A 103,256-nucleotide genomic window follows, 5' to 3' on the forward strand; every position below is an offset into this window, starting at 1 on the left:
GTGACAGCGGCCTCGGATCGCTCCGCGATCCAGGCACGGAATTCACTCCGTGAATTCCTAAAAACAGCTAGCTACAGGCCAGCACCGCCTCGCGTTTTCGGTCATCTTCGGATTTCTTAAGAAGTCTTCCAATCAATCGAATTACACACCCCTACTCACGTCTCCCCCGCCGGCTCTCACATTTTTCCGAACTGCTATCACACCATTATCTCCGCGGACACGACGCGCCGCCGCTACGCGGCGGGCAACTACCTTACTCCACAGCCCAATTGGCACGTGCTTATCCGTGACAGCGGCCTCGGATCGCTCCGCGATCCAGGCACGGAATTCACTCCGTGAATTCCTAAAAACAGCTGGCTGCAAGCCAGCATGGCCTCGCGTTTTCGGCTTTGTCCTCCCGAAGCTGCCATGAAGTGACAAGTAGCTCTCCGTAACAGATAGGGGTGCGCTTGTCCGCCTTCAGGGCTGGTACAGCGGTTGGCGCTGAGAATGATCACGGTCGGGGCGTGAGTGCGCTGACTCGGTTCTCGTACTCGCGGCGGGGTGGCGGTGACGCGCATCCAGGTGCGCGGTGCGTACGTCGTCGGTCAGGTCAGGCGGGGCGGCGTCCGCCTTTGTTGCCCTTGGCCTTGGCGGCGCGCAGTCCGTCGTAGGCGAGGTCACGTTGGAGTTCACCGGCGGCAAGGGTCTGGACCGTGAACTTCACGGTGGACAGCAGCTCGCCGGTGCAAGGGGTGGCAGGCGGTGAGGAACGCGCCGTCGTGGATGTGCAGGGCGAGACGGTCGCGGTGGATGTGCTGGGTGCCGCGTACGAGGCGGAACATCTCGGAGAGGTGGACGGTGTCACCGGGTCGCGCGTAGGGGGCCGAGGAGGAGGGGCACCCGCTAAAGAACAAGATTACGACATGTTCATTAACAAAGTGAGCCGCGAGAGGGCTTCACCGAGGGCTCGTTCAGATCGTCGATAGCGTCTCAAGTCCGCCACGGGGAAAGGGAATTGAGGCAGGACCGCGTAGCCGGCTCCGGTACGGACACCGCAGTTCGCCCGCTGTCTCCTGGCTGCGGGCCGTTGTTACTGTCGGCGGTGTGACCGTTCACTCCCTGACAGGCCAGGACGCCATGAGCGTTGCCGACTCCTATCCGCTCGGAGCCGGGACCACGCTCGCCGAACTCACCCGGGACCCGCACGCGCGACTGGCTCTGCTCCGTGCGCAGGAGCCGGTGTCCTGGCTCCCTGAGCTGGGCGGCTGGCTGGTGACCCGTCGTGACCTCGCGCTGAGCGTGATGAAGGACGCAGAGACCTTCACCGTGGACGACCCCCGCTTCTCCACGGGGCAGGTCGTCGGCCCCAGCATGCTGTCTCTCGACGGGGACCATCACACCCGGCACCGCGAGCCCTTCACCGCTCCCTTCCGCCCCCGGGCCGTGCGGGACGGTTTCGCCCCGTTCATCGAGCAGGAGACCGGCCGGCTCATCGCCGCGCTGCCGCCGACGGGCGCCGCCGACCTGCGACGCGCCTTCGCCGGACCTCTCGCGGCCGCTGTCGTGACCGAGGCCCTGGGGCTGGCCGGCGCCACCGTGGACACGGTGCTCGCCTGGTACGACTCCATCGTGCAGTCGGTCGCGGACATCACCGCGGGCCAGGAAGCCGGACCTGCGGGCATCGAGGCGTACGCGCAGCTGCGCCGCGCGGTGGAAGTCACCGTCGCCGACCGGAACGTCTCCTCCCTCCTCGGCTCGGCCGCCGGACAGCTCGCGGTGTCCGAAGTGGCGTCGAACGCCGCGGTGCTGATGTTCGGAGGCATCGAGACCACCGAGGCGATGATCACCAACGCGCTCCTGCACCTGCTGCGGCACCCTGACCAACTCGCTCTGGTGAAGGCTGACACGGAGCTGCTGGACGGTGCGATCGAGGAGTCTTTGCGCCTCGAACCCGGTGCGGCTGTCGTGGACCGCTACGCCACCCGGGACACCGTCCTCGGCACGGCCGCGATCCGCCGCGGTGATCTCGTCACCGTCTCCCTGGCGGGGGCCAACCGCGACCCGGCCGTGTACGACGACCCGGACCGGTTCGACATCCGCCGCGAGAACTCACGTCTGCAACTGGCCTTCGCGCACGGACCGCACTACTGCCTCGCCGCCCATCTCGCCCGGCTGGAAGCCCGCATAGCTCTCCAGCGCCTGTTCGAACGTCTTCCCGGCCTGCGACTCGACCCCGACCACTCCGCCGCCCCGCACGGGCTGGTCTTCCGCAAACCCACCGCCCTGTACGTACGGTGGGACCGGCCGGCCTGACCGGACTCCGACCTGACCCGCCACGGCATCCAGACCCGGGAATCGGAGGGCGTGAATTCCTGACGCGGCGGGAAATTTCCCTGCTCCGCAATCTAATTGACACAACGTCAATTAGGCGACGACAGCCTTCGGATCGCGTTCCAGTCGGCTTTCGGATTTCCTCAGGCTCCACTACTTCTCCTCCGCTCCACGGCGACCAACTTCCTTTCTCTACAGCTAAGCTGATGTTCCGTCAGGTCAGCGACGGCGCGAGCGGGTCGGCTCGTTCGGGTCCGCCGCCGGACCGATCCACTCGGCTGGCTCCATGGTGCAGGCCGTCCGGCTTGAGCCGGCGCCGTTGGATTCGTCTTCCAGTAGCGGTTGAGGGATTTCCCCCAGGGTGAGGTGTCCTGGTTCTGGGAGTGAAGGAGAGCGTGGTGCGGCGGTTGTTGGCGTGGTGTGGGCGGGGTGTGCGGGCCTTCGGGCGGAATCTGGTGGTGGGGGCTCAGGTGATGGGGGCACTGGCGCTTGGCTCGGCTGTGCCGCCCGGGGTACTGGAGGCGCCCGAGGCGCCCGATGCGCAAGGGCCCGGGGTCGGGCATCCTGAGCGGATCGCGGGAGACGTGCCCATGCTGCCCGAAGAAGAAGGGTTGTGGGCACAGTTGCGGTGAAGGCGGGGGCGGGGAGTCGTTGCCTTGTGCGGGCGTAAGGAGGTGACTGTGCGGCCCTGTTCTTGTGGGGAGCAGGGCCGGTGGTGGGTCAGAGCAGCGGGGTGAGCGTCTGGTCCACCCCCGCGAGGACCTGGCCGAAGGCCTCGTAGCCGACGGCCGAGGCGATTCCGCCGTGGCGGGCCGCGGTGTTGGCGTCCCGCCAGATGCGTTGCAGTGGGTGTTTTTCCGCGAAGCTTGCCGCGCCGTGGGCGTTGAGCAGGGTTTGCAGGGCTGTGCAGATGTTTTCGGCCACGTATCCGGCGTCCGCCCGTACCCGTGCCCGTTCGAACATGCTCAGGTGTTCGGCTCGGGCCGCCGCGCGGTCGATGTCGTCGGCCGCGCGGTAGGCGTGCAGGTGCGCGGTGTCGATGCGCAGGGCGGCTTCGGCGAGCTGGAGCTGGAACGCGGCCGAGTCGGCCTGGCGGGTGTGGATCGTGTAGGGGATCGCTTTTGTCGCGGCTCTCCCGCGGACGAGGCTCAGTGCGGCTCTCGCCATGCCCAGGTGGGCGGAGGTCAGGGTGAGGGCGAGGACGGAACCCAGGTTGGAGCGGTACAGGGCGCTCTCGGGATGTGCCCCGACGTTCCCGCCCGCCAGGGCCGCCGTGACCGACGTGACCCGGTGCCGGGGGACGAAGACGTCCTCGGCGACCACGCAGTTGCTGCCGGTGGCGCGCATGCCGGTGGTGAACCAGGTGTCCTCGACCGTGAACTCCGGGCGCGGGACGAACGCGACCGCCTGGCCGGCGGTTTCGCCGGCCTCGTCCGTCAGAGGGATGCCGAGGCAGGCCCAGGTCGCGTGGCGGGAACCGGAGGCGTAATACCAGCGGCCGCTGACCCGCCAGCCGCCCCCGACCCTCCGGCTGCGGGCCGTCGGCGCCAGAACCCCGCACAACAACGGGTCCGACGTCGTGGTGTGGATCTCCTCCTGCGCCTCTTCGGGACAGAGACCGAGGAGGAAACCGTGGGTGTTGTAGATCGTAGTCACCCAGGCCGCGCTGGCGTCGGCCTCGGCGATCGCCGAGGTGACGTCCAGCCAGGTGCGTACCGGGGACTCGTAGCCGCCGAGGCGGGTGGGGGTGGCCAGGCGGAACATGCCCGCCTCGGTGAGGGCGGAGACGACCTCGTCGCAGAGGTGGCGCCGGGTGTCGGCATGGGGCGCGTGTTCGGTGAGGAGGGGTTTCAACTCGGTGACGCGGGCGAGGAGTTCAGTGGTCGTGGGGGTGGTCATGTGCGGCTCCTACAGGGGGATCCTGGGGTGAGCGGCTCGGGTCTGCTGTCCGGTCTTCGCCGGGGGCGGGCGCTCCGGCGGCTGGTCATGCCTGAGGCCAGGACTCGCGGGACCCGGCGTCGTCCAGCCGGGCGTCGTGGAGCCGGGCCAAGCCGTCGAGGAGGAGGTCGAGGCCGAAGGAGAACTCCTCCTTCAGTGGGAGCGCGGCTGCGGTGGTGGCCAGTTCCGGGTTCGTGCCGTCGGCCGTCCCCGGCCCGTCTGAGTCCGTCCCGATCTGTATGGCGAACCCGAGGACGTAACGGGACAGGGCCGCGTACGCGTGCCCGGCCGTGCGCGGCGGGAAGCCTGCCTCCAGGAGGACTCCGACGCAGTGCTCCCGCAGCGCCAGCGCGTTCGGGCCCGGCGGGATCTGTTCCGCCAGCAGGCGGGCCGCGTTGCGGTGCCCGGCCAGCGCGGCGGACATCGCGTGCGCGGCCGTCCGCAGCGCCCCCTGCCAGCCCAACGCCCGCAGTTCGGCGCCGTCCAGCCGGATCTCGGCGAACATGCGGTCCACGACATGGGCGACCAGCGCCGCGCGGTTGTCGAAATGCCGGTACAACGTCGCCGTACCCGAACCCAGACGCTGGGCCAGCGTCCGCATCGACAAGGCGTCGGCGCCCTCCTCGTCCACAAGCCGGAGGGCGGTCGCCACGATGCGTTCCAGGGGGACGGGAGGGCGTCCTGGGGAACGTCTGGGGGATGCCGCGTCTGCGCCTGCTGCCATCGGGTGTTCCACCTCCTCGCCGCGCACCATAACAACAACAACGTATCCAATATCAGACGCGAGGCGGGGCGCGGTGCGCGTGTGGTCCTCGGTCGGCTCGTGGCCGTCCTTTCCGGGCTGGTCGGAGATGTGCTGTTGCGCTTGGGCCATCTGGAGGTGTTGTCGGCGGGGGAACGGGAAATGCTGCGGACAGGGCCGGCGGATCCGATGCGGAATCCGCCCTTTCCGGATCGTCCGCCGGCCTCCGTCGGGAGGGGTCCGGCGGCGCCTCGGAAACCGCCCTCTCCGAGGCCGCCGGCCCCTCTCGTCGAACTCCGCGCCGGTACCGGGCCGTTGGTGGCGCTCGCCTTCCCCGCGGCTGCGGGAGCCGTACACCCTGACGGCAGCGGCCGGAAGACACCCCCGCGACAGTTGAGAATTAAAACGGACACTAGGATTCCGCACGACGATCATGACCAACAGGACGCAGGGAGACGCGGGCCATGGCAGCAGCTGAGGGTGTGGAGCGGTTCGAGGTCAGCCGGGAGGTCGCGGCGTCGCCGGGCCGGATCTTCGCGTTGCTGTGCGAGCCCGAGGGGCATGTGGCGATCGACAGTTCGGGGATGCTCCAGGCGGCGGACGGGGAGCGGGTGCGGGCGGCCGGGGACTCGTTCGTCGTGCACATGGACCGGGAGTCGCTGGGTGACCGGCCGATGGGGCGGTACGACGTGACGGTCGAGATCACCCGCTTCGAGCAGGACACCCTGATCGAGTGGACGCCGACGTCCGGGACGTTCAAGCCGGACGTCAACCACCACTACGGGTACCTGCTGAAGCCCTCGGAGACCGGCACGCTCGTCACGTCGTACTACGACTGGAGCCAGATCCACGAGCGCTACCGTTCGGCCGGTGTGTTCCCGATTCTCCAGGAGTCGGCGCTCAGGGCGACGCTGGGGATTCTGGCGCGGACGGTGGAGAAGCCGCAGGCCTGAGCTCGGGGGTCAGCGGGCCTCGGGGAAGACGTCCGCGCCGAAGACGACCGTCCAGGCGTTGATCCTGCGGTCGGCCACGACGCCTTCGGTCTGGAAGGGGTCCTTGTCGGCGAGTTCCGCGACCCGGTCGGCGGAGGGGACGTCAAAGACGAGGAGGCCGCCGGCCGGGCCCGGGTCCGCGAGGGGGCCGGCGACGACGAGTTCGCCGCTGGCCAGGAGGGTGTCGAGGTAGGCGCGGTGGGCGGGGCGGTGGGCGGTGACGAGGTCGGTGTCGTCGGTGTAGGTGTAGACGAGGGCGAAGTGCGGCACGGGTGGGGCTCCTGTCGGCGGGGGTCGGTCTTGCTGGTCCGGCGCCAGCAAGGTACCGCCCGGTGCCGGGGAGATCCATAATCGAGGGGCCAGACGCGAACAGGCGGCCGGCAGGTCACGGCCTGCCCGGGCCGGTCTTCAGGAGGACACCGTGAAGATGCTCATCAACGTGCCGGAGACGGTGGTCGCCGACGCGCTGCGGGGGATGGCCGCCGCGCATCCCGAGCTGGTCGTGGACGTCGACAACCGGGTGATCGTGCGGCGGGACGCTCCGGTGGCCGGGAAGGTGGGGCTGGTCTCCGGGGGCGGGTCGGGGCACGAGCCGCTGCACGGCGGGTTCGTCGGGCCGGGGATGCTGTCGGCGGCCTGTCCGGGTGAGGTGTTCACGTCGCCGGTGCCGGATCAGATGGTGCGGGCGGCGGCGGCCGTGGACAGCGGGGCCGGGGTGCTGTTCGTCGTGAAGAACTACACCGGGGACGTCCTGAACTTCGACATGGCCGCCGAGCTGGCCGAGGACGAGGGTATTCAGGTGGCGAAGGTGCTGGTCGACGACGATGTGGCGGTGACCGACAGCCTGTACACGGCGGGGCGGCGCGGGACCGGGGCGACGCTGTTCGTGGAGAAGATCGCGGGCGCGGCGGCCGACGAGGGGCAGCCGCTGGAGCGGGTCGAGGCGGTCGCGCGGCGGGTCAACGCCGCTTCGCGCAGTTTCGGGGTCGCGTTGAGCGCGTGCACGACCCCGGCGAAGGGCAGCCCGACGTTCGATCTGCCGCCGGGTGAGCTGGAGCTGGGTGTCGGTATCCATGGCGAGCCGGGGCGGGAGCGGCGGCCGATGATGACGTCCCGGGAGATCGCCGACGTCGCCGTCCACGCGATCCTCGACGACATCGCGCCGCGCAATCCGGTGCTGGTGCTGGTCAACGGGATGGGGGCGACGCCGTTGCTGGAGCTGTACGGGTTCCACGCGGAGGTGCGGCGGGTGCTCGGCGAGCGGGGGGTGGCCGTGGCGCGCACGCTGGTCGGGAACTATGTGACGTCCCTCGACATGGCGGGGGCCTCGGTCACCCTGTGTGAGATCGACGAGGAGTTGCTGCGGCTGTGGGACGCGCCGGTGAAGACGGCCGCCCTGCGCTGGGGCATGTGAGTCCACCCGTCACTCGTCCCTCTTGGAGTTGCTGTGCTCGACGCCGATTTCTTCCGCCGCTGGCTGACCGTGGCCGCCGTCTCCGTGGACCGTGAGGCGGACCGGCTGACCGAGCTCGACTCGCCGATCGGCGACGCCGACCACGGCAGTAATCTGCGGCGCGGTTTCACGGCCGTGTCCGCCGCCCTGGAGAAGGATCCGCCTACGACACCGGGGGCGGTGCTCCAGCTCGCCGGGCGGCAGTTGATCTCCACCGTCGGCGGGGCCTCGGGTCCGCTGTACGGGACGCTGCTGCGCGCTGCCGGCAAGGCTCTCGGGAACGCGCCCGAGGTGAGCGAGGCGGAGTTCGCCGGCGCGCTGCGGGCCGGGGTGGAGGCGGTGATGCGGCTGGGCGGGGCGGTGCCGGGCGACAAGACGATGATCGACGCGCTGGTGCCGGCCGTCGAGGCGCTGGACGCCGGGTTCGCGGCGGCGGGCGCGGCGGCCGAGGAGGGGGCGCTGGCGACGATTCCGTTGCGGGCGCGCAAGGGGCGCGCGAGCTATCTCGGTGAGCGCAGTGTCGGGCATCAGGATCCGGGGGCTACGTCGGCGGCGTTGCTGGTCGGCGCGCTGGCCGGAGCCGGGGGTGGGCTGTCGTGACGGACCTCGTGGGCATAGTTCTCGTCTCGCACAGCTCCGCCGTCGCGGTGGCCGTCGCCGAGCTGGCCGTGCAGCTGACCGGCGGTGCCTCGGCGGTGCCCGTGGTCGCGGCCGGGGGTGATCCCGAGGGCGGGCTGGGGACCAGTGCCGAGCTGATAGTGGCGGCGGCGCGGGCGGCGGACCGGGGTGCGGGGGTCGCCGTCCTCGCGGATCTGGGGAGTTCCGTGCTCACCGTCAAGGCGTTGCTGGAGGACGAGGAACTCCCGGCCGGGACACGGCTGTTGGACGCCCCGTTCCTGGAGGGGGCCATCGCCGCGGCCGTGACGGCGTCGGCGGGGGCGGACCTCACGGCGGTGGAGCGGGCCGCTCAAGAGGCGTACGGCTACCGGAAGGTCTGAGTTCATCAATGGGGTGGTGCTGCCGGTGGACGGCGGCTGGTCGGCGGTACGGCACAACTCGCCGTCACGCGGGCTCACTTGGCCTCGCGCACGAACATCCGCGCCAGCCGCTCCCCCACCGCCGCAGTCGCCGCCCGGTCCTCGATCGGCTCGGCGCGCGAGTCCTTGAAGACGATGTACGTCACCCCTGAGTCGACCCCGCCGCCGCGCGGGTCGGCGGGGATGCCGAGGGACTCGGCGGCGGCGTAGGAGGCCTCGCCGATGAGGTCGGCGGGGCCGACGTCGCCGACGACCGCGTAGCTCACCTTGTCCCCGTAGACCACGGCCGCGATCGAACCGCCGTGCACCCCGTCCTTGTCGTGGTCCCACACACGGCTCTTGTCCGGTACGACGATGTAGGGCAGCTCTTCCGCGCTCAGCGGGCGGCCGTCGGACTGCTGGTAGGCGGTGGTGGGCGTGAAGAGGGGGTCGGTGCGCCGGTTGCAGTGCCGGCTCGGACGGCCGTCGCAGTCGATGTCGAGGTCGGCCTTCCAGAAGACGGCGCCCTGGGCGGCGCAGACGGGGACCGTGCGGGGCGCGCCGTCGTCCGTGCGGTAGCGGCCGTGGGAGAGGGGGGCGCACTCCCGGACGCGGGCCAGCAGGTCGGCCGCGCTCACTTCGGTGCCGTGCGGCAGGTCGGCCGGGGTCCGGGGAGCGGCGGGAGTGGTCGGGGCCAGCAGGGCGAGGCTAGCCACGGCCAGGGTCAGCGACTGGGGACGCACGCGGGGAAACCCTCTTCCCTGGGGGACTTTGACGGACACTCAGCTCACCCTGGGGGGCGGTGCAGGACCCGGCCATTCCGAGGGGGCCGAACGGGCATCCGGCCTGGGGGGTACCGTCTCTGACGGTTCGGCAGGTTTCTGGGGTGCGGCGGGTTTCCGGTGGCGGGGCGGGGTTTCCGGCGCCTCGGCAGGTTTCCGGTGCCGGGGCGTTTCTGCTGCCGGGGCAGCGGGCGGGGGCCGGAACCGGCGTGGCCCCGGCCGCCCTGCCTCCTGTGCCGGCGCGGCATCAGCGACGACAGCGAATCCGCGCCGTCGGCACGAACTGCCGACCTGTGAAAGGGAGTTCGGCCGTGAAGGGTTTCAGCGTACGTAACGCCCGCGGCGGCCCATGTCCGGCCCCCTTCACCCCGCGCCCGGCCCCTCCTCCTTGTTCTTCTTGCGCCGTCCGATGGAATCCGTCACCTGCCCGGCGGCGGCCGGGGTGCGGGCCGGGGCCGGGGCGCGTTGGCTCGGCGGAGGTGGTGCGGGCGTACCCGACCCGCGGCGGCGTGTGCCGCCGACCGTGCCGCCGGGAGGGCAGCGATGCGCACTACCCAGCTTCTGCTCCGCTCGACCGCCGCGGCGGCCGGCGCCGGGCTGCTCGCCGCCGGGCCGGCCTTCGCCGCCGGGATCTCGGTGAGCACGACGGGGTCCACGGTGTCGGTGGTGACGAGCACCTGCACCACCCAGGTGAACGGCGCCTACGGCACCGCCTCCCTGCTGACCAGCAGCCAGACGAGCTTCGGCCAGGGCCGGCAGATCACGCTGTCGGGGACGACGGTCAGCCAGTCGGCGGCCTGGAACAGCGTCAGCCAGGGCACGTACACGGTGATGGTGCGCTGCGCGAACGGCACGAACGCGGGGACCCAGACGGTGATCGCCTCCGGCAGGAACGTCACCCCGAGGATCTCGGCGACGTCCACTCCGACCCGGGGGGTCCTGGGCGGTCTCGGGGGCACCGTCCAGAGTTACGGTCCGCTCACCCTCGCGGCGGGCGGGGCGCTGACCGGGGCGGGGGTGCTGTCGGCGGCCTGGTTCCTGCGCCGGCGCAGGCGGCCGTACCGGCTCTAGCCGGCCGCTTCCGCAGCTCAGCCGCCCGCCCTCAGGTCACCGGTTCGCCAGCAGTACATGCAGTTCCCGTTCCTGGTCCCCCGAGGCCCCGGCCAGGTCTCGCACCGTGAACAGGGAGTCGAGGGTCGAGCGCAGCCGTTCCACGGCCCAGTAGCCGCCCTGCGCGTCGGCCTCGACGGTCGCGGTGAGTCTGGCGGGCGGCGGGCAGCTGTGGGCGTCGGTGACCTCGAAGGTGCCGAGCCAGACCATGGGCCGTGTCTCGTGCAGCCGGCGCGGTACGTCGTCCACGCCCCGGTCGGACGCGAAGCACGCGCACAGCGTGTCGAACACGACCCGGGCGTCTTCCTCGCTGCATCCGCCGATCTCGACGGAGACGGGCTCCTCGTGCATCGTGATCACTTCTCTCCTGGACGGGTGGCGCGGTCACGCGTACCGCGCCACACCACCAGGGAACCACCGCGCGGCGCGGCTAGCTCTTCGTGAAGCGGTAGGTCTTGCTGTCGGTGAGCACGCAGATGCCGGGTGAGATGACGATCACGCGCAGGGTGCCGGTGCGGCGGTCGTAGTCGATGCCCTCGACCTCGAAGGTGCCGGAGCAGCCGCTGCGCAGGGGCAGCTGGCGCAGGGCGGTCACATGTCCCGTCACGTTCGAGGTACCGCTGACCTGGGCCGAGAGGTCGACCTGGAGGAGTGGCTTGGTCATGCCGAAGAGGGTGCCGGCGGGGTCGTCCGAGGCGCACAGGAGGGTCGTCGGGCCGGAGAAGTCGCAGCCCTGGACGTCACGTACGGGGTGGTCGAGGTTGACGGTGGTCACCCAGGGGAGGTTCGCCGACGGGGACGTGGCGGGGTTGATGCCCGGGGTCGGGAAGACCAGGAAGCGGGTCATGGTGCCCCACTCCCCCGCGAGCATCCACTGGCCGTCGGGTGAGATCGCCACCCAGGAGTTGTTGAGGGCCTCGCCGGAGCCGAGCGCGTGGACGTACTCGGACCAGGCGCCGCCGGGCGACTGGACGCGGAACATCTTGGCGGCGCCGGAGTCGCGCTGGTAGGGCTCGATGTAGGTGCCGTCGTAGGCGGCGTCGGGGTCGCCGACGTGGTTCCAGCCCCGGATGCCGACGCTCAGCGGGATGGTGCCGATGCCGGTGTAGCGGTTGGGGCTGTTCGCGGGGACCTCGACGGAGGCCAGGCCCTGGCTCTCGGTCAGCGGGTCGGCGCGGTCGGAGCCGATCTCGGTCCAGGTGTCGGCGGCCGACGCGGGGAGTGCGGGGAGCAGTGCGAGGGCCGCGGCGGTGGCGAACGTCAGCAGGGCGGCACGGACGCGGGCGGCGCGGGTGGGGCGCACGGGCATGAGGGCCTACTCCTGGGTAGGGAGGGGGTTCGGCGGACCAGTGTGTCGGCTCGGCGGTGGCGTGTACAGACCGACTCCATGGCCAACAGGCGAACGGGGAAAGCGAGTTGGGTTCAGCCGCTATCCCAGCACCCCCACCACGACGTGCGCGTACCGCTCCTCGTCGTACGCCACCCGGGTCGTGAGCCTCGCGCGGTGGAACTCCTCGACGGCCGCCGGGGTCTGGCGTTCGCTGGTCTCGACGAGGAGGCAGCCGCCGGGGGCGAGCCACTGCGGGGCGGCGGCGGTGACGCGGCGCAGGACGTCGAGGCCGTCGGTGCCGCCGTCGAGGGCGGTGAGCGGTTCGTGGTCGCGGGCCTCGGGCGGGAGGAGGGCGACCTCTCCGGTGGGGACGTAGGGGACGTTCGCGGCGAGGATGCCGACGCGTCCGCGCAGGCGCGGGGGCAGGGCGTCGTACAGGTCGCCGTGGTGGACCTGGGCGCCGAGCGGTTCCAGGTTGCGGCGGGCGCAGGTCACGGCGGCCGGGTCGACGTCGGCGGCGTGCAGTTCGAGCGGGTGCAGGGCGGAGGCGAGGGCCGCGCCGACGGCGCCCGAGCCGCAGCACAGGTCGACGGCGAGGGTGGCGTCCGGCGCGGTGGCGAGGGCCTGTTCGACGAGGAACTCGGTGCGCCGGCGGGGGACGAAGACGCCGGGGGCGACGAGGACGCGCAGGCCGTGGAACTCGGCCCAGCCGACGACGACTTCGAGGGGTTCGCCGGCGGCGCGGCGGGCGGCGAGGGCGGCGGCCTCGGCCGGGGTGCGGGCGGTTTCGAGGATCAGGGCGGCCTCGTCCTCGGCGAAGACGCAGCCGGCGGAGCGCAGCAGGGAGACGACGGTCTCGGGGAACGACATGGGTGGGGCGGGGCCTTTCGGGGAGCGTGTGGCGCTCGCCTACGGCCTGCGGCCCGCGCGGGCGGAGGGGAGCACCTGTGATGACACCGCGGTGATGGGTCCCACCTCCTCGACTCCGGCTTCCTTGCACTTGAGCGGTCACCCTATCCCAACGCCCGGTGGGCGCGCCCCCGATACCCGGTTGTACTGTGCAACGAGAGGTGAAGGAGGACCGGTGACCGTGACGTCGGCCGAGGCCGTGGAGACCATCCAGCGTGAGATGACGGCGTTCGCCCGCCGGGCCAGAGCGACGGCCGGGCGGATGCATCCGGAGCTGTCGCTGGTGTCGTACACGCTGCTGGGGCATCTGGAGGAGAACGGGGGGTGCCGGGCGACGGATCTGGCCGCGCACTACGGGCTCGACAAGTCGACGGTCAGCCGGCAGGTCACGGCGCTGGAGCGGGCGGGGCTGATCGAGCGCCGGCCCGACCCGGACGATCTGCGGGTGCAGCTGCTGGAGCTGACCCGCAGCGGGCGGCGCATCCTGGCCCAGGTCACCGAGAGCCGCCGGGCGGCGTTTCGCGAGCGGCTCGCGCAGTGGCCCCGGGAGGATCTGGAGCGGTTCGCCGAGTACCTGGTCCGTTACAACGCGTGGACCGAGGGCGCGGAATTCGATGACAGTCGTACGATGGCCTGATCCCCGCCGACCGCAGCGCCCCGAAGGAGTCACCGTGGCCCGCCCCCGCACCGCCGCCCGGACGATAGAGCACCCCGATCTCGCGGACGTCTCGCTCCAGCAGCTGATGGAGGCGCTCGCCGATCCGGTGCGCCGTTCGCTGGTGTGCCAGCTGGCGGCGGCCGAGGGGGAGCTGAGCTGCGGGACGTTCGAGGCGCCGGTGTCGATCTCGACGCTCACGCATCATTTCAACGTGTTGCGGGAGGCGGGGGTGCTGCGGCAGTACTACGTGGGCACGGCGAAGATGAACGCGCTGCGCGGCGAGGAGATGCAGGAGCGCTTCCCGGGGCTGCTGGCGGCGGTGCTGGGGGCGGCGGCGGGCGAGAAGGGCTGACCTCCCGGGACGGCTGAGGGTCTCAACTCCCGTACACGCGTTCCCGGTTGCCGAAACCGTGCGCCCCCGCGCCTCCTCCCGCCCCCCGTGACCTGGCAACGCGCCCGACCACCGTTCACGCCCGCGCCGAGTGGGGCATGCTCGGACCACGCGCACCCGGCGTCGCGGGGCGCGGTCGCAGCCGAGGAGTGGAGGGGGAAGCCGGACATGGAGCTGTGGAGGCACGAGGAGTTCGGGTCGTCCCACGAGGGGTACGCCGGCGCGGTGCTCGCCGACGGCAGTGAACCCAAGCCGGTCTACCTGGACTTCGGCTCCAGCGCCGAGAGCATCGTGGAGACGAGCCAGTGGTGGGCGTACGACGGGCGGCTGGGCCGGCCGCTCGCGGCGGGGTTCCGGGCCGCCTGCGGCTGCGGCTGGCGCGGTCCGGTGCACGGCGTCGACCGGGAGGGGGCGGGCGCGCGGGAGCCGGCCGAGCTGGACACGCAGGCGGCGCTGGACGACTGGGGTGAGCACATGGAGGCGGTGGAGCGGCGGACGATCCCGCTGCCGGAGGAGCTGTCGGACACGATCGGCCGGTTGCAGGAGCAGCTGGCGTCGCTCGCCGATCAGGCGCCGGTGTCGGCGCTGCGGGCGGTGGGGGCGCTGGAGCGGCTGACGAGGTCGGTGGCGCAGGAGGCGGCTTACGCGGTGGAGGACGAGGAGCCGTCGTGGGACACGGTCGGCACCGCGCTGGGGCTGAGCGCCGACCGGGCCCGCTCGCTCACCTTCCACTATCTGATGCGGTCCTGAACGACTCCCTTGCGGGGCAAGGCAGTTACTGCACCTCCAGGGGGTGGACGCCGGTCCACCAGTTGCCCGGGGCCTCGGGGTCGCGGCTGGTCCAGTACTCCACGATCGCGGCGGTGAACTCCTCGTAGGAGAGCGTGCCGTCGCCGTCGCGGTCGAGGCGGCGGAAGGCGACGTTGGCGCGGTCGCGGCCGAGGGTCGGGAAGTGGCCCTGGTGGAAGGCGAAGAACTCGTGGGCGTCGACGCGGCCGTCGGCGTCGGCGTCCGCGACGGAGAGGTAGAGCTCGGCGAGCCGGCCGACGGTCGCGGCGGCGGCCTGCGGGTCGTCGGCGAGGGTGCGGGTGGAGGTGATGAACTCCTCGCGGGTGATCGCCTCGGCGGCGCCCGCGTGCGGCTGGTGCAGCTCGCGCCAGATGGTGACGTAGCCGTCGACGATCGTGCGTTCGGCCTCGGACTCCGGCGCGTGGCCGAGGGCGCGGGCCGATGCCTCTCCCATGAGGATGTGGTCGACCTCGGTGAGGCGGCCGTCGCCGTCGGCGTCGAGGTGGTCGAAGCCGCGGGCGATCTTCATGGTCAGCAGGTCGTCGTTCAACGGGAACCCCTCTGTCTGTTCGGCGGCCTCCGGATGGCCGCGACCAGCATCGCGCGGGGTCTCAGGGCGGGAGCCGGATCACCGGTCCCGTTCACCCTTACGGGGCGGCGCTCCGGTGGTGCCGCGCACCACCAGCTTGGGGTCCAGGACCGCTTCCCTGGGCTCCAGCCGTTCGTCCTCCAGGCGTTCGACGGCGTAGCGGACGGCGTGCCCGGCCATCGCGGCGGCGTCCTGGCGGACGGTGGTGAGGCCGAGGGGCATGAGGTGGGAGAGGTGGCTGTCGTCGTAGCCGACGACGGACAGGTCCCGGGGGACCTCCAGGCCGCCGCGGGTGAGGGTCATCAGCAGGCCCATCGCGCAGCGGTCGTTGCCGGCGAGGACGGCCGTCGGCAGGGGGCGGCCCCGGTCGCGTTCGGCGAGCAGCATGCGGCCGGCCTCGATGCCGGAGCGTTCGGTGTGGTCGCCGGGGACGATCCGCAGGTCGGCCTCCAGGCCGTGGCGGCGCATGGCGGCGCGGTAGGCGCGGCGGCGTTCGGCGGAGCCGGGGCCGCGTCCGCCGTCGATGTGCAGGACGGCGCGGTGGCCGAGGGCTGCGAGGTGGTCCATGGCGAGGCGGACGCCCTTGCCCTCGGCGGTGTGGACGCTGTCCACGCGCGCGTGGCGTACTTTGCGGCCGACACAGACGGCGACGGTGCGCCGGCCGAGGGCGTCGAGGTCGGCGGGTTCGGCGGCGGGGCCGAGGAGGACGACGGCCTCGCAGCGGTGGGCGAGCAGGGCCTCGACGGCTTTGTCCTCGGCGCGGCCGGGGGCGGTGGCCGACAGCAGGACGTCGTAGCCGAGGCGTTCGGCCTCGGGGTAGATCGCCTCGACCAGGTCGGCGTGGAAGGGCTGGTGGACCGTGAGGAGGACGCCGAGGGTGCGGCTGCGGCCCCGGGCGAGCAGCCGGGCCGCGTGGTCGAGGCGGTAGCCCATCTCCTCGGCGACGCGCAGGACCCGGTCGCGGGTCTCCTGGCTCGCCCCTGGCTGATGGCGGAAGACGATCGAGACGAGTGCCCGCGAGACCCCCGCCTTCTCGGCCACGTCCGCCATCGTCGGCCGCTTGCCCGCTGTCACCGCTGTGCCCACCACCCTTCGACGTCGCCCACTGTACGTCCTCGGCCGCAGGGGTCCGGACGGGCGCATCTCCCGGTGACGACCTATTGACATGACATTTGAGCAGGGTTGATCGTACTTCCGTAGAGCGCTCTAGTAGAGCGCGGCAGGCCATCGGAAGGACGTGTGACATGACCGTACGTGTAGGGGTCATCGGCGCCGGCTGGATCGGCAAGGAGCACATCCGGCGCCTCACCCGCATCGTCTCCGGCGCCCGCGTCACCGCGGTCACCGACATCGACCCGGCCCGCGCCGAGGAGGCGGCGGCGCCGGTCGGGGCCCGGGTGCTGCCGGACGGGGCGGCCGTCGTCGCGGCGGACGACGTGGACGCCGTCCTCGTCACCTCCTGGGGTCCGACCCACGCCGAGCACGTCCTGGCCGCCGTCGCGGCCGGCAAGCCGGTGTTCTGCGAGAAGCCCCTGGCCACGACCGCCGAGGACTGCCTCAGGATCGTCGCGGCGGAGCAGGCGCACGGCCGCCGTCTGGTCCAGGTCGGCTTCATGCGCCGCTACGACGCCGGGTACCGCCAGCTGAAGGAGGTTCTGGAGTCGGGGCGGATCGGGGAGCCGCTGATCGTGCACTGCGCGCACCGCAATCCGAGCGTCCCCGACACCTACTCCTCCGCCATGGCGGCGCTGGACACGGCCGTGCACGAGGTGGACGTCCTGCGCTGGCTCCTGGCCGACGAGATCGTCTCCGCCCAGGTCGTCGTCCCGCGCGCCACGAGCAGGCGGGCCGCGCATCTGAAGGACCCGCAGATCATGCTCTTCGAGACGGCCAAGGGGGTGCGCATCGACCTGGAGGTGTTCGTCAACTGCCGCTACGGCTACGACATCCAGTGCGAGGCCGTCGGTGAGGACGGCACCGTACGGCTGCCGGACCCGGCGGCGGTGAGCGTGCGTACCTCGGGGCAGCGGACTTCGGCTGTGCCCACCGACTGGGTCGAGCGGTTCCGGGCCGCCTTCGACACCGAGTTCCGTGAGTGGGTCGCGGGGGTCGCCGCCGGACAGGAGCCTTCGGGGCCCTCCGCCTGGGACGGCTACGCCGCGACCGTCATCACCGCCGCGACCGTCGAGGCCCTGGAGTCCGGCCGCGTCGTCGCCACCGGCCTCAAGCCCCGTCCCGCCTTCTACGCAGACACCGCGTTCCACGGAGGCACCGCGTGAAGATCGCCCTCGACCCGTACATGTTCCGCGCGCCGCCGCTGGACGCCGTGGTCGGTACGGTCGCCGAACTCGGCTACGCGTAGATCGAGTTGTCGCCGCGCGCCGACTTCATGCCGTTCTTCCTGCACCCGCGTGCGGACGACGCGCGGATCGCGGAGCTGATGCGCTGCGCCGGTGACCGGCTCCGGCACGTGCACATCGCCGACACCTTCGGCCACAACTTCCCCACAGGTCGCACGAGTTCGTGCCGCGACCATTGACGCGGGCATCTCCAGACCCTACTTTCTGACCGATTTCCCGAACCATGTTCGAAATGTCGGCCAGCCTTTTGAGGTCACAGCCCCCTTTCACAGCCCCCGGAGACCACAGATGAGCGCACTCCCCCGCCTCTCCCGCCGCTCCCTCCTCGCCGCCGGCGCCGCCGTGCCCGTCGCGCTGACGGTGGGCGCCGGCACCGCGCAGGCCGCCGACTCGGCGTACGCGATGGTGTACTTCACCGAGTCGACGAACCTCGGCGACGGCACCGACTACGGGCTGCATCTGGCGGTCAGCCCGGACGGGCTGAACTGGACGCCGCTGAACCAGAACGACCCCCTCGTCACCCCCACCGAGGGCGCGGGCGGGCTGCGCGACCCGTTCGTGCTGCGCAGGCAGAGCGGCGGGTTCGTCGTCCTCGCCACCGACCTCAAGGGCACCGACTGGAGCTACAACAGCCAGTACATCCATGTCTGGGACTCCGCCGACCTCCGGACGTTCACCGGGTACCGGCGGCTGAAGCTGCACGACATGACGACGCACAGCTGGGCGCCGGAGGCGTTCTGGGACGCGGGGCGCGGCCAGTACGCGGTGATCTACTCGGCCGTCAACTCCAGCGGCCACAACGTCATCATGGTCAACTACACCGCCGACTTCGTGACGGCGTCGGCCCCGCAGGTCTTCTTCGACCCCGGCTACGACGTGATCGACGGTGACATGGCGGTCGGCGTCGGCGGCTACAACTACCTGTACTTCAAGAAGGACCAGACCCTCGTCGGCGCCCGCTCGACGACGCTGGACCCGGGCAGCTTCACGGAGTTCAGCACCGGCGTCGCGCACGGCGGCACGGAGGCGCCGACCCTGGTCAAGTCGCTGACGAACAGCGGCCTTTGGTGGCTGTGGGGGGACACGTACACGCCCAACGGCGTGTTCTACGCCTGGCAGTCCTCCAGCCTGTCCGCCGGGACCTGGACCGCGCTGGACCAGAGGACGTACACGCAGCCGCTCAACTCCAAGCACTGCGGCGTCACCCCGATCACCGGCGCCGAGTACGACAACCTGCTGGCCAAGTGGGGCGCGCCCGCCTGGAACCGGCTCAAGTCGTACAACTACCCGGCGCGTTACGTGCGCCACTCCAACTACGTCGGCCGGATCGACGAGTACCCGGTCGAGCCGTACAAGGACTCCCTGTGGACGCTCGTCCCGGGGCTCGCCGACAGCTCCGGGGTGTCCTTCCGGTCGGTCAACTACCCGGACCGGTATCTGCGGCACTCGAACTATGTCCTCCAACTCGACGTCAACGACGGGACGTCGGCGTTCGCGGGGGACGCGACCTTCTACCGTACGGCGGGGCTCGCGGACGCGAGCTGGGCGTCGTTCCGCTCGTACAACAATCCGACGCGGTACATCCGGCATTACAGCTACGCGCTGCGGATCGATCCGGTCTCCACGGCTACGGAGCAGCAGGACGCGACGTTCCGGGTCGGTTACTAAGGGCTGACGTGGCCGGCGGCTGGTCGGCAGCCTGGTCGGTGGCTCGGGTGGCAGTTCGGGCGGCGGGATCTCGCCTGTCGGAAATCCCGCTCCGGCCCCTCCCTCATGTCGGTTTTCCGGCTCGCGGGGCTTCGTGGCTCGGTCGTGGTCGCCGCCGCGGGTGAGAGTTCCCGCAGCGGCGCGCCGATCGCGGCGCGCGGCACCGTGAGGGAGAAACCCAGTGAACGTCTCGTCCATGGCGCCCACGCCACCCCGGTCCAGAGCGGCGACGCTCGTCATGGCCTGTGTGGGAGTGTTCGTCGCGTATCTGCCGGTGACCACGGTCTCGGTGAGCCTGCCGGCCATCCAGCGGGCGCTGCACGCGTCGACCGCCGAACTGTCGTGGGTGAGCGACGCGTTCGTGCTGCCGATGGCCGCGCTGATCCTCACCGCGGGCGTGTTCGGCGATGTGCACGGCCGCAAGAAGGTCTTCCAGGCGGGGCTGGTGTTCAGCGCGGCGGGCGCCGCGATCGCCCTGTCCGCTCAGAATGTCGAGGTGCTGTGGGCGGGGCAGGCGGTGGCCGGGCTCGGCGCGGCGGCGCTGCTGCCGACCACGCTGGCGCTGATCAGCCACGCCGTGCCGGACCCGCGGGAGCGCGGCAGGTTCGTCGGGCTGTGGGCGACGGCGCTGATGGGCGCGCTGGCGGTCGGTCCGGTCGTCGCCGGGCTGATCCTGGAGCACTTCGCGTGGCGGTGGATCTACCTGCTGCCGATCCCGGCCGCGCTGCTGGCGCTGCCGGCCTCGGTCCGCTTCGTCACCGACTCGCGGGCACCGGGTTCGCGGCGCCTGGACTGGCCGGGGCAGATCAGCGCGGCGGTCACCATCACGGCGCTGGTGTACGGCGTCATCGAGGGCGGCGCCGGTTCGTTCGGGGACGCCAAGGTCGTCGTCGCGCTGGTGCTCGCGGCGGTCGGCGCGGTGCTGTTCGTCGTCGCCGAGCGGCGCAGCGACAGTCCGATGCTGGATCTGAAGCTGTTCCGCAGCGCCGCGTTCACCGCCACCACGCTGGTCGCGATGATCAGCTTCCTCGGGCTGATCGGGTTCTTCTTCGCGCTGAGCCTGTACTTCGGGATGGTGCAGCAGCTGACCACCCTGGAGGCGGCGGGCCGGATGATCCTGGTGACGCTCGCCGCGATCGCGGTCTCGCAGCCGGCGTCGCGTCTGATGCACCACTGGTCGCCGCGCGTCCTCATCACGGGCGGCCTCCTCGTCACCGCGGGCGCGCTGCTGGCGCTGACCTCGATCGGCGTGCACACCTCCTACGGCTCCCTGTCCTGGCGGCTGGTCCTGCTGGGCCTCGGCCTCGGGTTCGTCATCACGCCGATGACGGCGACGGCCGTGGCGTCGGTGCCGCATCCGCTCGCCGGGATGGCTGCCGCCGGGAACAACGCGTTCCGGCAGGTCGGCGGCGCGCTCGGGCCCGCCGTCCTGGGCGCGGTGCTCAGTACGAGGGCCGCGGACGCGCTGCCCGGTCACCTCGCCGGCGCGGGGGTCCCGCAGGCGACGGTCCGGCGGATCGGGGCGGCCGTCGACGAGGGCGGGATCGGGGCCGTGGCCCGGATGGACCTCGGCGCCGACCGGGGGCGGGCCCTTAGCGCGCTGTCCGAGGCGTTCCTCGACGGGCTGCACCTGTGCCTGGTCATCGCGGCGGTGCTGACGCTGGCGGCGGCGCTGGTCGGCGCGGTGCTCCTGCGTACGCCCCGCGCGCGGGGCGGCGGTTCCGGTCCGGTCGCCGGGGGCGCCGGGAAGCAGCGGGAGAGCGCCGTCAAGGCGTAGGAGACGTCGCGGACGCAGCCTTGAGGCCGGGAGCCGTACGCTCCTGGCCTTGAGGCATGTTCACCGTCTTGAAGGGAGCCCCCGTGGAGCCGGGCGCGTTCGATCCGCTCGACCTCAAGCTGCTCCAGGCCTTCCAGCTGGACGGCCGCGCGCCGTTCAGCCGGATCGCCGACGCTCTCGGGGTGTCCGACCAGACGGTGGCCCGGCGCTACCGCAAGCTGCGCGCGAGCGCGGGGATGCGGGTGCTGGGCATGACGGACGAGGACCGGCTCGGGCACAGCAGCTGGATCATCCGGCTGCGCTGCGTCCCCGACGCGGCGGAGCGGCTCGCGCAGGCGCTGGCGAGGCGCCCGGACACGATGTACATCGCGCTGGAGTCAGGCGGCACCGAGGTGACCTGCTCGATCCGGTCGCGGAGCCGCGAGGCCCGCGACGACCTGCTGCTGCACCAGCTCCAGCGCACCCCGCGCATCCTGTCGATGACCGCGCACGCCGTGCTGCACCACTTCTACGGCGGCGCGCTCGGCTGGCTCAGCAAGATCGACGCGCTCACCCCGGCGGAGGAGGCCGCGCTGCGCCCGCCGGAGGTCGCCGCGCAGCCGGGGCCGGTGCGGATCGACGAAACGGACGAGCGCATCCTCGCCGTGCTGCGGCAGGACGGGCGGGCCCCGCTCGGTGAACTCCAGTCGGCGACCGGGCAGTCGGAGTCGGTGGTGCGCCGCCGTCTCGATCTGCTGCGGTCGTCGGGGGTGCTGTACTTCGACGTGCAGCACGAGCCGACGCCGCTCGGCAACCACGCCGACGCGATGCTGTGGCTCACCGTCGCCCCCGACCGGCTCGACCAGGTCGGACAGGCGCTCGCCGGCCATCCGGAGGTCGCGTTCGCGGCGGCGGTGACCGGGCCCGCGAACATCGTCGCCGCGACCCTGCACCGGGACGGGCCCGCGCTGTACACGTACCTGAGCCGGCGGATCGGGGCGCTGGAGGGGGTGCGCACGGTGGAGACGGCGCTGACGCTGCGGCAGGTGAAGATGCTCAGTTATGAGCCGGGGCGGTGATGGTGGGGGGCCGGGGCGGACGGGGCGTGGGCTGTGTACGGGGCGCCGGCGTCGTAGAAATCCGCGATCTCCCTTGCCACCCGCGCCAGTTCGGCCCGTACCTCGGGCGGGTCCAGTACCTCCACGTCCGTGCCGAACGCGAGCAAGGGGCGGGCCGCGCCCACCGCCCTTAGTTTCAGGGCGAGTTGGACCCACTCCCCCGCCGGGTCGGGGGGCGGGGGCGCCGCGAGGTCGGCCTGGTGCAGGCGCAGGAAGCGGGCGAGGCTCGTGCGGCTGACGCGTACGGTGACGTCGAGGCCGGCCGGCGCCTCGTCGATGCCGCGTCTCAACTCCGCCCACACGTCGGCGAGTTCGGTCTTCCCGCGGCGGCGTACGGGTTCGTCGGTGACCTCGGCGGACAGGACGCGGTCGACGCGGAACATGCGGGGCGCGGTGCGGTGGTCGGCGACGAGGTACCAGACGCCGGCCTTGTCGACGAGGCCGTAGGGGTCGAGGGTGTAGCGGCGTACGACGGCGTCGGAGCCGTGCCGGTAGCACAGCCGCAGCCGGCGGTCGGTGAAGAGGGCTTCCTGGAGGGCGCCGAGGTCGACGGCGGGGCGGGGGCCCGCGCGCCAGCGGTCGGGGTCGACCAGGACACGGCGGCTGACGAGGTCGGCGGCGGCCCGGTGCCGTTCGGGCAGCGCGGCCATCACCTTGCGCAGCGCGGAGCCGATCGCCTTGCCGAGGCCGAGGTCGGCGTGGGTGCGGTCGGCGAGCAGCACGAACAGGGCGCGGGCCTCGTCGGTGGTCAGGCCGGTGACGTCGGTGCGGTAGCCGGGCACGAGCGCGATGCCGCCGTTCCTGCCGCGCTCGGCGTAGACCGGGACGCCGGCCGTGGACAGGGACTCGACGTCGCGGAAGACGGTGCGCACGGACACTTCGAGGCGCTCGGCGAGATCGGTCGCGGAGAGCCGCCCGTGCGTCTGGAGCAGCAGGAGCAGCGCCAGCAGGCGGTCGGACTTCATGCACCGAGCATCGCCCCTATAGCTGCCAGATGCTGTCAGGTATCCCGCCGGATGTGACCTGGAAAACATGACGGTTCCTGGCAGGTATGGCCCGGAAAAGTGGGCTCCACCAGCTACTTCGTTCCTGGAGCACATCACTCATGACCGCACTTCCGGCCGACTTCCGCGGCCACCTCCTGCGCCCCGGCGACGACGGGTACGACGCCGCCCGCGCCGTCAACAACGGCCGCGCCGCCGACGAGGGCCCCGCGCTGATCGCGCGCTGCCAGGACGAGGACGACGTGGCGGCGATGCTGCGGTACGCCTCCGCGACGGGGACGCCGGTCGCGGTGCGCGGCGGCGGCCACGACTACGACGGCCGGTCCATGCCGGGCGGCGCGCTGGTCCTCGACCTGTCGGCGCTGCGCGCGGTCACCGTCGACCCCGGCGAACGGACCGTCCGCGCGCAGGCCGGGGTCACCCTGGGCGAGCTGGACCGGGCGACGCAGGAGCACGGCCTGGTCGTCCCCTCCGGCACGGTCACCTCGACGGGGATCGCCGGGCTCACCCTCGGCGGCGGCGTCGGCCACCTCATGCGGCGCTACGGCGCGACCGTCGACAGCCTGCTCTCCTGCGAGCTGGTCACCGTCGACGGCCGCCGGGTGCGGGCGTCGGCGACCGAGAACGAGGAGCTGTTCTGGGCGCTGCGCGGGGGCGGCGGCAACTTCGGCGTCGTCACCGCGTTCACGTACCGCGCGCACGCGATGGGGACGCGGGCGGTCGCCGGGTTCGCGGTGTACGGCCTGCACGAGGCGCCCGGCGTCCTGGTCGCGCTGGACGCGTTCCTGGCGGACGCCCCGCGTGAGCTGGGCCTGGTCGTGACGGTCACCCCGGCGCCGCCGCTGCCGATGATCCCGGCCGAGGCGCACGGCCGTCCGGTGCTGCTAGTGACCCCGGTGTACACGGGCGACCCGGAGGCGGCGGACGCGGTGCTCAAGCCGCTCCTCGCTCTGGGCACGCCGCTGGTGAACCTGATCCGGCCGGTGACCTGGCTGGAGGCGAACAGCATGCTCGACGACACCGCGCCCGCCGGGAAGCGCGCCGCCTCCCGCAGCGGCTACCTCCCCCGCCTGGACGAGGCCGCCGCGGCGGCCGTCCTGGAGCGGGCCACCGCCGAGACCCCCGGCTGGGGCGGGACCGTCAACCTGATCGCGATGGGCGGGGCGCTCGACGACGTCGACGACGCCTCGGCCGCCTTCCCGCGCGCGGGAGCCGCCTGGCTGTGGCAGGCCGTCGCCCTGTGGGACGCGCCGGAGCAGGACGCCGGGTACGACGCGTGGGCCGCGGGGAGCAGCGCCGCGCTGGCGCCGCACTCGCTGCGCTCCGGGTATCTGAACCTCACCACCGACCTCGGCGACGAGTGGCGCGCCGGGCTGTGGGGCGGGGCGGAGAAGCTCGCGCGGCTGCGGCGGGCGAAGGCCGCGTGGGATCCGGGGAACCTGCTGCGCTTCAACAAGAACATCACCCCCGCTTCCTGACCGGACATCCGTACTGCGTAAGGCACTTCACATGACATCCCCCACCCGTACCGCTCTCGTCACCGGCGCCAACAAGGGCGTGGGCCGCGCCGTCGCCGAGCAGCTCGCCGCGCTCGGCGGCACCGTCTGGCTCGGCGCCCGCGACACCGGGCGCGGCCGGGCCGCCGAGGCCGAGCTGCGCGCGCTCGGCCACGACGTGCGGTTCGTGCAGCTCGACGTGACCGACGACGCGAGCGTCGCGCTGGCCGCGAAGCACATCGAGGACCACGGCGGCCGGCTGGACGCGCTGGTCAACAACGCCGGGTTCAGCAGCCCCTGGATCGCGCCCAGCGAGACGCCCGCGGACCATCTCCAGGCGACCTTCGACGCGAACGTGACCGGTGTCGTCCGGGTCACCAACGCGCTGCTGCCGCTGCTGCGCCGTTCGGACGCGGCCCGGATCGTGAACGTCGGCAGCGTGCTGGGCTCGGTCACGGCGGCGGCCGAGAACCACGACCCGACCGGCGTCTTCGCCGACGGCGAGTTCCCGGTGATCCTCGCCTACAGCGCGTCCAAGGCGGCGCTGAACTCCCTGACCGTGATGTACGCGGGCGAGCTGCGGGCGGCCGGTGTCCTGGTCAACTCGGTCTCGCCGAACTGGGTGCCGACGGACGCCAACGGCAACACCGGGGTGCTGCCCGTGGCGGAGGGCGCCCGGTTGATCGTCCGCATGGCGACGCTGCCCGCGGGCGAGGGGCCGACGGGGACGTTCCGGTGCGCGGACGGCTCGCGGGAGGGCATCGCGCTGCCCTGGTGAGGTGACAGGGCCCGTCGCGTCTCGGCGTGCGGCGGGCCCGCGCCCGTGTTGACCTTGGGGGAAGCTGTTCGCGTTCCGAGTTCCGACGGAGAACCATGACTTCCGAGAGCCCGGCCACCCCCCAGGCCCGCGCGGTCTCGCTGATCCGGCGCCCCAGGCTGTGGCTGCTGCCGACGATCCTCGCCGCGGTCCTCGCCTTCCTGCTGTCCCTGCTCTACATGGGCGGCATCGTCAACCCGAACAAGCACCTGCGCCACCTCCCGATCGCCCTGGTCGACGCCGACCAGGGCGAACCGCCCGCCGGCCAGCGGCAGAACCTGGGCGCGCAGATCACGGCCGCCCTGACGGCGAAGAGCGCGGGCGACAAGGCCGACTGGCGCGTCCTGACCCGCGCACAGGCCCAGGACCAGCTGGACAGCGGCAAGGTGTACGGCGCCCTGCTGATCCCCGCCGACTTCACCGACCGCACCCTGGCCCTCGCCACGGCCGGCGCGAGCGCCCGCCCCACCCTGACGGTCCTCACCAACCCGGCCAAGGGCAGCCTCGGCTCCTCCCTCGCCAGCAGGATCACCACGACGGCCGCACAGCAGTCCTCGCTGACGATCGGCAAACAGCTGACGGCGACGGCGGGCGCGAACGCGAGCGGCCCCACGAAACTCCTCCTCGCGGACCCGGTGCAGATCACCACCGCCGTCGGCCACCCCATCGGCGACAACAGCGGCATCGGCCTGACCGCGTTCTACTACGCGCTGCTGCTGGTCCTGGCCGGTTTCATGGCCGGCAACGTCATCCACACCGGCGTCGACGGCGCCCTCGGCTACGCCGACATCGAGATGGGCCCGCTGCACACCCGCCGGCCGACCATCCCCATCAGCCGCACCCAGACACTGCTGCTGAAAATGCTGATGACGGCCGGCATCACCCTGCTCAGCTCCTCCCTGGTGATGCTGGCGTGCGTCGGCATCCTCGGCATCGACGCGACCCACCTGCCGCTGCTGTGGGTGTTCTCGTACTGCGCGACCCTCGCCGTCGGCCTCGGCACCCTCGCGATCAACGCGGCCTTCGGCGGCATCGGGCAGCTCGTCGCGATGTTCGTGTTCATCGTCCTCGGCCTGCCCTCCTCCGGTACGACCGTCCCGCTCCAGGCCGTGCCCGGGTTCTACCGGTTCCTGTCGCACTTCGAGCCGATGCGGCAGCTCGGCGACGGGGTGCGCGCGATCCTCTACTTCGACGCGCGCGGCGACGCCGGGCTGTCGCGGTCCTGGCTGATGATCGCCGTCGGTTTCGTTCTGGCGCTGCTGTTCGGGTTCGGGATGACCCGGTATTACGACCGGGCGGGGCATAAGCGGTTTACGCCGCAGCCGCAGTGAGGGGGCGGAGTCTGACTGCGGTGTCATGACTGCGCAGTCAGACTCCGTAGTCATGTCTGCGTAGTCATGACACCGCAGACATGACTACGTAGACATGACTACGGAGTCAACCTCCACTCCTGCGAGCCGTCCCCGGCCTCCACCTGCAACGTCACCCCCTCAGCCGTCCCGGTCAGATACAGCGCCGGGTTCTTCACCGACTGGAAGCGCACGTACCCGTCGCTCGTCGTGATCCGGTTCCACGTGCCCTGGGGGCTGTCGTCGACCCACTGCCCGATGCGCTGGCCTGCGGTCGCGTTGCCGGTCCAGATCGCCGCCGCCCGGCCGCCGGACTTGTTGAGGAGGGTGACGCCGCCTTGTGGTTCGGCGGTGACGTGCCAGTACTGGGTGTCGGGGTTCGCCGCCGATCCGGCCGGCTCCAGGCGGACGTCGGGGACGTCGCCGTTGCCGAGGTTGGCGTCGTTGGTCTTGTCGCCTGTGCCGAGGACCTGGCCCGTCTTCCTGTTGGTCACCCGGTAGTAGGCGCCGGCCGAGCGGCCGAGGTCGACCTCCGCGTAGGCCAGGGTGGAGGTGCCTTGGTTGCGCAGGATGACGACGCGGCCGGTGACGGTGTCGTACTGGAGGTTGCGGCTGTACCCGGGGCCGAGGGTGGTCTGGTACTCCTTCCACACCCCGTCGCCGCGCCCGCTGTCGTTGACCCAGACGCTGCCGCTGCTCGCCGCGTTGTAGACGAGGCGGCCGTCGGGGAGGCGGATGAGGACGGGGCTGCCGCCGGTGGCGAGCGGGCGGGAGCCGGGGGCGACGGGGAGTTGGCCGACGCCGTCGCCGGTCGGTGAACCCCGGTAGAACTCAAGGGGGTTGTCGGCGAGCCGGTAACGCGTATTGGCGCCGCCGCCCCAGTACTCGTACGTCAGCAGCCACTTGCCGTCAGTCGTCGGTACGACGTTGGTCATGCCCGGCCGGCCGCCGCCGATGCCCTGGGCGTCGCTCAGGCCGGCGAGGTCGACGACCGGCGCGCTCCAGGCGGGGGCGTCGCCGTCCCAGGTGCGGTGGGCGAGGATCTGGCCGTGGGAGTCGGCGGCGGTGTCGTTCGCGGGGTCGAGGACGGGTACGCCGGTCCTCGGGTCGAAGCCGGTGTAGTCGTTCTCGTCGGAGTAGTAGCAGACGAGCTTGCCCTGATACACCATCAAATACGGTTCCCACAGCGGGTCCACCTGGCGGTGGGTGTTGGCCGCTGCCACGTTCTGGCCGGTCGCGCCCGCGCTGCCGCCCTGCCAGCCGCCGGTGGCCACGATGTTGACGACCCGCCAGTTCACGCCCTGGTCGTCGCTCGCGTACAGCGCGATCGCGAGGTCCTTGCGGTCGCCGTCGTTGGAGGGCGTCCAGTTCGGGTCGGCGGCCTTGTGCTCCTTGTAGTAGGCGTCGTCGCCGGAGACGACGCTCGCCAGGAGCAGCGTGCCGCGCTTGAGGGCGCCGACGTCCTGCGGGAGGACGTACAGGTAGGGGTTGGTCCAATTGCTCGTGTATTTAGGGTAGTTGCCGAGGTAGGCGGGGGCTTTGACCTCGGAGAGGTGCTGCCAGGTCGTGCCGTTGTCGTCGCTCTTGTAGACGGGCAGGGTCTGTCCGTCGGCGCTGCCGGTCGCGGGGACGACGGTGGACTTCTCGAACGACGCGATGAGCCGGCCGCCGGGCAGCTGGACCGACTTGGGGTAGATCGCGCAGTTGCCGCGGCCCTTCAGGCAGGGTTCGGAGCCGAGTTGGTAGAGGATGCCGCCGGTCGGGCTGTAGCCCTGGGCCTCGGCGGCCGGGACGAGGAGGAGTGCGGCAGCGGCGAGCGCGCTTCCCCAGGTTCGGGTCTTCACAGTTCCTCCGTGGTGAGGACGCGCACGTCCCAGGGGCCGAGTGCGAGCGGCGAACCGGCGTGCAGGACAGCGCCGTTGAGAATGTCGGTCAGGTCGGCCGGGGCGGTCGCGGTGGCCGGCTCCCAGCTCCAGTTGTGGACGGTGTGCACGCGCCGCCCGTCGGGCGCGGTGCCGGTCGTCACGGTCACCGTCTCGGGCAGCCCGGTCCATCCGTGCCGGGGCCGCGGCACCAGCCATTCGGTGAGCGCCCGCGCGAACTCCCGTCCGGGGACGGTCCCGACGCAGGTGATCCGGCCCGCGCCGTGCCGCCGGGTGGTGGCGGCGGGCCAGCGCCCGAAGTGCGGGTGTATGTAGGAGGCGAGGACGTCGGCGTCCGCGACGGTCAGCCCGTCCGCCCAGCGCGTGGCGGTGGCGCCGTCCGGGAGGCGGAGGTCGCCGGCGGCGGTAACGGGTAGGTCCTGTACGAGGTTGCTGAACTCGTCGTACGACACTCCGGCCGCTTCGGTGAGCCGGGCGGGGCCCGCCTCGGCGCGGGCGCGGGCCTCCAGGTCGGCGTAGCCGGTGCGGGGGCCGAGGACGAGGTGGCCGCCGGCGTGGGCGTAGGCGGCGAGCCAGTCGAGGGTGGAGTCGGCGGCGAGGTAGAGGGCGGGGGCGACGAGGACGGGGTGGTCGTGGGCGGCCTGCTGCGGTGTGGGGCCGGGGCGTTCGCCGGTGGGGTCGTGCAACTGGCGGGCGTGCACGAGGCGTACCTGGCGGCCCGCGTCGAACGCGCCCCGGTAGAAGGGGTCGAGGATGCGGTGGTAGGCGGCCGGGTCGGGTTCGCCGTCCCCGGTGGCGAGCGGCGGGTACTTCTGCATCAGCCACTTGCTGGGGGTCGAGTAGACGAGGGTGAGGTCGGCGTCGGGTTCGAGGTCGACGACGAGGGGGCCCGCCTGTTCGAACTCGGCGCCGAGGCGGGCGAGTTCGGCGTAGGTGCGGCCCGGGCGGCCGGTGTGCGGGAGGATGCCGCCCCAGTAGGTCTCGGCGCCGAAGTGCAGGGTGTGCCAGTGCCAGTACTCGATCATGCGGGCGCCCCGGGAGACCAACGCCCAGGCGGCTTGCCGCCATTGGCCGTCGTAGGCGGGGCGGTTGTCCCAAGGGAAGCCGATGGAACCGGCGTTGGTCTCGGTGACGAGGAACGGGGCCTGGCGGGAGGCGAACATCCAGTCGGCGGTCTGGTAGAGGGACCAGACGCCGTCGGTCTGCCACTTCTGGTCGCGGTCGGCGGGGTCGGGCAGGAGCAGCCCGTCCTGCATCGTGTAGTAGGGGTTGCCGGAGGCGATGTCGAGGCGGTCGGTCAGCTCGTCGTCCTCGACGGCCGGGCGGGTGTAGGAGATGCAGGTCGTGACGAACTGGCCGGGGTTGGCGTATTCGCGGGCGATGTCGGCCTGCCAGCCGATGAACTCGGTGACCTGGCGGGCCTGGAACTCCCGCCAGGCTACGTCGTATTGGGGCTGGACGTTGCCGTCGGGGGTCCACAGGTCGGCCCAGGTGGACAGGCGGTGCGACCAGTAGACGAGGCCCCACTCGCGGTTCAGGTTCTCGATGTCGCCGTACCTGTGCCGCAGATGGTCGACGAAGCGCTCGAACACGCCCCGGTTGTGCAGGAGTTCGTTGCCGGGTTCGTTGTCGACCTGGAAGCCGATGACCGCCGGGTGATCGGCGTAGCGGCCGAGGATGCGGCGGATGACGCGTTCGGCGTGGAAGCGGAACGCGGGGTGGGTGAAGTCGACTTCCTGGCGGGCGCCCCAGCCGATGCGCTCGCCGGTGCGGCGTTCGCCGGTGATCTCGGGGTACTGGCGGGCCAGCCACGGCGGGACGGCGTAGGTGGGGGTGCCGAGGACGACGGCGATGCCGCGTTCGTGGGCGCCGTCGAGGACGGGCTGGAGCCATTCGAGGTCGAAGACGCCGTTCTCGGGCTCCCACGTCGACCAGACGGACTCGCCGACGCGGATCACGCTGAAGCGGGCCTCGGCCATGAGGTCGAGGTCGGTCTTGAGGCGCTCGGCCGGGCGGTCGTAGGGCTGGTACTCGTGGTAGTAGGCGGCACCGAACAGGACGCGGGCGGGGAGATCCGCCATGAAGTCTCCTTGAGGGAAAGGGAGTTGCCGAACGAGGGGTTGCCGAGGGGGAGTTACTGCTTGACGCCGCCGGCGGCCAGTCCGCTCTGCCAGTGGCGCTGGAGCAGCAGGAAGGCGACGACGAGGGGGACGACGGAGATGAGGGAGCCGGTGACGACGAGGGCGAGCATGTCGCCGCTCGCGCCCGCGCCGCCGTTCTGCGCCTGCGCGGCCCACGCGGACAGGCCGACGGTGACGGGGTACAGGTCGGGGTCGTTGAGCATGATCAGCGGCAGGAAGTAGTTGTTCCAGGTCGCCACCAGCGTGAACAGCAGGACGGTGACCAGTCCGGGCCCGAGCAGCCGCAGCGCGATCCCGAGGAAGATCCGCAGCTCCCCCGCGCCGTCGAGGCGGGCGGCCTCCAGGAGGCTGTCGGGGACGGCGTCCTCGGCGTAGATCCGCATCAGGTACAGCCCGAACGGGTTGACCAGGGACGGCAGGATCACCGCCCACGGCGTGTTCACCAAGTGGGCCTGCGCGAACAGGAGATACGTCGGGATGGCGAGCGCGGTGGCCGGCACCATGACGGCGCCGAGGACCAGGTTGAACGCCAACCGGTCGCCCCGGAAGCGGAACTTGGCGAACCCGTACCCGCCGGCCGCGGCCAGCACGGCGGCGCCCACCGAGCTGACGCCCGCGTACACCACGGTGTTGAGCAGCCAGTGCCCGAAGACCCCGCCGTCCTGCGTGAACGTCTCCTTGACGTTCGCGAACAGCTGCGGCGCGTCGGAGAACCACAGCCCGAAGGTGGTGAACAGGTCCTGCGTGCTCTTGGTCGAGGCGACCAGCAGCCAGATGAGGGGCAGCAGGAAGTAGGCCAGCGCGGCGAACATGGCGATGGTCAGGGGCGTGCTGCGCCGGCTCCCGCGTGCGGGCCGGTCGGAGGTGATCGTCACGGCGTCCTCCTGCTGCTGCGGTTCGCGGTCAGCAGGACGGCGTACGAGGCGATGACGATGACCAGTCCGAGGAGGAAGGACACCGTGGCCGCGTAGTTGACCTGCTGGCCGGTGAAGGCGAGGGAGTAGGCGTAGAGGTTGGCGGTGTAGGAGCTGGTGATGACGTCCGGGGCGATCTTCATCAGCAGGCTCGGCTCGTTGAAGAGCTGGAAGCTGCCGATCACCGAGAACAGCAGGGTGAGCATCAACGCGGGCCGCAGCGCGGGGAGTTTGACCGACCAGGCGGTGCGCCAGGCACCCGCGCCGTCCATCGCGGCGGCCTCGTACAGCTCGTGCGGGATCGTGCGCAGCGCCGCGTACAGGATGATCATGTTGTAGCCGGTGAACTCCCAGGTGACGATGTTCGCGAGGCTCGGCAGCATCCATGTGTCGCTGAGGAAGTCCGGTACGCGCAGGCCGAGTTCACGGCCGAACTGGGCGAACGGGCCGAAGTCGCGGCCGTAGAGGTAGCCCCACATCAGCGCGGCGACGACGCTCGGCACGGCGTAGGGGACGAAGATGCCGAGCCGTACGACGCGGGCGAGCCGTACCAGTCCGCTGTCCAGGGCGAGCGCGAAGAGGAGGGCGAGCAGGAGCATGACGGGGACCTGGATGACGAAGAAGAGGGCCACCCGGCCCACGCCGTGCAGGAGTTGGGGGTCGCGCAGGGCCTGCGTGTAGTTGTCGAGGCCGACGAAGAGGGTGCCGCCGATGAGGCGTTCGCGGAAGAGGCTGAGGTAGGCGGCGTAGCCGAGGGGGGCGAGGAAGAGGAGGGCGAAGAGGGTGAGGAAGGGGGCGACGAAGAGGGGGCCGGCGGAGCGGCGGGCGGCTGTGCGGAGGGGGGTGATCGCCCTGGTGGGGGCGGGAGTTGGGGTGGGCGTCGGCTTTCCGGCGGGCGCCGTCTTTTTGCTGGGCGTCGGTTTCCCGGCCGGCGTCGATTTTCCGGTGGGTGTCGGCATCGTCAGCTCCCCTCGACCGTGAAGCCCTGGCTCTTCGCGTACGACGTGAGGCGTTTTTGCCAACTGGTCAGGGCTGCCTCGGTGTTGGTGCGGTCGGCGAGGGAGGTGCCGACGGTCTCGGTCCAGTCGGTGGCGGCCTGGTCGAGGAAGGGGGGCCACTGGAAGGCGGGGTCGACGGTGGTGCTGATGTCGGCGAAGACCTGGTTGACCCGCTGGCCGCCGTAGAAGGAGGGCGCGTCGGCGGTGAAGGAGGGGTCGGCGAGGAGGGCTTTGGTCGCCGGGAAGAGGAACTGTTCGGTGGCGAAGAGTTTGGCGCTGGTTGGGTCGCTGTTGAGGAACTGGGCGAACACCGCCGCCTGGATGGGGTGTCGGGTGGAGCGGACGACGGCGGTGCTGGAGCCGCCCCAGTTGCCGGAGGCGGGTTTCGCCGGGTCCCACTGCGGCAGCGGGGCGGCGCGCCATTTGCCGGCGGTGGCTTTGGCGGAGCCGGTGAGGAAGGCGGGCGCCCAGGCGGCGGTCAGCCAGGTGGCGTAGGTGCCTTTGTTGAGGGCCGCGTACCAGGAGTCGGTGAAGTCGGGTTCGACGCCGATGACTTGTTCCTCGGCGAGGCCGCCCCAGTAGGCGCCGAGCTTCCGGGAGACGGTGTCGTCGACGCTGATGGTGATCTCGCCGCGGGTGCGGCTGACGTAGGGTTTGCCGCCCGCCTGCCACAACAGGCCGTGCCAGGCGGCGGGTTGGCCGGCGGCGAGGTTGGTGAGGTAGATGTCCGGGTCGGCGCGGTGGAGTTGACGTGCGGCGGTGGCGAACTCGTCCCAGGTGCGCGGGACTTGGATGCCGTGCCGGTCGAAGATGTCTTTGCGGTAGAGCATGCCCATGGGGCCGGTGTCCTGCGGGATCGCCCATATCTGGCCGCCCGTTCCGGTGACCTGGCCCCAGGTCCACTCCACGAAACGGGACTTGAGGCCGGGGGCGGCGTAGAACCGCAGGTCCAGCAGGCTGTCGGTGATGGTGAAGGTGGGGATGGCCTGGTACTCGATCTGCACCAGGTCGGGGGCGCCGCTGTCCGCCCTGAGGGCGGTGCGGAGTTTGCTGTACTGCGGGGTGCCCTGGCCCGCGTTGACGATCCGGACCCTGACGGCCGGGTACCTCTTGCGGAAGAGGGCGACTTCTTTCTCGATGTTCGGGACCCAGGTCCAGAAGGTCAGCTCGGTCCGGGTGTTCATCGCCTTGTCGATGTCGGCCTGGGTGACCGGTTCGGTGCGGATCGCCGGACCGGAGCGCCCGCCGCAGGCGGTGAGGGTGAGGGCTCCGGTGGCGGCGAGGAAGGCTCTGCGGCTCAGAGGGTTGTTTTCGGGCATGGTGAACTCCCGCCGAAGGGATGGGGAGATGAGCGCCGGGCGAGGGCGCGCGGGGGTGAGGGAGGTGCCGGTACGGGGGTGTGTTCAGGCAGGGGTCACGGGCCGGGGTGCCGGCCCGTGTGCGGGGCTGCGGCTCAGCCGGTCGTCGTGATCCGCGCGGGGCCGGTCGAGGCCCGTACGACCAGGTCGACCGGCGGGATGCCCGTCGCCAGCGGCTGGGCGCCGGGGTTCTCGATGGCGTGCACGAGCCGCTTCAGACCGTCCTGGGCGACGGTGTCGAAGGGCTGCCGTACGGTCGTCAGGGGCGGGGTGACGTAGGCGGCGACCGGGATGTCGTCGAAGCCGACCACGCTGACGTCCTCCGGGACCCGCAGCCCGGACTCGGTGAGCGCGCGGATCAGGCCGATCGCCATGTCGTCGTTCGCGGCGAACACCGCGGTGACGTCGGGGCTTCGGGCGAGTTCGAGTCCCGCCCGGTAGCCAGACGGCGCCGACCAGTCGCCCTTGACGACCGGCGGCAGCCACGCGCCCCGGCCGGTGAGCGCGGCGTGCCAGCCGTCCAGCCGGTCACGGGCCGCGTACCAGCGCTGCGGTCCGGCGAGGTGATGGACCGTCGGGTGGCCGAGGTCCAAGAGGTGCTCGGTGGCGGCCCGCGCCATCACGTCCGCGCCCTCCCCGGCGACCAGCACGTTCGGTGAGATCACCGGCGAGGGGGAGCCCAGGACGAGGACCGGCACGTCGAGCGCCAGGGCCTCGCCGACGTCGCCGTCCGCGTACTCGTCCCCGTCCGACTCGTCGATCGGCTCGGACACGACGATCCCGTCCACGCCCTGGTTCAGCAGCGACTCGACGGCACCGGCGAGCCCGGCGGCGTCGCCCTCCACGGTGTTGACGACGTGCAGCGCGTACCCGGTGTCCCGCACCACCCGCTCGACACCCATCAGCAGCGACGCCGGCCCGTACAGCGCGGTCCCCAGCGTCACCACGCCGATCGACCGCGTCCGCCCCGACGCCAGCACCCGCGCCGCGTTGTTCGGCCGGTACCCCAGCCGCTCCGCGGCCTCCAGCACCCGGCGCCGCACGTCCACCGACACGTACGGCTCGTCGTTGAACACCCGCGACACCGTCTTCTGCGACACCCCGGCCATCCGCGCCACATCCACACTCCGCGCCGCCGTGGGACCCGCCCCTCGTCCTGCACCGCGTGTCATGACACCTCCTGGCCGAACTGTCCGTCTGTGGCTGTACATGATTTCAGACATTGCGGGTGTGACTGCGCAGTCATGTCAACGTAGTCATGACTACGCTGACATGACTGCGTAGACATGACTGCGTAGACATGTCCGTCCCGCTATGACTACGTAGTCATGACTGCGCTGACATGTCTACGCAGTCAGAACACCCCCGTCAAGACTCGCGACAAGCCCAACCCTCAGCCCAACCCCAACTCCCCCGCCCCCAGCGACGCGAAGAACCCCTCCACATCGCCGACTTCCCCCAACGTCCCCGGTGTCCACCGCGGATTGCGGTCCTTGTCGATCACCTGTGCTCGCACCCTCTCGACCAGGTCGGGGACGGCGAGCATTCGGCAGGCGATGCGGAACTCCTGGTTCAGTGCCTGTTCCAGTGACGTCATCCGGCGGGCTCGGCGGAGGGCTGTGAGGGTGATCTTGAGGGAGGTCGGGGATCTGCGGGACAGGGTTTCGGCGGACTCTTTGGCCGCGGTGTCGCCGTGCGAGAGGAGGCGGTCGGTGATCTCTTCGACGGTGTCGGCGGCGTAGCAGGTGTCGATCCAGGTCCGCTGTCCGGGCAACTCGGCTTGCGGGAGAGGGTGTTCGTGGCGGGCTACGGCTTCGTTCGGCGGTACGTGCGCGAGGTCGGCGAGGAGCGCGGGGAGGGCCGCCGAGGGGACGTAGTGGTCGGCCAGGCCGCACAGCACCGCGTCCGCCGCGCCGACCTGAGCCCCCGTCAACGCCAGGTGGGTGCCCAGTTCGCCGGGGGCGTGGGCCAGCAGGTACGTGCCGCCGACGTCGGGCACGAAGCCGATGCCGGTCTCGGGCATGGCGACGCGGGAGCGTTCGGTGACGATGCGGACGCTCCCGTGCGCGGAGATGCCGACGCCGCCGCCCATGACGATGCCGTCCATGACGGCGACGTACGGCTTGGGGTAGCGGGCGATGCGGGCGTTCAGCCGGTACTCGTCGGCCCAGAACGCGGCTGAGGCGGTGCCGTCGCCGTCGCGGGCGTCGTCGTGGACGACCCGGATGTCGCCGCCCGCGCACAGGCCCCGCTCCCCCGCGCCGGTGACGACGACGCTCTCGACGGCCGGGTCGTGCTCCCAGGCGGTCAGGGCCGCGTCGACGGCGCGGACCATGCCGTGGTTCAGGGCGTTGAGGGCTTTGGGGCGGTTGAGGACGAGGTGGGCGGCCCGGCCGTCGGTGCGGAGGAGGACGTCGGTCATCGGTGGTTCCTTCCAGGGCCGGTCGGCCCACGCGGCGCGGACGATCTTCCCGCCACGGTAGTTCAGCGATCGGGCCGTCCGCGCCGGGGGCTGCGTACTCCGGAACACCGCGTCCCGGAAGCGGTCAGACCGAGTAGGAGTGTGCCCCGGTCCCGGCGAGCCGGCCGCCGTCGACGATCAGGTATTCGTCCCGGATCGGCCGTCCCGCGAACCAGCTCTCCAGGATCTCCCGGGTGCCGGCCGCGTAGCGGGCCTGTGCGGAGAGGGAGGAGCCGGAGATGTGGGGGGTCATGCCGTGGTGGGGCATGGTGCGCCAGGGGTGGTCGGCGGGGGCGGGCTGCGGGTACCAGACGTCGCCGGCGTATCCGGCGAGCCGCCCGCTGCGCAGGGCGCGGTCCACGGCGTCGCGGTCGACGATCTTCGCGCGGGCGGTGTTGATGAGGTAGGCGCCGCGCTTCATCGTGCCCAGCAGCTCCTGGCCGAAGAGCCCTTCGGTCTCGGGGTGCAGCGGGGCGTTGATGGTGACGACGTCGCAGTGCGGGACCATCTCGGCGGTGCTCGCGTGGAACGTGAGCCCCAGTTCCTCCTCGACCTCGCGCGGCAGCCGGTGCCGGTCGGTGTAGTGCAGCTTGACGTCGAAGGGCGCGAGCCGGCGCAGTACGGCGAGGCCGATGCGGCCGGCGGCGACGGTGCCCACGTGCATCCCTTCGAGGTCGTAGGAGCGGGCGACGCAGTCGGCGATGTTCCAGCCGCCGTCGAGGACGACCTGGTGGGAGGGGAGGTAGTTGCGGACGAGGGAGAGGGTCATCATGACGACGTGTTCGGCGACGCTGATGCTGTTGGAGTAGGTCACTTCGGCGACGGTGACTCCGCGTGCGACGGCGGCGTCGAGGTCGACGTGGTCGGAGCCGATGCCGGCGGTGACGGCGAGTTTGAGGTTCTTCGCGGCGGCGATCCGCTCGGGGGTGAGGTAGGCGGGCCAGAACGGCTGCGAGATGACGATGTCGGCGTCGAGCAGTTCACGGTCGAAGACGGAGGCGGGGCCGTCCTTGTCGGAGGTGACGACGAGGGTGTGGCCGGCCTTCTCCAGCCAGGCGCGCAGGCCGAGTTCGCCGGAGACGCTGCCGAGGAGGTGGCCGGGGGTGAAGTCGAGGGCCTCGGGGGTGGGGGCGGTCTGGCCGCCGGGGTAGCGGTCGATGACGGGGATGTCGTCGCGGGCGTACGCGGCGGGCTGTCCTTCGGTCGGGTCGGCGTACAGGACGCAGAGCACCTTGGCCATGTCGCGGCTCCTCAACTGGCGTGGTGGGAAGGTGAGTTCCACGATCCTCGGGGGTGTCCGCGCCGGTCAAAGCGTTCTTGTTTATGTGTGGATAGCCGGCAACTATCAAGCCGGCGGCCTGCCGTCGAGATGGCTGCGCAGCCGCTCGTCGAGCGCCTCGCGCACGCCGGCTTCGCGGGCGACGGCGAGGAGGGCCGCGGCGAGGACGGACTGGGGTTCGCCGCGGGCGGCGACGAGGCCGACGCGCGGTCCGTGCGCGGGCCCTTGGAGAGGGACGACGCGCATCCGGTCGGGGACGCCGGAGAGGTGCAGCCAGGCGTGCGAGACGACGCTGGACCAGCGTCCGCCGGGGAGGTGGGCGTAGAGTCCGGCGACGCTGTCGGTCTCGATCGCGGGGGTGGCCTCGGCGCCGTCGGCGGCGAAGCACTCGTCGATGATGCGCCGGTTGCGCATCCGGCGGGAGAGCAGGCAGAGGGGTAACGCGGCGGCTTCGGCCCAGCGGACGGGGCCCGGTGCGGCGCCGAGGGGGCCGTCGACGGGGGTGAGCAGGACGTAGCGTTCCTCGTAGAGGGGGAAGCGGCGGACCTGGCGGAGGCGATCGTCGTCGAGGTAGGTCATGGCCGCGTCCAGCTCGAACTCGGCGAGGCCGTGGGTGATCTGGGCGGAGGAGAGGGATTCCAGGGTGACCGCGGCGCGGGGGTGGCGGTCGCAGAACGGGGTGGTGAGCAGGGAGGCGACGGGTAACGCGGTGGGGACGACGCCGAGGCGCAGGGTGCCGGTGAGTCCGCCGCGCAGGGCGGACAACTCCTGGCGCAGGGCGTCCTGTTCGGCGAGGATGCGGTGCGCCCACGCCAGGACGACCTCGCCTTCGGGGGTGAGTCCCTCGTAGCGGTGGCCGCGGCGCACGAGGGGGACGTCCAACTCCTGTTCCAGGCGCCGGATCGCGGCCGACAGGGAGGGCTGGGAGACGTAGCAGACGGCCGCCGCGCGGGCGAAGTGCCGTTCGCGGGCGAGTGCGACGAGGTACTCCAGCTGGCGCAGCAGCATCAGAGGGTGAGCAGCTCCTCGTAGAACCCGCCGAACTCCCTTTGCCTGTCGATGAGATGGACTTCCAGGATCCAGTGGCAGCGCCGTCCTGCCTTGTCGGTGCGGCGCATGGGGGTGGTGTTGGCGGGGGTGACGTACGACTCGGTGTCGGCGCCGTCGATGCGTTCGTGCGGGAACTCGCCGACGAGGTGGCCGGCGTGCCAGCCGCCGAGTTCCCAGCCCGACTCGGCGGCGAGGCGGGCGACTTCGGCGTGCAGGGCGGCGCCGGTGAGGTCCGGTTCGCTCTCGAAATAGCGGCGGCCGGCCTTGAAGATCTCGGGGAGGTCGGCGCACAGCCGGTGTTTGCCGGGGTCGTCGCCGAGGACGAAGGTGCGGCCGAAGTCGGCCTCGTACTCCTCGAAGATGGGCCCGAAGTCGGCGAACACGATGTCGTCGGCGCTTATTTGACGGTCCGGCGGGTTCTCTTTGTAGGGCGCGAGGGTGTGCGGTCCTGAGCGGACGATGCGTTTGTGCCAGTGTTTGGTGGTGCCGAACATCTCGTTGGCGAGGTCGCGGATGCGGTCGCTCACCTCGCGCTCGCCCGCGCCGGGGGCCATGAGGCCGCGCGCCTCGACCTCGGCGAAGAGCCGTACGGCTTTGGCCTGGGCGTCCAGGAGTCGCTGGGCGCGTGTGGGTTCGTCGTCCGCCATGTCAGCGAACGTAGCCGTCTAGATCGTTTCCGGCAACGGGGGGTTCAGCCGTGCAGGGCGCGGTAGGCGGTGACGGCGCCGGGGTGGAGGGGGACGGGGCCGGTGGAGATGAGGCTGCGGGCGTCGAGGAACTGGGTGCCGAGGGCGGCGGCGGGGACGAGGCGGCCGGCGCGGCGGACGAGGACGTGGGTGAGGGCGGCGGCGATCGGCGCGGGCAGTCCGGGGCGGCACAGCAGGAGGTTGGCGACGCCGATGGTGGTGACCTCGCGGGTGCCCGGGTAGGCGCCGGCGGGCACGGTGACGGCCTCGACGCCGGCTCTGCCCGGCAGCCGGGGCAGCAGCGCGGCGAGCGGGAGCAGCCGGATGCCGGGGGCGGCGGCGAGCGTGGCGAGGACGGGCAGGGGGACGCCGCCGGCGACGAGGAGGGCGTCGATGACCCCGGCCCGCATGGCCTGTCCGGCTTCCGGCATCAGCAGGTACCGGACGCGCACCTCGGGGGCTCGCCCCAACTCTGCGGATTCCGGCAGGTGTTCGCCGGTGACCGGCGTCAACCCCGCCGCTTTCAGCAGCCGTTCACCGAGCACGGCACCCCCGGAGGCCGGGGCGCCGAGGGAGACGGTGCGCCCGGCGAGGTCGGCGACACTGCGGATCGTCGAGTGTGAACGGACGGCGAGCTGGGCGTAGTTCTCGTACACCCGCCCGATCGCCCGCATGGGCACCGGGAGTTGGAAAGGCGCGGCCCCGTCGTACGCGGCCCACGCGATGTCGGCCAGCGCCAGCGCCACGTCCGCCTTCCCGGCGTGCAGCAGCCGTATGTTGTCCACGCTCCCCTGGCTGCGGACCACCTCGCAGCCCAACCGCGGGTACACGGCGCCGACTTCATCGGCGAGCAGCCGCCCGAAGGCGGTGTAGAACCCGTCGCTCTCACCGGTGGCGACGCGTACGACACCGGCGGGGCCGGGGTCGGCGTGGCGGGCGTCGGCGCTGATGGCGGCGGCGAGGAGGGCGGCGCCGGTGAGGCCGAGAAGCGTACGGCGAGCGGGAGTCGCACCCCGCGAGACCGAAGCCGCACCTCGCGAAGACGCCGCACCCCGCAAAGTCCCCACCCCCTGACCCCCCTTCACCCCCCGAACCGATACCCGAACCCCCGGATGGTGGTCAGGGCGTCCGGGCGGCCGAGTTTGGCGCGGAGCTGGGTGATGTGGACGTCGAGGGAGCGGGAGACGGCGAGGTAGGCGTCGCCCCAGACCTCGTCCATGAGCTGCTGGCGGCTGACAGCGGCGCCGGGGCGGGCGGCGAGGACGGCCAGGACGGCGAACTCCTTGGCGGTGAGGCGGACTTCGTGGCCGGCGACGAGGACGCGGCGGGCGCCGATGTCGACCTCGACGTCACCGGAGCGGGCGGTGCGCGCGGTGGGCGCCGGGACGGTCGGGGCGGTGGAGCGGCGGGCCACGGCGTCGATGCGGGCGAGGAGTTCGGCGAGGCGGACGGGTTTGACGAGGTAGTCGTCGGCGCCGAGGCGCAGGGCGCGGACGACGGAGCGTTCGTCGCCGCGCGCGGTCAGCACGAGGACCGGGAGGGAGCTGACCGCGCGGAGTTTGCGCAGCACGTCGAGGCCGTCGAGGTCGGGCAGGCCGAGGTCGAGGAGGATGAGGTCGGCCTGGCGGTGGCGGGCGAGGACCTCTTCGCCGCGCCGGGCCCGGGCGGGGTGGTGGCCGTTGTCGTAGAGGGACTCGGTGAGCGCGTCGGCCACTCCGTCGTCGTCCTCGGCCAGCAGCACCCGCACGGACACTCCCCCGCTTCCGTTCATCGGCCGCGTTCGTCCAGCGGCGACCCTTGCGATGTCTCGCGCATCCGAATGTAGACGAGGAGGGAGACGAGGACGCAGGCGGTGACGTAGTAGAAGTACCAGCTCTCGTGTCCGGCGTCCTTGAACCACAGGGCGATGTACTCGGCGGTGCCGCCGAAGACGGCGACGGTGAGGGCGTAGGGGAGGCCGACGCCGAGGGCGCGGATGGCGGTGGGGAAGAGTTCGGCCTTCACGACGGCGCTGATGGAGGTGTAGAGGGAGCTGATGGCGAGGGGGACGACCATGAGGCCGAACGCGGCGTAGGGGTTGCTGGTGCGGGAGAGGAGGGTGAGGGAGGGGACGACGACGAGGGCGCCGAGGACGCCGAAGCCGATGAGGAGGGGGCGGCGGCCGATCCGGTCGGAGAGGCGGCCCATGAGGGGCTGGAGGCAGACGAAGACCAGCAGGGCGCAGAAGTTGATCCAGGCGGCGGTGGGTTTGGCGATGCCGCTGGTGTTGACCATGAACTTCTGGAGGTAGGTCGTGTAGGTGTAGAAGAAGAGGGTGCCGCCCATGGTGAGGCCGACGACGACCAGGCACTGGCGGGGGTAGCTGAGCAGGGTGCGCAGGCTGCCGCGGCCGTCGGTGTGGGCCTCCTGTTCGAAGCTCTCCGACTCGTCCATGCCGCGCCGCAGCCACAGGACGACGACGGCGCCGGCCGCGCCGACGACGAAGGCGACGCGCCAGCCCCAGGACTCCATCTGCCCGTCGCTGAGGACCGACTGGAGGATGATCTGGAGCCCCAGCGCGGTGAGTTGGCCCGCGATGAGGGTGACGTACTGGAAGCTGGAGTAGTAGCCGCGCTTGCCCGGTGTCGCGACCTCCGACATGTAGGTCGCGGAGGTCGAGTACTCGCCGCCGACCGAGATGCCTTGCAGCAGGCGGGCGGTGACGAGCAGGAGGGGGGCGGCGACGCCGATGGTGCCGTAGGACGGGGTGAGCGCGACGATGAGGGAGCCGGCCGCCATCAGGGTCACCGACAGGGTGAGCGCGGCGCGCCGGCCGCGGCGGTCGGCGTAGCGGCCGAGGATCCAGCCGCCGATCGGGCGCATGAGGAAGCCGACGGCGAACACGGCGGCGGTGTTGAGGAGTTGGGCGGTCTGGTCGCCGGAGGGGAAGAACGCGGCGGCGAAGTACACGCTGAAGGCGGTGTACGCGTACCAGTCGTACCACTCGATCAGGTTGCCGATCGAGCCGCGCACGATGTTGCCCGCGACCCTGCGTTCGTCGTGGCCCTTGCCTCGTTCCGGTGCGGCCGTGTCGTGTGTCGCCATCCCCAACTCCCTTGTCAGCGGCTCGGAACCACAAAGGATCGGGGGGCGGGCGGGTGCCGTACAAGATCACCGGCGAAGTCCTAACAGTCCCTTAGGGCGGATGGGTGGCTGCCGGTAATTCGCTGGACAGCGGCGGGACCGGGTCGCGACCGTGGGCGGTGATGACCACAGAGACATTCACGCAGGAGAAGCTCTGGGACGCGGCGACCGCGCGCCGGTACGACACCCCGGGGACGGGCATGTTCGCCCCCGAGGTCCTCGGTCCCACCGTCGAGAGGCTGGCCGAACTCGCGGGCGGTGGCCCGGTGTTGGAGTTCGCGGTAGGTACGGGCCGGGTCGCCGTGCCGCTCGCCGCGCGCGGGGTGCCGGTCAGCGGGATCGAGCTGTCGCGCCCGATGGTCGGTCAACTGCGGGCGAAGGCCGGGGAGTCGGCGCTGCCGGTGGTGATCGGCGACATGACGAGCGCGCGGGTGCCGGGCGAGTTCACGCTCGTGTACCTCGTCTACAACACGATCTCCAACCTCCTCACCCAGTCCGCGCAGGTGGAGTGCTTCCGCAACGCCGCCCGCCATCTCGCCCCCGGCGGCCGGTTCGTGATCGAGCTGTGGGTCCCCGAACTGCGCACGCTGCCGCCGGGCCGCACGGCGACGGTGTGGAACGCGGAGCCCGGCTACGTCGGCTTCGACACGTACGACGTGCTGCGCCAGCGGGTCGTCTCGCACCACGTCCACTACGACGAAGACGGCGATCAGGCGCGGCTGTTCCGCAGCCCGCACCGGTACGTGTGGCCGGCGGAGCTGGATCTGATGGCCCAACTGGCGGGGTTCGGGCTGGAGTCGCGGCACGCCGATTGGACGGGAGGGGAGTTCACTGCGGAGTCGGCGTCGCACGTGTCGGTGTACCGGCTGCCCGAGTAAGCGGCGCGCTCAGGGGAACGGCGCTGTCCATATTTCGCCGTTTACGGCCCACCCTCACCGGCTAGGTTGCCTAAGGCATCTAAAACTGCGTGAACCGGAGCCCCCTCATGACCGAAACGCTCCCCGACATCCCCGCGTTCCCCATGCCCCGCCCCGCCGGCTGCCCCTTCGACCCGCCCGCGCGGCTGCGCACCTTCCAGGAGGAGCCGCGGCTCGCCCGGGTGCGGCTGTGGGACGGCAGCACCCCCTGGGTGGTCACCCGCCACGACCAGCTGCGCGCCCTGCTGGGCGACCCCCGGCTGAGCGCCGAACCCGGCCGCCCCGGCTTCCCGCTGCGCAGCGCGGGCCAGGCGGTGCAGCCGTCCACGTTCCTCGGCATGGACGACCCCGAGCACGCGCGCATCCGCCGGATGGTGACGGCGCCGTTCGCGCTCAAGCGGATGGAGGCGCTGCGGCCCGCGGTGCAGGACATCGTCGACGGACTGCTCGACGCCCTGCTCGCCGGGCCCAAACCGGCCGATCTGGTACGGGAGTTCGCGCTGCCGGTGCCGAGCCTGGTGATCTGCGCGCTGCTGGGCGTGCCGTACGAGGACCACGACTTCTTCCAGGAGAACACCAGGATCCAGGTCCGCTGGGACGCGGCCCCCGAGGAGGTCGCGGCGGCGTCGGGGCGGCTCACGGACTATCTGGACGGGCTGCTGGACGTCAAGCGGGAGCGGCCGGGCGACGATCTGCTGACCATGCTGCTGCGGGAGCGGGTGGAGCCCGGGGAGATGACGCGGCGGGAGGCGGCCCAGATGGGCGTGCTCCTGCTGGTCGCGGGGCACGAGACGACGGCGAACATGATCTCGCTGGGCACGCTCGCCCTGCTGGAGCACCCGGAGCAGCTGGCGGCGCTGCGGCACGCGCAGGGCGCCGAACTCCTCGCGGGCGTCGAGGAGTTGCTGCGCTATCTGACGATCACGCATTCGGGGCGGCGCCGGGTGGCGCTGGCGGACATCGAGGTCGGCGGGGTGACCATCCGCGCGGGCGAGGGCGTCGTACTCGCCGGGGAGGTCGCCAACCGTGACCCCGAGGTCTTCCCGGACCCCGACCGGCTCGACGTCACCCGGGACGCGCGGCGGCATGTCGCCTTCGGGTTCGGTGTCCATCAGTGCCTGGGGCAGCAGCTGGCCCGGATGGAGCTCCAGGTCGTGTACGGCACGCTGTACCGGCGCATCCCGACGCTGGCACTGGCCGCCGACCGGGGGTCGCTGCGCTTCAAGACGGACAGTCTGGTGTACGGGGTCCATGAGCTGCCGGTGACCTGGTGATCCGGGGGAGCAGACGGACGAGACTGTAGTGATCATGCCAATACTGGGTAAGTTGCCGTCGTGCCTTTACGCCGATCCCGTTCGCGAACCGGACGCCTCGCCGCGCTCGTCACCGCCGTCACGCTGACCCTGGCGGGCTGCGGGAGCGGAACGTCGCACAGTGACGACGGCAGGCGGCGGCTGACCGTGGCCGCGCTGCCGCTCACCGACTCCGCCGCCCTCTACCTGGCCCGGGACCGGGGGCTGTTCGCCAAGGAGGGGCTCGATGTGCGGGTGCGGCCCGTGCAGCAGAGCGTCCAGGCGCTGCCCGCGCTGCTCAAGGGCCAGGTCGACGTCATCGCGAGCGCGAACTACGTCACCTATCTCCAGGCGTACGAGAAGGGCACCCTGGACCTGCGCATCCTCGCCGAGGGCATACGGATCGCCCCGCACATGATGGACGTCCTCGTCCCCGGCGACTCGGCGCTGAAGTCACCGGCCGACCTCGCCGGCAAGACGGTCGGCGTCGCCGTGCTCAACAACATCCAGTCCCTGACCCTGAACGCGATCCTCGACGCCCGCCGCCTCGGCCGGCCCGTCTACCGGCAGATCCCGTTCCCGCAGATGGGCCCCGCGCTGGAGCGGAACCAGGTGGACGCCGTCCACTCGGTCGAGCCCTTCGACACGGCGATCCGCAAGGAGCTGGGCGCGCGGGTGCTGCTCGACGGCGGCTCGGATCCTGCGCGGGGGCTGCCCGCGAGCGGGTACGTCACCACCGCCGCCTTCGTGAAGAAGGACCCGCAGGCGGCGTCGGGTTTCCGGCGTGCGATCGAGGCGGCGTCCGCGCTGGCCGCCGGCGATTCCGCGGCGGTCCGCGCCGTCCTGCCCGAGTACGCCAAGGTGAGCGCGGCCGAGGCCACGTCGATCCGCCTGCCGGACTACCCGCCGGCCGCCGACCCGGCCGCCCTCCGCCGGCTCGTCCGACTCATGCGCGCGCAAGGGCTGTTGAGCAAGGACGTCGACCCGGCACCGCTGCTGGTGAAATGACCCGGCGCCGGGAACTCCTGCTCGGTCTGCTCGGCGCGGCGGCGGTCTTCGCCGTGTGTGAGGCGGTGGCCCGGTCGGGGATCGTCCGGCGCAGTTATCTGCCGCCGGCGTCCGAGGTCCTGGTCCGCGCCGTCCGGCTGGCGGGCGACCCCGTGTTCCTCGACGGGGTCGCGGTGACCCTGCGGGCCTGGGCGCTCGGCCTGGCGATCGCCTGCGCGCTCGCCGTGCCGCTGGGGCTGCTGCTCGGCTCGGTGCCGGTGGCCGAGGCCGCCGTCCGCGCGGTGATCGAGTTCCTGCGGCCCCTGCCGTCCGTCGCGCTGATCCCGCTGGTGTCCCTGCTGCTGGGTTCCGGCACCCGGACGGAGGTCACGCTGATCGTGTACGCGTCGCTGTGGCCGGTGCTGTTCAACACCGTGTACGGCCTCGGCGAGACCGATCCGCTGGCCAGGGACACGCTGCGTGCGTTCGGGTTCGGCCGGCTCGCGGTGCTGCTGCGGGTGGATCTCCCGGCGACCGCCCCGTTCATCGCCGCCGGCGTGCGGATCTCCGCCGCCGTCGCCCTGATCCTCGCGGTGGCCACCGAGATCCTCTCCGGTTTCGGCGAGGGTCTGGGCATCTTCATCGCCCAGGCCCAGAACGAGACGGACGGCACGCGGGACGTGCTGGCCGGGGTGGTCTGGGCGGGCGGTCTGGGGCTGCTGGTCAACGGGGTGCTGGTGGGGGTGGAGCGCAGGATATTCGGGTGGGCCGGGGAATCCGGGGCGGGGAGAGGGGGGCTGAGGTCGTGAGGGCCACCGTCCCCTTCCTCCTGCGCTGGTCCGTCCTCCTCCTCGCCGTCCTCGGCTGGGAGCTGGCCGCCCGGGCGGTGCGCAGCGTGTACTTCCCGCCCCCGCTGCGCATCGCCCGGCACGCCCACGACCTGTGGTTCTCGGGTCCCGCCGGCTGGCTGTTCCTCACCCCGGACGCCGTCGGCACCATCCTGCCGAGCCTGGGGCGGATGGCGGCGGGGTTCGCGCTCGCCGCGGTCGCCGGGGTGGCCCTGGGGATCGCGGTGGGCCGCTCGCGCCTGGCGTACGCGCTGTGCAACCCGGTGCTCCAGTTCGCGCGGGCCGTGCCGCCGCCCGCGCTGGTGCCGGTGTTCGTCGTCGTCCTGGACGTCGGTACGCCCATGCAGATCGCGTCGATCGCGTTCAGCGCCGTGTGGCCGGTGCTGGTCAACTCGGCCGAGGGAGCCCGCGCCACCGATCCGCTGCGGCTCCAGGTCGCGGCCGTGCTGCGGCTGACGGCGGCCGAACGGCTGCGGTTTCTGATCCTGCCCTCGGCGCTGCCCCGGATCTTCGCGGGGCTGCGGCTCAGCCTGTCGCTGTGCCTGATCCTGATGGTGTTCTCGGAGCTGCTGCCGGGCAGCGCCGACGGCATCGGTTTCACCCTCACCGACGCCCAGTCCCGCTCCGACCTGCTCACGGTCTGGTCGGCGCTGTTGCTGCTCGGCGCGCTCGGGTATCTCCTCAACACCGGACTGCTGGCGGTCGAGAGACGGCTCACAGGGAAGGCGGGTACGCCATGACGACGACGGTCCGCGAGGCGGTCGTACAGCTGCTGCGGGACACCGGCATGACGACGGTGTTCGGCAATCCGGGCTCCACGGAGCTGCGGATGCTGCGGGACTGGCCGCAGGACTTCACCTATGTGCTGGGGCTCCAGGAGTCCGTGGCCGTGGGCATGGCGGCCGGGTGGGCGGTCGGCGCCCGGCGGGCCGCGTTCGTCGCGCTGCACTCGGCGGGCGGGGTGGGGCACGGGCTCGGCGCGGTCTTCAACGCCTTCCGCGACCGGGTGCCGCTGGTGATCGTGGCGGGCCAGCAGTCGCGTTCGCTGATCCAGCTGCGGCCGTTCCTCGGCGCCGACGAGCCGGCCGCGTTCCCCCGCCCGTACGTGAAGTACGCGCGCCAGCCGGAGCGCGCCGAGGACGTGCCCGCCGTGCTCGCCGAGGCGTACCGGATCGCGATGGCGCCGCCGCGCGGACCCGTGTTCGTGTCGGTGCCCGAGGACGACTGGGACCGCCCCGCCGAACCCGTCGTCCCCCGCGCGGTCCACTCCGGTTTCACCGCCGACCCGGCCGCCCTCGACGCGCTCGCCGCCCGGCTGACGGCCAGCGTGTGCCCCGCGCTCGTGGTCGGCCCCGGCGTCGACGACGAGGACGCGCAGGACCAGGTCCGCGCGCTCGCCGAACGGCTGCGCGCCGCGGTGTGGATCAGCCCGCTCTCCGGCCGCTCGGGCTTCCCCGAGTCGCATCCCCTGTTCCAGGGCTTCCTGCCCCCGGTCGCCCGCCCCCTGGCCGCGCGCCTCGCGCCGTACGACGTCGTGGTGGCCCTGGGCGCACCGGTGTTCACGTACCACGTGGCGGACGACGGGCCGCCGCTCGCGCCCGGCACGGAGCTGTTCCACCTGGACTGCGACCCCGGGCAGGCGGCGTGGCTGCCCACGGGGACGAGCATCGTCACCACGCTGCGGCCGGCGCTGGAGCGGCTGACGGGGTTGCTGCGGGAGCCGGAGCGGGCCGCGCCGCCGCCTCGGGCGGTGCCTGCCGAAGCCCGCGCTGAGGGGGGTATCCGCGCGGAGTCGCTGTTCGATCTGCTGCGCGCCCGTCTGCCGCGTGACCGGGTGCTCGTGGAGGAGGCGCCGAGTCACCGTGACGCGCTGCACGCGCGCGTGCCCGTCGTGTCGAGCGGCGGCTTTCTCACGACGGGCAGCGGGGCGCTGGGCTGGGGGCTGCCCCTCGCGGTGGGCCGGGCGCTCGCCGACCGGCGCCGGGTGGTGTGCGTGGTCGGGGACGGCTCGGCGATGTACTCGGTGCAGGCCCTGTGGAGCGCGGTGCGCCACAGGGCGCCGGTGACCTACGTCCTGCTGGACAACGGCGGTTACGCGGCCGTCCGCGCGCTGGGCCGGCGCATCGGCGTCCCGTCCGTTCCCGGCGCGGACGTCTCGGGCATCGACTTCGCGGCCCTCGCCCGGTCCCTGGGCTGCCCGGCCGCCCGCGCCGAGCACGCCGGGCAGTTGCCGGCCGCCCTGGACGACGCCCTGGGGCGGGGCGACGACGCCGGGCCCTTCCTGCTGCACGTGCCGGTGACCGGGGACGAGGGCACTTTGTACGGTCCCCTGGACGAAGACGGCACGGATCCCTCGTACGGCCCCTGGGCCAGGTGAGGGATGCTGCGTCTGGAGTCCATCAGCCGGCGGTTCGGGGATCAGTGCGTCCTCGACGGCATCAGCCTGACCGTGCCCGGCGGGCAGTTCGTCAGCGTGGTCGGGCCCTCCGGCTGCGGCAAGTCCACGCTGCTGCGCACCATCGCCGGTCTGCTGCCCGTGCAGGAGGGCACGGTCACGGTCGACGGCACCCCGGTGACCGGCGTCCCGGACCGGCTCGCGGTGGTCTTCCAGGAGTACGGCCGCTCGCTGCTGCCCTGGCTCACCGTCCGCGACAACGTCGCCCTCCCGCTGCGGCGCCGGGGGCTGCGCCGCGCCGCGCGCCGCGCGGAGGCCGAGGCGATCCTCGAACGCGTCGGCCTGCGCGGCGCCGCCCGCCGGCGCCCCGGTGAGCTCTCCGGCGGGATGCAGCAGCGCGTGGCCATCGCCCGCGCGCTGGTCTGCCGCCCCTCGCTGCTCCTCATGGACGAGCCCTTCGGCTCGCTGGACGCGGGCACCCGCGAGGATCTGGAGGACCTCCTCCTCCAGGTGCACCGCACCGACGACACGACCATCCTCTTCGTCACCCACGACATCGACGAGAGCGTCTACGTCGCCGACCGCGTCATCACCCTCTCCCCCGGCCCCGCCGCCCGCATCACCCACGATTTCCCGGTCCCCCTCCCGCCCGTCCGCGACCAGCTCACCACGCGCGCCTCACCCGCTTTCGTCGCGCTGCGGACGGAGGTGGGGCGGGCGGTACGAGGGGGAGGACGTTGAGGGGGGCGGAAATCTGCTCGGCTCCGCCCCCTCCGAAAGCCCGCGCTCTCAGGTCAGCCCGAGCTTGCTCAGCGCGGTGGTCCAGTCGGTGGCGATGGCCTGCTGCGCCGCCTTCAGCGTGACCTTGCCGGAGCAGACGGCCGTGTGCAGCTTCGTCTCCACCGGGTCCTTCAAGTTGTTGACCCCCGTCCCCGGCTTGTGGCCCGGGTCGGGCGGCTCCACCCAGAGGTTGCGGGCGTCGTTCGGGTCGCCGCCCAGCTGGAGGCTGATGTCGTGGTCGTACTCGGCGTCGGCGAGGCTGCCGGTGTAGCCGTAGGCGGCGGCGTTCAGGCGCTTCTCCTTCTCGGTGATCGACGTCGGCGGCCGGATGCCCCCGGTGTAGCCGCCTTTGCGGCAGATCGTCGTCGCCAGGTTCGCCTGCGTCACCGCCGGCGAGGTCGCGCCCGGGGTGCACTTGAGGTCGGGCAGCGGTTCACCGTTCTCGTACCGGTAGTGGCAGCTGCCGGCGGGGGGCTGCTGCTGCACCGTGTACGTCGTCTGCGGCCCCGCTCCCTGGGGGATGTCCGCAGGCGCGCCCGGCGCACCCGAAGCCTTCGCGGCACCCGAAGCCCCTGCCGCACCCGACGCCCCTGTGGCGGACGGCCCCTTCTCCCGCACCGTCTCCCCTCCCGATCCCGACCCGGAGGACGAACACCCCGCCAGCGCGAGGCAGGACAGCGCCACCAGCGGAACGGCGCGACGCAACACACTCATTGACGACCCCTCAGAGACGAGCGACTGCTGAGCGGATGCTGCCCCGCCCCCGCGGCGCGACACGTCCCGGGCCGGTAGCACAGACGGACGCCCCCTCATCACTCCGAGCCGGCGGACGCCGATCCCCGCGCGTACCGGCGAGAGAACCTGACCTTGGGGTCAGGATCATTTCGGCCGCCGGATGCGACGATGGGACGGCCAACCCCGATCTCACCCAGGACCAGGAGGGACACCTGATGCGGGCCGACGCGCAACGCAACGCGGAGAAGCTGCGAGCAGCCGCCGCCGAGGTCTTCCGCGAGCGCGGCCTCCAGGCGCCCCTGAAGGAGATCGCGCGCCGCGCCGGCGTCAGCCACGGCACCCTCTACAACCTGTTCGGCACCCGCGAGGCCCTGATCGACGAGGTCGCCGTCGACCTCGCGGCCCTGCGCCTCAAGGAGGCCGCCGAGCACGCCTTCGCCCAGGAGGACGCCTGGGCGGGCTTCGTGGCCTACGTCGAGAAGATCTGCGGGCTCCAGGCGACCGAGCCGGCGATCGGCGATGTGGTGACGGGCCGCTATCCGGGCGCCGCCCGCCTGATGTCGGTGTGCGAGGAGACCCACAAGGTCTCCGACCGGATCATCGCCCGCGCCCGTCAAGAGGGTTCGCTGCGCGGCGACTTCACCGCCGACGACCTCCTCTCCCTGCTGTGCTCCAACGGCGTCCTCGCCCGCGCCTCCCGCACGAGCGCGCCGGACCACTGGCGCCGCCACCTCGCCTTCGCCCTCGACGGCCTGCGCGCGGAGGCGGCGCACCCGCTGCCGGTGGGGCCGCTGTCGGCGGAGCAGCGGCAGAGGATGCTGGAGGGGCTGACGGGGGCCTCCTGATCCGACGGGCGCCCCCAAGACCCGACGACTCCCGGGCCGCCCGGGCGCTCCCCGTCCGGCGCCCGGCTAATGCGCCCGCCCCGCCGCACCCCCCGGCACCCGCAGCACCACCCGGTACCCCCCGTTCGCCGTCACCCCCGACTCCAGTGTCCCGCCGAGGAGTTCGGCCCGCTCCCCCAGCCCGACCAGGCCGTGGCGGGCGCTGGGCAGCGGGAGGGACGGGCGGGTCGGGGGCGTGTTGGTGACGGTGACGCCGAAGGCGTCCGGGAGGTGCCAGAGCTCGACCTTCGCGGACGCGCCGGGGGCGTGTTTGCGGACGTTCGTGAGGGCTTCCTGGACCGTGCGGTAGACGGCCCGCTGGGCGGGGGTGCCGATGTCGGCGGGGAGTGTGCCGGTCAGCTCGGTGTCGATGCCGCTGGTGTCGATGAGGCGGCGCAGGTCGGCCAGGGTGGGCTGCGGGCTCAGTTCGGTCGTCCGGCCGCCGGAGGCCCGCAGCAGGGTGACCATGTGGCGCAGTTCGTCGAGGGTGTCGACGCTGAGCGAGCGGATCGTACGGGCGCCCTGTCTGACGTCGGGGTCGCGGGCGGCGACCTGGAGGGCGCCGGCCTGTACGGCGATGAGGCTGACCTGGTGGGAGACGACGTCGTGCATCTCGCGGGCGAGCTGGGCGCGTTCGCGGGCCAGCACCGCCTGGGCGTGCAGCAGCCGTTCGTGCTCCCTGGCCTCCTCGATCTCGGCGAGCCGGCGGCTCAGGTCGCGGCGGGTCTGGACGAGCTGGCCGAGGAGGACGGGCGCGGCGGAGGTGGTGGCGGTGTAGGCGAAGTAGACGACCGTCCAGGCGCGGTCGCGCGCGGAGACCATGTCCAGTGGCCAGGGCGCGGCGGAGGCGACGGCGAACAGGAACGCGCAGCCGGAGAGCAGGCGCCGGTCGCGGGAGCGTTCGGCGAGCGTGAACAGGGCGGCGAGCGGGGCGAACATGAGGTCGAGCATCAGGCTGGCGGGCAGCGTGAGCAGGAACACGGGCAGCGGGTGGCGGCGCCTGAGGACGAGCGCGAGGCAGGCGATGACGGAACAGGTGACGGTCGTGGTGGAGACTTCGCCGCTGAGGGCGATCAGCGCGTCGGCGACGGCCACGACGACGACGAGGGCGTCGACGGCGGGTTCGGGGAGCCGCGCCCACCAGGGCGCACGGCCCGCGCTCATCGCTGCGCTCCCCCGTCGAGCAGTCCCGCGCGCTGGGCGAGCAGCGCGGCCTGGACCCGGCCGCCGACGCGCAGTTTGGCGAGGATGGCGCTGACGTGGTCCTTGACGGTGCCGGCGCTGAGGTGGACGCGGCTGCCGATCTCGGCGTTGGAGAGGCCTTCGGCGATCAGTACGAGGACCTCCCGTTCGCGTTCGCTGAGCCGGGAGACCCTGCCGGCCTCCTCGTCGCAGGCGGCAGCGGCTCCGGGGTGGCTCTGCCAGACGGCGCGGGACGCCTTGGGTGACATGACGACCCCGCCCGCCGCCAGGGTCCGTACCAGCTGGGCGAGTTGGTCGGGTTCGGTGTCCTTCAGGAGGAAGCCGGCCGCGCCGGAGCTGAGGGCGGTCAGGACGTACTCGTCGGCGTCGAACGTCGTCAGCATCGCCACGACCGGCGGCTCGGGCAGCGCGCGCAGCCGGCCGAGGACGGTCAGCCCGTCGACGTCCGGCATCCGGATGTCGAGCAGGACGACGTCGGGGCGTTCGCGCCGTACGGTGTCGACGGCTTCGGCGCCGGTCGTGGTCGCGACGACCTCGATGTCGTCGGCCGCGCTCAGGATGAGCCGGAAACCGGACCGCACCAGGGCCTCGTCGTCGACCACCGTCACCCTGATCACGTGTTCCGCCTCGCCTCGCCGTCCGATGTCTGTCGAAGAAGACGGTACGCCCGAAACGGGCCGGTCAGGGGCGTGGCCGGGAGCGTCCCCCCGGTCGGGGGGCGGTTTCCCACCGGGTGGCGGGGCGGCGGCGGACACCTGCCGGGTACGTCCGGGCGGGCCCGGCGCGGAGGCTGGACGGCATGACCCAGAACGCAGTTTCCACGACGCTCGCGGCGCCCGCCGTACCGGAGCGCCGCCCTCCGGGCGCCCGGCTGGTCGGTGTCGACCTGGCCCGGGGGCTCGCCGTCTTCGGGATGTTCGCCGCGCACGTCGGCCCGGACCCGGCCGAGGGGGGTGTCGTCGGCTCGGTGATGGAGCTGGCCCACGGCCGGTCCTCGGCGCTGTTCGCGTTCCTGGCCGGCTTCTCGGTCATGCTGATCACGGGCCGCCGGGTCCCGAGGACGGGTACGGCGGGCCGGCGGGCCGTCGCGAAGGTCGTGATCCGGGCGGTGGTCCTGTTGGTCCTGGGCACGGCGCTCACCATGGCGGGGACGACCGTCGAGGTGATCCTCGCCTTCTACGGTCTGTACTTCCTGCTGGTCCTCCCGCTGCACCGGCTCGGCGCCCGCGCGCTCGCGCTCGTCGCGGCGGCCGGGGCGCTGGTCCTGCCGCAGGTGCTGTGGCCGGTACAGCAGGCGCTGCGCGCCGCCGACACCGGCGGGATATGGGTGTGGCCGGCGGACGCCGACGGTCTGCTCTCGCTGCTGTTCACGGGCAGCTACCCGGCGCTGACCTGGCTGCCGTTCGTCGTCGCGGGCATGGCCGTGGCCCGGCTCGACCTGGCCGACGCCGCCGTGCGCGTGCGGCTGGCGGTCACCGGCGGCGCGCTGGCCGTCATCGGGTACGCCGGGTCCTGGCTGGCGCTGCATCTCGTGCCGGGGGCGCTGGGGAAGCTGGCCGGGAGCGCGTGGGGGCCGGTCGGGTCGGCGTGGTGGTCGGACACGTGGGGGTACCCGGTCGGGGCCACGCGGGCGGAGCTGCTGGTGGCGTCGCCGCACAGTGAGACGACGCTGTCGATCGTCGCCAACACCGGGGTCGCGCTCGCCGTCCTGGCCGGCTGCCTGGCCGCCGTGGACGCGTCCGCGCGCTTCCGCCGGCTGGCGCGGCCGGTCATAGCGGTCGGTTCGATGTCCCTGACCGCGTACGTCCTGCACGTCGCCGGAATCTACTTCTTCGGCATAGGCGAGGAGTCGCCGCTGTCGCTGACCTGGCTGATGACGTTCGTCGTGACGGTGTCGGTGTTCGCGGTGGTGTGGTCCCTGCGCTTCCGGCGCGGCCCGCTGGAGTGGCTGCTGGGGAAGGCGACGAAGCCGGCGGAACTGGTGCGCTGAGCGCGGCGGGGGCGGGTCCGGCGGCCGGCGCGTGCGGCGTTGTCAGTGCCGCCCTCTAGGGTGGTCCCATGACGACTTCGACACCCCGTCAGACGCCCGCGGCCGAACCGGCGGAGCTGCTCGCCGACCCGTACGGGGTGTACGCGCGGCTGCGGGAGGCCGGCCCGGTGCACCGGATCGCCGGGACGGACGGGCTGCCCGCGTGGCTGGTGACGCGGTACGAGGACGCGCGCGCGGCGCTCGCCGACCCCCGGCTGTCGCTGGACAAACGCCATGCGAAGCCCGGGAGCTACCGGGGGCTCGCGCTGCCGCCGGCGCTGGACGCGAACCTGCTGAACATGGACCCGCCGGACCACACCCGTATCCGCCGCCTGGTGGTGAAGGCGTTCACGCCGGGCCGGATATCGGGTCTGCGTGAGCCGGTGACGGCGATGGCGCACCGGCTGCTGGACGCCGTGGCGGCGGACGGGCGGGCCGACCTGATCGCGGCCTACGCGACGCCGCTGCCGATCACGGTGATCTGCGAACTGCTGGGCGTGGGCCCCGGCGACCGCGTGGACTTCAAGGCGTGGACGGACACTCTGGTGTCGCCGGACCCGGCGCGCCCGCAGGACGCCAAGAACGCGGTGCGCGCGATGCTCGGCTACTTCACGGGCCTGCTGGCCGCCAAGCGCGCCGAGCCCGCCGACGATCTGCTGTCGGCGCTGATCGCGGTGCGCGACGAGGACGGCGACGACCGGCTGTCCGAGGACGAGTTGATGTCGCTGGCCTTCCTCATCCTGTTCGCCGGGTACGAGAACACGGTCCAGCTGATCGGCAACGCGGTCCTCGCGCTGCTCACCCACCCCGGTCAGCTGGCGGCGCTGCGCGCGGACCGGGGGCTGGTGCCGGGGGCGGTGGAGGAACTGCTCCGCTTCGACGGTCCCGCGCCGCTCGCCATCCGGCGCTTCCCGGTCGAGGACGTGACGATCGGCGGGGTGACGGTCCCCGCCGGTGAGACGGTCCTGGTGTCGCTGGCCGCCGCCCACCGCGACCCGCGCCGCTTCGCCGCCCCCGACGAGCTGGACGTGACGCGCAACGCGACCGGCCAGCTGGGCCTGGGCCACGGCATCCACTACTGCCTGGGCGCCCCGCTGGCCCGGCTGGAGACGGAGATCGCGCTGAACGTGCTGCTCGACCGCTTCCCGGAGCTGGCGCTGGACGCCGATCCGGCGGAGCTGACGTGGCGCCCGTCGATGCGGGCGCGCGGACTGACGGCGCTTCCGGTGCGTTTCTGACGGCCGCGAGCCGCCCTCCCGGGTCTGCGGTGCGGATACCCGGGAAGGCGGGGTGGAGGTGGCGCTAGATCTCCTGCACCTCGATCGCCGCCGCCGGGCACACCGCGGCGGCCTCGCGGACGGCTGAGGCCTGGGCGGGGCCGGGGGTCGCGTCGAGGAGGGTGACGATGCCGTCCTCCTCGCGCTGGTCGAAGACTTCGGGGGCGATCAGGACGCAGCTGCCGGAGCCGCAGCACTTGTCCTGGTCGGCGATGATCTTGAGGGTCTTCATCACCACTCCACGGGGACCTCGCTCAGCCCGCCGACCAACAGCCCTTCCAGGGGCTTGAGTTCGGCGGCGGGGACGGCCAGGCGCAGGCCGGGCAGCTTGCGCAGGAGGACTTCCAGGGCGACCTGGAGTTCGGTGCGGGCCAGGGACTGGCCGATGCAGGAGTGCGGTCCGACGCCGAACGTGAGGTGCGGGTTGGGGCTGCGGGACAGCAGCATCTCGTCGGGCTCGGGGAACATCCGCTCGTCGCGGTTGGCGGCGGGCATGCTGCACACGACGGTGGTGCCGCGCGGCAGCAGCTCGCCGTCGAGGTCGACGTCCTCGGTGAGGTAACGCCGCAGGCCGAAGCCGAGGTTGGCGTCGAGGCGCAGCGCCTCGTCGACGGCCGTGCGCACCAGTCCGGGCTCGGCGAGCAGCCGTTCCCACAGGGGCCGGTCGGCGAGCAGCATGCAGACCATCTTGCCGATCATGTTGGCGGTGGTCTCGTGCCCGGCGACGAGCAGGCCCATGGCGGTGCCTTCGAGCAGCTCGTCGGACATGCCGTCGGCGTCGGTGGCGAGCATGCTCAGCAGGTCGTCGCCGGGGTGTTCGCGGACCTGGCGGAGGTGGCCGCACATGTACGCGGAGAACTCGTCGTACGCCGCCTTGCTCTCCTCCAGGGTGAAGCGGCTGACGTTGAGGAACGCGTCGGACCAGGCGGAGAAGCGGTCGCGGTCGTCGGCGGGGACGCCGAGGATGTGGCAGATGACGTAGACGGGGAGCGGGAAGGCGAGGCCGGCCTTGAGGTCGGCGGGGGCGCCGTCGCGGGTCATGGCGTCGAGGAGGTCCTCGGCGGTGCGGGTCATGCCGGGGCGCAGCGCGGTCATGCGCTTGGCGGTGAAGTACTTGCCGACCTGGCGGCGCCAGTGCTGGTGCTCCTCGCCCTGTTCGGGGACCCTGCGGCCGAAGTCGCCGTCGGAGGCGGGTCCGCCGGCGCCCTCGGGGGCGATGCGGGCGGCGCCGTCGCCGGGGGTGGGGCGGGCGAAGCGGGGATCGCCCAGCAGGGCGCGGACGTCGTCGTAGCGGGAGAGGAAGGCGGCCTCGTCACCGCTGGGCAGCTGGACCTTGGCGACCGGGCACTCCCGGCGCAGCTCCTCCCACACGGGAGGCGGCGCGAGGGGGCCCGCGGAGGGGAAAGGTAAGCGGAGGGTCTCGTCGGCTTCAGACATCGTGCGTCTCCTGAGAGGGAGGGAAGTACGGCTCACCGTCCTACGGACGCTACTCAGATGTGCATCATGCATCAAGGGTGCATGATGCACGCACCCTGAATGGCCCGATCCCGTCGCCATGGCCAGGGGTGGGCCGGGACGGAGCGGGCCGGGTACGCCGGTCATCCCGGTCGGCTACAGGAGCCTGTTCCGCCTGATCGAAGGCCGGCCGTTCAGGAAGTGCTGAATCATCCACGGTTCAGGGGGAGTTGAGCCTGCGCAGGAGCCGGTCGACGGCTTCGGGTGTGGTCGTGAAGGAGGTGACGAGGCGGAGGGTGCCGTGGTGAGGGAGCCGGCACACGACGATGTTCGTTGCCGCGCCGGGGAGTTCGGCTCCCGGTATCGCCTTCAGGCCGTCCTGGAGCCGGGCGGCCATGGCGTTGGCGTGCCGGGCGTCGCGCAGCCAGCGGCCGTCGGTGAGGTAGGCGTCCAACTGGGCCCACGGGAAACGGGACTTCGCCGCCGCGTGGGCCGATCTTCGGGCGTGGAAGGTGAGTTCGGGGGTGAGGGTGCGGTCGAAGACGACGATCGCGTCGGCGGCCGTCGTGCCGTTGCCGGTCCCGCCGAAGGTCATGACGTCGACGCCGGCCCGCCAAGTGAGGTCGGCGGGCGGGGCGTTGAGGGCTGCGGCGGCCATGGCGAAGCGGGTGCCGTCCATGTACAGCCGGGCGCCGGTCTGTCGCGCGAGCGTCCCGAGGGCTCCGATCTCGTCGGGTGTGTACAGCTCGCCCTGTGCGGTGGCCTGGGTGATGCTGAGCACCGCGGGGAGTGTCCCGTCGCGTAACTCGTGGGCGTGGAGCCTGACTTCGCGGTCGTCCAGGACGTTTCCCCAGGGTGGGGTGAGGGCGGCGAGGCTCAGCGCGTTGGCCGCGGCGGGGGTGCGGACCGGGAGGACGTCCACCTCACGCTCGAACAGCTCGGCCAGCCGGCGGCGGACCGAGGGGGCGGGGTCGGTGTGGGGGGTGAGGGCGGCGCGGGTGACGGCGTCCAGGATCTCGGGGGCGGCGGGGGTGGGGGCGGTGAAGTCAGCTGGGCAGTTGAAGTGGCTGGAGCGGCTGGAGTCGGTGGAGCTGCTGGAGCTGCTGGAGCCAGTGGATCTGCTGGAGCCGTCGAAGTCGCTGGAGTCACCCGGGCAGCCGAAGTCGCTGGAGTAGCTGAAGTCGGTGGAGTCGGTGGAGTCGGTGGAACCGCTGGGGCCGGTGGGGCCGGTGTAGTCGCTGGGGCCGGTGTAGTCGCTGGGGCCGGTGCAGTCGCTGGAGCTGCTGGAACCGCTGGGGCCGTCGAACTCGGCTGGCCCTGCGGGGAGTTGTGAGGTTTCCATGCCGGTAATGCTGACCGATGTGCCGACGGGCAACCCTGACCGGCGCCCGACTCGACGCCTCCGACCGTCGCCCTTGGCTGGCCCCGACCCGCCCCCCCCGACCGGCAACCCCATCCGGCACCCGCCCCAACGCCCTCGACCGCCGATCCCGGCCGACCCCGACCCGCCCCCGACCGGCGACTCCATCCGGCACCCGCCCCGTCGCCCCCGACCAGCATCCGGCCCACCCCCTGAAGCCCGCCCGACCCACCGGCCAAAGCTCCACCCGGCGCACACCCGCCACCAGGCCACCCCGCCTCGCCCCGCCGATTAGCCACCCACCTCACCCCAACCAGCCCACCTCAACCGGCCACCCCGCCGACCCACCCCAGCCGGCACCCGCCCGCGACCAAGCCACCCCAGCTCGCCCCGCCGATCGGCCACTCCACCTCACCCCGCCGAACCACCCCCCGGCTCAGCCCCCCGAATCAACTCCCGCAACCCCCCGTAATACACCTCATGATCGGTCGTCACCGGCACGATCTCCGCCAAATGCCCCGCCAGCATCGGAAACTCCCCGGGATCGAGCGCGGCGAACGCCCGTCGGGCCGCCGCCTGGGCGGAGCGCGGGTCGCGGTGGTCGACGAACCCCGCGCAGCCGAGGGTGAGGAGATACAGCCGCCGGTAGACGGTGATCGCCTCGGTCACCGTCATCCCGGCGGCGACACTGTCCGCGAGCTGCGGTTCGACCAGCCGCCCCAGCAGCTGCGGGCTGAGCCAGGGCCGGGTGCCGCGCAGCGCCGGCAGGCCGGGGTGGGCGACGAGCAGCCGGTACAGCGCGGTGAAGCGGGCCTCGGTGGCGCTCGCCCAGCCGGTGCCGGGCGCGATCTCGGGCAGCTGGGCTGCCAGGTGGTCCATGCACAGGTCGAGCAGCCCGGCGAGATCGGCGCACCGGCGCTGCAAAGAGGCCAGCGAGATGTCCAGCCGTGCCGCGAGCGCCCGGAACGTCAGCGCCTGCGGCCCCCCTTCGTCGATCAGCGCGAGCGCGGTGCCGGCGATCCGCTCGGGCGTCGCGAGGTCCAGGGAGACAGACTTACGGGGCATGCGGGCGATCGTACGGTACGCCGTACCGGAAACCGCCGCGACGACATCCCGGCGCCCCGGCATCCCGGCCGGCGCATCAGCGGTCCCGGCGGCCGAGAAGAACCGCACATCTCAGCTCCCGGCCGGCACACCGAAGCTCCCCGGCCGACACCCCGAAGCCCCCCGGCCAACGCATCGAAAGCCCCAGCGCCCAAGAAGACCCGACCAGAAGGCCCCTCCCCTTCAGTCACCCACCTTTCAGTCACCCACCCTTCAGCCCCCGCCTCTTCAACCCCCCACCCCCGCACCCCCACCCCCCACCAACTGCCACACCATCCCCACCACCCGATCCTCCAACTCCGGATCCCGCTCCCCCTGCCGTATGTACGACGAGTAATAGCTCCCGATCATCATGTCGGCGACAGCCTCCGCGTCGACCCCCTCGCGCAGCACCCCCTCCGCCGCCAGCCGCCGCAACGTGTCGATGAGCGGCTTCTGCCGGGGCTCCAGTGCGTGTTCGCGTACGAGCTGTATCAAGCCAGGTGTGCGCTCGGCCTCGCTGAGGACATTTCCGACGACGGCCATGCCCCGGCCGGTCGGCCCGAAGGGGGAGGCGTGGCGCAGGGCGTGGCGCAGGGCCTCGACCGGAGGGAGTTCCTCCAGGGGGCCGACGGGGTGGCGTTCGCGCTCCTCCTGGAAGTTGAAGTCGAGGGCGTCGACGACCAGGTCATGCTTGTTCGCCCAGCGCCGGTACACCGTCGGCCGGGTGACGCCGGCGTCGGCGGCGATGTCGCCGATCGTCATGCGGGAGTAGCCGTCCCGGACGAGCCGCTGGACGGTCGCGCGCAGGACCGCTTCTTCCACCGAGGGGTCCCTGGGTCTGCCGGGTCCGCCGCCCGGGGAGGGTTTCGCTCGGCTCTTCCCTGGGCCCTTTTCGGCCGTGTCTCGCATCCGTTCAGCCTAGCTTGCTATTGCTTTACTTGACAGTCACGTAACGCAACCTGAGATAGTTGCTGAGTACACGGAGCGCTTCACTCGCAGCACCGCACGACCCCGGTCCGGCCACGCCGTCCCCCCAGGCCGCCCATCCGCCCTGCCCGTCACCTCGCAGGGCCGCCCGCCTCCGCCTCGCCACCCGCACCGCGCCGGGCCGCCGGCGTGCGCCCGAACCGCGTGTGAACACCCCTCCATACCCCCATAGTTGACGGAAAGTCGGTGAAGTCGGTGTCCTCGGCACCTGGAACCAACGGCTCGGTCTCCCCCGCTCAAGAGACTCAGGAAGCTCAAGAGACTCAGGAAGCTCGGGAGGCTCAAGAAGCTCCGGCGACTCAGGACCCTCAAGCGGCTCAGGAACCCCCACTCTCCCTCTCCCCCTCGGTCGTCGCCGCCGTGCAGGACCCCCGCCTCGGCCTCGGCCCCGCCGTCGCCGCCGTGATGGAGGGGTACGCCGACCGCCCCGCCCTCGGTGAGCGCGCCCGCGAGGCGGTGACCGACCCGGCGACCGGCCGGACCTCGCTGCGGCTGCTGCCGCACTTCACGACCGTCAGCTACGCCGAGCTGTGGGAGCGGGCCGGCGCGGTCGCCGCCGAGTGGGCGGCGGACGCCGAACACCCGGTGCGCGCGGGGGACTTCGTCGCCGTCTACGGGTTCACCAGCGTCGACTACAGCGTGCTCGACCTGGCCTGTCTGCGGGCCGGCGCGGTGGCCGTGCCGCTCCAGTCCAGCGCCGCGCCCGGCAAACTGCGGCCGATCGTCGCCGAGTCCGCGCCGCGTGTCCTCGCGGCGAGCATCGAAGTCCTCGACAGCGCCGTCGAGTTGGCGCTGTCGGCGCCGTCCCGGCCGCGGCTGGTCGTGTTCGACTTCCACCCGGAGGCCGACGCGGAGCGTGAGCGGTTCGAGGCCGCCCGGGCGCGGCTCGCGGAGGCCGGGGTCACGGCACCCGACGCGCTGGGCGCCGTCGTCGCGCGCGGCCGGACGCTGCCGGTGCCCGCGGTGCCCGAGGCGGCGCCGGAGGATCCGGTGCGGCTGCTGATCTACACCTCCGGCAGCACGGGCACGCCGAAGGGCGCCATCTACACGAGCAGCATGCTCCAGCGGCTGTGGGCGGGCTGGTTCGCGGCGTCGGGCGACTCCTCGCCGGTCACGATGGGCTATATGCCGCTGAGCCATATCGCGGGGCGCGCGTCGCTCTACATGACGCTGACCCGGGGCGGCACGACGTACTTCACGGCGCACAGCGACATGTCGGCGCTGTTCGAGGACATGCGCGCGGCCCGGCCGACGCAGCTGCTGCTGGTGCCGCGGATCTGCGACATGCTCTTCCAGGAGTACCAGAGCCGGTCGGCGCGCCGGGCCGGGGAGTTCGCGGACGCCGGGGCGCTCGACAAGGCCGTCAAGGCGGAGCTGCGGGAGGAGTTCGTCGGCGGCCGGGTGCGCGATGTGACGTGCGGCAGCGCGCCGATCGCGCCGGAGCTGAAGCGGTTCGTGGAGTCCTGCCTGGAGCTGCCGCTGCGTGACCTCTACGGCTCGACCGAGGCGGGCGCGGTCCTGGCGGACGGGCGGATCGTGCGGCCCCCGGTGATCGAGTACAAGCTGGCCGACGTACCCGAACTCGGCTATCTCACCTCGGACTTGCCGCATCCGCGCGGTGAACTCCTGGTGCGCACCGAGGCGATCACCCCTGGCTATCACAAGCGGCCGGACGCGACGGCGGCGGTCTTCGACGCGGACGGCTTCTACCGCACCGGCGACATCATGGCCGAGACCGGCCCGGACCAGCTGGTCTACCTGGACCGCCGGGGCAACGTACTCAAGCTGGCCCAGGGCGAGTTCGTCACGGTCTCCCAGCTGGAGAGCGTCTTCGTGACCAGCCCGCTGGTCCGGCAGATCTACGTCTACGGCAACAGCGAGCGCGCCTATCTCCTCGCGGTGATCGTGCCCACCGAGGACGCCCTGGAGCGGGCCGACGGCGACGCGCTGAAGCAGTTGCTCGCCGAGTCGCTGCAACAGGTGGCCCGCAGCGCCGAGTTGGAGCCGTACGAGATCCCGCGCGACTTCCTCGTCGAGACCGAGCCGTTCGGTGTGGAGAACGGGCTGCTCTCGGAGATCCGCAAGAATCTGCGCCCGCGCCTCAAGGAGCGTTACGCCGCTCGACTGGAGGCGCTGTACGAGGAGTTGGCGAGCGGGCGGGAGGAGGCGTTGCGCGCGCTGCGGGCGGCGGGGCCCGAGCAGCCGGTGTTCGAGGCGATCCGCGCGGCGGCGAGCGCGCTGCTGGGCTGCCCCGCCTCGGAATTGCGGCCCACCGCGCGCTTCACCGACCTCGGCGTCGACTCGCTGTCGGCGCTGTCGTTCTCGCAGCTGCTGCGGGACGTGTTCGGGGTCGAGGTGCCGGTCGGGGTGCTGCTCAGCGCCGGCAACACCCTCCAGTCGATCGCCGATCACATCGAGGCGGCCAGGTCGGGCGCGGGGCGGCCGTCGTTCGCGTCGGTGCACGGCGCGGACGCCGCCGAGGCCCGCGCCGAGGAGCTGACGCTGGAGAAGTTCCTCGACGTCACGGCTCTCGGCGGCGCCCGCCCCACGACCGGGACGCCGCCGCGGACGGTGCTGCTGACCGGCGCCAACGGCTATCTGGGCCGGTTCATGTGCCTGGACTGGCTGGAGCGGCTCTCGACGAGCGGCGGCCGGCTGGTCTGCGTGGTGCGCGGCCGGGACGACGCCGACGCCCGCCGCCGCCTGGACGCCGCCCTCGACAGCGGCGACCCGCAACTCCTCGCCTGCTACCAGGAGTTGGCGGGCCGTCATCTGGAGGTGCTGGCCGGTGACATCGGCGAGGAGCGGCTCGGTCTGGACGAGGACACGTGGAAGCGGCTCGCCGAGGACGTGGACGCCGTCTTCCACCCGGCGGCGCTGGTCAATCACGTCCTGCCCTACGACCAGCTCTTCGGCCCGAACGTCGTGGGCACCGCCGAGCTGATCCGGCTGGCCCTGACCGGCCGGGTCAAGCCGTTCACGTACCTCTCCACGGTCGGTGTGGCCGGCGGTCTCGACCCGGCCCGGCTCGACGAGAGCGCCGACATCCGCGAGGTGAGCGCCGTGCGGGAGCTGTCCGACGGGTACGCCTCGGGGTACGCGACCAGCAAGTGGGCCGGCGAGGTCCTGCTGCGCCGGGCGCACGAGGAGTACGGGCTGCCGGTGACCGTCCTGCGCTCCGACATGATCCTCGCCCACCGCCGCCACGCCGGTCAGCTGAACGTGCCCGACATGTTCACGCGGCTGCTGTTCAGCGTCCTCACCACGGGGATCGCGCCGGCCTCGTTCTACCGCACGGGCCCCGGCGGCGAGCGGGCGCGGGCGCACTACGACGGACTGCCGGGCGACTTCGTGGCCGAGGCCGTCGACGCGCTGGGCGTGGCCGACGCCGGTGGCTACCGGACGTACAACGTGGTCAATCCGCACGACGACGGGGTCTCGCTGGACACCTTCGTCGACTGGCTCGTCGACGCCGGGCACCCGGTCAGTCGTATCGGCGACTACGACGAGTGGTTCGCCCGTTTCGAGACGGCGTTGCGGGCGCTGCCGGAGGCGCGGCGGCGGTACTCGCTGCTGCCGTTGCTGCACGCCTTCCGGCGGCCCGAGGAGCCGCTCTGCGGTTCGGCGATCCCCGCGGTGCGGTTCGCGCAGGCCGTGCGCGGGGCGGGGCTGGCGGACCCGGAGATCCCGCAGGTGTCGGCCGAGCTGATCGGGAAGTACGCGGCGGACCTGCGGCATTTCGGGCTGATCTGAGGTCCTAGGGCCGCCGTGTCCCCTTCACCTCCCGCGCCACCGCCCACGCGTCCGCGACCGGTCCGACGTGCGCGAGCTTGTCGGGGTTGAGGACGAGCCGTACGGCGTGGACATGGTCGGCGGTGAACTCCAGCGCGAGGGTCTGGAGGACCTTCCCGTCGCGGTCGTGGAAGACCGCGCCAGGGCCGCCGTTGATCTCGCGGGGGGTGAAGGTGACACCGGCGGCGGCCATCCTCGGGATGTAGGCGGCGAGCAGGCGGGCGACGTTGTCGGCGCCGGTGACGGGCCGGGCGAGCTGGGGTGCCTTGCCGCCGCTGTCTCCGGAGACGCAGACGTCGGCGGCGAGCAGGGTCCGCAGGGACTCCACGTCTCCCTCGCGCAGGGCGGCGAAGAAGCGGGCGGCGAGTTCCCGCCGCTCTTGCCGGCCGGCCTCGAACCGGGGCCGGCCGGCCTGCATGTGCCGCCGGGCGCGGACGAGGAGCTGGCGGCAGGCGGACTCGGAGCGGCCGACGGCGGCGGCGATGTCGTCGTAGCCGAAGGCGAACACCTCGCGCAGGACGAACACGGCGCGTTCCAGGGGGCTGAGGCGTTCCAGGAGGAGCAGGGCGGCCGTGGACACCGAGTCGGCGAGTTCGGCGGCGCGGGCCGGGTCGGCGTAGGGGTCGGTGAGCAGCGGTTCGGGGAACCAGGGGCCGGTGTAGGTCTCGCGGCGCGTCCGGGCGGAGCGCAGGACGTCGATGGAGAGGCGGGTGACGGTCGTGGTGAGCAGGGCCTTGGCCGAGAGGACCGGGGCGGGGGTGTCGGCGTAGCGCAGCCAGGTCTCCTGTACGGCGTCCTCGGCCTCGCCGACGCTGCCCAGGATGCGGTAGGCGATCGAGAACAGCAGGGGCCGCAGTTCCTCGAACTCCTCGGTCTTGCTCACGCCGACTCCCCTTTCGTCGCGGTCAGTTGTTCAGTGCAGTTGGCCGGGCTCGTAGTCGCCCGCGGGCTGGCGGGTGACGACGTTGAGGCGGTTGGCGAGGTTCATGAAGGAGACCAGCATGACGAGGGCGGCGAGCTGTCCGCTGTCGTGGTGCTTCGCGGCCCGCTGCCACACCTCGTCGCTCACCCCGCCGCCGCCGTCCGCGATCCGGGTGGCCTCCTCGGCGAGTTCCAGCGCGGCGCGTTCGGCCTCGGTGAAAATATTCGCCTCGCGCCACACGGCGACCAGGTGCAGCCGCTGGTGGGTCTCGCCGGCGTGGACGGCTTCCTTGGTGTGGATGTCGACGCAGGCGGCGCAGCCGTTGATCTGGCTGACCCGCAGCGACACCAGCTCCTGCGTCGCGGCGGGCAGCGCGGAGTCCTTGAGGGAGCGGCCGGCGGTCATCAGGTGCCGCAGCGCCTTGCCGAGGGCGGGTTCGGCGAGGAAGTCGAGCCGTGCGTGCATGGTGTGCTCCTTGGGTGTCGTCCTTGCGTACGCACCTGAAGACGAGACAGCCCGCGCGGTTGTGACATGCCGCCTCAGCGCGTGGTGCTCTCCTGCTCCGGTGCGGGCGTCTTGCCCAAGGTGCGCGGGCGGCTGGTGTCGACCGCGGGGGCGAGGAACGCGGCGCAGACGACCGCGGCGAGGACGACGAGCATCGCGGGCCGCAGCCCCACATGGTCGCCGAGGAAGCCGAGTCCGGGCGGTCCGACGAGGAAGGCGACGTACCCGATGGTCGCGACCAGTCCGACGCGGGCCGTCTCGTCCGGCCCCGACTCGCCGGCCGCGGAGAGCGCGAGCGGGAACCCGAGGGAGGCGCCGAGCCCCCAGAGCAGGACGGCGGCCCCGGCGAGCACGGCGTTGTCGGCGACGACGACCAGGAGCAGGCCGAGTCCGCCGGAGACGGCGCTGGCGCGGACGACGTTGACGCGGCCGAAGCGGTCCAGGAAGTAGCCGCCGCCGAAGCGGCCCAGCGTCATGGCGGCGGCGAAACCGGTGTAGACGAGGGAGCCCGCGGTCTCGTCCATGCCGTGGCCGTCGACCATGATGAGCGGCAGCCAGTCGTTGGCGGAGCCCTCGGCGAGCGCCATGGCGAGCACGATCGCGCCGATCAGCAGGAGCCGGCCGTCCTTCCAGACCGCCGGGCGCGGACCGCCCTCGGTGTGGCCGGCCCGGGCGGCGCGCCCGGTGCCGGCCGGGATGGCGCGCATCGCGTACAGCAGCAGGCCGGCCGCGACGAGGGTGACCGCCGCGAGGTGCCACTGGACGGGTACGCCGGCGGCCGTCGCGGCGATGCCGGCGCAGGCGCCGAGGACGGTGCCGAGGCTGAAGCAGCCGTGCAGGGCGGGCATGGTGGTGACGCCGGTGCGGCGTTCGACGTCGGTGGCGTCGACGTTCATGGCGACCTCGCCGCCGCCCATGCCAGCGCCGAAGACGAACAGGCCCGCCGTCACCACCGGTGTCGAGGAGCCGAGCGCGCCCGCGCCGATCGTGGCGAGGCCCGCGACGAGCAGGGTCGTGCCCCAGATGATGACCGGGCGGGTGCCGAAGCGGGTGACCAGGCGGCCGGAGCAGAGGATGCCCAGCATCGAGCCGAGCGACAGGCCGAAGAGGACCAGGCCCATCCCGGCGGTCGACACCTTGAGGAGGTCCCGGATGGCGGGGGTGCGGGTCACCCACGACGACATGCCGATCCCGGTGAGGAGGAAGAAGAGGAAGAGTGCCTGCCTGCGCCTGCGCACGGCCTTGTCCATGAGAATGCTGCTCCGAGGGGAACCGGGACGGCTGACCGCCGGTTCGGAGCACCCCTCCGATCCGGCTTGGACAAATGTACATGCCTGTTCAGAACAGGAAAGAGTGTTTTCGAGAATGAGTCAGAGCACCGGCGGCGGCCGGCGGGACCAGATCATCGACGCGGCGCTCGACGTCGTCGCGGAGGTCGGCGCGATCCGGGTGACCTACCGCAGGATCGCCGCGGCGGCGGGGGTGCCGCTGGGCTCGGTCACCTACTATTTCGCCGATCTCGACGAGCTGCTCACCGAGGCGTTCACCCGGCTCGCCGAGGCGGTGTCCCGGCGCTACCGCGACCGCCTGATCGCCGCGCGCACCCCGCAGGAGGCCCAGGAGGCGGTCGTCGACATCATCTGCGGGGAGCTGTGGTCCGCCGCGCGCGATCCGCTGCTGACCTTCGAGCTGTACGCGTTCGCCGCCCGGACCCCGGCGCTGCGGACGGTCCTCAACGACTGGATGCGCGCCAGCCGGGCCGCGCTCGCCCGGCACTTCGACCCGTTGACGGCGCGTGCGCTGGACGCGCTGGTCGAGGGGTTCACGCTGCACAACTACTTCGACACCGATCCGACGCGGCGGGCGGAGATCGCGGGGGTGGTGCGGGCGGTGGCGGAGCGGGGGTGAGCGGTCAGCCGCCGTCGAGTGCGGCGGTGAGGACGGCCATCGTGTGCAGGTGGGTGAAGTACCGCGTGGCGTAAGGGTCGTCGGCGAGGGCGGGCAGGACGCGGGCGAGCACCGCCGTGCGCTCGTCGAGGATCGCGCGGCGGCGGTCGTCCAGGGGGCGCTTCAGGGCGGTGGCGACGCAGCCGCTCAGCGCGGTGTCCGTCCAGACCATGCACTCCCCGTCGGGCTCGCGTTCATAGAAGTCCCTGGGGAAGGGGAGGGCGTTGAACTCGTCCCACATTCCGCGCAGTTGAGACTCTGTCATGCGGGGGTCCCTTCCGGCCGGCGTCCGCTTTCGCGTGCCATCAGACCAACTCGCGGCGGGTTCGGGGGCGCGCGACACTCGACGGCGGTTCCATGGCCGTCCGCAGTCCCCCGTCCGGCAGCGCCGCGGGGAGCGGTGTGGCGCGCGATCATCCGCCGGCGACCCGTCCGGTCACGGCGTCCGCTGTGCTTCCTCCCTCTCCCGTTCCGGCTCGGTCCCCGTGCCCCGGCCACCACGCGGCGTGCCCGATGAGCGCGGTGAGGCTCGGTGTGAAGAACATCGCCATCACGAACGCCGCGACCGCGATGCCGAAGGACACCGCGAAGCCCATCTCGGTCAGCAGCGCGTTGCCGGCGAGCGTCATCGTGGCGAAGGTCGCCGCCAGGATGAAGCCGGCCGCGGCGACCGTCGGACCGGCGTGCCGCAGCGCCATCCCCGCGGCCTCGCGCGGCTCGCGGCCCTCGCGGGCCTCCTCGCGCAGCCGGGCGATCATGAGGATGTTGTAGTCGGTGCCGATGGCGACCACGAACAGGTACATGATCACCGGGAGCATGAACATCAGCCCCGAGTGCCCTGCCGCGCCCTGGAAGACCCAGACCGTGGCCCCGAGGGTCGCGCCGAAGCCGAGCCCCACCGAGGCGATCAGGTACCAGGGGGCGACGACGCTGCGCAGGAGCAGCCCGAGGATGAGCATGATCAGGACGGCGGCGACGGGGAACACCGTGCGGTAGTCGTGGTCGACGGCGGTGCCGATGTCCTTGTAGATCGACGAGACGCCGCCGACCAGCGCTTCCGTCCCGGCGGGCGCCCCGGCGCGGGCGGCGTCGCGGACACGGCCGACGGACGCGATGGCCTCGTTGCTGGAGGCCTCGTACTTGAGGGTGACGGTGAAGTCGGCGGTCGTGCGGTCGGCGTTCAGCTGGGTCGTCCGGGCGCTCGCGACCCCGTCGACGGCGCCGAGCCCGCGCGCGTACGCCGGGAAGGCGGCCGGGTCGAGGGGGCGGCCGTCGGTGCTGGAGAGGTAGACGTCGGTGGGGGCGGCGGCGCCGGCCGAGTACGCCCGCTGCATCTCGTCCTGGACGACCATCGACTCCTTGGTCTTGGGCATGGAGCCGGAGGCGAGGTCGAAGGTGGCGTGGTAGCCGAGCGTGCCGAGGGAGAGGGCGACGAGGACGAGCCCGGAGAGCCCGGCGGTCAGCGCGGGGCGGCGCCGCACGGCCCGGCCGAGGGCGGCGAAGCGGGCGTCGCCGGGTTCGCGCCGCCAGCTCTTGGAGGGCCAGAAGACTTTGGGCCCGATGAGGGAGACGACGGCCGGTATCAGGGTCAGGCCGGCGACGAGGGTGACGGTGACCGCGATGGCGAGCGCCGGGCCCATCTGCCGCAGGAAGCCGAGGGTGGACAGGACCAGCGCGAGGAAAGCGATGATGACGGCCCCGGCGGCGGAGGCGATGGCCTCACCGACCCGGGCGACGGCGTTGACCATCGCCGCTTTGGGTTCATCCCCGGCGCGCAGCCGTTCGCGGTAGCGGAACATCAGGAACAGGAAGTAGTCGGTGCCGACGCCGAAGAGGACGACGATCAGGATCGACGCGATCGAGCTGTTGGCCTGGAGACCGAAGAGCTTGGTGGCGTAGGCGATCAGTCCGTTGGCGATCAGGGAGACGACGCCGATGACGACCAGCGGCAGGACCGCGATGACCGGCGAGCGGAAGATGATCAGCAGGGTGACGAGGATGATCGCGAAGGTGCCGACGCCGATGAGGGCCTGGCCGCGTTTGGAGGAGTCCTGCTGGTCGAGGGCCTGGGCCGCGGAGCCGCCCAGCCTGACCTGGAGACCGGTGCCTCGGGCGAGTTGCTTGACGTCGTCGCGCAGCGCCTTGGCGGCGTCGGCCTGTTTGGGCTGGCCCGCACCCTTGCTGTCCATCTGGACGAGGGTCAGGGCGTGGCGGCCGTCGGCGGAGGGCCGGCCCACGACGACTTTCTGGACCTGGTCGATGTTCTTGCGGCCCAGCTCTTCGGTGATCCGGGCGACGTCGCGGGTGTCGGCGGCGGTCAGCCTGCCGCCGTCGGCGCGCTGGTAGAGGGCGATCGCGGCAGGAGTGAAGGCGCTGGGGAACGCCTTCTCCTGGAGGTCCGCGGCTTTGATGGACTCGTAGCTCTTGGGGAGAAAACTGCTCTCGTCACTGTTCGAGGGCAGGCTCGGCGCGGTGGCGACGATCGCCACGGCGGCGATCAGCCAGGCCACGACCGTCCACACGGGATGACGGACGACAGTGCTGCCCATACGTCGGAACATGCGGGATCCCTTCCTGTGCAGGAAGGTCACCGCAGCCCGGGGAGCGGTCCCTGGCATCGGCGACCACGGCCGGCGCGCTCAGCGGGCCGGCCGGACGGTTGTCTCACGGCTTCTCATCGTAGGGACGGCCGGCCCGGCCCGCGCCCGGTGCGGTCAGCCGCGGGCGGCGGCCAGGAACGCGCTGATCAGCTCGGGCTCCTTGACGCCCCGGGTGCGCTCGACGCCGCTGGAGACGTCGACGCCCCAGGGCCGGGCCGCCTTGACCGCGCCCCGCACGTTCTCCGGCGTGAGCCCGCCCGCGAGCAGCCACTTCTCACCGGCCCCCGGAACGGCTCCCGCCCAGTCCCAGGTCTCCCCCGAGCCCGGTACGGGCGCGTCGAGCAGCAGCAGGTCCTCCCCCAGCTCCCCGCACCGCGGCACGTCCCCGCCATCGACCCCGGCGGCCCGGATCAGCGTCCATTTCCCGGTCAGCGCGTCGTAGTACTCACGGCCCTCCGAGCCGTGCAGCTGTACGGCCCTGATGCCGGACTCCTCGGCGAGGGCGCGGACGTCGGCCAGGGGTTCGTCGCGGAAGACGCCGACCGTGAGGACGTGCTCGGGGACGCGCCGGCACAGCCGGGCCGCCGTCGCCGCGTCGATGTGGCGGGGACTGGCGGAGAAGACGAATCCGACGGCGTCGGCGCCGGCCTCGACGGCCGTGTCGACGTCCCGCTCGGTACGCAGCCCGCAGATCTTCACGAAGAGGGAGGTAGGTGTATCGCTCACGGTCCCCTAGCCTGCCGTATCCCGGGCCACTTGAACATGATCTTGCGAGAACGCCGGGCCACGAAACGGCGTGTCCTGATGGAGAAACGGGGGAGAGGGGGGTGCGCGGGGGAGGCGGGTCGGGAGGGCGCGGGCTCAGGGGGGCTCGGAGGGGGACCGGTCAGGAAGGCGCGGGCTCGGGGCGGAGCTTGCTCGGCCAGAGCGGACTCGGGGAGGAACCGGCGCCGGCCGACGTAAGCACTGGCCGCCGTCAACCCCGGCCGCCGGCCGCCCTCGCGGACGTCAACTCCGGCCGCCGTCAACCCCGGCCGCCGGCCGCCCTCGCGGACGTCAGCTCCGGCCGGCCTCAGCCCCGGCCGCCCTCGCTCCCCTGCGCCCGCATCCCCGCGCACGCCATCTCGATCATCCGTCGCCGGGCCCCGGGGTCGGGCTCGTCCTGTTCTCGGGCCAGGCAGGCGGAGTAGAAGGCCTTCAGGTCGGCGAGGGTCAGGTCGGGGCGGGCGGTGCCGGCCTGCTGGGCGGCGGTGATGAGGTCACGTTCGACGGCGGTGAGGCCGCCCGCGCCGGCCGACTCCTCGGGGGTGTAGCCGGCGCCGCGCAGCGCCTCGCTCAGGCCCCGGTGGGCGGCGGAGGTCTCGACGAGGTGGGTGAAGAACACGAAGAGGGCGACGCCGGGGTCCTGGGTCTCGGCGTAGCCGCGGGCGGTGACGGCGAGTTCCTCGATCAGGCTCAGCATGACGGCCTCGTACAGGGTCTCCTTGGTGGGGAAATGCCTGCTGACGGTGCCGGTGCCGACGCCGGCCCGGCGGGCGATCTCGGCGACCGGTACGGCGAGCCCTTCGCTGGCGAACACCTCCCGGGCCGTCTCCAGAACCCGCTCGCGATTACGCCGGGCATCCGCACGCATCATGCCGCCCACCTCCCGTCCGGCCCGTGCCTCCGTCTGCCCGGAAGATCATAGGGCGCCGCGTGGTCGGGGGGACGGCGCCTGTGCGCTCAGTTGCCGACGGCGGTGCCGGACGCGTTGCCTTCAGCTAGCGTCGGCTGCCACAAACACCTCGCCCTCGGTGACCGCCGACCGCCGTGGACGCCCCACCCTCGGCACGCCCAGTGAACGTCAGCCACCGCGGACACCTCTCCTCAGCGCGCTCCCTGACTGTCAGCCGCAGCGAACACCCCTCCTCCGGCGCGCCCCGTGACCGTCCACCGCCACCGACCCCCCTCCCCCACCCCCCTCAGCGCCCATCCGCCGCCACCGACAACTTCTCCCAGTCCGCCCAAGTCCGCAGCCGCTGCGCATACACATCCTTCACCAGCTCGGTGGCCGCCGCTCCGAACACGACCCGCAGCGGCGGCTGTTCGGCGTCGGCTATCTCCAGGAGGGCGGAGGCGGCGGCCCTGGGGTCGCCGGGGATCCAGCTGCCGGCAAGGGTGGCCATGGCCTCGCGGACGGAGTCGTAGGCGTCGATCGGGGCCGCGGCGACCGCGGAGGGGCCGGCCCAGTCGGTGCCGAAGACGCCCGGCTCGACGAGGGTGACCTTGACGCCGAACCCCGCGACCTCCTGGGCGAGGGACTCCGTCAGCCCCTCCAACGCCCACTTGGAGGCGTGGTAGACGCCGAGCGACGGGAAGGCGGCGACCCCGCCCATGGAGGAGATCTGCACGATGTGCCCGCTGCCCTGCGCCCGCAGGATCGGCAGCACCTCCTGCGTGACGGACAGGGCGCCGAAGAAGTTGGTCTCGAACTGCTCGCGCACCTGCCGCTCGCCGACCTCCTCGACCATGCCGAACAGTCCGTAGCCCGCGTTGTTGACGACGACGTCGAGCCGCCCGAACCTCTCGTGCGCCGCCGCCACCGCGTCCTTCACCGCCGCGCGGTCGGTGACGTCCAGCTCCAGCGGGAGGAGGGCGTCGCCGTGCGCCGCGGCGAGGTCTTTCAGAGTGGCCGTGTCGCGCGCGGTCGCCGCGACCCGGTCCCCCCGCGACAGCGCCGCCTCGACGAAGGCGCGCCCGAAGCCACGGGAAGCGCCGGTGACGAACCAGACCTTGCTCATGGGAACTCCTGCAACAGTTAAGCGGGATGCCTGTCCCGATTAACGATACGGGACGACCATCCCGGTTACCACTCCCCTTTCGAGTCACCCTCCTGGCACCCCCTTGACGCCCTGACGCCCCCAACAGACCCACCCCGACTAGAAAATCCGGTCAAGGTGATACCGCAGCACCTCCATCGCCGACTCCACATCCCGCTGCCCGACCAGCACACTCGTCCCCAGCCCCGCGGACATCGCCAGCAGCCCGACCGCCTCGACCTCCGGATCCACCCCCGCCCGCAACACCCCTTCCTCCGCCGCCCGCCGCAACAACCCGGCGACAACCGCCTCAGCAGCGTCCGGATCCTTGATGAACGGCTGAGTGGCAAGCACCTCGTCCGTCACCGACAGAACGGCGTACGACGTATAGAGGTGATGAAAAAGACGGCTCTCCTCGTCGACCGGCAAGGCAGCCGTCAGCAGCGCCTCGATCACCGCGCGGGGGCCCGAACCGGCATCGGCGGCGAGGACACGGGCGGCCACCCGCTCCCCGAACCGCTCGGTCAGATGCCGCAGCCCGAAGAGGAGCAGCTTCTCCTTGGACTCGAAGTAGTACTGGACCAGCCGCAGCGAGACGCCCGCCTCGGCCGCGACGTCCCGCATCCCCACCGCGTGCAGCCCGAGCCGCCCGGCCGCCCGCACCAGAGCCCGCGCGATCTCGGTACGCCGCTCCTCGTGATCCACGCGCTTGGGCATGACCGTCTCTCCGTTCCCTGAACCACGTCTCCGGTGACTGAATCATGCCTGTCGCTTTTTGTTGGTACAGCTGTACCACATTGGTGGTACGTTCGTATCACAAACCTCACACGCGCAGAGCGACCCCTCACAAACCCCGGAGGCGCCCATGCCCAAGCCCACAGCACCCCGCCCCGACATAGGCCGCTACGTCGACGCCACCCGAAGAGACCGCTACTTCGCCGCCTGCGACGCCCTCTACGCCCTGGGCGCCCCCATCTCCGCCGAACACGACATCGAGACCACCTACGGCACCACCCACGTCTACCGCCACGACCCCAAAGACCCGGCCGCCCAGACCCGCACCCCCCTGGTCCTCCTCCACGGCGCCGGCTCCTGCTCCGCCATGTGGTACCCGAACACCCCCGACCTGAGCGCCGAACGCCCCGTCTACGCCGTCGACACCCCCGGCGACCCGGGCCGCAGCGTGCAGCGCGCGCCGATCCACGAGCCCGAGCACGCCGCGCGCTGGCTGGAGGAGACGCTCACCGGTCTCGGGCTCGGCGAGATCCATCTGGCCGGCAGCTCCTACGGCGGCTGGCTCGCCCTCAACCAGGTCGTCCGGGCACCCCGGCGCCTCGTCTCCGTCACGCTCCTGGACCCCGGCGGCCTGGAGAAAGTGGGCCCGCGCTTCTTCGTCTGGATCTTCGCCGGGCTGTTCGCCACCGCCGCGCCCAAGGCGCTGCGCCCACGGCTCGCGGCCTGGCTGGAGCAACCTGTCCTCGTCGTGCCGGAACTGCGCGCGATGATCCGCGCGTCGGTCCGCGCGTACCGCGTCCGCCGCCCCGTGCCCCAGCCCCTCACCGAAGCCCAACTGCGCACCATTCGCACCCCGTTGTACCTGGTGATGGGCAGACGCAGCCTCCTGCTCCACCCGGGCCGCCAGGCCGAACGCGTCCCCCGCCTGATCCCGACCGCCCGCGCCGAGATCATCGCCAGGACCGGCCACGCCCCGCAGATCGACCACGCGGACGTGGTCAACCGCAAGATGCTCGATTTCATGACCGCCGCCGAACCACAAGCCGAACCGAAGGCCGAGCCGCAGGCTGGACCGAAAGCCGAACCCCAAGCCAACCCCCCGGCCACCCCGGAGCCCCACCCCCAGGTGAACCCCCGGTGAAATGTGCCCCTGGGTTCGCCCAGGACCGCTCCCGTGCCGCTGACCTGGGCCGCGGGGGTGCCTAGGATCAGCGGCACTCACCTGTACGACTGTCTGGAGGTCCCGGCGTGCCCGGTCCGCGTCCGCCCCGCCGCGCCGCCGTGCTGATCATCGGCACCGCGCTCGCGCTCACCTCGGCGTGCGGCTCCGGCGACCAGAAGCACACCGGGAACCACGCGGGAAACATCGTGGACGTCACCCCCTGCGGGCGCGGATGGGGCAACCCCAAGGGCGGCGCGCAGGTCTTCCAGATCCGCAACACCTCCAGCACCGCCGCCGAGGTGTACCTGACCGACGCCGGCACCGGCGCGGTGTACGGCGAGGTCGAGGGGCTCGGGCCGGGGACGACGCGGGCGCTGCGGGTGACCCTGGGCAACGGGTCGTACGCCTTCAAGTGTCTGCCGGACGACGCGGACGCCGTCACCGGGCCGACCGTGCGGATCACCGGAGCGAAGGTCGGGAGCGGTCCGGCCGCCGTGCCGCTCGCCCAGCAGGACCTCATCCCGCCGACGCTCGCCTACCAGAGGTGGATCCAGGCGCGCACGGTCGAACTGGCCCGGAAGACCGACGCGTTGAGAGCCGCCGTCGACCGGGGCGACCTGGCGGCGGCCCGTGCGGCATGGCTGCCCGCGCATCTCGTGTACGAGCGGATGGGCGCCGCCTACGGGACGTTCGGGGACGCGGACGCGGCGATCAACGGGACGACGGCCGGGCTCGCCGGCGGGGTGCGGGACCCGGGGTTCGCCGGGTTCCACCGGGTCGAGTACGGGCTGTGGCACGGGGAGCCGGCGGCTTCGCTGCGCGGGCCGGCGGACGCGCTCGCCACGGCCGTGCACGGGCTGCGCGACAGCTGGCCGGACGAGCGGATGGACCCGGCGGACGTGGGGCTGCGGGCGCACGAGATCCTGGAGAACACCGTGCAGTTCGAGCTGACCGGGCGGACCGACTACGGCAGCGGCAGCAACCTCGCGACCGCGCGCGCCAATCTCGACGGGACGCGGGTGCTGCTGGGGCTCCTGCGGCCGTTGCTGAAGACCCGGGACGCGGGGCTCGCCGGGCTCGACAGCTGGCTGGAGCGTACGGGGCGCACGCTCGACGGGGTGGCGATGACGCCGCTCGGGCAGCTCACCCGGCAGCAGCGCGAGCGGGTCGACGCGGATCTGAGTGAACTGGTCGAGCGGCTGGCCGACGTGGCCGCCCTGACGGACGTACGGAGGACTTCGTGAGCGGGGTGGGGCGCCGGGGGTTCCTGGCGGGTGCGGCGGCGGTGGCCGGGGCGGGGCTCGTGGCCGCCGACCGGGAGGCGGCGGAGGCTGCCCCGGAAGGGCAGGGAAGAACAGCCCCCTTCCACGGCGTCCATCAGGCCGGCATCGTCACGCCCGCGCCGCGCGCCACGGCGTTCGTGTCCTTCGACACCACCGCGGCCGACCGGTCCGAACTCACCGATCTGCTGCGGACGTTGACCGACCGGGCACGCTTCCTCACCACCGGCGGCGCCCCGCAGGAACTCGGCATCACCGCGCCGCCCGCCGACTCGGGAACCCTCGGCCCCGACGTCCCGGCGGACGCGCTGACCATCACCGTCGGCGCCGGCGCCGCCCTGTTCGACGGCCGCTACGGGCTCGCCGCGCGCAAGCCGCACCGGCTGGCCGCGATGCCGCCGTTCCCGGACGACGACCTCGACGCCGCCTGGTGCCACGGCGATCTGAGCGTGCAGTTCTGCGCGGCGGACCAGGACACCGTGCTGCACGCGCTGCGGGACGTCACCCGGCACACGCGCGGCGGGATGCAGGTGCGCTGGCGGATGGACGGCTTCATCAGCCCGTCCCGCCCGTCCGGCACGCCCCGCAACCACCTCGGGTTCAAGGACGGCATCGCCAACCCCGAGGGCCGGGACGCCGACCGGCTCATATGGGTGGGCGCGGGCGACGGCGAGCCGGCCTGGGCGAGCGGCGGGAGTTATCAGGTCGTACGGCTGATCCGGATGCTGGTGGAGTTCTGGGACCGGGTGTCGATCACCGAGCAGGAGCGGATGTTCGGGCGGGCCCGGGACACCGGGGCGCCGCTGGACGGGCGGCACGAGAAGGACGTGCCGCAGTACGCGCAGGACCCCAAGGGGGACGTCATCCCGCTGGACAGCCATATCCGGCTGGCGAATCCGCGCACGGCGGCGACCGACGGGCAGCGCATCCTGCGGCGCGGCTACAACTACGACCGGGGTACGGACGCGAACGGCAACCTCGACATGGGGCTGCTGTTCTGCTGCTACCAGCGGGACCTGGCCGGGCAGTTCGAGGCCGTGCAGAAGCGGCTGGCGGGGGAGCCGCTGGTGGACTACGTGAAGCCGTTCGGCGGCGGGTACTTCTTCGCGCTGCCCGGGGTGCGCGACGAGACCGACTGGCTGGGCCGCACGCTCCTCGCCTAAGAGGCGCCCAGCTGAGCAGCGCCCCGCTGGAAAGCCCCCCTCCCCGGTCTGGGCCAAGGGCAGGTCAAGCCCCCATGAGAATGTCCTGACCTGCCGTTCGCCTCGCGGTCGTTGTCCCTCCCCCGCCCCACGGCGACGATGGCCCACGTCATGAAGAGTGGGTACCCGGAAGGCGAGAAAGCATGATCGGCACTGGTAGGGACAGCCGTGCGCGGCGGCGGGCGGCACGCGTGGGCGCGCTGCTCGGCGCGGCGGCTCTGGCCTCGGCGGGCGGGGCACTGCCCGCGTCGGCGGCCTCGGGGCCCGCGCGCACCGCGACCCCGATCAAGCACGTGGTGGTGATCTACGACGAGAACGTGTCGTTCGACCACTACTTCGCCACCTACCCGCAGGCCGCGAACACGGACGGCACCCCCTTCAAGGCGGCGGCCCGCACCCCGAAGGCGGACAACCTCGGCAACGCGGGCCTGCTGAAGAAGAACCCGAACCTGTACACGCCGAAGCGGCTGGCCCCCTCGCAGGCGATGACCTGCGACCAGAACCACTCCTACGGCCCCGAGCAGTACGCGGCGAACGGCGGCAAGGCCGACGCGTACGTCCAGAACACCGAGGTCAGCAAGTGCACGGGCCTGTTCGGTGAGCCGGGTCTGGTGATGGACTACTACGACGGCAACACGGTCACCGCGCTGTGGAACTACGCCCAGCACTACGCGCTGAACGACCGCTCGTTCAGCTCGGTGTACGGCCCCTCGACGCCGGGCGCGCTGAACCTGATCTCCGGCCAGACGCACGGCGTGGTCTCCGTCGACCCGGCGACGGGCAAGCGGACGTCGGCGCCGGACCCGTACGCGGTTCTCTCGCCGGACGCGAAGGGGGTCGGGACGGTCGTCAACGACCCCGATCCGGCGTTCGACGACTGCTCGGACAAGGACCGCACGAGCACCAACGCGCTGGCGCAGATGCAGGGGAAGAACATCGGGGACCTGCTCAACTCCAGGAACGTGAGCTGGGGTTGGTTCCAGGGCGGGTTCCGTCCTTCCACCGCGTGGGACGGCAAGAGCGGTGACCACGCGAAGTGCTCGGGCAGCACGCACACCAATGTCGGGGGCGCGGCGGTCGTCGACTACAGCCCGCACCACTCGCCGTTCCAGTACTACAAGTCGACGTCGAACCCGCACCACCTGGCGCCGAAGAACATCGCGGAGATCGGGCACGCGGGCCGCGCGAACCACAACTACGACCTCACCGACTTCGACGCCGCCCTCAAGGCCGGCAGCCTGCCGTCGGTGAGCTTCCTGAAGGCCGCCGAGTACCAGGACGGCCACGCGGCGTACTCCGACCCGCTCGACGAGCAGCACTTCCTGGTCAAGGAGATCAACGCGATCCAGAAGTCCCCGCAGTGGGCGTCGACGGCGGTCGTGGTGGCGTACGACGACTCCGACGGCTGGTACGACCACGTGACCGCGAAGGTCCTGAACGGCTCGAAGGACTCGACCGCCGGTTCCAACGGCAAGGCGCTGGACGCCCCCGCCTGCCAGTCGGGCCCGGCCTCGGCGGGCGGCTACGCGGACCGGTGCGGTCCCGGCACCCGGCAGCCGCTGCTGGTGATCTCCCCCTACAGCAAGGTGAATTCGGTCGACCACACGGCGACCGAGCAGGCGTCGATCACGCGGTTCATCGAGGACAACTGGCACACCGGCCGCATCGGTGACGCCTCCTTCGACCGGCGCGCGGGCAGCCTGTCCGGCATGTTCGACTTCCGCCGCCCGAACGAGAAGCAGGTCCTGCTGAAGGCGGACGGCTCGGTGTCGTCGGTCAGGCCGGTCGGGCACGGCCACGGGCGTACGGAGTCCTCGGCCGCCGTGGACGCGGACTACCCGGCCTACCTCCAGGACCTGAAGGCGCAGGACGTCGCCGACGACACGTCCGCCTCTCCCGCGCTGCCGCTGGCGCTGACCGCCGGCGCACTGGCCGCCACCGCGACGGCGACGGTGTTCGCGCTGCGCCGCCGCAAGGGCCGCACGGCCCTGTAGCGGACTCTTCACCCTGAGACGGCCCCGGCGGGCGACCCGCCGGGGCCGTCGGCGTCAACAGCAGAACAGCAGCCAGTATGTACAAGGGAAAATCCAGTTCATCAGTGCGCAAACCGGTCGCTGGATCGGTGTAATCCGCACGGATACGGGCGGCCGAGGAGATCTAACGTCGTGAACGCACGGGACCACACAGGCCCCAGAGAGGCATCGAGACACCCATGCCCAGCTCGCACACCGACGTCCTCACCGCCGCCGATCTCGCCTTCCCCGTCGACGACCTCCTCCTGCCGGCCGAGGAACTGCCCGAGTTCGCCTCCGACCCCGACCGGATCTTCCGCCAGGTGCGCGACGAGCTGATGCTCGACGGCAACGCCCGGCTCAACCTCGCCACGTTCGTCACGACGTGGATGGAGCCGCAGGCCCGCGACCTGATGACGCAGACGGCCGAGAAGAACCTCGCCGACCGCGCCGAGTACCCGCAGATCACGGCCATGGAGGAGCGCTGTGTGCAGATGCTCGCCCGGCTGTGGCACGCGCCGCGCCCGGAGCAGGTGCGCGGCTGCTCGACGACCGGTTCCAGCGAGGCGGCGATGCTCGGCGGGCTCGCCCTCAAGCGGCGCTGGCAGCAGCGCCGGCGCGCGCAGGGCAAGGACACGGCCCGGCCGAACCTGGTGATGGGCGCGAACGTCCAGGTGTGCTGGAAGAAGTTCGCCAACTACTTCGAGGTGGAGCCCCGGTTCGTGCCGATGGAGCCGGGCCGCTACCACCTGACGCCGGACACGCTGACGTCGTACTGCGACGACAACACGATCGGTGTGGTCACCGTCCTCGGGTCGACGTTCGACGGGTCCTACGAGCCGGTCGCCGACATCTGCATGGCGCTGGACGGCTACCAGGCCGCGACCGGCACCGACATCCCGGTGCACGTCGACGGCGCGTCCGGCGCGATGGTCGCCCCCTTCCTCGACCCCGGTCTGATGTGGGACTTCCAGCTGGAGCGGGTCGCGTCCATCAACACCTCGGGGCACAAGTACGGGCACGTCTTCCCGGGCCTGGGCTGGGCGCTGTGGCGCGACGCGCGGGCGCTGCCGGAGGACCTGGTCTTCGAGGTGGACTACCTGGGCGGCTGCAACCCCAGCTTCACCCTGAACTTCTCCCGCCCGGGCGCCCACGTCGTCGCCCAGTACTACAGCTTCCTGCGCTACGGCCGCCAGGGCCTGCGCGAGCTGGCCGTCCAGAGCAGTACGACGGCCCGCGCGCTGGCCGCCCGTATCGGCCGGCTGGAGCCGTACGAGCTGATCACCGACGGCTGCGAACTCCCGGCGTTCGCCTTCCGGTTGGCGCCGGGCACGGCCGGTTTCACGGTGTTCGACGTGTCGCAGGCGATGCGGGCCCGGGGCTGGCAGCTGCCCGCGTACACCTTCCCCGCGCCCTGCCAGGACGTCTCCGTGCTGCGGCTGGTCGTGCGCACCGGGTTCACGGCGGAGCTGGCGGGGATGTTCCTCACGGATCTGGCCGAGGTGACCGCGCGGCTGCGCGCCGCCGGCTGACCGTCTCGGCCCGTCTCACCCGCGCACGGGGGTCAGCGTCGCGCGGGTGGGGCCGCCGGGGTGGACCGTGAGGTTGAAGACCGGTTCGGGGACCGGGGCTTGCAGGGTCAACGTGTAGGCGGGGAGCAGGAGTTCGAGCAGGATCGTCATCTCGTGGAGGGCGAACTGGGCGCCCAGGCAGGCGCGGGGGCCGAGGCCGAAGGGGTGGTAGGCGCCGGGCGTGGGCGAGGGGCCGAGGAAGCGGCGGGGGCGGAAGGCCTCGGGGTCGGGCCAGCTCTCGGGGTCGCGGTGGGTGAGGTAGGGGGACATCAGGACGGCGCTGCCCTTCTCGACGCGGTGTCCGGCGACGACGTCGTCCTCCAGCGCGTGCCGGGGCAGCAGCCAGGCCACCGGGTAGAGCCGCAGGGTCTCGCGGATCAGGGCGCGGACCGCCTCGGCGCGGCCGGGTGAGCCGGCCGGGCCCTGGGCGAGCGCGAACTCCCGTTCCTCCGGGTGCTCCTGGAGCAGGAGCAGCAGCCACAGGAGGGTCGTCGCGGTGGTCTCGTAGCCGGCGGCGAGGAAGGTGACGACCTCGTCGCGGATCTCTTCCGGGGACTGGCCGGCGAGCGCGTCGAGGAGGCTGGGCCCGCCGTTGGAGCGGGCGACGGCGACGGCCCGTTCGGCCACCGCGTCGACCTCCGCGAGGTCGGCTTCGAGGTTCGGCAGGCTGCTCGCGCCGAGCGCCGCGATCGCCTTGCCGATCCGGTCGGTGGCACGCCACTGCTGTTGTGTGACGTCGTCGAGGGGCTCGCCGGTCATGCAGCGCCAGATGGTGTCGAAGGAGAAGCGCTGCATGTCGGCGGCGAGGTCGCGGGGTGCGCCGGTGCGGGCGCTCTCGGCCCATTCCCGGGCGGTGTGTTCGGCGGCGGCGCGCATCAGCTCGTCGTAGCGGCGGGTGGCCTGGAGGGTGAAGTGCGGCTGGAGCAGGCGCCGTTGGCGCCGCCAGCGGTCACCGGTCGCCGCGAGGAGGCCTTCGCCGACGAGCATCCCGGCCCGGTGCGAGGACTTGACGTAGCGGTCGCCGTGCCGGCCGAGGACGTGCTGGACCCCGGCGGGTGAGGTGACGAGCACGGTGGGCTGTTCGCCGAGCGGGACGGACACCAGCGGGCCGAGTTCGCGGGCGCGGATCAGCAGATCGATCGTACGGCCGCTCTCCGCGCGCCATCGGGTGACCTCCGCCGCGGGCAGTGCGGGAAGCGGCGCGGCGGTGGATGCTGTGACCAAAAGGGGCTCCTCGCAAGGGAGTTGGGACGGCTCACATCGTAGCGGCACGCGTCCGCCCCGCTACGTTCGGCAACCCGCCGCCGAAAGAAGGCCGGTCCTCGTCCCCCGTCCCCGGCCCGCCGAGGCCCTATCCTGCCCGCATGACGTATGACACACCGTCAGAGACCAAGGCGCTCACCCCGGAAGAGGTCGGCGCCACCTACGACGAGTTCGGTGCGCTCTACGGCCTCACCCTCGGCGACTCCGCGATCCATGTCGGGCAGTGGGCCCTGCCCGGCGACCCGGCCCCGGCGCGCAGTCTGCCGGAGCTGGCGGACCGGGCCATGGACCGGCAGACCGACTGGTTCGCCGAGCAGCTCTCGGCCGGCGCGGACACCCACCTCCTGGACATCGGCTGCGGCAACGGCGGCCCGGCCGTACGGATCGCGCGCACTACCGGGGCGCGCGTCACCGGGATCACCATCAGCCGTTCGCAGGTCGGTCTCGGCCGGGAGCGCGCGCAGGCGGCCGGGGTCGCGGAGCGGGTCGCCTTCGAGCACGGCGACGCGATGGAACTCCCTTACCCGGACGGGTCGTTCGACGCGGCGATGGCCGTGGACTGCCTGTGCCACATGAACGACCGGGCGCTCGCCCTCAGCGAGGCCCGCCGCGTCCTGAAGCCGGGCGGGCTGCTGCTCCTCACGGAGTTCACCCCCCGCGGCGACCCCGATCCCGAGCGGATGGCGGTGTACTACCAGGCCTGGGCCACCGGCCCGCTGATCACCCCGGCGCAGCTCCTGGAGCTGACGGAGAAGGCCGGCTGGGAGCTGGTGCGGACCGTCGACAACACCGCGAACATGGCGCTGACCGGTGAGCTGATGGGCGTGCTGTACAACGACCGCCGGGCGGAGGTGCTGGCCCACTACGGGCCGGAGGCCACCGCGCGGCTGGACGAGGTCATGCCGGTGCTGCGGGACGTCATGCACGAGAACGTGGGCCACGTGGTGTTCGTGCTGCGCGCGCCCTGACACCAAAGCGCGCGCCGATCAGACGGTCACCGGCGGCGGGCTCCAACGGCGGCCCGGCAGCGGGCTGTTGGAGACGCCGTAGTCCTTCTTCAGCTCCTCGGGGATCGCGTAGTGCATGACGCGGCCCCGGGTGAGCGCGGACAGTTCGAAGCGGGTGGTCCACTCGCCGAGCCTGTCCAGCGCCCACGCGCCGAACGGTGACCGGTCCTCGATGGCCTCCAGGACCCCGAGCAGATGCGGCGCCGCCTTGACGGCGGTGTCCCACGGGGTCCTGGGGACCTCAAGCCAGTCGCCGCAGGTGTCCCCGGCGAGGAAGCGGATCAGGGCGGAGACGACCGGGTCGAAGAGCGTCCCGGGCACGACCCCCTCGTACAGGTCGATGAGCTGCCGCGTCAGTTGGACGCCCTCCGGAGAAGGGCCCATGTGCCGGACCATGTACAGGTCGAGGAACTCGCGGGCCTCTTCGAGCGTTTTCGGTACGGCCCGCTGGTCGACGCCGAGCATGGCGCCGACGACGCGCCAGGCGTAGTAGTAGGCCCGCGCGCCCTCCGGCGACATGTGGATGCCGAGCCGGTGCAGGCTGTCCAGGACGAGCAGCGAGAAGAACATCTGGCCGCCGATCATGTCCTCCTGGCAGATCGGCGTGCCCAGTGTCTCGGTGTCCCAGCGGTTCTCGCGCCTGAGGTGATGGCGGATGGAGGCGTGCAGGAGGCGGACCTTCTGCGCGGCGGGCACGAACCGGCCGCCGGCCTCGAAGGCGTCGGGCTGCATGAGGTAGACGGTGAACTGGCCGGTCTCCGCCATGCGTTTGGAGGGGTACTTCAGGCCGTGGGTGGCCGACAGCAGCCGCGCGACGTGCGGGACGACGTAGCAGGCGGGCATCGAGGCGAAGGACAGCGCGGTGGAGATGTGGACGTTGTTGTCGATGAAGAACAGCCGCGCCTTCTCCATCTCCGTCCAGTCCACCCACGCGGGCGGGGCGCCGGTCGCCGCGAGGTAGTCACGGGCGACGGCGGGCAGTCCGTCCGGGAGCGCGGCGCCGGAGCTGGAGACGTAGCGCATCAGGGTGTTGAACGTGCCGACCTGGCCGCGCGCGAAGAGTTCGGCGACGACGGCGTCGGCCAGTTCGTCGCCTTCGGTCCGCAGGGCGTCCAGCGAGGCCTCGGTGTGGGTCATGCGGGGGCTCCTCAGTCCGGGTCGGTCGGTCCGGGTCAGGAAAGGCGGTCGGCGGCGGACCGGGCCAGGGCGGTCAGGGCGGCGTCGGCGTGGGCCGGCAGGGACAGCGCGCGCAGAACGTCCAGCGCCTCCCCGACCCGCTCACCGATCATGGCCTCGACCCGCTCGGGCGCCCGCGCGCGCCGCATCAACTCCCGTACGTCGTCCAGGCCTTGGGCGTCGAGCCCGCGCCGCCCGAGCAGCGCGCGCAGCTTCCTGCGGTCGGCGGGGGCGGCGAACCGCCAGGTCTGCGCGAGCAGCGCGGTGGGCCGCTGTCCGCGTACGTCGTCGGCGGGGGCCTTGCCCGTGCGCTCGGGGTCGCCGAAGAGGCCCAGCAGATCGTCGCGGAGCTGGAAGGCCTCGCCGAGCGGCAGCCCGTACGCGGAGTAGCCCGCGCGCAGGGAGGCGCCGGCGCCGGCCAGGGCGCCGCCGATCAACAGGGGCTGTTCCACGGTGTACTTGGCGGTCTTGTAGCGGATGACCTTCAGCGACGCGTCGAGGTCGGGTCCGGTGCCGGTGCGCAGGATCTCCAGGCACTCCCCCGCGATCAGCTCCCGCGCCATCACGGCCCACAGGGGGCGGGCGCGGGCGAGGTAGGCGGCGGGCAGGCCGCTGGTGACGAAGAGCTGCCCGGCCAGGGACATCAGCAGGTCGCCGACGAGCATGGCGAGGGAGCGGGCGGTGGCGTCGGCGCGGGGGCGGCGGCCGACGGCGGCGCGCAGGGCGACGTGGACGGTGGGGCGGCCGTGGCGCAGGGGGCTGTCGTCGATGAGGTCGTCATGGACGACGGCCGCCGCGTGGACGAGTTCCATCGCGGCGGCGGCCTTCAGCAGGGTGTCGCTGTCGGGCTGCCCGGCGGCCCGCCAGCCCCAGTAGCAGAACGCGGCCCGCAGCCGTTTCCCGTACGCGACGGAGAGTTCCAGCTCCTCGGCGACCGGCTTCAACAGGGGGTCGATGTCGGCGAGTTGACCCGCTTCCTCGGCGACGAAGCGGCGCAGTGCCTCGTCGACGCGGCTCTTGAAGCGGTCCGGGTCCCAGCGCTCAGTCATCGGCGCCGGCCCGGCGGGCGAGGGCACGCTGGGCGAGGATCTCCAGATGGGCCGGGGCCGGGGTACGCCGGTCGAGCGCGAGCCTGCCGCGCGCGGCGAGGTCACGTCCGGCCTGCGCGGCCAGCTCCCCGTGGTCGGAGCGGCGCAGCAGGCCGCGTACGGTGCCTAAGGCGGTGCCGGCGACATCCCACGCGAGATCGGCGAGCCCCGCCGCCACCAGCACCGCCTGCTCGTCCAGCCCACGCCGTCCCGTCCCTTGCGCCATGGTCCCCCCTCGTCCGGGGACACCGGCCGGGGCCCCCTTCGATGGTCCTGGGGGGAGGGGCGAAGAGGGGGTGGAACTCACGATCGGGTGACACGCCGGTCGGCAGACCGATTTTCCTGGGCGCCAGCCAGGCCGGGCTCAGCCGCGCAGCCGGGACATCGTCGGGTCGAACAGCGGCTCCTCGGCGACGACCGCTTCGATCCGCCGGTCGAAGTACCCGATGTGCACGGTGGTCCCGGGAACCGCGAGGCCCGCCGGCAGCCAGGCGTAGGCGATGCCCTTGCCGATGGTGTAGCCGTAGGCGGCGCTGGTGACGTACCCGACGGCGCGCTCCCCGTCGTAGACCGGCTCCTTGCCGAGGACGACCGAGTGGGGGTCGGCGACGGTGAGGCAGGTCAGTCTGCGGGTGGCCTCGGACGCGCGGCGGGCCAGGGCCTCCTTGCCGATGAAGTCGCCCTTGTCGGGTTTGACGGCGAAGGCGAGGCCGGCCTCGTAGGGGTCGTGCTCGTAGGTCATGTCGGTGCCGAAGGAGCGGTAGCCCTTCTCCAGGCGGAGGCTGTTGAAGGCGCCCCGGCCGGCGATGACCCCGCCCAGCGGCTCGGCCGCCCGCCAGAGGGTGTCCCAGAGTTTCAGGCCGAGGTCGGCGGTGGTGTACAGCTCCCAGCCGAGTTCGCCGACGTACGACAGGCGCATCGCGGTCACCGGGACGCTGCCGATGGACGCCTGTTTGGCGCGGAAGTACTTGAGGCCGTCGTTGCTGAAGTCGGCGTCGGTGAGCGGCTGGAGGACCTTGCGGGCGAGCGGTCCCCACAGGCCGATGCAGCAGGTGCCGGGGGTGATGTCGCGGGCCTGGACGGTGCCGTCGGCGGGGAGATGGCGGGTGAACCAGTCGAGGTCGAGGTTGCCGTTGGCGCCGACCTGGAAGCGGTCGCGGGCGAGGCGGGCGACGGTGACGTCGCTGCGGATGCCGCCGTCGTGGTCGAGCAGCAGCGTGTAGGTGACCGAGCCGACCGACTTGGCGACCTTGCTCGTCGTCAGGCCCTCCAGGAACCGCGCCGCGCCGGGTCCGGTGACCTCCAGGCGTTTCAGCGCCGTCATGTCGTACAGGGCGACCGTCTCGCGGGTGGCCTGGGCCTCGGCGCCGACGATCGGGGACCAGTAGCGGGCGGCCCAGTCGTTCGGGACGGGGATCGAACGGCCGTCCAGGAGCGGGGCGTTGGCCTCGTACCAGTGGGGGCGTTCCCAGCCGCCCGCCTCCAGGAAGAACGCGCCGTGCTCCTGCTGGCGGACGTGGAAGGGGCTGGTGCGGATCGGGCGGGGGGCGCCGGAGGGCTGGAGGGGGTGGAGGATGTCGTAGACCTCGGCGAAGTTCTGGCAGTCGCGGGCCAGGACGTACTCGGGGGTGAGCTGGTGCGGTTCGAAGCGGTTGACGTCGCACTCGTGGAGGTCGAACGAGGAGCAGTGGCCGTCGACGAGCCATTCGGCCATCGCGCGGCCGACGCCCGCGGAGTGGGTGACCCAGACGGCCTCGGCGACCCAGAAGCCCTTGACGTCCGGGGACTCGCCCAGGAGCGGGAAGTTGTCGGTGGTGAAGGAGAAAAGGCCGTTGATGCCCTCGTCGACCTTGGCGTCCTTGGTGGCCGGCAGCAGCGCCTGCGTCTCGGTCCAGGCGTCCGCGAAGTCGTCCGCGGTGAACTCCAGGACGGACGGCATCTGTCGGGCCTCGTCGACGGAGAGGATGTCGTCGGCGGAGACCGGCATGGGGCGGTGGCCGTAATAGCCGATGCCGATGCTGTCGTAGCGGTCGCGGTAGTAGAGGTCGGCGTCCTGGTGGCGCAGGATCGGGCGGACGGCCTCCTCGGTCTGGCCGGCGAGCGCGGGGACGGGGCCGGTCCAGGCGAGCTGGTGGGCGAGCGGGGTGAGGGGGAGGTTCATGCCGGCCATGCGGGCGATCCTCGGCCCCCAGATGCCGGCGCAGCACACGACGATGTCGGCGTCGAGTTCGCCTTGGTCGGTGACGACGCCGGTGACGCGTCCGTCCTCCTGGCGGAGGTCGAGGACTTCGTGGCGGGCGAGGAAGCGGACGCCGTTCGCCGTGGCGCGGCGGATCTGGGCCTCGACCGCGAGGACGGCCTTGGCGAGGCCGTCGGTGGGGACGAGGAGGCCGCCGAGGACCTTGTCCGGGTTGAGCAGGGGGTGTTGCGCCAGACACTCCTCGGGGCTGAGGAGTCGGGCTTCTATCCCCCAGGCGGTGATCCAGCCATGGCGGCGGTGCAGTTCGGTGAGGCGTGCGGGCGTGGTCGCGACTTCGAGGCCGCCGACCTGGAGGAAGCAGGGCTCGCCGTCGACGTCGAGGGAGCAGAACTTCTCGACGGTGTAGCGGGCCAGCTCGGTCATCGTCTTGGAGGAGTTGGTCTGGAAGACCAGGCCCGGGGCGTGCGAGCTGGAGCCGCCGGTGGCCGGGAGGGGGCCCTGGTCGACCACGGTCACCTCGGTCCAGCCCCGCTGGGAGAGCTCGTCCGCGAGCGCGGCGCCCACGACGCCCGCTCCGATGATGACCACTCGGGGTCCCGCCATCGCCGCACCTCCGGTTGAGTTGCTCGCTGCGCAACAGGCTTCAAGTCGCGCAACTCAATGTGCCCGGCGGGGTGATGGGTGTCAAGAGGCGGTCCACTTGCCCAAGTGCCCTTGACCACGCGGGAATCCATCCCGACCATGTTGCGTATCGCTCACCGCGTTGTGCCATGCGCATCAACGTCATGTGTACTGACGGAGGCCCTTCATGTCCCCTCGTCCGCACCCCGGCCGTGAGTATGTCCTCACCGTCTCCTGCCCCGACAGCGTCGGACTCGTCCATGCCGTGAGCGGCTTCCTGGTCCGCAGCTCGGGGAACATCCTGGAGAGCCAGCAGTTCGACGACCGCCGCCAGGGCCGTTTTTTCATGCGGGTCCACTTCGACGTCTCCGACCCGGCCACCGGGCCCGCCGAACTGCGGCTGCGCTTCGGGCCGGTGGCCGAGGCGTACGGCATCGACTGGACGCTGCGGGACGCCGCGACCCCGACCCGGACCCTGATCATGGTGTCCCGGTTCGGCCACTGCCTCAACGACCTGCTCTTCCGCAGCCGCTCCGGCGCCCTCAACATCGAGATCCCCGCGATCGTCTCCAACCACCGCGACTTCGAGGGCCTGGCCGAGAGCTACGGCGTCCCCTTCCATCACCTCCCGGTCACCAAGGACACCAAGCCCGAGGCGGAGGCCCGCCTGCTGGAGCTGGTCCGCGAGCTCGACGTCGACCTGGTGGTGCTGGCCCGCTACATGCAGGTCCTCTCCGACGACCTCTGCAAGCGGCTCGAGGGCCGCGCGATCAACATCCACCACTCCTTCCTGCCGAGCTTCAAGGGCGCGAGGCCCTACGACCAGGCGTACGAGCGGGGCGTCAAGCTGGTCGGCGCGACCGCGCACTACGTCACCCCGGACCTCGACGAGGGCCAGATCATCGAACAGGACGTCATCCGCGCGGACCACTCCCTGGACCCCGCCCAACTGGTCACGGTGGGCCGCGACGTGGAGGCCCAGGTCCTGGCCCACGCGGTGAAGTGGCACAGCGAGAACAGAATCCTGCTGGACGGCAACCGCACGGTGGTGTTCCGCTAGGCGGCGGAAAGGGCGGGCCCTGGCGTGCGGGCCCGCCGCCTGTCTTATCCCGCTCGTTTCGTCTCAGCCCGTCTGTTTCTGCGCGTCCCGGTGCCGGTAGTACGCCGCCTTCGACGGGGGCAGCGGCTGCTTGCCCAGGATCAGGTCCGCCGCTTTCTCCGCGATCATCATGACTGGGGCGTAGATGTTGCCGTTCGTGACGTACGGCATGACCGAGGCGTCCACCACGCGCAGGCCGTCCAGGCCGTGGACGCGCAGGGTCGTGGGGTCGGTGACGGACATGTCGTCGGTGCCCATCTTGCAGGTGCAGGAGGGGTGCAGGGCCGTCTCGCCCTCCTCCGCGACCCAGGCCAGGATCTCCTCGTCGCTCTGGACGCCGGTCCCGGGGGACACCTCGCCCGCGTTGTAGGGGGACAGCGCCGGCTGGCCGAGGATGTCGCGGGCGACCCGGATCGCCTCGGCCCACTCCCGGCGGTCCTGGTCGGTCGAGAGGTAGTTGAAGCGCAGGGCCGGGTGGCTGCGAGGATCACGGCTCTTGATCTTCACCGAGCCCCGGGCGTCGGAGTACATGGGGCCGACGTGGACCTGATAGCCGTGCCCGCCCGCCGGCGCCGAGCCGTCGTAGCGGACGGCGATGGGCAGGAAGTGGAACATCAGGTTCGGGTAGTCCACGGCTTCGTTGCCGCGCGCGAACCCGCCGGCCTCGAAGTGGTTCGTCGCGGCGGGCCCCTTGCGGAAGAGCCATTGCAGGCCGATGAACGGGGCACGCCACTTCGCCAGGTACGGCTGCATGGAGACGGGCTGCTTGCAGGCGTACTGGACGTAGACCTCCAGGTGGTCCTGGAGGTTCTCGCCGACGCCCGGGAGGTCGTGGACGACGTCGACGCCCAGCGCCCGCAGCTCCTCGGCGTTGCCCACGCCCGAAACCTGAAGCAGCTGGGGCGAGTTGATGGCGCCGCCGCACAGGATCACCTCGCGGGCGCGGACCCGGCGGGCGGCGCCGGGCCCGTGCTCGAACTCGACGCCGATCGCGCGCTTGCCCTCGAAGAGGACGCGGGTGACGAAGGCCCGGGTCTTGACCGTGAGGTTGGGGCGTCGGCGCACGGGTTTGAGGTAGGCCTTGGCGGCGGAGAGGCGCCGGCCCCGGTGCACGTTGCGGTCGAACGCGGCGAAGCCCTCCTGCCGGAACCCGTTGACGTCCTCGGTGCGCGCGTACCCGGCCTGCTCGGTCGCTGCGAGGAACGCGCCGAACAACGGGTTCCGCGCCGGCCCGCGTTCGAGGACGAGCGGCCCGTCATGACCGCGGAACGGATCGTCGGGGTCGGCGGCGAGACAGTTCTCCATGCGCGCGAAGTACGGCAGACAGTGCGCGTAGTCCCAGCTCTCCATGCCGGGGTCGGCCGCCCAGCGCTCGTAGTCCATGGGGTTGCCGCGCTGGAAGATCATGCCGTTGATGCTGCTGGAGCCGCCGAGGACCTTGCCGCGCGCGTGGTAGATGCGCCGGCCGCCCATGTGGGGTTCGGGCTCGGACTCGTACTTCCAGTCGTAGAAGCGGCTGCCGATGGGGTAGGTCAGCGTGGCGGGCATGTGGACGAAGACGTCCCAGGGGTAGTCGGGGCGGCCGGCCTCCAGGACCAGCACTCTGTTGCCGGGGTCGGCGGACAGGCGGTTGGCCAGCGCGCTGCCGGCCGAACCGCCGCCGACGATCACGAAGTCGTAGGGGGGCGTCGTGTCCATGCTGCCTCGTCTCATGGGTTGCGTGATGTGCAACTGGTCGTAGGCGAAAGGGAGGTCGGCCGCGCCGGGGCGGGCTGATCGGCGCACGTATAGTTCCGTCGTGAGCAACTACCGCCCCGAGTCCGAGCCGTCCGGTCCGCAGTCCGGCGGGGTGCAGTCGGTCGACCGGGCCATCAGCGTCCTGGAGATCCTCGCCCGGCGCGGCGAGGCCGGGGTCAGTGAGGTCGCGGGCGAGCTGGACGTGCACAAGTCCACCGCGTTCCGGCTGCTGGGCGCGCTGGAGGCGCGGGGGCTCGTCGAGCAGGCCGGGGAGCGCGGCAAGTACCGGCTCGGGTTCGGGCTCGTCCGGCTGGCGGGGGCGGTGACGGGCCGGATCGACATCACGCAGCAGGCCCGCCCGGTGTGCGAGCGGCTCGCGGAGGAGGTCGGGGAGACCGTCAACATCGCGGTGCTGCAAGAGCATTACGCGATCAACCTGTACCAGGTGCGCGGCCCCGGAAACATCACCGCGCACAACTGGGTCGGCCAGCTCACCCCGCTGCACGCGACGTCCAGCGGCAAGGTCCTCCTCGCCCACCTGCCCGCCGCCGAGCGCACCGCCCTGCTGGCCGCCGCCGGGCAGCGCAAGGTCGGCCCGCGCACCATCACGGCGCGCACGAAGCTGGAGCAGAACCTCGCCGAGGCGCTGGAGCGCGGGTACGCCTGCACGCTGGAGGAGCTGGAGGTGGGGCTGCACGCCGTGGCCGCGCCGATCCGCGGCCAGGACGGGCGGGTCATCGCGGCGCTGAGCGCGTCGGGGCCCTCGTACCGCTTCACCGAGGAGCGGATGCACGAGCTGGCGCCGCTGGTGCTGAAGGGGGCGCAGGAGATCAGTCACCGGATGGGGCATCTGGGCTGAACTCAGCCCGCCCGGGTGCCGAGCCGTCCGTTGACCCAGTCGTGGAACGCCCCGATGTGGTGCTCGCTCGGCACCAGTACGCCGCCCTTCGCGTACATCCGCGAGCTCATCCCCGGCTGGGTGCGCTCGCAGGCCTCGAAGTCCTGTTCGTTGACGCGGTGGAACAGCTCCACGGACCGGCTGACGTCCTTGCCGGACTCGACGACGTGCGGCAGGTACAGCCAGTCGCACTCGACGACCGTGCGGTCCACGGCCATCGGGTACATGCGGTGGAAGATGACGTGGTCGGGGACGAGGTTGATGAACACCTGCGGTTTGACGGTGATCGCGTAGTAGCGGCGGTCCTGTTCCTCCGCGACGCCGGGGATGCGGTCGAGCCCTTCGGAGCCGTCGACGGTGAAGCCCTGGATCTCCTGGCCGAACTCGGCGCCGTGGCCGACGTAGTACTGGGCGGCGTAGCCGTCGGCGAACTCGGGGAGCACCTCGGTGAGTTCGGGGTGGATCGTCGCGCAGTGGTAGCACTCCATGAAGTTCTCGATGATGAGCTTCCAGTTGGCCCGCACGTCGTAGACGATCCGTTTGCCGACGGTCAGGTTCTCGATGCCGTAGCGCTCGAGGGACTCCATGTCGCCGAGGCGTTCGACGACCGCGCTGAGGACGTCCTCCTCGAACGGCGGCGGGTTCTCGGCGAGGCAGACCCAGACGTAGCCGAGCCATTCGCGGACGGCGACGGGGGCGAGGCCGTACTCGGTGCGGCCGACGTCGGGCATCTTGGTGAGGTTGGGGGCGGCGACGAGCTTGCCGGTGAGGTCGTAGGTCCAGGCGTGGTAGGGGCACTGGAAAGCGCGTTTGACCTCGCCGCTCTCCTCGGTGCACAGCTTGGCGCCGCGGTGCCGGCAGACGTTGAAGTAGGCGCGGACCGACTGGTCGCGGGCGCGGGTGACGAGGATGGACTCGCGGCCCACGTCGACGGTGCGGAAGGCGCCGGGCCTGGCCAGTTCGGCGGCGCGCGCGACGCAGAACCACATGGTCTCGAAGATGCGCTCCTGCTCCTGGGCGAAGATCCCCGGATCGGTGTAGGAGGAGCCGGGGAGGGTGGCGATCAGGCTGTCCGGCAGGCTGGTCGGGGTCACGGCGGTGCACTCCTCGGTGGGGGTCGCAGAGATCGGTCGCGGGGGCGGGGGGTGCGGCTCAAGGCTCGGGCCGGCGTTGCCTCGACGGCTCGGGCCGGCGTTCAGGGCCAGGCGGCTCAAGGCCCGGCGTCAGCTCAGGAAACCGATTGCGCCAACTGCTTGCGCCAGCGGGTGAACAGCCGCGGCTGGTTCATCCCGAGCACGGCGACGGGCACGTCCCCGCGCCGGTAGACGGCGAGGACGTCCCGCCCGTCGGCGGAGCCCTGTTCGACGCGCACGCTGTCGGCGCCGGCGGCGTTCCCGGCGAACTGGACGCGGACGCCGTACTGGTCGGACCAGAAGTACGGCGGCTTCGGCACGGCCGGCTCGGGGGCGCGCTCGCCGGCCAGCAGCGCGGTGACGGCGGCGGCGGGACGCTCGACCGCGCCGGTCCAGTGCTCGACGCGGCGGTGCGAACCGGCCCTGGGATCGAACCAGTTGGCGCAGTCGCCGACCGCGACGACACCGGGCAGCCCGGTGCGCCCGTCGGGCCCGCAGACGACGCCGTTGTCGATCCGCAGCCCGGAGGAGGCGAGCCATCCGACGTTCGGCCGGGCGCCGACGCCCACCACCACGAGGTCGGCCGGCAGACTGCGCCCGTCCTCCAACAGCACGGTGTCCACGGCGCGTTCACCGCCGAGCCCCTTGACCCCGGCGCCGCAGACCAGCCGTACGCCGTGGTCGGTGTGCAGCCCGGCGACGACGGCGCCCATCTGCGCGCCGAGGGGTCCGGCGAGCGGGGTGGGGGCGGCCTCGACGACGGTGACGTCGAGGCCGAGGGCGTGGGCGGTGGCGGCGACCTCGGCGCCGACGAATCCGGCGCCGATGACCACGAGCCGTCTGCCGGGGGCGAGTTCGGCGCGCAGGGCGCGGGCGTCGTCGAGGGTGCGCAGGGTGTGCACTCCGGCGAGCCCTTCGGTGCCGGGGAGGGTGCGGGCGGCGGCGCCGGTGGCGATGACGACGCCGTCGGCGTGCAGTTCGCGGCCGTCGGAGAGGGTGACGGCGCGGCGTCCGGCGTTCAGGGCGGTGGCCCGTACGCCGAGCCGCCAGTGTGCGGCCAGGTCCTCGTCGCCGGTCTCCAGCGCCAGGTCGGCCTCGCCGTAGGTGCCGGCGAGGTACTCCTTGGACAACGGGGGCCGGTCGTAGGGGCGGTGGAGTTCGTCGCCGACGACGGTCAGCTCCCCGTCGTACCCCTGGGCGCGCAGGGCGCGCGCGGTGGAGAGGCCGGCGAGGGAGGCGCCGATGACGGCGAGCGTCCTCACGCGGGCCCCCCGGCGAGCCGGGCCGCGACGCAGGGCGGGAGGTTGGGGGCGTCGGTGGAGAGCTTCACGTGGATCACGCCGTCCTCGACGACCACCTCGTGGGTGCGGACCGGGAGCCGGGCGGGCGGGCCGCCGACGTGTCCGGTCCTGAGGTCGAACGTCGAGGCGTGCAGCGGGCATTCGACCTGGCAGCCCTCCAGCCAGCCGTCGGCGAGCGAGGCGTCCTGGTGGGTGCAGGTGTCGTCGATGGCGAAGACCTCGCCGTCGTCGGTGTGGAAGACCGAGACGGGCGGGTCGATGTCGAGCCGGATGGCCTCGCCTCGCGGGAGGTCCGCAAGACGGCACGCGGGAATCATCATGACACCTCGGTGCGTATAGCGAAACGGATTGCGGTAAGCGCAACGCCAGTTTGAGGTCGCCCCCGAGTGATGTCAAGGCGTCCAAATCGCCTGCGCCGGCGGGGGTTTCCGGGGCTTTCCGGGACCGGGACACGGCCCGTCACAGGACGCCTTCAGCGCCCCGGCGGCGGCCGGGGAGGCTATAGCAGAGGGACCGGCCCAGCGTCGTCCCCTTGTCGGCGCGGTCCGCCGGCGCCCGCCGTTGCGCCATACTGGACGGGCTCTCGGCAGGCGACCGGCGAAGGTGACGGATGGACAGCATGGAGACAGACGTACGCCCCTCCCCGCAGGAACTGCGCAGCGCGAAACTACGGCGGGACATCGCCGAGGCCGCCCTGGACCTCTTCGAGCGCCAGGGCTTCCAGGCGACCACCGCGGGGGAGATCGCCTACGACGCCGGGCTGTCCACGCGCACGTTCCAGCAGCACTGCCCGACGAAGGAGGACGCGCTCACGCCCGTCCACACGAAGGCCGTCGAGGCACTGGTCGACGCCTTCGCCGCCCGTCCGCAGGACGAGCCGCCGGCCGTCGCCGCGCGCGCGGCCCTGCTGACGAGCGCGGCACTGGTCGACGACGACGAGCTGCGCCGAGTCGTCCGCATCGCCCTGTCCCACCCGGCGCTCACCGCCGGCTGGCAGGCCTCGGGCCGCCGCGCCCAGGAACGCCTCGCACCTCTCGTGGCCGCCCGCACCGCCGCCGACCCGGACGCGCTGCGCCCGCGCGTCCTGGCCGGCCTGATCGTCGGCGCCGCGACCACGGCGATGGAACGCTGGGCGACGCACGAGGACGCGGGCGCGCTGGACGCGGTCACGGCGGAGGTGTTCGACATCACCGCCGGCGGTCTCTCAGAGACCTGACCGGGACCGGTCACAGCTTCGCCGCCCGCTGCCGCTCAGAGACCTGACCGGCCGACGCAGGCCGCCCGCCCCGGATGCCTGGCAGGCACCGGTCACGGCTTCACCGCCCGCCGCCCCGGCCGCCCGACCAGGCCCGATCACGGCTTCGCCCCCGCCCCGTCCAGCAGCACCGGCACGGAACCCCCCTCCGACAGCCGCGTCCGCAGCCGTTGGGCGTCCTGGCCGGGCGGCAGGCCGTACGCCCGCCGGTACTCGCGGCTGAACTGCGTCGCGCTGACGTAGCCGACGCTCTGGGCGGCCTGGGCGGCGGTGACCTCGCTGCCGAACATCAGCCGGCGCGCCTCCTGGAGCCGCAGGTGCTTCTGGAACCGCAGCGGGCTCATGCCGGTCGCCGACCTGAAGTGCCGGTGCAGGGTCGCCGGGCTCATCCGGGCCACCTCGGCGATCTCCTCGACGGTCAGCGGCTCGGCGTAGTGGTCCCAGATCCAGCGGGCCGCCGTCCGGATGCGGAAGCCGGCGGAGTCGGCGCGCGACCAGTGCCGCAGGACCGGGCCGAGGGGGCTGCGCAGCAGGCGGTAGAGGATCTCCTCCTCGATCCGGCCGGCGAGCGGGCCGATGTCCTGCGGGGTGTCGAGGAGCCGTACCCAGCGGGTGACGGCGTCGATCAGCTCCGCCTCCATGTCGGCCGTGACCTGCCCGAGGACCGCAGGCGCGGCCTCCCCTCCCTGCGCCAGCTCCATCTGGACGGCGTCGAGGGTGTGGCTGTCGAGCCGCATGACGGCCGCCCGGTAGGGCAGTTCCTCGAAGGCGGCGGTCACCGGCAGGTCCAGGGTGAACAGGGCCATCTGCCCCGGCGGCGTGACCCAGCTGTGCTCGCCCGCCGCGGTGCGCTTGGCGCCGGCCGCGATGAAGCAGACCATCGGCTCGTACACGACCTCCATCGGCTCGACGAGTTCATCGACCGCGACCAGGGAGAGCCTCGGTACGGCGCTCTCCCCCCACTTGCCCACGCAGTGCCGTTCGATCGCTTCGGCGAGACGGTCCAGCAACGGCCCGCTCCTTCCATTCCCTGGACGACTTGAGAGGATCAGGCAATCCTATGCGACCGCTGCCCCATGCCGTCCCGGCCTCGTCTTCCTAGCCTGGAACCATGACACAGCACGAAAAACTCCCCCACCGCACCCTCGGCACCCAGGGCCTCGAGACCGGCGCGATCGGCCTCGGCACGATGGGCATGACCATGGCCTACGGCGCCGGCGACGAGCCCGGCGGCATCGCCACCATCCACCGCGCCCACGAGCTCGGCGTCACCTTCTTCGACACCGCCGAGCTGTACGGCATGGGTACCGGCAGCAACGAGCAGCTGCTGGGCCGGGCCGTGAAGGGCTTCCGTGACGAGGTCGTCATCGCCACGAAGTTCGGCTTCGACCTGAGTGACCCGACGCGGGTGGGCGCCGCCTTCGACAGCCGCCCCGAGCACATCCGCGAGGTCGCCGAGAACAGCCTGCGCTACCTCGGCACCGACCACATCGACGTCCTCTACCAGCACCGCGTGGACCCGGACGTACCCATCGAGGACGTCGCGGGCACGGTCGGTGAGCTGATCGCCGAGGGCAAGGTGCGTTACTTCGGGCTGAGCGAGGCCGGGCCCGACACCATCCGGCGCGCCCACGCCGTGCAGCCGGTGTCGGTGCTCCAGACCGAGTACTCGGTGTTCGAGCGGGCCGTGGAGGCGGAGATCCTGCCGGTGGTGCGGGAGCTGGGGATCGGCTTCGTGCCGTACTCGCCGCTCGGGCGCGGTTTCCTCACCTCGGCGGTGAAGCCGGCCGCCGAGTACCCGGCCGACGACATGCGCAGCTGGGACGACCGCTGGCAGCCGGGGAACTACGAGAAGAACCTGACGGCCGTCCAGGAGCTGACCGCGTTCGCCGAGTCCAAGGGCGTCTCGGTCACCCAGCTGGCGCTGGCCTGGCTGCTGGCGCAGGGCGACGACATCGTCCCCATCCCCGGCACCCGCAGCCCCGAGCGGCTCGCGGAGAACGTGGCCGCCGCGTACGTCGAGCTGACGGCGGCGGATCTGGCCCGGATCAAGGAGATCCTTCCGGAGGGCGCGGCGGGGTCGCGTTACCCCCAGGCGATGATGCCGAAGGGCTGAGCAGTGACCGGGGGCGCCGTCGCAGGACGGCGCCCCCGTAGTCCGTCAACTCGGCTGCGCGCTGTGCTCGTTGTCGCCGGCGGCCGGGTCCTGGTCGAGGGTGGCGGCCCAGCTGGCCAGGAGTTTGAGGCTGTCGTGGGCGGGGGTACCGGGTTCGGCGCTGAGGACGGTGAGGGTGAGGCCGGGTTCGGTGGGGATGGGCAGGGCCTCGAAGGGGAGGGCCAGGTCGCCCACCGCGGGGTGGTGGAAGTGTTTGACGCCGGTCTGGTGCAGGCGTACGTCGTGGGCGGCCCAGAGGGTGCGGAACTTCTCGCTGCGGGTGGAGAGTTCGCCGACGAGGTCGGTGAGGTCCCGGTTGTAGGGGTCGCGGCCGGCCTCGGTGCGCAGGAGGGCCACGGCTCCGGCGGACTGCGCCTCCAGCTGGGGCAGGAAGTCGGCGGCGCCCGGGTCGAGGAACTCGTAGCGGGCGAGGTTCACGGGCCGGGCGGGGTCGGCGAAGACCGGGGCGTACAGGGCGCGGCCGAGCCGGTTGGCGGCGAGGATGTCGAGACGGCCGTTGCGGATGAAGGCCGGTGCCTCGGTCATCGCGTCGAGCAGGTGCCGCAGGCTCGCCCGGATCGGCTGCGGCGTCCGGCGGCGGGCGGGGCGGCGGGTGGTGTTCGCGGTGCGCGCGAGGTCGTCGAGGTGGGCGCGTTCGGCCTCGTCGAGCTGGAGGGCGCGGGCGAGGGCGTCGAGGACGGGCTCAGAGACGCCGGAGAGGCTGCCGCGCTCCAGGCGGGCGTAGTACTCGACGCTGACGCCGGCGAGCAGCGCGACCTCTTCCCTGCGCAGCCCCTTGACGCGCCGGTTGCCGGTGTGGACGGGCAGCCCCGCCCGCTGCGGCGTGATCTTGGCACGGCGGCTGGTCAGGAACTCGCGTACCTCGCTCCGGTTGTCCATGGCTTCGAGGCTACGTCGGCGCTCCCGCCGTGTCCCGGGCTGAGGGGTGTACTGGCAGTACACGTATCGGCGAGTTCTTCCACGCGTCCGTGACCTGGCGTTTCATCGGCGGTGACGCAATCGGCCGGGGCACGTGGGAAACCTCCGTGCCCCCGACGCAAGGAGCCTCCATGGAGATCGTCAAGCAGCCCGCGACCATGAAACTGCCGCCGCAGCTGTTCACCGGCGACGTCTGGGCGGACGTGATCCGCCGGGGCGAGGAGCCCTCCCGGCTGCGGGCCAACATGGTCCGCTTCGCCCCCGGCGCCCGTACCGCCTGGCACCGCCACGGCCTGGGCCAGACCCTGCACATCGTGTCCGGGGTCGCCCTGATCGGCACCCGCGACGGCGTGATCGTCGAGGCCCACCCGGGCGACACGATCGGCTGCCCGCCCGGCGAGGAGCACTGGCACGGCGCGGGTCCGGACCAGTTCATGGCGCACCTCGCCCTGTGGGAGGGCGACGACGTCGACTGGCTGGAGCACGTCACCGACGCCGAGTACGCCGGCACCCGGACCTCGCGCTGAGTACCGCTCCCACGACAGGAGTCCCCATGAACCCGATCTACGACTTCCATGGCCAGGTGGCCCTCGTCACCGGCGCCGCCTCCGGCATGGGCCTCGCCACCGCCCGCGCCTTCGCCGAGTCAGGGGCCGCGGTCGTCCTGGCCGACATCGACGAGAAGGCGGTCCAGCGCGCGGCCGGGGAGCTGACGGCGGCCGGTCATCAGGCGCTCGGTGTGGTCTGCGACGTCACGGACGAGGAGCAGGCGGCGGCTACGGTCGGCCGCGCGGTCGAGGTGTACGGCCGGCTGGACATGGCGTTCAACAACGCCGGGGTGCAGGTCCCGCCCAGTGACGCGGCCGACGAGACGGCCGGGCACTTCGACCGCGTCAACGCCGTCAACCTGCGCGGTGTCTGGACCGCCCAGAAGCATGAACTGCGGCAGATGCGGCGGCAGGACGGCGGCGGCGCCATCGTCAACTGCTCCTCGCTGGGCGGTCTCGTGGGCCTGCCGGAGCGGGCCGCCTATCACGCCTCCAAGCACGGGGTGATCGGTCTGACCAGGAGCGCGGCGGTCGAGTACGCGCCGAGGGGGATCCGGATCAACGCGGTGTGCCCCGGGGTCGTCGACACCCCGATGGCCGCCGCGATGCTCGAAGGGCAGGCCGAGGCCATGGCCGAGATCGTCAAGCAGCAGCCGATCGGGCGGCTGGGGCGGGCCGAGGAGATCGCCGCGGCCGTCCTGTGGCTGTGCAGCCCCGCCGCGAGTTTCGTCGTCGGGGCCGTGCTGCCGGTCGACGGCGGCTACACGACGAGCTGATCCCACCCCGAGGAGCGTCACCATGGAGTACATCCGTCTCGGCGCCACCGGCCTGAAGGTGAGCCGTCTCGCCCTCGGCTGCATGAGCTACGGCGACCGGACCGTCCCGCGCGCCCACCCCTGGGCGCTGGCCGAGGACGAGGCCGCGCCGTTCTTCCGGCAGGCCGTCGAGCTGGGCATCACGTTCTGGGACACCGCCAACGTCTACCAGGCCGGCACCTCCGAGGAGATCACCGGCCGCGCCCTCAGGCGGTACTCCCGCCGCGAGGACATCGTCCTGGCCACCAAGGTCCGCGGCAGGATGCACGACGGCCCCGGCGGCGAGGGCCTGTCCCGCAAGGCGATCCTGGAACAGGTCGACGCGTCCCTGACCCGGCTGGGCACGGACCACATCGACCTCTACCAGATCCACCGCTACGACGCCGAGGTCCCGGCCGAGGAGACAATGGAGGCGCTGCACGACGTCGTCAGAGCGGGCAAGGTCCGCTATCTGGGCGCCTCGTCGATGTACGGCTGGCAGTTCGCCAAGCTCCAGCACGCCGCCGACCTCGGCGGCTGGACGCGCTTCGTGTCGATGCAGAACCAGTACAACCTGCTGCGCCGCCAGGACGAGCCCGAACTCATGGCCCTGTGCGGCGACATGGGCGTCGGGCTGATCCCCTACTCCCCCAACGGCAAGGGCCGCCTCGCCCGCCCCGCCGGCGAACAGAGCCTGCGCTCCGCCACCGACCATGTCGTGCAGGCCTTCGACAGCGTGTACGACGAGCCGGTCATCGACGCGGTGCAGCAGCTCGCCGAAGCCCGGGGTGTGCCCATGGCCCAGATCGCGCTCGCCTGGGTACTGCGCAACCCGCTGGTGTCGGCGCCCATCGTCGGCGCCACCATGCCTCACCACCTCCAACAGGCCGTGGAAGCGCTGGAGTTGAGGCTCTCGGACGAGGAGGCGGCGGCGCTGGAGAAGCCGTACACCAACGCCGGGCCCTCCTGGTTCTGACCGCGCCCTGGGCTTGTGTGCGCGCCGCCCGCTTCGGGTGCGGGCGGCGCGCGAGAAACGTACTGCGCGGGATGTGGCCGTGCGCGGCGGTGCCGGGCGATCCCCTCGATCGGGTGAGGGCCGGGCCGTGGGGCTTACGCCTGTTCGACTCCCTTTTCCTCTATCGCTTTTCCTCCACGCGGCCCAGCGTCAGCTCCTCGCGGGCCGTGCGCCACGCGGGGTCACCGGGGGTGAGCTGGGTGCGGAGGTAGGCCGAGGTCAACTCCCGGACTGCCGCGAGGAGTTCGGGGCTCTCGTCCGTGGTCTCGGCGGCGTCGTATCCGGCGATGCCGCCGAGGCCGTGTTCCGCGCCGTGCAGCATGAGGAGGGATTTGGGGGACGGGGCGAGGGTGTACGGGTCGGTGTGCCAGGACGGCCCCAGGTCCGTGAAGTGGCGGGAGTCGTCCTTGTCCCCGGCGACGATCAGGGCGGGCGCCGTCATCGTCGTGAAGTCGATGTCCTTCATGAAGTCCAGGTACGCGGCCATGGGCCCGTTCAGCACCTCCCCTCCCCTGCCGGGCGCGGCCAGCAGGACGCCGGTCGTGATCCGGCGTTCCCTGACGCTCACACCGCCGATCTCCGCGCCCAGCAGCACACTCGCGGTGACTCCGCCGAGGGAGTGACCGGCGACGGCGGCCTTGCCGTGGTCGATCCGGCCGGCGAGGTGGGGTACGGCGGCCTCGATCTCGTCCAGCCGGTCGAGGATGTGCGCCATGTCCTCGGCCCGCTCGCGCCAGAAGTACGGGGCGCCCGAGGCGGCGGAGACCAGGTGGGTGAGGGTGCGGGAGTTGAGGTGGGTCGGCTGGATCACCACGAAGCCGTGTGCCGCCCAGTGGTCGGCGAGGGGGGCGTAGCCGTGCAGGGAGGAGAGGTGGCGGGAGGGGCCGTGGCCGTGGGAGAGGAGGAGGACCGGGAGGCCGGTGCCGGTGACGGGGGCGGAGATCTTGAGCTGGAGGTCGACGGGGCGGTGGGGGGTGGGGAGGGTGAGGGGGCTGTAGGAGAGGACGGGGGTGGCGGTGCGGGACATGGTCTTTCCTCGGGTGATGATCAGGTGTCGATCGGGTGGTGACCGGGAGCGTCGTTCAGGACTCTGCCGCGTTTGTCCGGGGTTTCCTCGGGAGCGCGGCGGAGTTCGGCCCCGGCCTGGACTAACCTGGATTCGGAACAACGTTCCGCTTACCTCGACAACGATACGGAACACCGTTCCGTTTAGTCAACGCCGACAGAAGGAGCACGGCTTGTCCACGGAAGAGGCGCCCGGCCGGACCCCGGCCCGCACGAAGCGCGCCGACGCCCAGCGCAATCAGCAGGCGCTCTTGAGTGCGGCGGCGGCGGTGTTCGTCGCGGCGGGGGTGGACGCGCCGATCCGGCGGATCGCCGCCGAGGCGGGGGTAGGGGTGGGGACGATCTACCGGCACTTCCCGACGAGGGCCGACCTGGTGGTCGCGGTCTACCGCCACCAGGTGGAGGAGTGCGCGACGGCGGGCCCGAGCCTGCTGGCCTCAGAGGACTCTCCGCTGGCCGCGCTACAGGCGTGGGTGGACCTGTTCGTGGACTTCCTGGTCACCAAACACGGGCTGGCGTCAGCCATGCAGTCCGACAACAGCGGCTTCGCCACCCTGCACGCATACTTCCTCGACCGCCTGGTCCCGGTCTGCGAGGAGATCCTTGCGGCGGCTGTGGGGGCGGGGGAGATCGAGGAGGGGGTGGGGGGGTATGAGCTGATGCGGGGGATCGGGAATCTTTGTATCGGGG

At 72.1% G+C, this 103,256-nt stretch carries 95 protein-coding genes and 1 pseudogene; 44 read left to right on the top strand and 52 right to left on the bottom strand.

Going from position 1 to position 103,256, the window contains the following annotated elements; all coding sequences use genetic code 11:
• Positions 1-1,119 precede the first annotated feature (1,119 nt).
• Both ACYUD3_RS34920 and ACYUD3_RS34925 read left to right on the top strand, forming a co-directional pair.
• On the top strand, positions 1,120-2,295 hold the full coding sequence (locus ACYUD3_RS34920) for a cytochrome P450 (RefSeq protein ID WP_470979497.1): 1,176 nt from the start codon (positions 1,120-1,122) through the stop codon (positions 2,293-2,295).
• A gap of 491 nt (positions 2,296-2,786) precedes the next feature.
• On the top strand, positions 2,787-2,945 hold the full coding sequence (locus tag ACYUD3_RS34925; RefSeq protein WP_470979500.1) for a DUF6059 family protein: 159 nt from the start codon (positions 2,787-2,789) through the stop codon (positions 2,943-2,945).
• A gap of 88 nt (positions 2,946-3,033) precedes the next feature.
• Here the strand turns inward: ACYUD3_RS34925 and ACYUD3_RS34930 are convergent, their stop codons facing one another.
• Positions 3,034-4,212 carry an acyl-CoA dehydrogenase family protein gene (locus ACYUD3_RS34930; RefSeq protein ID WP_470979250.1) on the bottom strand — a complete coding sequence of 393 codons (1,179 nt, stop codon included), beginning with the start codon at positions 4,210-4,212 and terminating at the stop codon, positions 3,034-3,036.
• A gap of 85 nt (positions 4,213-4,297) precedes the next feature.
• Positions 4,298-4,975, bottom strand: coding sequence for a TetR/AcrR family transcriptional regulator (locus ACYUD3_RS34935; RefSeq protein ID WP_470979253.1), 678 nt, complete (start codon positions 4,973-4,975; stop codon positions 4,298-4,300).
• A gap of 482 nt (positions 4,976-5,457) precedes the next feature.
• Here ACYUD3_RS34935 and ACYUD3_RS34940 point away from each other — a divergent pair, with 482 nt between their 5' ends.
• Entirely contained in the window at positions 5,458-5,946 is a 489-nt protein-coding gene (locus ACYUD3_RS34940; protein WP_470979256.1) for an SRPBCC family protein, read from the top strand.
• Between the two features lie 9 nt (positions 5,947-5,955).
• Here ACYUD3_RS34940 and ACYUD3_RS34945 read toward each other — a convergent pair whose 3' ends face one another.
• Positions 5,956-6,255: a YciI family protein gene (locus ACYUD3_RS34945; protein WP_470979259.1), complete on the bottom strand. Its 300-nt coding sequence runs from the start codon at positions 6,253-6,255 to the stop codon at positions 5,956-5,958.
• A 151-nt stretch (positions 6,256-6,406) separates the two neighbouring features.
• Between ACYUD3_RS34945 and dhaK the strand changes: the two genes are divergently transcribed.
• Genes dhaK through ACYUD3_RS34960 form a run of 3 tightly spaced genes read left to right on the top strand, consistent with a single transcriptional unit; the run spans position 6,407 to position 8,436 of the window.
• On the top strand, positions 6,407-7,399 hold the full coding sequence (gene dhaK, locus ACYUD3_RS34950; protein ID WP_470979262.1) for a dihydroxyacetone kinase subunit DhaK: 993 nt from the start codon (positions 6,407-6,409) through the stop codon (positions 7,397-7,399).
• Positions 7,400-7,432: 33 nt separating this feature from the next.
• Positions 7,433-8,038 (top strand): dihydroxyacetone kinase subunit DhaL, encoded by a 606-nt coding sequence (gene dhaL / locus ACYUD3_RS34955; RefSeq protein ID WP_470979265.1) that lies wholly within the window; start codon positions 7,433-7,435, stop codon positions 8,036-8,038.
• Positions 8,035-8,436, top strand: coding sequence for a PTS-dependent dihydroxyacetone kinase phosphotransferase subunit DhaM (locus ACYUD3_RS34960; protein ID WP_470979268.1), 402 nt, complete (start codon positions 8,035-8,037; stop codon positions 8,434-8,436). Before dhaL ends, ACYUD3_RS34960 begins: the two co-directional genes overlap by 4 nt.
• Before the next feature lie 74 nt (positions 8,437-8,510).
• On the opposite strand, the gene ACYUD3_RS34965 is transcribed toward ACYUD3_RS34960, so the two are convergent.
• Positions 8,511-9,197, bottom strand: coding sequence for a glycoside hydrolase family 75 protein (locus tag ACYUD3_RS34965; RefSeq protein ID WP_470979271.1), 687 nt, complete (start codon positions 9,195-9,197; stop codon positions 8,511-8,513).
• A 582-nt stretch (positions 9,198-9,779) separates the two neighbouring features.
• Between ACYUD3_RS34965 and ACYUD3_RS34970 the strand changes: the two genes are divergently transcribed.
• Complete coding sequence (locus tag ACYUD3_RS34970) at positions 9,780-10,307, top strand: hypothetical protein (protein WP_470979274.1); 528 nt, start codon at positions 9,780-9,782, stop codon at positions 10,305-10,307.
• Positions 10,308-10,343: 36 nt separating this feature from the next.
• Here the strand turns inward: ACYUD3_RS34970 and ACYUD3_RS34975 are convergent, their stop codons facing one another.
• From ACYUD3_RS34975 to ACYUD3_RS34985, 3 genes are all read right to left on the bottom strand, one after another.
• Complete coding sequence (locus ACYUD3_RS34975) at positions 10,344-10,697, bottom strand: hypothetical protein (RefSeq protein ID WP_470979503.1); 354 nt, start codon at positions 10,695-10,697, stop codon at positions 10,344-10,346.
• Positions 10,698-10,776: 79 nt separating this feature from the next.
• A complete protein-coding gene (locus tag ACYUD3_RS34980; RefSeq protein ID WP_470979277.1) occupies positions 10,777-11,655 on the bottom strand; it encodes a hypothetical protein in 879 nt (292 codons plus the stop codon).
• 120 nt (positions 11,656-11,775) lie between these two features.
• Positions 11,776-12,546 carry a putative protein N(5)-glutamine methyltransferase gene (locus tag ACYUD3_RS34985; protein ID WP_470979280.1) on the bottom strand — a complete coding sequence of 257 codons (771 nt, stop codon included), beginning with the start codon at positions 12,544-12,546 and terminating at the stop codon, positions 11,776-11,778.
• A 220-nt stretch (positions 12,547-12,766) separates the two neighbouring features.
• Here ACYUD3_RS34985 and ACYUD3_RS34990 point away from each other — a divergent pair, with 220 nt between their 5' ends.
• From ACYUD3_RS34990 to ACYUD3_RS35000, 3 genes are all read left to right on the top strand, one after another.
• A complete protein-coding gene (locus ACYUD3_RS34990; RefSeq protein ID WP_470979506.1) occupies positions 12,767-13,222 on the top strand; it encodes a MarR family winged helix-turn-helix transcriptional regulator in 456 nt (151 codons plus the stop codon).
• 34 nt (positions 13,223-13,256) lie between these two features.
• Positions 13,257-13,595 (top strand): ArsR/SmtB family transcription factor, encoded by a 339-nt coding sequence (locus tag ACYUD3_RS34995; protein WP_470979283.1) that lies wholly within the window; start codon positions 13,257-13,259, stop codon positions 13,593-13,595.
• Between the two features lie 207 nt (positions 13,596-13,802).
• The gene (locus tag ACYUD3_RS35000) at positions 13,803-14,384 is read left to right on the top strand and encodes a hypothetical protein (RefSeq protein WP_470979286.1); all 582 of its coding nucleotides are present in this window, start codon (positions 13,803-13,805) and stop codon (positions 14,382-14,384) included.
• Positions 14,385-14,409: 25 nt separating this feature from the next.
• On the opposite strand, the gene ACYUD3_RS35005 is transcribed toward ACYUD3_RS35000, so the two are convergent.
• On the bottom strand, positions 14,410-14,973 hold the full coding sequence (locus tag ACYUD3_RS35005; protein WP_470979289.1) for an EF-hand domain-containing protein: 564 nt from the start codon (positions 14,971-14,973) through the stop codon (positions 14,410-14,412).
• A gap of 78 nt (positions 14,974-15,051) precedes the next feature.
• On the bottom strand, positions 15,052-16,062 hold the full coding sequence (locus tag ACYUD3_RS35010) for a LacI family DNA-binding transcriptional regulator (protein WP_470979509.1): 1,011 nt from the start codon (positions 16,060-16,062) through the stop codon (positions 15,052-15,054).
• Positions 16,063-16,256: 194 nt separating this feature from the next.
• Between ACYUD3_RS35010 and ACYUD3_RS35015 the strand changes: the two genes are divergently transcribed.
• The 5 genes and pseudogenes from ACYUD3_RS35015 (at position 16,257) to ACYUD3_RS35035 (ending at position 21,914) form a co-directional block, all read left to right on the top strand.
• Positions 16,257-17,291, top strand: coding sequence for a Gfo/Idh/MocA family oxidoreductase (locus ACYUD3_RS35015; RefSeq protein ID WP_470979294.1), 1,035 nt, complete (start codon positions 16,257-16,259; stop codon positions 17,289-17,291).
• Positions 17,288-17,452, top strand: a pseudogene (locus ACYUD3_RS35020) (sugar phosphate isomerase/epimerase); the annotation flags it as partial. The gene ACYUD3_RS35015 and the pseudogene ACYUD3_RS35020, both read left to right, overlap by 4 nt.
• 208 nt (positions 17,453-17,660) lie before the next feature.
• Complete coding sequence (locus ACYUD3_RS35025) at positions 17,661-19,040, top strand: glycoside hydrolase family 43 protein (RefSeq protein WP_470979299.1); 1,380 nt, start codon at positions 17,661-17,663, stop codon at positions 19,038-19,040.
• A 235-nt stretch (positions 19,041-19,275) separates the two neighbouring features.
• Positions 19,276-20,856, top strand: a complete 1,581-nt coding sequence (locus ACYUD3_RS35030; RefSeq protein ID WP_470979511.1) for an MFS transporter — start codon at positions 19,276-19,278, stop codon at positions 20,854-20,856.
• A 56-nt stretch (positions 20,857-20,912) separates the two neighbouring features.
• A complete protein-coding gene (locus ACYUD3_RS35035) occupies positions 20,913-21,914 on the top strand; it encodes an Lrp/AsnC family transcriptional regulator (RefSeq protein WP_470979302.1) in 1,002 nt (333 codons plus the stop codon).
• Here the strand turns inward: ACYUD3_RS35035 and ACYUD3_RS35040 are convergent.
• Positions 21,896-22,918, bottom strand: coding sequence for a helix-turn-helix transcriptional regulator (locus ACYUD3_RS35040; protein WP_470979305.1), 1,023 nt, complete (start codon positions 22,916-22,918; stop codon positions 21,896-21,898). The genes ACYUD3_RS35035 and ACYUD3_RS35040 overlap by 19 nt on opposite strands.
• 140 nt (positions 22,919-23,058) lie before the next feature.
• Here ACYUD3_RS35040 and ACYUD3_RS35045 point away from each other — a divergent pair, with 140 nt between their 5' ends.
• The 3 genes from ACYUD3_RS35045 (at position 23,059) to ACYUD3_RS35055 (ending at position 26,601) form a co-directional block, all read left to right on the top strand.
• Complete coding sequence (locus tag ACYUD3_RS35045) at positions 23,059-24,435, top strand: FAD-binding oxidoreductase (protein ID WP_470979308.1); 1,377 nt, start codon at positions 23,059-23,061, stop codon at positions 24,433-24,435.
• A gap of 31 nt (positions 24,436-24,466) precedes the next feature.
• A complete protein-coding gene (locus ACYUD3_RS35050) occupies positions 24,467-25,231 on the top strand; it encodes an SDR family oxidoreductase (protein ID WP_470979311.1) in 765 nt (254 codons plus the stop codon).
• A 95-nt stretch (positions 25,232-25,326) separates the two neighbouring features.
• Positions 25,327-26,601, top strand: coding sequence for a YhgE/Pip domain-containing protein (locus ACYUD3_RS35055; RefSeq protein WP_470979314.1), 1,275 nt, complete (start codon positions 25,327-25,329; stop codon positions 26,599-26,601).
• Between the two features lie 98 nt (positions 26,602-26,699).
• Here ACYUD3_RS35055 and ACYUD3_RS35060 read toward each other — a convergent pair whose 3' ends face one another.
• From ACYUD3_RS35060 to ACYUD3_RS35120, 13 genes are all read right to left on the bottom strand, one after another.
• The gene (locus ACYUD3_RS35060) at positions 26,700-28,463 is read right to left on the bottom strand and encodes an RICIN domain-containing protein (protein ID WP_470979317.1); all 1,764 of its coding nucleotides are present in this window, start codon (positions 28,461-28,463) and stop codon (positions 26,700-26,702) included.
• Complete coding sequence (locus tag ACYUD3_RS35065) at positions 28,460-30,583, bottom strand: beta-galactosidase (protein WP_470979321.1); 2,124 nt, start codon at positions 30,581-30,583, stop codon at positions 28,460-28,462. The genes ACYUD3_RS35060 and ACYUD3_RS35065 overlap by 4 nt, the downstream gene beginning before the upstream one ends.
• Before the next feature lie 53 nt (positions 30,584-30,636).
• Complete coding sequence (locus tag ACYUD3_RS35070) at positions 30,637-31,518, bottom strand: carbohydrate ABC transporter permease (RefSeq protein WP_470979325.1); 882 nt, start codon at positions 31,516-31,518, stop codon at positions 30,637-30,639.
• Positions 31,515-32,516, bottom strand: a complete 1,002-nt coding sequence (locus ACYUD3_RS35075; protein WP_470979328.1) for a carbohydrate ABC transporter permease — start codon at positions 32,514-32,516, stop codon at positions 31,515-31,517. Before ACYUD3_RS35075 ends, ACYUD3_RS35070 begins: the two co-directional genes overlap by 4 nt.
• A 2-nt stretch (positions 32,517-32,518) precedes the next feature.
• Positions 32,519-33,874 carry an ABC transporter substrate-binding protein gene (locus ACYUD3_RS35080; RefSeq protein ID WP_470979331.1) on the bottom strand — a complete coding sequence of 452 codons (1,356 nt, stop codon included), beginning with the start codon at positions 33,872-33,874 and terminating at the stop codon, positions 32,519-32,521.
• A 134-nt stretch (positions 33,875-34,008) separates the two neighbouring features.
• On the bottom strand, positions 34,009-35,085 hold the full coding sequence (locus ACYUD3_RS35085; protein ID WP_470979334.1) for a LacI family DNA-binding transcriptional regulator: 1,077 nt from the start codon (positions 35,083-35,085) through the stop codon (positions 34,009-34,011).
• A 221-nt stretch (positions 35,086-35,306) separates the two neighbouring features.
• A complete protein-coding gene (locus ACYUD3_RS35090) occupies positions 35,307-36,335 on the bottom strand; it encodes an enoyl-CoA hydratase/isomerase family protein (protein ID WP_470979337.1) in 1,029 nt (342 codons plus the stop codon).
• Positions 36,336-36,459: 124 nt separating this feature from the next.
• Positions 36,460-37,614 carry an NAD-dependent formate dehydrogenase gene (locus ACYUD3_RS35095; RefSeq protein ID WP_470979340.1) on the bottom strand — a complete coding sequence of 385 codons (1,155 nt, stop codon included), beginning with the start codon at positions 37,612-37,614 and terminating at the stop codon, positions 36,460-36,462.
• Between the two features lie 105 nt (positions 37,615-37,719).
• Positions 37,720-38,661 (bottom strand): LysR family transcriptional regulator, encoded by a 942-nt coding sequence (locus tag ACYUD3_RS35100; RefSeq protein WP_470979343.1) that lies wholly within the window; start codon positions 38,659-38,661, stop codon positions 37,720-37,722.
• Positions 38,661-39,350, bottom strand: coding sequence for a M24 family metallopeptidase (locus ACYUD3_RS35105; RefSeq protein WP_470979346.1), 690 nt, complete (start codon positions 39,348-39,350; stop codon positions 38,661-38,663). The genes ACYUD3_RS35100 and ACYUD3_RS35105 overlap by 1 nt, the downstream gene beginning before the upstream one ends.
• Positions 39,351-39,394: 44 nt before the next feature.
• Entirely contained in the window at positions 39,395-40,456 is a 1,062-nt protein-coding gene (locus ACYUD3_RS35110) for a TAXI family TRAP transporter solute-binding subunit (protein WP_470979348.1), read from the bottom strand.
• 14 nt (positions 40,457-40,470) lie between these two features.
• Positions 40,471-41,136: a response regulator transcription factor gene (locus tag ACYUD3_RS35115; RefSeq protein ID WP_470979514.1), complete on the bottom strand. Its 666-nt coding sequence runs from the start codon at positions 41,134-41,136 to the stop codon at positions 40,471-40,473.
• Positions 41,137-41,156: 20 nt separating this feature from the next.
• The gene (locus ACYUD3_RS35120) at positions 41,157-42,473 is read right to left on the bottom strand and encodes an MFS transporter (RefSeq protein WP_470979351.1); all 1,317 of its coding nucleotides are present in this window, start codon (positions 42,471-42,473) and stop codon (positions 41,157-41,159) included.
• A gap of 161 nt (positions 42,474-42,634) precedes the next feature.
• Between ACYUD3_RS35120 and ACYUD3_RS35125 the strand changes: the two genes are divergently transcribed.
• The 7 genes from ACYUD3_RS35125 (at position 42,635) to ACYUD3_RS35155 (ending at position 49,692) form a co-directional block, all read left to right on the top strand.
• On the top strand, positions 42,635-43,390 hold the full coding sequence (locus tag ACYUD3_RS35125) for a class I SAM-dependent DNA methyltransferase (protein WP_470979354.1): 756 nt from the start codon (positions 42,635-42,637) through the stop codon (positions 43,388-43,390).
• A gap of 107 nt (positions 43,391-43,497) precedes the next feature.
• Positions 43,498-44,703 (top strand): cytochrome P450, encoded by a 1,206-nt coding sequence (locus ACYUD3_RS35130; RefSeq protein WP_470979357.1) that lies wholly within the window; start codon positions 43,498-43,500, stop codon positions 44,701-44,703.
• 60 nt (positions 44,704-44,763) lie between these two features.
• Positions 44,764-45,729 carry an ABC transporter substrate-binding protein gene (locus tag ACYUD3_RS35135; protein ID WP_470979360.1) on the top strand — a complete coding sequence of 322 codons (966 nt, stop codon included), beginning with the start codon at positions 44,764-44,766 and terminating at the stop codon, positions 45,727-45,729.
• On the top strand, positions 45,726-46,517 hold the full coding sequence (locus tag ACYUD3_RS35140; RefSeq protein WP_470979363.1) for an ABC transporter permease: 792 nt from the start codon (positions 45,726-45,728) through the stop codon (positions 46,515-46,517). The genes ACYUD3_RS35135 and ACYUD3_RS35140 overlap by 4 nt, the downstream gene beginning before the upstream one ends.
• On the top strand, positions 46,514-47,296 hold the full coding sequence (locus ACYUD3_RS35145) for an ABC transporter permease (protein ID WP_470979366.1): 783 nt from the start codon (positions 46,514-46,516) through the stop codon (positions 47,294-47,296). Before ACYUD3_RS35140 ends, ACYUD3_RS35145 begins: the two co-directional genes overlap by 4 nt.
• On the top strand, positions 47,293-48,933 hold the full coding sequence (mdlC, locus tag ACYUD3_RS35150) for a benzoylformate decarboxylase (RefSeq protein ID WP_470979369.1): 1,641 nt from the start codon (positions 47,293-47,295) through the stop codon (positions 48,931-48,933). Before ACYUD3_RS35145 ends, mdlC begins: the two co-directional genes overlap by 4 nt.
• 3 nt (positions 48,934-48,936) lie before the next feature.
• On the top strand, positions 48,937-49,692 hold the full coding sequence (locus ACYUD3_RS35155) for an ABC transporter ATP-binding protein (RefSeq protein WP_470979372.1): 756 nt from the start codon (positions 48,937-48,939) through the stop codon (positions 49,690-49,692).
• A 48-nt stretch (positions 49,693-49,740) separates the two neighbouring features.
• On the opposite strand, the gene ACYUD3_RS35160 is transcribed toward ACYUD3_RS35155, so the two are convergent.
• Positions 49,741-50,445 carry a hypothetical protein gene (locus tag ACYUD3_RS35160; RefSeq protein ID WP_470979375.1) on the bottom strand — a complete coding sequence of 235 codons (705 nt, stop codon included), beginning with the start codon at positions 50,443-50,445 and terminating at the stop codon, positions 49,741-49,743.
• A gap of 236 nt (positions 50,446-50,681) precedes the next feature.
• Here ACYUD3_RS35160 and ACYUD3_RS35165 point away from each other — a divergent pair, with 236 nt between their 5' ends.
• Complete coding sequence (locus ACYUD3_RS35165; protein ID WP_470979378.1) at positions 50,682-51,311, top strand: TetR/AcrR family transcriptional regulator; 630 nt, start codon at positions 50,682-50,684, stop codon at positions 51,309-51,311.
• 66 nt (positions 51,312-51,377) lie between these two features.
• Here ACYUD3_RS35165 and ACYUD3_RS35170 read toward each other — a convergent pair whose 3' ends face one another.
• A complete protein-coding gene (locus ACYUD3_RS35170) occupies positions 51,378-52,514 on the bottom strand; it encodes a sensor histidine kinase (RefSeq protein ID WP_470979381.1) in 1,137 nt (378 codons plus the stop codon).
• On the bottom strand, positions 52,511-53,170 hold the full coding sequence (locus ACYUD3_RS35175) for a response regulator (protein ID WP_470979383.1): 660 nt from the start codon (positions 53,168-53,170) through the stop codon (positions 52,511-52,513). The genes ACYUD3_RS35170 and ACYUD3_RS35175 overlap by 4 nt, the downstream gene beginning before the upstream one ends.
• 182 nt (positions 53,171-53,352) lie before the next feature.
• Between ACYUD3_RS35175 and ACYUD3_RS35180 the strand changes: the two genes are divergently transcribed.
• The gene (locus tag ACYUD3_RS35180; RefSeq protein ID WP_470979386.1) at positions 53,353-54,543 is read left to right on the top strand and encodes a DUF418 domain-containing protein; all 1,191 of its coding nucleotides are present in this window, start codon (positions 53,353-53,355) and stop codon (positions 54,541-54,543) included.
• A 68-nt stretch (positions 54,544-54,611) separates the two neighbouring features.
• Positions 54,612-55,820 carry a cytochrome P450 family protein gene (locus ACYUD3_RS35185; RefSeq protein WP_470979389.1) on the top strand — a complete coding sequence of 403 codons (1,209 nt, stop codon included), beginning with the start codon at positions 54,612-54,614 and terminating at the stop codon, positions 55,818-55,820.
• 64 nt (positions 55,821-55,884) lie between these two features.
• On the opposite strand, the gene ACYUD3_RS35190 is transcribed toward ACYUD3_RS35185, so the two are convergent.
• The 5 genes from ACYUD3_RS35190 to ACYUD3_RS35210 form a co-directional block, all read right to left on the bottom strand.
• Complete coding sequence (locus tag ACYUD3_RS35190) at positions 55,885-56,091, bottom strand: ferredoxin (RefSeq protein WP_470979392.1); 207 nt, start codon at positions 56,089-56,091, stop codon at positions 55,885-55,887.
• Entirely contained in the window at positions 56,091-57,296 is a 1,206-nt protein-coding gene (locus ACYUD3_RS35195; RefSeq protein WP_470979395.1) for a cytochrome P450, read from the bottom strand. The genes ACYUD3_RS35190 and ACYUD3_RS35195 overlap by 1 nt, the downstream gene beginning before the upstream one ends.
• Positions 57,297-57,534: 238 nt before the next feature.
• Positions 57,535-58,656 carry a beta-eliminating lyase-related protein gene (locus tag ACYUD3_RS35200; RefSeq protein WP_470979397.1) on the bottom strand — a complete coding sequence of 374 codons (1,122 nt, stop codon included), beginning with the start codon at positions 58,654-58,656 and terminating at the stop codon, positions 57,535-57,537.
• A 429-nt stretch (positions 58,657-59,085) separates the two neighbouring features.
• Positions 59,086-59,739, bottom strand: coding sequence for a TetR/AcrR family transcriptional regulator (locus ACYUD3_RS35205; RefSeq protein WP_470979399.1), 654 nt, complete (start codon positions 59,737-59,739; stop codon positions 59,086-59,088).
• Between the two features lie 267 nt (positions 59,740-60,006).
• Positions 60,007-60,582, bottom strand: a complete 576-nt coding sequence (locus ACYUD3_RS35210; RefSeq protein ID WP_470979401.1) for a TetR/AcrR family transcriptional regulator — start codon at positions 60,580-60,582, stop codon at positions 60,007-60,009.
• Between the two features lie 360 nt (positions 60,583-60,942).
• Between ACYUD3_RS35210 and car the strand changes: the two genes are divergently transcribed.
• Positions 60,943-64,500, top strand: a complete 3,558-nt coding sequence (car, locus tag ACYUD3_RS35215; protein WP_470979517.1) for a carboxylic acid reductase — start codon at positions 60,943-60,945, stop codon at positions 64,498-64,500.
• 4 nt (positions 64,501-64,504) lie between these two features.
• Here the strand turns inward: car and ACYUD3_RS35220 are convergent, their stop codons facing one another.
• From ACYUD3_RS35220 to ACYUD3_RS35230, 3 genes are all read right to left on the bottom strand, one after another.
• Positions 64,505-65,422, bottom strand: coding sequence for an RNA polymerase sigma-70 factor (locus tag ACYUD3_RS35220; RefSeq protein ID WP_470979404.1), 918 nt, complete (start codon positions 65,420-65,422; stop codon positions 64,505-64,507).
• Positions 65,423-65,452: 30 nt separating this feature from the next.
• On the bottom strand, positions 65,453-65,926 hold the full coding sequence (locus ACYUD3_RS35225) for a carboxymuconolactone decarboxylase family protein (protein ID WP_470979407.1): 474 nt from the start codon (positions 65,924-65,926) through the stop codon (positions 65,453-65,455).
• Positions 65,927-66,000: 74 nt separating this feature from the next.
• Positions 66,001-67,215, bottom strand: a complete 1,215-nt coding sequence (locus ACYUD3_RS35230) for an MFS transporter (RefSeq protein WP_470979409.1) — start codon at positions 67,213-67,215, stop codon at positions 66,001-66,003.
• A gap of 115 nt (positions 67,216-67,330) precedes the next feature.
• Between ACYUD3_RS35230 and ACYUD3_RS35235 the strand changes: the two genes are divergently transcribed.
• A complete protein-coding gene (locus tag ACYUD3_RS35235; RefSeq protein ID WP_470979411.1) occupies positions 67,331-67,873 on the top strand; it encodes a TetR/AcrR family transcriptional regulator in 543 nt (180 codons plus the stop codon).
• A 4-nt stretch (positions 67,874-67,877) separates the two neighbouring features.
• On the opposite strand, the gene ACYUD3_RS35240 is transcribed toward ACYUD3_RS35235, so the two are convergent.
• From ACYUD3_RS35240 to ACYUD3_RS35265, 6 genes are all read right to left on the bottom strand, one after another.
• A complete protein-coding gene (locus ACYUD3_RS35240) occupies positions 67,878-68,177 on the bottom strand; it encodes a hypothetical protein (RefSeq protein ID WP_470979413.1) in 300 nt (99 codons plus the stop codon).
• A 148-nt stretch (positions 68,178-68,325) separates the two neighbouring features.
• A complete protein-coding gene (locus ACYUD3_RS35245) occupies positions 68,326-70,473 on the bottom strand; it encodes an MMPL family transporter (RefSeq protein ID WP_470979416.1) in 2,148 nt (715 codons plus the stop codon).
• 153 nt (positions 70,474-70,626) lie between these two features.
• On the bottom strand, positions 70,627-71,238 hold the full coding sequence (locus ACYUD3_RS35250) for a phosphoribosylanthranilate isomerase (protein ID WP_470979419.1): 612 nt from the start codon (positions 71,236-71,238) through the stop codon (positions 70,627-70,629).
• Positions 71,239-71,584: 346 nt separating this feature from the next.
• Positions 71,585-72,148, bottom strand: a complete 564-nt coding sequence (locus ACYUD3_RS35255) for a TetR/AcrR family transcriptional regulator (RefSeq protein WP_470979422.1) — start codon at positions 72,146-72,148, stop codon at positions 71,585-71,587.
• Positions 72,149-72,473: 325 nt separating this feature from the next.
• Positions 72,474-73,292 (bottom strand): SDR family oxidoreductase, encoded by an 819-nt coding sequence (locus tag ACYUD3_RS35260; protein ID WP_470979424.1) that lies wholly within the window; start codon positions 73,290-73,292, stop codon positions 72,474-72,476.
• 138 nt (positions 73,293-73,430) lie between these two features.
• Positions 73,431-74,027 (bottom strand): TetR/AcrR family transcriptional regulator, encoded by a 597-nt coding sequence (locus ACYUD3_RS35265; protein WP_470979427.1) that lies wholly within the window; start codon positions 74,025-74,027, stop codon positions 73,431-73,433.
• Between the two features lie 148 nt (positions 74,028-74,175).
• On the opposite strand from ACYUD3_RS35265, the gene ACYUD3_RS35270 reads away from it, so the two are divergent.
• From ACYUD3_RS35270 to ACYUD3_RS35290, 5 genes are all read left to right on the top strand, one after another.
• Positions 74,176-75,186 (top strand): alpha/beta fold hydrolase, encoded by a 1,011-nt coding sequence (locus ACYUD3_RS35270; protein WP_470979429.1) that lies wholly within the window; start codon positions 74,176-74,178, stop codon positions 75,184-75,186.
• An 89-nt stretch (positions 75,187-75,275) separates the two neighbouring features.
• Complete coding sequence (locus ACYUD3_RS35275; RefSeq protein WP_470979520.1) at positions 75,276-76,451, top strand: imelysin family protein; 1,176 nt, start codon at positions 75,276-75,278, stop codon at positions 76,449-76,451.
• A complete protein-coding gene (gene efeB, locus ACYUD3_RS35280) occupies positions 76,448-77,650 on the top strand; it encodes an iron uptake transporter deferrochelatase/peroxidase subunit (RefSeq protein ID WP_470979432.1) in 1,203 nt (400 codons plus the stop codon). Before ACYUD3_RS35275 ends, efeB begins: the two co-directional genes overlap by 4 nt.
• 182 nt (positions 77,651-77,832) lie before the next feature.
• The gene (locus tag ACYUD3_RS35285) at positions 77,833-79,683 is read left to right on the top strand and encodes a phospholipase C (protein ID WP_470979434.1); all 1,851 of its coding nucleotides are present in this window, start codon (positions 77,833-77,835) and stop codon (positions 79,681-79,683) included.
• A 218-nt stretch (positions 79,684-79,901) separates the two neighbouring features.
• Positions 79,902-81,233 (top strand): glutamate decarboxylase, encoded by a 1,332-nt coding sequence (locus tag ACYUD3_RS35290; RefSeq protein WP_470979437.1) that lies wholly within the window; start codon positions 79,902-79,904, stop codon positions 81,231-81,233.
• Positions 81,234-81,248: 15 nt separating this feature from the next.
• Here ACYUD3_RS35290 and ACYUD3_RS35295 read toward each other — a convergent pair whose 3' ends face one another.
• Entirely contained in the window at positions 81,249-82,496 is a 1,248-nt protein-coding gene (locus ACYUD3_RS35295) for a cytochrome P450 (protein ID WP_470979440.1), read from the bottom strand.
• A gap of 140 nt (positions 82,497-82,636) precedes the next feature.
• Here ACYUD3_RS35295 and ACYUD3_RS35300 point away from each other — a divergent pair, with 140 nt between their 5' ends.
• Positions 82,637-83,503, top strand: coding sequence for a methyltransferase domain-containing protein (locus ACYUD3_RS35300; RefSeq protein WP_470979443.1), 867 nt, complete (start codon positions 82,637-82,639; stop codon positions 83,501-83,503).
• Between the two features lie 18 nt (positions 83,504-83,521).
• Here ACYUD3_RS35300 and ACYUD3_RS35305 read toward each other — a convergent pair whose 3' ends face one another.
• The 4 genes from ACYUD3_RS35305 to ACYUD3_RS35320 all read right to left on the bottom strand — a co-directional run bounded on the left by ACYUD3_RS35305 (position 83,522) and on the right by ACYUD3_RS35320 (position 88,609).
• On the bottom strand, positions 83,522-84,679 hold the full coding sequence (locus ACYUD3_RS35305) for an oxygenase MpaB family protein (protein ID WP_470979446.1): 1,158 nt from the start codon (positions 84,677-84,679) through the stop codon (positions 83,522-83,524).
• Between the two features lie 35 nt (positions 84,680-84,714).
• On the bottom strand, positions 84,715-85,767 hold the full coding sequence (locus ACYUD3_RS35310) for a polyprenyl synthetase family protein (protein ID WP_470979449.1): 1,053 nt from the start codon (positions 85,765-85,767) through the stop codon (positions 84,715-84,717).
• On the bottom strand, positions 85,760-86,032 hold the full coding sequence (locus tag ACYUD3_RS35315) for a polyprenyl synthetase (RefSeq protein ID WP_470979452.1): 273 nt from the start codon (positions 86,030-86,032) through the stop codon (positions 85,760-85,762). Before ACYUD3_RS35315 ends, ACYUD3_RS35310 begins: the two co-directional genes overlap by 8 nt.
• Positions 86,033-86,170: 138 nt before the next feature.
• Positions 86,171-88,609: a GcvT family protein gene (locus ACYUD3_RS35320; RefSeq protein ID WP_470979455.1), complete on the bottom strand. Its 2,439-nt coding sequence runs from the start codon at positions 88,607-88,609 to the stop codon at positions 86,171-86,173.
• 205 nt (positions 88,610-88,814) lie between these two features.
• Between ACYUD3_RS35320 and purU the strand changes: the two genes are divergently transcribed.
• On the top strand, positions 88,815-89,687 hold the full coding sequence (gene purU, locus ACYUD3_RS35325; protein WP_470979458.1) for a formyltetrahydrofolate deformylase: 873 nt from the start codon (positions 88,815-88,817) through the stop codon (positions 89,685-89,687).
• A 63-nt stretch (positions 89,688-89,750) separates the two neighbouring features.
• On the opposite strand, the gene betA is transcribed toward purU, so the two are convergent.
• Complete coding sequence (betA, locus tag ACYUD3_RS35330; RefSeq protein WP_470979461.1) at positions 89,751-91,424, bottom strand: choline dehydrogenase; 1,674 nt, start codon at positions 91,422-91,424, stop codon at positions 89,751-89,753.
• Positions 91,425-91,575: 151 nt separating this feature from the next.
• On the opposite strand from betA, the gene ACYUD3_RS35335 reads away from it, so the two are divergent.
• The gene (locus tag ACYUD3_RS35335) at positions 91,576-92,322 is read left to right on the top strand and encodes an IclR family transcriptional regulator (protein WP_470979524.1); all 747 of its coding nucleotides are present in this window, start codon (positions 91,576-91,578) and stop codon (positions 92,320-92,322) included.
• A gap of 2 nt (positions 92,323-92,324) precedes the next feature.
• On the opposite strand, the gene ACYUD3_RS35340 is transcribed toward ACYUD3_RS35335, so the two are convergent.
• The 3 genes from ACYUD3_RS35340 to ACYUD3_RS35350 all read right to left on the bottom strand — a co-directional run bounded on the left by ACYUD3_RS35340 (position 92,325) and on the right by ACYUD3_RS35350 (position 95,115).
• Positions 92,325-93,455, bottom strand: a complete 1,131-nt coding sequence (locus ACYUD3_RS35340) for an aromatic ring-hydroxylating oxygenase subunit alpha (protein WP_470979464.1) — start codon at positions 93,453-93,455, stop codon at positions 92,325-92,327.
• A 134-nt stretch (positions 93,456-93,589) separates the two neighbouring features.
• Complete coding sequence (locus ACYUD3_RS35345; RefSeq protein WP_470979467.1) at positions 93,590-94,756, bottom strand: NAD(P)/FAD-dependent oxidoreductase; 1,167 nt, start codon at positions 94,754-94,756, stop codon at positions 93,590-93,592.
• A complete protein-coding gene (locus ACYUD3_RS35350) occupies positions 94,753-95,115 on the bottom strand; it encodes a bifunctional 3-phenylpropionate/cinnamic acid dioxygenase ferredoxin subunit (protein ID WP_470979469.1) in 363 nt (120 codons plus the stop codon). The genes ACYUD3_RS35345 and ACYUD3_RS35350 overlap by 4 nt, the downstream gene beginning before the upstream one ends.
• 299 nt (positions 95,116-95,414) lie before the next feature.
• Between ACYUD3_RS35350 and ACYUD3_RS35355 the strand changes: the two genes are divergently transcribed.
• On the top strand, positions 95,415-96,011 hold the full coding sequence (locus ACYUD3_RS35355) for an acyl-CoA-like ligand-binding transcription factor (protein WP_470979472.1): 597 nt from the start codon (positions 95,415-95,417) through the stop codon (positions 96,009-96,011).
• A gap of 137 nt (positions 96,012-96,148) precedes the next feature.
• Here the strand turns inward: ACYUD3_RS35355 and ACYUD3_RS35360 are convergent, their stop codons facing one another.
• Positions 96,149-97,060 carry an AraC family transcriptional regulator gene (locus ACYUD3_RS35360; RefSeq protein WP_470979475.1) on the bottom strand — a complete coding sequence of 304 codons (912 nt, stop codon included), beginning with the start codon at positions 97,058-97,060 and terminating at the stop codon, positions 96,149-96,151.
• 101 nt (positions 97,061-97,161) lie between these two features.
• Here ACYUD3_RS35360 and ACYUD3_RS35365 point away from each other — a divergent pair, with 101 nt between their 5' ends.
• Complete coding sequence (locus ACYUD3_RS35365; RefSeq protein ID WP_470979478.1) at positions 97,162-98,166, top strand: aldo/keto reductase; 1,005 nt, start codon at positions 97,162-97,164, stop codon at positions 98,164-98,166.
• 45 nt (positions 98,167-98,211) lie between these two features.
• Here ACYUD3_RS35365 and ACYUD3_RS35370 read toward each other — a convergent pair whose 3' ends face one another.
• Positions 98,212-99,105, bottom strand: a complete 894-nt coding sequence (locus tag ACYUD3_RS35370; RefSeq protein WP_470979480.1) for a helix-turn-helix transcriptional regulator — start codon at positions 99,103-99,105, stop codon at positions 98,212-98,214.
• A gap of 170 nt (positions 99,106-99,275) precedes the next feature.
• Here ACYUD3_RS35370 and ACYUD3_RS35375 point away from each other — a divergent pair, with 170 nt between their 5' ends.
• The 3 genes from ACYUD3_RS35375 to ACYUD3_RS35385 are packed head-to-tail and all read left to right on the top strand — an operon-like array spanning position 99,276 to position 101,462.
• On the top strand, positions 99,276-99,671 hold the full coding sequence (locus ACYUD3_RS35375; protein WP_470979483.1) for a (R)-mandelonitrile lyase: 396 nt from the start codon (positions 99,276-99,278) through the stop codon (positions 99,669-99,671).
• Positions 99,672-99,697: 26 nt separating this feature from the next.
• Entirely contained in the window at positions 99,698-100,468 is a 771-nt protein-coding gene (locus ACYUD3_RS35380) for a glucose 1-dehydrogenase (RefSeq protein WP_470979486.1), read from the top strand.
• Positions 100,469-100,490: 22 nt separating this feature from the next.
• Positions 100,491-101,462, top strand: coding sequence for an aldo/keto reductase (locus tag ACYUD3_RS35385; RefSeq protein WP_470979489.1), 972 nt, complete (start codon positions 100,491-100,493; stop codon positions 101,460-101,462).
• Between the two features lie 160 nt (positions 101,463-101,622).
• On the opposite strand, the gene ACYUD3_RS35390 is transcribed toward ACYUD3_RS35385, so the two are convergent.
• Entirely contained in the window at positions 101,623-102,528 is a 906-nt protein-coding gene (locus tag ACYUD3_RS35390) for an alpha/beta hydrolase family protein (RefSeq protein ID WP_470979491.1), read from the bottom strand.
• Between the two features lie 211 nt (positions 102,529-102,739).
• On the opposite strand from ACYUD3_RS35390, the gene ACYUD3_RS35395 reads away from it, so the two are divergent.
• A partial coding sequence (locus ACYUD3_RS35395; protein ID WP_470979494.1) for a TetR/AcrR family transcriptional regulator occupies positions 102,740-103,256 on the top strand: 517 nt, incomplete at its 3' end.

The sequence above is a fragment of the Streptomyces sp. AMJ-169 genome (genome assembly GCF_055597585.1).

What these genes read in the sequence shown, in the direction of transcription:
- ACYUD3_RS34920 (WP_470979497.1), top strand. Translation starts at nt 1,120, where the DNA reads ATGAGCGTTGCCGACTCCTATCCGCTCGGAGCCGGGACCACGCTCGCC.
- ACYUD3_RS34925 (WP_470979500.1), top strand. Translation starts at nt 2,787, where the DNA reads ATGGGGGCACTGGCGCTTGGCTCGGCTGTGCCGCCCGGGGTACTGGAG.
- ACYUD3_RS34930 (WP_470979250.1), bottom strand. Translation starts at nt 4,212, where the DNA reads ATGACCACCCCCACGACCACTGAACTCCTCGCCCGCGTCACCGAGTTG.
- ACYUD3_RS34935 (WP_470979253.1), bottom strand. Translation starts at nt 4,975, where the DNA reads ATGGCAGCAGGCGCAGACGCGGCATCCCCCAGACGTTCCCCAGGACGC.
- ACYUD3_RS34940 (WP_470979256.1), top strand. Translation starts at nt 5,458, where the DNA reads ATGGCAGCAGCTGAGGGTGTGGAGCGGTTCGAGGTCAGCCGGGAGGTC.
- ACYUD3_RS34970 (WP_470979274.1), top strand. Translation starts at nt 9,780, where the DNA reads ATGCGCACTACCCAGCTTCTGCTCCGCTCGACCGCCGCGGCGGCCGGC.
- ACYUD3_RS34975 (WP_470979503.1), bottom strand. Translation starts at nt 10,697, where the DNA reads ATGCACGAGGAGCCCGTCTCCGTCGAGATCGGCGGATGCAGCGAGGAA.
- ACYUD3_RS34980 (WP_470979277.1), bottom strand. Translation starts at nt 11,655, where the DNA reads ATGCCCGTGCGCCCCACCCGCGCCGCCCGCGTCCGTGCCGCCCTGCTG.
- ACYUD3_RS34985 (WP_470979280.1), bottom strand. Translation starts at nt 12,546, where the DNA reads ATGTCGTTCCCCGAGACCGTCGTCTCCCTGCTGCGCTCCGCCGGCTGC.
- ACYUD3_RS35000 (WP_470979286.1), top strand. Translation starts at nt 13,803, where the DNA reads ATGGAGCTGTGGAGGCACGAGGAGTTCGGGTCGTCCCACGAGGGGTAC.
- ACYUD3_RS35010 (WP_470979509.1), bottom strand. Translation starts at nt 16,062, where the DNA reads ATGGCGGACGTGGCCGAGAAGGCGGGGGTCTCGCGGGCACTCGTCTCG.
- ACYUD3_RS35015 (WP_470979294.1), top strand. Translation starts at nt 16,257, where the DNA reads ATGACCGTACGTGTAGGGGTCATCGGCGCCGGCTGGATCGGCAAGGAG.
- ACYUD3_RS35025 (WP_470979299.1), top strand. Translation starts at nt 17,661, where the DNA reads ATGAGCGCACTCCCCCGCCTCTCCCGCCGCTCCCTCCTCGCCGCCGGC.
- ACYUD3_RS35030 (WP_470979511.1), top strand. Translation starts at nt 19,276, where the DNA reads ATGGCGCCCACGCCACCCCGGTCCAGAGCGGCGACGCTCGTCATGGCC.
- ACYUD3_RS35035 (WP_470979302.1), top strand. Translation starts at nt 20,913, where the DNA reads ATGTTCACCGTCTTGAAGGGAGCCCCCGTGGAGCCGGGCGCGTTCGAT.
- ACYUD3_RS35040 (WP_470979305.1), bottom strand. Translation starts at nt 22,918, where the DNA reads ATGAAGTCCGACCGCCTGCTGGCGCTGCTCCTGCTGCTCCAGACGCAC.
- ACYUD3_RS35045 (WP_470979308.1), top strand. Translation starts at nt 23,059, where the DNA reads ATGACCGCACTTCCGGCCGACTTCCGCGGCCACCTCCTGCGCCCCGGC.
- ACYUD3_RS35050 (WP_470979311.1), top strand. Translation starts at nt 24,467, where the DNA reads ATGACATCCCCCACCCGTACCGCTCTCGTCACCGGCGCCAACAAGGGC.
- ACYUD3_RS35055 (WP_470979314.1), top strand. Translation starts at nt 25,327, where the DNA reads ATGACTTCCGAGAGCCCGGCCACCCCCCAGGCCCGCGCGGTCTCGCTG.
- ACYUD3_RS35065 (WP_470979321.1), bottom strand. Translation starts at nt 30,583, where the DNA reads ATGGCGGATCTCCCCGCCCGCGTCCTGTTCGGTGCCGCCTACTACCAC.
- ACYUD3_RS35075 (WP_470979328.1), bottom strand. Translation starts at nt 32,516, where the DNA reads ATGCCGACACCCACCGGAAAATCGACGCCGGCCGGGAAACCGACGCCC.
- ACYUD3_RS35080 (WP_470979331.1), bottom strand. Translation starts at nt 33,874, where the DNA reads ATGCCCGAAAACAACCCTCTGAGCCGCAGAGCCTTCCTCGCCGCCACC.
- ACYUD3_RS35085 (WP_470979334.1), bottom strand. Translation starts at nt 35,085, where the DNA reads ATGACACGCGGTGCAGGACGAGGGGCGGGTCCCACGGCGGCGCGGAGT.
- ACYUD3_RS35090 (WP_470979337.1), bottom strand. Translation starts at nt 36,335, where the DNA reads ATGACCGACGTCCTCCTCCGCACCGACGGCCGGGCCGCCCACCTCGTC.
- ACYUD3_RS35095 (WP_470979340.1), bottom strand. Translation starts at nt 37,614, where the DNA reads ATGGCCAAGGTGCTCTGCGTCCTGTACGCCGACCCGACCGAAGGACAG.
- ACYUD3_RS35100 (WP_470979343.1), bottom strand. Translation starts at nt 38,661, where the DNA reads ATGCTGCTGCGCCAGCTGGAGTACCTCGTCGCACTCGCCCGCGAACGG.
- ACYUD3_RS35105 (WP_470979346.1), bottom strand. Translation starts at nt 39,350, where the DNA reads ATGGCGGACGACGAACCCACACGCGCCCAGCGACTCCTGGACGCCCAG.
- ACYUD3_RS35120 (WP_470979351.1), bottom strand. Translation starts at nt 42,473, where the DNA reads ATGGCGACACACGACACGGCCGCACCGGAACGAGGCAAGGGCCACGAC.
- ACYUD3_RS35125 (WP_470979354.1), top strand. Translation starts at nt 42,635, where the DNA reads ATGACCACAGAGACATTCACGCAGGAGAAGCTCTGGGACGCGGCGACC.
- ACYUD3_RS35130 (WP_470979357.1), top strand. Translation starts at nt 43,498, where the DNA reads ATGACCGAAACGCTCCCCGACATCCCCGCGTTCCCCATGCCCCGCCCC.
- ACYUD3_RS35140 (WP_470979363.1), top strand. Translation starts at nt 45,726, where the DNA reads ATGACCCGGCGCCGGGAACTCCTGCTCGGTCTGCTCGGCGCGGCGGCG.
- mdlC (WP_470979369.1), top strand. Translation starts at nt 47,293, where the DNA reads ATGACGACGACGGTCCGCGAGGCGGTCGTACAGCTGCTGCGGGACACC.
- ACYUD3_RS35155 (WP_470979372.1), top strand. Translation starts at nt 48,937, where the DNA reads ATGCTGCGTCTGGAGTCCATCAGCCGGCGGTTCGGGGATCAGTGCGTC.
- ACYUD3_RS35160 (WP_470979375.1), bottom strand. Translation starts at nt 50,445, where the DNA reads ATGAGTGTGTTGCGTCGCGCCGTTCCGCTGGTGGCGCTGTCCTGCCTC.
- ACYUD3_RS35165 (WP_470979378.1), top strand. Translation starts at nt 50,682, where the DNA reads ATGCGGGCCGACGCGCAACGCAACGCGGAGAAGCTGCGAGCAGCCGCC.
- ACYUD3_RS35170 (WP_470979381.1), bottom strand. Translation starts at nt 52,514, where the DNA reads ATGAGCGCGGGCCGTGCGCCCTGGTGGGCGCGGCTCCCCGAACCCGCC.
- ACYUD3_RS35180 (WP_470979386.1), top strand. Translation starts at nt 53,353, where the DNA reads ATGACCCAGAACGCAGTTTCCACGACGCTCGCGGCGCCCGCCGTACCG.
- ACYUD3_RS35185 (WP_470979389.1), top strand. Translation starts at nt 54,612, where the DNA reads ATGACGACTTCGACACCCCGTCAGACGCCCGCGGCCGAACCGGCGGAG.
- ACYUD3_RS35190 (WP_470979392.1), bottom strand. Translation starts at nt 56,091, where the DNA reads ATGAAGACCCTCAAGATCATCGCCGACCAGGACAAGTGCTGCGGCTCC.
- ACYUD3_RS35195 (WP_470979395.1), bottom strand. Translation starts at nt 57,296, where the DNA reads ATGTCTGAAGCCGACGAGACCCTCCGCTTACCTTTCCCCTCCGCGGGC.
- ACYUD3_RS35200 (WP_470979397.1), bottom strand. Translation starts at nt 58,656, where the DNA reads ATGGAAACCTCACAACTCCCCGCAGGGCCAGCCGAGTTCGACGGCCCC.
- ACYUD3_RS35205 (WP_470979399.1), bottom strand. Translation starts at nt 59,739, where the DNA reads ATGCCCCGTAAGTCTGTCTCCCTGGACCTCGCGACGCCCGAGCGGATC.
- ACYUD3_RS35225 (WP_470979407.1), bottom strand. Translation starts at nt 65,926, where the DNA reads ATGCACGCACGGCTCGACTTCCTCGCCGAACCCGCCCTCGGCAAGGCG.
- ACYUD3_RS35230 (WP_470979409.1), bottom strand. Translation starts at nt 67,215, where the DNA reads ATGGACAAGGCCGTGCGCAGGCGCAGGCAGGCACTCTTCCTCTTCTTC.
- ACYUD3_RS35235 (WP_470979411.1), top strand. Translation starts at nt 67,331, where the DNA reads ATGAGTCAGAGCACCGGCGGCGGCCGGCGGGACCAGATCATCGACGCG.
- ACYUD3_RS35240 (WP_470979413.1), bottom strand. Translation starts at nt 68,177, where the DNA reads ATGACAGAGTCTCAACTGCGCGGAATGTGGGACGAGTTCAACGCCCTC.
- ACYUD3_RS35245 (WP_470979416.1), bottom strand. Translation starts at nt 70,473, where the DNA reads ATGTTCCGACGTATGGGCAGCACTGTCGTCCGTCATCCCGTGTGGACG.
- ACYUD3_RS35255 (WP_470979422.1), bottom strand. Translation starts at nt 72,148, where the DNA reads ATGATGCGTGCGGATGCCCGGCGTAATCGCGAGCGGGTTCTGGAGACG.
- ACYUD3_RS35260 (WP_470979424.1), bottom strand. Translation starts at nt 73,292, where the DNA reads ATGAGCAAGGTCTGGTTCGTCACCGGCGCTTCCCGTGGCTTCGGGCGC.
- ACYUD3_RS35265 (WP_470979427.1), bottom strand. Translation starts at nt 74,027, where the DNA reads ATGCCCAAGCGCGTGGATCACGAGGAGCGGCGTACCGAGATCGCGCGG.
- ACYUD3_RS35270 (WP_470979429.1), top strand. Translation starts at nt 74,176, where the DNA reads ATGCCCAAGCCCACAGCACCCCGCCCCGACATAGGCCGCTACGTCGAC.
- ACYUD3_RS35285 (WP_470979434.1), top strand. Translation starts at nt 77,833, where the DNA reads ATGATCGGCACTGGTAGGGACAGCCGTGCGCGGCGGCGGGCGGCACGC.
- ACYUD3_RS35290 (WP_470979437.1), top strand. Translation starts at nt 79,902, where the DNA reads ATGCCCAGCTCGCACACCGACGTCCTCACCGCCGCCGATCTCGCCTTC.
- ACYUD3_RS35300 (WP_470979443.1), top strand. Translation starts at nt 82,637, where the DNA reads ATGACGTATGACACACCGTCAGAGACCAAGGCGCTCACCCCGGAAGAG.
- ACYUD3_RS35305 (WP_470979446.1), bottom strand. Translation starts at nt 84,679, where the DNA reads ATGACCCACACCGAGGCCTCGCTGGACGCCCTGCGGACCGAAGGCGAC.
- ACYUD3_RS35310 (WP_470979449.1), bottom strand. Translation starts at nt 85,767, where the DNA reads ATGACTGAGCGCTGGGACCCGGACCGCTTCAAGAGCCGCGTCGACGAG.
- ACYUD3_RS35315 (WP_470979452.1), bottom strand. Translation starts at nt 86,032, where the DNA reads ATGGCGCAAGGGACGGGACGGCGTGGGCTGGACGAGCAGGCGGTGCTG.
- ACYUD3_RS35320 (WP_470979455.1), bottom strand. Translation starts at nt 88,609, where the DNA reads ATGGCGGGACCCCGAGTGGTCATCATCGGAGCGGGCGTCGTGGGCGCC.
- purU (WP_470979458.1), top strand. Translation starts at nt 88,815, where the DNA reads ATGTCCCCTCGTCCGCACCCCGGCCGTGAGTATGTCCTCACCGTCTCC.
- betA (WP_470979461.1), bottom strand. Translation starts at nt 91,424, where the DNA reads ATGGACACGACGCCCCCCTACGACTTCGTGATCGTCGGCGGCGGTTCG.
- ACYUD3_RS35350 (WP_470979469.1), bottom strand. Translation starts at nt 95,115, where the DNA reads ATGATGATTCCCGCGTGCCGTCTTGCGGACCTCCCGCGAGGCGAGGCC.
- ACYUD3_RS35355 (WP_470979472.1), top strand. Translation starts at nt 95,415, where the DNA reads ATGGAGACAGACGTACGCCCCTCCCCGCAGGAACTGCGCAGCGCGAAA.
- ACYUD3_RS35365 (WP_470979478.1), top strand. Translation starts at nt 97,162, where the DNA reads ATGACACAGCACGAAAAACTCCCCCACCGCACCCTCGGCACCCAGGGC.
- ACYUD3_RS35370 (WP_470979480.1), bottom strand. Translation starts at nt 99,105, where the DNA reads ATGGACAACCGGAGCGAGGTACGCGAGTTCCTGACCAGCCGCCGTGCC.
- ACYUD3_RS35375 (WP_470979483.1), top strand. Translation starts at nt 99,276, where the DNA reads ATGGAGATCGTCAAGCAGCCCGCGACCATGAAACTGCCGCCGCAGCTG.
- ACYUD3_RS35380 (WP_470979486.1), top strand. Translation starts at nt 99,698, where the DNA reads ATGAACCCGATCTACGACTTCCATGGCCAGGTGGCCCTCGTCACCGGC.
- ACYUD3_RS35385 (WP_470979489.1), top strand. Translation starts at nt 100,491, where the DNA reads ATGGAGTACATCCGTCTCGGCGCCACCGGCCTGAAGGTGAGCCGTCTC.
- ACYUD3_RS35390 (WP_470979491.1), bottom strand. Translation starts at nt 102,528, where the DNA reads ATGTCCCGCACCGCCACCCCCGTCCTCTCCTACAGCCCCCTCACCCTC.